General features: G+C 33.5%; 90 protein-coding genes and 1 riboswitch (1 of these 91 running past the window's edge). Of the genes, 38 read left to right on the top strand and 52 right to left on the bottom strand.

Features of this window, described 5'->3' with window-relative positions:
* The 4 genes from OD803_RS08170 to OD803_RS08155 form a co-directional block, all read right to left on the bottom strand.
* Window positions 1-484: the 5' portion of a PepSY domain-containing protein gene (locus OD803_RS08170; RefSeq protein WP_262733066.1), read on the bottom strand. It extends 65 nt beyond the left edge of the window; the window shows 484 of its 549 coding nt (coding positions 1-484); the start codon lies at window positions 482-484; its stop codon lies beyond the left edge, outside the window.
* A gap of 83 nt (window positions 485-567) precedes the next feature.
* Entirely contained in the window at window positions 568-1167 is a 600-nt protein-coding gene (locus OD803_RS08165) for a hypothetical protein (protein WP_262733065.1), read from the bottom strand.
* A gap of 40 nt (window positions 1168-1207) precedes the next feature.
* On the bottom strand, window positions 1208-1783 hold the full coding sequence (locus OD803_RS08160; protein WP_262733122.1) for a YdeI/OmpD-associated family protein: 576 nt from the start codon (window positions 1781-1783) through the stop codon (window positions 1208-1210).
* A 24-nt stretch (window positions 1784-1807) separates the two neighbouring features.
* Entirely contained in the window at window positions 1808-4018 is a 2211-nt protein-coding gene (locus OD803_RS08155) for a bifunctional alpha,alpha-trehalose-phosphate synthase (UDP-forming)/trehalose-phosphatase (protein WP_262733064.1), read from the bottom strand.
* Window positions 4019-4104: 86 nt separating this feature from the next.
* On the opposite strand from OD803_RS08155, the gene OD803_RS08150 reads away from it, so the two are divergent.
* Complete coding sequence (locus OD803_RS08150) at window positions 4105-5907, top strand: glycoside hydrolase family 15 protein (protein ID WP_262733063.1); 1803 nt, start codon at window positions 4105-4107, stop codon at window positions 5905-5907.
* 2 nt (window positions 5908-5909) lie between these two features.
* Here the strand turns inward: OD803_RS08150 and OD803_RS08145 are convergent, their stop codons facing one another.
* The 15 genes from OD803_RS08145 to OD803_RS08075 all read right to left on the bottom strand — a co-directional run bounded on the left by OD803_RS08145 (window position 5910) and on the right by OD803_RS08075 (window position 33224).
* Complete coding sequence (locus OD803_RS08145; RefSeq protein ID WP_262733062.1) at window positions 5910-7208, bottom strand: DUF6265 family protein; 1299 nt, start codon at window positions 7206-7208, stop codon at window positions 5910-5912.
* Window positions 7209-7291: 83 nt separating this feature from the next.
* Window positions 7292-9094, bottom strand: coding sequence for an acyl-CoA dehydrogenase family protein (locus OD803_RS08140; RefSeq protein ID WP_262733061.1), 1803 nt, complete (start codon window positions 9092-9094; stop codon window positions 7292-7294).
* Between the two features lie 93 nt (window positions 9095-9187).
* Complete coding sequence (locus tag OD803_RS08135) at window positions 9188-10378, bottom strand: acetyl-CoA C-acyltransferase (RefSeq protein WP_129761281.1); 1191 nt, start codon at window positions 10376-10378, stop codon at window positions 9188-9190.
* A gap of 6 nt (window positions 10379-10384) precedes the next feature.
* A complete protein-coding gene (locus OD803_RS08130) occupies window positions 10385-12793 on the bottom strand; it encodes a 3-hydroxyacyl-CoA dehydrogenase/enoyl-CoA hydratase family protein (RefSeq protein WP_262733060.1) in 2409 nt (802 codons plus the stop codon).
* A 12-nt stretch (window positions 12794-12805) separates the two neighbouring features.
* Entirely contained in the window at window positions 12806-13249 is a 444-nt protein-coding gene (locus OD803_RS08125; protein WP_262733059.1) for a MarR family winged helix-turn-helix transcriptional regulator, read from the bottom strand.
* A 115-nt stretch (window positions 13250-13364) separates the two neighbouring features.
* Window positions 13365-15134 (bottom strand): AMP-dependent synthetase/ligase, encoded by a 1770-nt coding sequence (locus tag OD803_RS08120; protein WP_262733058.1) that lies wholly within the window; start codon window positions 15132-15134, stop codon window positions 13365-13367.
* Window positions 15135-15417: 283 nt separating this feature from the next.
* On the bottom strand, window positions 15418-16215 hold the full coding sequence (locus OD803_RS08115; RefSeq protein WP_262733057.1) for a helix-turn-helix domain-containing protein: 798 nt from the start codon (window positions 16213-16215) through the stop codon (window positions 15418-15420).
* A 145-nt stretch (window positions 16216-16360) separates the two neighbouring features.
* Window positions 16361-21538, bottom strand: a complete 5178-nt coding sequence (locus OD803_RS08110; RefSeq protein ID WP_262733056.1) for a choice-of-anchor Q domain-containing protein — start codon at window positions 21536-21538, stop codon at window positions 16361-16363.
* A 152-nt stretch (window positions 21539-21690) separates the two neighbouring features.
* Window positions 21691-22572: a hypothetical protein gene (locus tag OD803_RS08105; protein WP_262733055.1), complete on the bottom strand. Its 882-nt coding sequence runs from the start codon at window positions 22570-22572 to the stop codon at window positions 21691-21693.
* A gap of 4 nt (window positions 22573-22576) precedes the next feature.
* Window positions 22577-23047, bottom strand: a complete 471-nt coding sequence (locus OD803_RS08100; RefSeq protein WP_262733054.1) for a T9SS type A sorting domain-containing protein — start codon at window positions 23045-23047, stop codon at window positions 22577-22579.
* 616 nt (window positions 23048-23663) lie between these two features.
* The gene (locus OD803_RS08095; RefSeq protein WP_131508386.1) at window positions 23664-24296 is read right to left on the bottom strand and encodes a response regulator transcription factor; all 633 of its coding nucleotides are present in this window, start codon (window positions 24294-24296) and stop codon (window positions 23664-23666) included.
* Window positions 24297-24299: 3 nt separating this feature from the next.
* Window positions 24300-26324 (bottom strand): sensor histidine kinase, encoded by a 2025-nt coding sequence (locus OD803_RS08090; protein ID WP_262733053.1) that lies wholly within the window; start codon window positions 26322-26324, stop codon window positions 24300-24302.
* Window positions 26325-26363: 39 nt separating this feature from the next.
* Window positions 26364-30026: a phosphoribosylformylglycinamidine synthase gene (purL, locus tag OD803_RS08085; protein ID WP_262733052.1), complete on the bottom strand. Its 3663-nt coding sequence runs from the start codon at window positions 30024-30026 to the stop codon at window positions 26364-26366.
* 144 nt (window positions 30027-30170) lie between these two features.
* On the bottom strand, window positions 30171-32000 hold the full coding sequence (locus OD803_RS08080) for an endonuclease (protein ID WP_262733051.1): 1830 nt from the start codon (window positions 31998-32000) through the stop codon (window positions 30171-30173).
* Between the two features lie 9 nt (window positions 32001-32009).
* Complete coding sequence (locus OD803_RS08075) at window positions 32010-33224, bottom strand: RsmB/NOP family class I SAM-dependent RNA methyltransferase (RefSeq protein WP_129761291.1); 1215 nt, start codon at window positions 33222-33224, stop codon at window positions 32010-32012.
* A 92-nt stretch (window positions 33225-33316) separates the two neighbouring features.
* Here OD803_RS08075 and OD803_RS08070 point away from each other — a divergent pair, with 92 nt between their 5' ends.
* Window positions 33317-34414 (top strand): WD40/YVTN/BNR-like repeat-containing protein, encoded by a 1098-nt coding sequence (locus OD803_RS08070; RefSeq protein ID WP_262733050.1) that lies wholly within the window; start codon window positions 33317-33319, stop codon window positions 34412-34414.
* Between the two features lie 32 nt (window positions 34415-34446).
* Here the strand turns inward: OD803_RS08070 and OD803_RS08065 are convergent, their stop codons facing one another.
* The 7 genes from OD803_RS08065 to OD803_RS08035 all read right to left on the bottom strand — a co-directional run bounded on the left by OD803_RS08065 (window position 34447) and on the right by OD803_RS08035 (window position 41438).
* Window positions 34447-34893, bottom strand: coding sequence for a Spy/CpxP family protein refolding chaperone (locus OD803_RS08065; protein WP_262733049.1), 447 nt, complete (start codon window positions 34891-34893; stop codon window positions 34447-34449).
* 2 nt (window positions 34894-34895) lie between these two features.
* Window positions 34896-35396, bottom strand: coding sequence for a hypothetical protein (locus OD803_RS08060; RefSeq protein ID WP_129761294.1), 501 nt, complete (start codon window positions 35394-35396; stop codon window positions 34896-34898).
* Between the two features lie 32 nt (window positions 35397-35428).
* Window positions 35429-35971, bottom strand: a complete 543-nt coding sequence (locus tag OD803_RS08055; protein WP_262733048.1) for an RNA polymerase sigma factor — start codon at window positions 35969-35971, stop codon at window positions 35429-35431.
* A gap of 306 nt (window positions 35972-36277) precedes the next feature.
* Window positions 36278-38101: an ABC transporter ATP-binding protein gene (locus OD803_RS08050; protein ID WP_129761296.1), complete on the bottom strand. Its 1824-nt coding sequence runs from the start codon at window positions 38099-38101 to the stop codon at window positions 36278-36280.
* Window positions 38101-39831 carry a phospho-sugar mutase gene (locus OD803_RS08045; protein ID WP_262733047.1) on the bottom strand — a complete coding sequence of 577 codons (1731 nt, stop codon included), beginning with the start codon at window positions 39829-39831 and terminating at the stop codon, window positions 38101-38103. Before OD803_RS08045 ends, OD803_RS08050 begins: the two co-directional genes overlap by 1 nt.
* A gap of 84 nt (window positions 39832-39915) precedes the next feature.
* Window positions 39916-40863: a glycosyltransferase family 2 protein gene (locus tag OD803_RS08040; RefSeq protein ID WP_131508424.1), complete on the bottom strand. Its 948-nt coding sequence runs from the start codon at window positions 40861-40863 to the stop codon at window positions 39916-39918.
* A gap of 44 nt (window positions 40864-40907) precedes the next feature.
* On the bottom strand, window positions 40908-41438 hold the full coding sequence (locus OD803_RS08035) for a DUF4199 domain-containing protein (protein WP_262733046.1): 531 nt from the start codon (window positions 41436-41438) through the stop codon (window positions 40908-40910).
* Window positions 41439-41601: 163 nt separating this feature from the next.
* Here OD803_RS08035 and OD803_RS08030 point away from each other — a divergent pair, with 163 nt between their 5' ends.
* The 3 genes from OD803_RS08030 to OD803_RS08020 all read left to right on the top strand — a co-directional run bounded on the left by OD803_RS08030 (window position 41602) and on the right by OD803_RS08020 (window position 43507).
* Window positions 41602-41853, top strand: a complete 252-nt coding sequence (locus tag OD803_RS08030; RefSeq protein WP_129761299.1) for a type B 50S ribosomal protein L31 — start codon at window positions 41602-41604, stop codon at window positions 41851-41853.
* Window positions 41854-41990: 137 nt separating this feature from the next.
* A complete protein-coding gene (locus OD803_RS08025; protein WP_262733045.1) occupies window positions 41991-43166 on the top strand; it encodes a GlmU family protein in 1176 nt (391 codons plus the stop codon).
* Window positions 43167-43177: 11 nt separating this feature from the next.
* Window positions 43178-43507, top strand: coding sequence for a hypothetical protein (locus OD803_RS08020; protein WP_262733044.1), 330 nt, complete (start codon window positions 43178-43180; stop codon window positions 43505-43507).
* Here the strand turns inward: OD803_RS08020 and OD803_RS08015 are convergent.
* Entirely contained in the window at window positions 43494-45128 is a 1635-nt protein-coding gene (locus OD803_RS08015; protein ID WP_262733043.1) for an ABC transporter substrate-binding protein, read from the bottom strand. The two genes, OD803_RS08020 and OD803_RS08015, sit on opposite strands and share 14 nt — an antisense overlap.
* Before the next feature lie 44 nt (window positions 45129-45172).
* On the opposite strand from OD803_RS08015, the gene mtaB reads away from it, so the two are divergent.
* From mtaB to OD803_RS08000, 3 genes are all read left to right on the top strand, one after another.
* Entirely contained in the window at window positions 45173-46504 is a 1332-nt protein-coding gene (mtaB, locus tag OD803_RS08010) for a tRNA (N(6)-L-threonylcarbamoyladenosine(37)-C(2))-methylthiotransferase MtaB (RefSeq protein ID WP_129761303.1), read from the top strand.
* A gap of 93 nt (window positions 46505-46597) precedes the next feature.
* Window positions 46598-47080, top strand: coding sequence for a hypothetical protein (locus OD803_RS08005; RefSeq protein WP_262733042.1), 483 nt, complete (start codon window positions 46598-46600; stop codon window positions 47078-47080).
* A 113-nt stretch (window positions 47081-47193) separates the two neighbouring features.
* Entirely contained in the window at window positions 47194-47622 is a 429-nt protein-coding gene (locus OD803_RS08000) for a hypothetical protein (RefSeq protein ID WP_262733041.1), read from the top strand.
* A gap of 55 nt (window positions 47623-47677) precedes the next feature.
* Here OD803_RS08000 and OD803_RS07995 read toward each other — a convergent pair whose 3' ends face one another.
* Window positions 47678-47974: an N-acetyltransferase gene (locus tag OD803_RS07995; protein ID WP_187347861.1), complete on the bottom strand. Its 297-nt coding sequence runs from the start codon at window positions 47972-47974 to the stop codon at window positions 47678-47680.
* A 161-nt stretch (window positions 47975-48135) separates the two neighbouring features.
* Here OD803_RS07995 and OD803_RS07990 point away from each other — a divergent pair, with 161 nt between their 5' ends.
* From OD803_RS07990 to cls, 3 genes are all read left to right on the top strand, one after another.
* On the top strand, window positions 48136-48798 hold the full coding sequence (locus OD803_RS07990) for an alpha/beta hydrolase (RefSeq protein WP_129761305.1): 663 nt from the start codon (window positions 48136-48138) through the stop codon (window positions 48796-48798).
* Window positions 48799-48929: 131 nt separating this feature from the next.
* On the top strand, window positions 48930-49868 hold the full coding sequence (locus tag OD803_RS07985) for a lytic transglycosylase domain-containing protein (protein ID WP_262733040.1): 939 nt from the start codon (window positions 48930-48932) through the stop codon (window positions 49866-49868).
* Window positions 49868-51322, top strand: coding sequence for a cardiolipin synthase (cls, locus tag OD803_RS07980; protein WP_262733039.1), 1455 nt, complete (start codon window positions 49868-49870; stop codon window positions 51320-51322). The genes OD803_RS07985 and cls overlap by 1 nt, the downstream gene beginning before the upstream one ends.
* 3 nt (window positions 51323-51325) lie before the next feature.
* Here the strand turns inward: cls and OD803_RS07975 are convergent, their stop codons facing one another.
* Window positions 51326-51904 carry a DUF2892 domain-containing protein gene (locus OD803_RS07975; RefSeq protein ID WP_131508440.1) on the bottom strand — a complete coding sequence of 193 codons (579 nt, stop codon included), beginning with the start codon at window positions 51902-51904 and terminating at the stop codon, window positions 51326-51328.
* Window positions 51905-52072: 168 nt separating this feature from the next.
* Here OD803_RS07975 and rpmH point away from each other — a divergent pair, with 168 nt between their 5' ends.
* The 5 genes from rpmH (at window position 52073) to OD803_RS07950 (ending at window position 57501) form a co-directional block, all read left to right on the top strand.
* Entirely contained in the window at window positions 52073-52234 is a 162-nt protein-coding gene (gene rpmH / locus OD803_RS07970) for a 50S ribosomal protein L34 (protein WP_129761309.1), read from the top strand.
* A gap of 100 nt (window positions 52235-52334) precedes the next feature.
* Window positions 52335-55187, top strand: coding sequence for a carbamoyl-phosphate synthase large subunit (gene carB, locus OD803_RS07965; protein ID WP_262733038.1), 2853 nt, complete (start codon window positions 52335-52337; stop codon window positions 55185-55187).
* 77 nt (window positions 55188-55264) lie between these two features.
* Window positions 55265-55786, top strand: a complete 522-nt coding sequence (locus OD803_RS07960) for an ankyrin repeat domain-containing protein (RefSeq protein ID WP_262733037.1) — start codon at window positions 55265-55267, stop codon at window positions 55784-55786.
* Window positions 55787-55793: 7 nt separating this feature from the next.
* Window positions 55794-56591: a T9SS type A sorting domain-containing protein gene (locus tag OD803_RS07955; RefSeq protein WP_134199800.1), complete on the top strand. Its 798-nt coding sequence runs from the start codon at window positions 55794-55796 to the stop codon at window positions 56589-56591.
* A 118-nt stretch (window positions 56592-56709) separates the two neighbouring features.
* On the top strand, window positions 56710-57501 hold the full coding sequence (locus tag OD803_RS07950) for a T9SS type A sorting domain-containing protein (RefSeq protein ID WP_262733036.1): 792 nt from the start codon (window positions 56710-56712) through the stop codon (window positions 57499-57501).
* 5 nt (window positions 57502-57506) lie between these two features.
* On the opposite strand, the gene OD803_RS07945 is transcribed toward OD803_RS07950, so the two are convergent.
* The 5 genes from OD803_RS07945 to OD803_RS07925 all read right to left on the bottom strand — a co-directional run bounded on the left by OD803_RS07945 (window position 57507) and on the right by OD803_RS07925 (window position 62639).
* Window positions 57507-58070, bottom strand: coding sequence for an acyl-CoA thioesterase (locus OD803_RS07945; RefSeq protein WP_370450275.1), 564 nt, complete (start codon window positions 58068-58070; stop codon window positions 57507-57509).
* A complete protein-coding gene (gene rmuC, locus OD803_RS07940) occupies window positions 58057-59448 on the bottom strand; it encodes a DNA recombination protein RmuC (protein WP_262733035.1) in 1392 nt (463 codons plus the stop codon). Before rmuC ends, OD803_RS07945 begins: the two co-directional genes overlap by 14 nt.
* Before the next feature lie 107 nt (window positions 59449-59555).
* Window positions 59556-60350, bottom strand: a complete 795-nt coding sequence (locus OD803_RS07935; protein WP_262733034.1) for an ABC transporter ATP-binding protein — start codon at window positions 60348-60350, stop codon at window positions 59556-59558.
* 111 nt (window positions 60351-60461) lie between these two features.
* Window positions 60462-61490 (bottom strand): FecCD family ABC transporter permease, encoded by a 1029-nt coding sequence (locus OD803_RS07930; protein ID WP_262733033.1) that lies wholly within the window; start codon window positions 61488-61490, stop codon window positions 60462-60464.
* Window positions 61491-62639 (bottom strand): ABC transporter substrate-binding protein, encoded by a 1149-nt coding sequence (locus OD803_RS07925; RefSeq protein WP_262733032.1) that lies wholly within the window; start codon window positions 62637-62639, stop codon window positions 61491-61493.
* 68 nt (window positions 62640-62707) lie between these two features.
* Window positions 62708-62945, top strand: a riboswitch (cobalamin riboswitch).
* Between the two features lie 67 nt (window positions 62946-63012).
* Here OD803_RS07925 and OD803_RS07920 point away from each other — a divergent pair.
* Window positions 63013-64941 carry a TonB-dependent receptor plug domain-containing protein gene (locus OD803_RS07920; protein WP_262733031.1) on the top strand — a complete coding sequence of 643 codons (1929 nt, stop codon included), beginning with the start codon at window positions 63013-63015 and terminating at the stop codon, window positions 64939-64941.
* Between the two features lie 34 nt (window positions 64942-64975).
* Here OD803_RS07920 and OD803_RS07915 read toward each other — a convergent pair whose 3' ends face one another.
* Window positions 64976-66439, bottom strand: coding sequence for a S41 family peptidase (locus OD803_RS07915; protein ID WP_262733030.1), 1464 nt, complete (start codon window positions 66437-66439; stop codon window positions 64976-64978).
* 163 nt (window positions 66440-66602) lie between these two features.
* Between OD803_RS07915 and OD803_RS07910 the strand changes: the two genes are divergently transcribed.
* From OD803_RS07910 to OD803_RS07895, 4 genes are read left to right on the top strand one after another with little or no spacing between them, the layout of a single operon-like run.
* Window positions 66603-67112, top strand: coding sequence for an RNA polymerase sigma factor (locus OD803_RS07910; protein WP_129761321.1), 510 nt, complete (start codon window positions 66603-66605; stop codon window positions 67110-67112).
* Window positions 67099-67587, top strand: a complete 489-nt coding sequence (locus OD803_RS07905) for a hypothetical protein (protein ID WP_129761322.1) — start codon at window positions 67099-67101, stop codon at window positions 67585-67587. The genes OD803_RS07910 and OD803_RS07905 overlap by 14 nt, the downstream gene beginning before the upstream one ends.
* Window positions 67588-67601: 14 nt before the next feature.
* Complete coding sequence (locus OD803_RS07900; RefSeq protein ID WP_129761323.1) at window positions 67602-68168, top strand: DUF4252 domain-containing protein; 567 nt, start codon at window positions 67602-67604, stop codon at window positions 68166-68168.
* A gap of 7 nt (window positions 68169-68175) precedes the next feature.
* Window positions 68176-68727 carry a DUF4252 domain-containing protein gene (locus OD803_RS07895; protein WP_262733029.1) on the top strand — a complete coding sequence of 184 codons (552 nt, stop codon included), beginning with the start codon at window positions 68176-68178 and terminating at the stop codon, window positions 68725-68727.
* 41 nt (window positions 68728-68768) lie between these two features.
* Here OD803_RS07895 and OD803_RS07890 read toward each other — a convergent pair whose 3' ends face one another.
* The 3 genes from OD803_RS07890 to OD803_RS07880 all read right to left on the bottom strand — a co-directional run bounded on the left by OD803_RS07890 (window position 68769) and on the right by OD803_RS07880 (window position 70971).
* Window positions 68769-68957 carry a hypothetical protein gene (locus OD803_RS07890; RefSeq protein ID WP_129761325.1) on the bottom strand — a complete coding sequence of 63 codons (189 nt, stop codon included), beginning with the start codon at window positions 68955-68957 and terminating at the stop codon, window positions 68769-68771.
* Between the two features lie 29 nt (window positions 68958-68986).
* Window positions 68987-70330 (bottom strand): adenylosuccinate lyase, encoded by a 1344-nt coding sequence (gene purB / locus OD803_RS07885; protein ID WP_262733028.1) that lies wholly within the window; start codon window positions 70328-70330, stop codon window positions 68987-68989.
* 77 nt (window positions 70331-70407) lie between these two features.
* Window positions 70408-70971, bottom strand: a complete 564-nt coding sequence (locus OD803_RS07880) for an adenylosuccinate lyase (RefSeq protein ID WP_134199819.1) — start codon at window positions 70969-70971, stop codon at window positions 70408-70410.
* Between the two features lie 37 nt (window positions 70972-71008).
* Here OD803_RS07880 and OD803_RS07875 point away from each other — a divergent pair, with 37 nt between their 5' ends.
* From OD803_RS07875 to OD803_RS07865, 3 genes are all read left to right on the top strand, one after another.
* Entirely contained in the window at window positions 71009-71476 is a 468-nt protein-coding gene (locus OD803_RS07875) for a heme-binding domain-containing protein (RefSeq protein ID WP_134199822.1), read from the top strand.
* Between the two features lie 17 nt (window positions 71477-71493).
* Window positions 71494-72726, top strand: coding sequence for a glycosyltransferase family 4 protein (locus tag OD803_RS07870; RefSeq protein WP_262733027.1), 1233 nt, complete (start codon window positions 71494-71496; stop codon window positions 72724-72726).
* Window positions 72727-72831: 105 nt separating this feature from the next.
* Complete coding sequence (locus tag OD803_RS07865) at window positions 72832-75318, top strand: T9SS type B sorting domain-containing protein (protein WP_262733026.1); 2487 nt, start codon at window positions 72832-72834, stop codon at window positions 75316-75318.
* Here the strand turns inward: OD803_RS07865 and OD803_RS07860 are convergent.
* Entirely contained in the window at window positions 75307-75984 is a 678-nt protein-coding gene (locus OD803_RS07860; protein ID WP_262733025.1) for an SIR2 family NAD-dependent protein deacylase, read from the bottom strand. The two genes, OD803_RS07865 and OD803_RS07860, sit on opposite strands and share 12 nt — an antisense overlap.
* A gap of 37 nt (window positions 75985-76021) precedes the next feature.
* On the opposite strand from OD803_RS07860, the gene OD803_RS07855 reads away from it, so the two are divergent.
* The 3 genes from OD803_RS07855 (at window position 76022) to OD803_RS07845 (ending at window position 77821) form a co-directional block, all read left to right on the top strand.
* The gene (locus OD803_RS07855; protein ID WP_262733024.1) at window positions 76022-76678 is read left to right on the top strand and encodes a TrmH family RNA methyltransferase; all 657 of its coding nucleotides are present in this window, start codon (window positions 76022-76024) and stop codon (window positions 76676-76678) included.
* A 227-nt stretch (window positions 76679-76905) separates the two neighbouring features.
* Window positions 76906-77439 carry an SRPBCC family protein gene (locus tag OD803_RS07850; protein ID WP_262733023.1) on the top strand — a complete coding sequence of 178 codons (534 nt, stop codon included), beginning with the start codon at window positions 76906-76908 and terminating at the stop codon, window positions 77437-77439.
* A 7-nt stretch (window positions 77440-77446) separates the two neighbouring features.
* Window positions 77447-77821 (top strand): VOC family protein, encoded by a 375-nt coding sequence (locus OD803_RS07845; RefSeq protein WP_262733022.1) that lies wholly within the window; start codon window positions 77447-77449, stop codon window positions 77819-77821.
* 8 nt (window positions 77822-77829) lie between these two features.
* On the opposite strand, the gene OD803_RS07840 is transcribed toward OD803_RS07845, so the two are convergent.
* Together OD803_RS07840 and OD803_RS07835 are read right to left on the bottom strand one after the other, a co-directional pair.
* Window positions 77830-78609 carry a carboxypeptidase-like regulatory domain-containing protein gene (locus OD803_RS07840; RefSeq protein ID WP_129761335.1) on the bottom strand — a complete coding sequence of 260 codons (780 nt, stop codon included), beginning with the start codon at window positions 78607-78609 and terminating at the stop codon, window positions 77830-77832.
* 96 nt (window positions 78610-78705) lie between these two features.
* Window positions 78706-80511 (bottom strand): DEAD/DEAH box helicase, encoded by a 1806-nt coding sequence (locus tag OD803_RS07835; RefSeq protein ID WP_262733021.1) that lies wholly within the window; start codon window positions 80509-80511, stop codon window positions 78706-78708.
* A gap of 268 nt (window positions 80512-80779) precedes the next feature.
* Between OD803_RS07835 and OD803_RS07830 the strand changes: the two genes are divergently transcribed.
* A complete protein-coding gene (locus tag OD803_RS07830) occupies window positions 80780-81274 on the top strand; it encodes a hypothetical protein (protein ID WP_262733020.1) in 495 nt (164 codons plus the stop codon).
* Between the two features lie 79 nt (window positions 81275-81353).
* Here OD803_RS07830 and OD803_RS07825 read toward each other — a convergent pair whose 3' ends face one another.
* Complete coding sequence (locus OD803_RS07825) at window positions 81354-81839, bottom strand: hypothetical protein (protein WP_262733019.1); 486 nt, start codon at window positions 81837-81839, stop codon at window positions 81354-81356.
* Between the two features lie 100 nt (window positions 81840-81939).
* Complete coding sequence (locus tag OD803_RS07820; RefSeq protein ID WP_129761338.1) at window positions 81940-82515, bottom strand: non-canonical purine NTP diphosphatase; 576 nt, start codon at window positions 82513-82515, stop codon at window positions 81940-81942.
* Window positions 82516-82646: 131 nt separating this feature from the next.
* On the opposite strand from OD803_RS07820, the gene OD803_RS07815 reads away from it, so the two are divergent.
* Window positions 82647-84710 carry a M3 family metallopeptidase gene (locus OD803_RS07815; protein ID WP_134199833.1) on the top strand — a complete coding sequence of 688 codons (2064 nt, stop codon included), beginning with the start codon at window positions 82647-82649 and terminating at the stop codon, window positions 84708-84710.
* 257 nt (window positions 84711-84967) lie between these two features.
* Here the strand turns inward: OD803_RS07815 and rlmH are convergent, their stop codons facing one another.
* The 3 genes from rlmH to OD803_RS07800 are packed head-to-tail and all read right to left on the bottom strand — an operon-like array spanning window position 84968 to window position 87072.
* Window positions 84968-85441 (bottom strand): 23S rRNA (pseudouridine(1915)-N(3))-methyltransferase RlmH, encoded by a 474-nt coding sequence (gene rlmH / locus OD803_RS07810; RefSeq protein WP_134199836.1) that lies wholly within the window; start codon window positions 85439-85441, stop codon window positions 84968-84970.
* Window positions 85441-86259: a hypothetical protein gene (locus tag OD803_RS07805; RefSeq protein WP_134199838.1), complete on the bottom strand. Its 819-nt coding sequence runs from the start codon at window positions 86257-86259 to the stop codon at window positions 85441-85443. The genes rlmH and OD803_RS07805 overlap by 1 nt, the downstream gene beginning before the upstream one ends.
* Window positions 86260-86274: 15 nt before the next feature.
* Complete coding sequence (locus OD803_RS07800) at window positions 86275-87072, bottom strand: hypothetical protein (protein WP_134199840.1); 798 nt, start codon at window positions 87070-87072, stop codon at window positions 86275-86277.
* A 55-nt stretch (window positions 87073-87127) separates the two neighbouring features.
* On the opposite strand from OD803_RS07800, the gene nadC reads away from it, so the two are divergent.
* From nadC to priA, 4 genes are read left to right on the top strand one after another with little or no spacing between them, the layout of a single operon-like run.
* Window positions 87128-87988, top strand: a complete 861-nt coding sequence (gene nadC / locus OD803_RS07795; protein WP_262733018.1) for a carboxylating nicotinate-nucleotide diphosphorylase — start codon at window positions 87128-87130, stop codon at window positions 87986-87988.
* 59 nt (window positions 87989-88047) lie between these two features.
* Window positions 88048-88827: a hypothetical protein gene (locus OD803_RS07790; protein ID WP_262733017.1), complete on the top strand. Its 780-nt coding sequence runs from the start codon at window positions 88048-88050 to the stop codon at window positions 88825-88827.
* On the top strand, window positions 88824-89777 hold the full coding sequence (locus OD803_RS07785; RefSeq protein ID WP_129761346.1) for a YihY/virulence factor BrkB family protein: 954 nt from the start codon (window positions 88824-88826) through the stop codon (window positions 89775-89777). Before OD803_RS07790 ends, OD803_RS07785 begins: the two co-directional genes overlap by 4 nt.
* A 55-nt stretch (window positions 89778-89832) precedes the next feature.
* Window positions 89833-92286, top strand: a complete 2454-nt coding sequence (priA, locus tag OD803_RS07780; RefSeq protein ID WP_262733016.1) for a replication restart helicase PriA — start codon at window positions 89833-89835, stop codon at window positions 92284-92286.
* Window positions 92287-92289: 3 nt separating this feature from the next.
* Here priA and OD803_RS07775 read toward each other — a convergent pair whose 3' ends face one another.
* A complete protein-coding gene (locus OD803_RS07775) occupies window positions 92290-92985 on the bottom strand; it encodes a LytR/AlgR family response regulator transcription factor (RefSeq protein WP_129761353.1) in 696 nt (231 codons plus the stop codon).
* 199 nt (window positions 92986-93184) lie between these two features.
* Between OD803_RS07775 and rpsF the strand changes: the two genes are divergently transcribed.
* From rpsF to OD803_RS07755, 4 genes are all read left to right on the top strand, one after another.
* On the top strand, window positions 93185-93523 hold the full coding sequence (gene rpsF / locus OD803_RS07770; RefSeq protein WP_129761354.1) for a 30S ribosomal protein S6: 339 nt from the start codon (window positions 93185-93187) through the stop codon (window positions 93521-93523).
* Entirely contained in the window at window positions 93524-93823 is a 300-nt protein-coding gene (gene rpsR / locus OD803_RS07765) for a 30S ribosomal protein S18 (protein WP_187347862.1), read from the top strand.
* 12 nt (window positions 93824-93835) lie between these two features.
* Window positions 93836-94297 carry a 50S ribosomal protein L9 gene (gene rplI, locus OD803_RS07760; RefSeq protein ID WP_129761356.1) on the top strand — a complete coding sequence of 154 codons (462 nt, stop codon included), beginning with the start codon at window positions 93836-93838 and terminating at the stop codon, window positions 94295-94297.
* Window positions 94298-94365: 68 nt separating this feature from the next.
* Window positions 94366-94839: a DUF6495 family protein gene (locus OD803_RS07755; RefSeq protein ID WP_131508509.1), complete on the top strand. Its 474-nt coding sequence runs from the start codon at window positions 94366-94368 to the stop codon at window positions 94837-94839.
* A gap of 63 nt (window positions 94840-94902) precedes the next feature.
* Here OD803_RS07755 and OD803_RS07750 read toward each other — a convergent pair whose 3' ends face one another.
* On the bottom strand, window positions 94903-96144 hold the full coding sequence (locus OD803_RS07750) for an ABC transporter permease (RefSeq protein ID WP_129761358.1): 1242 nt from the start codon (window positions 96142-96144) through the stop codon (window positions 94903-94905).
* Between the two features lie 286 nt (window positions 96145-96430).
* Between OD803_RS07750 and hisS the strand changes: the two genes are divergently transcribed.
* On the top strand, window positions 96431-97801 hold the full coding sequence (gene hisS / locus OD803_RS07745; RefSeq protein ID WP_131508511.1) for a histidine--tRNA ligase: 1371 nt from the start codon (window positions 96431-96433) through the stop codon (window positions 97799-97801).
* A 60-nt stretch (window positions 97802-97861) separates the two neighbouring features.
* On the opposite strand, the gene OD803_RS07740 is transcribed toward hisS, so the two are convergent.
* From OD803_RS07740 to OD803_RS07725, 4 genes are all read right to left on the bottom strand, one after another.
* Window positions 97862-104380: a choice-of-anchor D domain-containing protein gene (locus OD803_RS07740; protein ID WP_262733015.1), complete on the bottom strand. Its 6519-nt coding sequence runs from the start codon at window positions 104378-104380 to the stop codon at window positions 97862-97864.
* Between the two features lie 185 nt (window positions 104381-104565).
* Window positions 104566-107088 carry a M14 family zinc carboxypeptidase gene (locus OD803_RS07735; RefSeq protein ID WP_262733014.1) on the bottom strand — a complete coding sequence of 841 codons (2523 nt, stop codon included), beginning with the start codon at window positions 107086-107088 and terminating at the stop codon, window positions 104566-104568.
* A 128-nt stretch (window positions 107089-107216) separates the two neighbouring features.
* Complete coding sequence (locus OD803_RS07730; RefSeq protein ID WP_262733013.1) at window positions 107217-108035, bottom strand: hypothetical protein; 819 nt, start codon at window positions 108033-108035, stop codon at window positions 107217-107219.
* Between the two features lie 165 nt (window positions 108036-108200).
* On the bottom strand, window positions 108201-115316 hold the full coding sequence (locus tag OD803_RS07725; RefSeq protein ID WP_262733012.1) for an HYR domain-containing protein: 7116 nt from the start codon (window positions 115314-115316) through the stop codon (window positions 108201-108203).
* Window positions 115317-115343 lie beyond the last annotated feature (27 nt).

The following is a 115343-nucleotide window of genomic DNA, read 5'->3' as shown; positions in this document are numbered from 1 at the left end:
ACATCAATCCTAAGGATGTGATAGTTGAATAGAAAAGCTTAAATGGTGTGGATTGATTTTTAAATAGAAAGTCCATTATTGAGCCATCATGAATCATTTCAATAATATCAGCAGTTCTTTGTTTTACTGATAGGACTTCACCTGTGTAACAGTCTATTTGAATTTCGGTAAAGTGGTTTTCAAACCTCACTTTAGCAACACCTTTATTTGGTCTGTAATCAATTCGGTTGATTTCAGGTGAAAGGTTTAAAGATTCTATATGTTTTATAGCATTGTCTCTAATTATATCTAATGATATTAGAGATAATGTGTTTGAGGACGAAGCGTGTGTTTTGGGTTTAAATTGAAATTGTTCTTTCCAAGTTAGAAGTAAGCCTGTAGCTCCTAAAAGAAACATAAAAAACACTAAGGGAATTGCAACATAACGATGAAGTTTTCTGTATGTTCTAGAGGTTTTAGCGAGTTGTTTTCGTTTTTGTTTCAAGCTTAAGATTTACAAAAAAGTTAAGAAACACTAAAAATATATAATATTCCTTAAAAATATCTTAAACTCTTGTTAATGCGAGTTTACTCTTTTAAGATTAAAGTTGGAACACTAGCTTTGTTTTTATCTTCTTCATTATTGTTTATAATCCACTGCGTTCCATAAACATCTTCATAGGTGATTTCATAAGAAATATTTTTCGTTTCTAAAACCTTTAAAAACATTTCAATATTTCTTTTGCCATTAATTTCAATTAAGCTAATATATTCATTTGCTGGTAGTACAAAACCATTCACCAATGCGCTAGTTACTTTTGGTATTGTGTCAATCTCTTTAGAGGAATTGAAGATTTCATTAAATAAATCGTCAGAGTTATTGAATGTTTTAGAGTTGTTTAAAGTTAGTTTTACTTTTTTAATAAAAGCAGGACCAACACCTTTATTACCAAGTATAAGCTGGAAGTGATTATTGTAATTACTCTGCCATTGGTTTAGATATGGTAAGACACTTGCACTTTGCTGTTTTTGAGTAAGTTTATTGTCTTCTCTCGCTAAATAAGATTGATAAATTAATGCAATTAAAGAAATGACACTGATAAAAAGAGCAGAGGTACTCATTACTTTTTCAGTGGTCCAGTTAACTTTCCATTTCCTTTTTTTTGGTTGGGTAGTTTCTTCAGACATGGTTAATTGATAAATAGCTAGAGTTAAAGTTACTAAAATATTACCTACTACTTCTTGATTTTATGTTTTTACTACACAATTCAATAATTTCAGAAATTCGTTTTATTCTTGTAGCTTCTCGTTTAGCTTGATTGAGCCAATATAAATATCCTTTTTTGTATGATGGAGCAAAGTTTTGGTAGTTGGTAAATGCTGTTTTGTTTGCATTGAAAGCAATTTGTAAATCTTCAGGGATAATACCATTTTCAACATCATCGAGTACAGACCAACTTCCGTTTTCTTTTGCTATTTCAATAGTTTTAAGACCTGCATCATGCATTAAATTTTCAGTAATTAGATCAACTATATAACGCTTGTTTAAAGCGCTCCAAACACTTTTTGGGTTACGAGGTGAAAAATATTGTCTGCGTTTTCCGTTACCGAGACTTTTAACTGTAGAATCTATCCAGCCATAACAAAGGGCTACTTTTACAGCTTCTTCCCATCGCATACTTTCATTTTCGTGTTCTACTTTGTAGAAAATAAGATATATACCTTTGGATAGTGAATGGTTTTTATGAAGCCATGTTCTCCATTCTTTGTCGGTTTTGAAATAATGTTCTTCTATTTCTTTAATTGTTTTTAAATTTAAGTGTTGTTATTATTTTGTGAATTTACGCAACAAAGTTCTTACTTCATCAGTATCTTTAACATAATATCTGGCTTTGGTTTTTTTGAAACCTACTTTTACAGTATATGCTGATTCTGGAAGTTCTTCAAACATGTATTCGTCTGTCCAGTCATCACCTATTGAAAATATAAAATCATAAGACTTCTCGTTAAGCAATCTTAGTGCTGCTCTACCTTTGTTAACGTTACTGCTTTTTATTTCAATAACCTTGTTGCCTTTGAGAACTGTTAAGTTATCGTTGGAAATTAAACTGGTTAATACAGTATTTAGTTCTATAGTTCTTATTTGAGCTAATTCAGGATCTGCTTTACGATAATGCCATGCAAGAGAATATTTTTTCTTTTCAATAAATGTACCTGGAGTTCTATCGACAAAAGTTTCTAAAATAGGTTGAATATTTGCCATCCAATCATTCTTTAAATGCTCGAGCGCTTCCCAATTGGTATGTTGTTTTTTTAACCAAACACCATGGTCGGTAATTAACGTATAACTTTTTTTGCTGAACCATTCATTAAATGTATCTTGGTCTCTACCGCTGATAATTACTACATCAGTGTTTTCTTTTTGATCGATGGTATCTAGGAGTTCAAAAAGCTCAGCATCAGGTTTAGCATCTTTTGGGTCGTTTTTAAAACCAGCTAATGTACCATCGTAATCTAAGAGTAGTAGTTTGCTAGAAGCGGAACTGTAATCAGATAACATTTTCTTTTGAAGCGCATCGTCCAGTCGTGTAGAAACCATTACTGTATCCTTGATTTTTGTAGCGTTTAATGATTTCATAAACTCATCTGCCCATTTTTCAACTGTATAACGTTTTAAACGCTTTTGTAGAATTTTCATACGCTTACTTTGTTCTTCAGTAGGCATTTCAATAGCTTGCTTTAAAGTGTCGGCTATTTCTTCAAAATTATTAGGGTTGATAAGTAAAGCCTCATTCATTTCTTTTGAAGCTCCAGCCATTTCACTTAAAATAAGCACACCGTCTTCATTTGTTCTTGTAGCAACATACTCTTTAGCTACTAAATTCATTCCATCTCTTACAGGTGTTATCAATGCAATATCCGAAGAAGTGTAAAGATCTATAAGGTTTTCAAAAGGCATTGAGCGGTAAAAATACCAAATAGGAGTCCAGCTTACTGTGGCAAACTCACCATTAATTCTACCAACAAGTTCATCAGTATCACGTTTAAGTTTTTGGTATTGAGGAACATTGGAACGCGAAGGAACAGCAAGCATAATGAGGCGTACTTTTTCTTTAAATTGAGGGTATTTGTTTAAAAAGTACTCAAAAGCTCTTAGCCTGTTAGGGATGCCTTTGGTGTAATCCAACCTATCAATTGAAAGTACCATTTTAGCATTAGAAGTAGACTGAATGTGGTTGTCTAGTCTTCGTTGTAATTCTGATTTTTCTTTAGGATTTTGATTGGTATGTGATAATGCAGCATCATGAAATTTATTGTAATCAATTCCCATAGGAAACGAATCTACAGTTACAACTCTATCATGATAATTTATTTTGTTGAACTTTACATCTAGCCTTAATATTCGTTTTACCGAACTTAAAAAATGACGTTCATAGTCATACGTGTGGAATCCAAGCAAATCCGCACCTAACATACCTTCAAGCAATTGTTCTCTCCATGGGAAAGTTCTAAAAATTTCATACGATGGGTAAGGTATGTGTAAAAAGAAACCTATAGTCGTATTAGGCTTTTTGTCTTTAATAAGTTTTGGTAATAGTAAAAGTTGATAATCATGCACCCAAACATTGTCACCATCTTCAATATGCTCTAAAACTACGTCAGCAAATTTTTGATTCACCTCTTGGTAAGATTCCCATTGGTCTTTTTCAAATTCGGTGTATTCCATAAAATAATGAAACAAAGGCCAAAGTGTTTTGTTGCTAAACCCAAAATAGAAGTTTTCTACATCTTGTTCGTTTAATGAAACAGCGACGCATTTTTCTTTTTTTACAGCTTCGTCAACCTTTTTTTTAGTGGCGCTATCTATCTCTTCTTCAGTGAGTCCAGACCAACCAACCCAAATTCCGTTACCTTCAGCATGTACCGATTTCATTCCTGTGGCTAATCCGCCAACACTAGGTGTGATTTTTAAAGAATTGTCGTTTTCAAGTTTAATTTGAAGTGGTAATCTATTGGAAACAATGATTGTTTTACTCATAATTATGGTTAAGATAATAGGTTTTAAAGTGTATTTTGTTAATTTAATGAAAAATTAAGTGTTAACCATACCTAAAGCAGTATTTAATGGATAATTTAGATTACGGTATTATTGGAAATTGTAGAAGTGCAGCATTAATTTCAAAAACAGGAGCTATAGAATGGTGTTGTTTGCCAGAGTTTGATTCGTCTTCGGTTTTTGCAAAAATTCTGGATGAAAAAATAGGAGGAAGCTTTGATATTTTAGTAGATGAGAGTTTCTCTGTAACTCAGGATTATATTGAAAACACTACTATTTTAGTTACTAAATTCAGTAACGGAATTGACACTTTTGAGGTGCACGATTTTATGCCTCGATACTACAAGCCTAATGGTGATTACCAATCTCCACCAGAAATTATCAGGTATTTTAAGCATATTTCAGGGAAACCAACATTTAAGGTTAATTACAACCCTAAACTAGAGTATGCTAAAGGAAAGACTGAAATATATGTGAAAGACCATTTTATAGTAAGCCTAACCTATGGTGAAAAGTTTGATACTTTATTTTTATATACCAATTTTGATAAACAAAAAGTTGTTAATGGTAATGAAATTGAATTAACTGCTGATGGATATTTTCTCTTAGGTTATAACGAAAAAGTGTTTGAGACTACTGTGGATAGTATCTTTTTGGAGCACCAACGTACTAAGGTGTATTGGTTAAACTGGATGGATAGAACACCAACCTACAAGCTATACCAAAAACAAATAGCTAGAAGCGCTATGACCTTAAAGTTGCTTACTTATGATAAAACTGGAGCAGTTTTAGCTGCAGCTACAACCTCATTGCCTGAAACTATTGGAGAAGTTAGAAATTGGGATTACCGTTTTTGCTGGATTCGAGATGCATCAATGGTAATTAAAGTGGTTTCAAAATTAGGACATAAAAATATAGCTAAACGCTACTTAAAATTCATAATAGATTTAATACCTGATAAAGATGAAAAACTTCAGATTATGTATGGTATTAATAAAGAGAAAAAACTTACCGAATTTTCATTAGACCATTTAAGCGGTTATAAAAACTCAAGTCCTGTAAGGGTTGGTAATGCAGCTTACAAACAAAAGCAGAATGACATTTATGGTATTTTGATGGATGTAATTCACCAACAGTTTGTAAACTTTTCAATGGATATTGAAAATACCGAAGAGTTGTGGACAATTACTAAAGGTATTGTTTGGGTTGTTAACAAGCACTGGCGAGAAGCTGATAAAGGCATTTGGGAATTTAGAGCAGAAGATAGACATTTCACATTTTCAAAAGTGCTGTGTTGGGTAGCAGTTGATAAAGCAATTAAAGTTGCTGAGTTACTCAACAAGACTAATAAAATTATGAAGTGGAAGCTTATAGAATCTGAAATACGAGAAGATATAATGCAAAACGCATGGAATAACGATGTAAAAGCCTTTACGCAATCTTATGGTTCGTCAGATTTAGACGCATCTGTATTACTAATGGAACCTTATGGATTTATTGATGCTAGAGATCCTAAATATGTAAGTACAGTAAATGCTATTGAAAGAGAGTTGAGTAATGATGGTTTATTGTATCGTTATAAAAACAAAGACGATTTTGGGTTACCATCGTCGTCATTTACAATATGTACGTTTTGGTTTATAAATAGTTTATACAAAATAGGAGAGGTGCAAAAAGCCAAAAAACTATTTGATAAACTATTGTCTTATAGTAATCATCTTGGGTTGTTTAGCGAAGATATAGACTTTAAAACCAAGCGACTTTTAGGTAATTTTCCACAAGCGTATTCGCATTTAGCGTTAATTGAAACAGCAATTAACCTATCTAACATCACAGAGCAGGAACGTGTTATGGATACAATACTTAAATAAAATTACTTTTTATAGTTGAATTTTACGACTTCTATTGAACCATCTTTTTGGTGAATGTCAACATAAACATTCATTTCATTGTCAGAGATGCGTTCAAAGGTCATACCTTCAAAAATCACTTTGTTTGGTGTGATCTCTTTTAAAGGGAAATCTACAGTTTCATCCTTGGTTTCCCAACCTCGTAATTGGCTATCAAAATGTTTAAGCTGAAGGATTAAGCTGTTTTCAACCTCTCTAATAATTTCAATTTCGTAAAACGAAACTTTGTTGTCGTTAATTAATTTAAACGTCGCCATCATTGAGCCACCTGATGGTTTGCTCCAGTTTTCTTCTGTAATTCCACCAAATGCTTCACCTTTCCAATTGCCAGCTATCCAAGCACAATTTTCTAATTTTGGTTCGAGCTTGGTTTCAGTGTTTACAGGAATTTCTGCTTGAGTAGTTTCAGCAGCAATTAATAATTTGGTAGCTTCAGGATTGGTTGTTAATCTTGTAATAGTTGTAATTCCGTAGGAAGATAAATCAGTTACGGTCTTCCAATTGTTGTCTTTGTTTAATGTGAATTTTTGTAAACTACTTCCTTTACCAGAAAGAATAGTTATATGATTAAGCCAACAAATGTCCTCAACACCTTCAATGGTGTTTGCAATGGTTTTTATAGCTCCTGTTTTTGGGTTTAAAGACTTAATTTTCCATTGGGTTTCATCCTCTTTTGAAATAAAGCTTACTAAGTTTGAATTGGGAATTTTATGAAACGAACGACCAACATTTGTTGCGTATTTTTTTGAAATACCTTTATTAACGTCAGTGATATAAAGGTTTAATTCGGTGTCTTCAATAACAGCTGATACAATTGTGTTTTCATCGTACCAAGTGTAGTAAGCAACTACAAGGTCTTTGATTATTTCAGTAGATTCTGAAGTTTTTAAGTTGTACGCATATAAACGCTGTTTACCATCAGGATCTAATCTTACTGCTGAAACTGCATCTTTATTCGGAATTTTTAAAGGTGTGTATTCTCCACCTTCTGTAAAGTTTAACCACGTTTTTGAACCATAGTTTGTATGGTATTTTATAATGTCTGTTTGACCATTTCTGTTTGAAGAAAATAAAATATAGTCTTTGTTCATAAAAGAAGGTTGATTGTCATACCCTTCATTATTAGAAATGTTTTTTCCTGATGTTGCACTAATATTAGAACTTGAAGATTCAATGTTGAATAAAAATATTTCGGTGTCTTGTTGAGAAAAAGCAAAAGCAGATAGCAAAAAAGTAACACTTAATAAGACGATTTTTTTCATGGATTCAGTAATTGATTTTTAAAGGTAATAAAAAAGTCGGCTATAATTAGCCGACTTTTCAACATTTGAACTAGCCTATTGTTTTAAAAACAATATTTATTTTCTGCTTTTACTTTTTCAGCAATTATATTTCTTAGCTCAACTACATTAGGGTAGTTTGCGTATTTTGTAAAACGTTTTAAGCCCATAAGCATTGCTTTTTGCTCGTCACCGTCAGCAAAGGATACAATACCTTCTAAACCATTTTTCTTAACAAGTTCAACAGCATTGAATAGATACAATTTAGCCATTGCTATTTGTTCTTTTTGCTTGTCTTCACCAAAACGTTTAACGTTTTTCTCAGTTCTTAAAATTGTTGACTCTGCCATATATATTTCAATTAAAATATTAGAAGCAGCCATCATTAATTGTTGATGCTTTTCTAAGTCTGGTCCATATTTTTGAACTGCAGCACCAGCAACCATTAAGAATACTTTTTTAAGTTTAGCAATCATTTCTTTTTCTTCTGAAAATAACACAGAATAATCTGGCATATCAAAAGAAGGAATACCCATTAATTCATCTTTTACAGCCATTGCAGGACCTAATAAGTCGACATGACCTTTCATAGCTTTTTTAACTAACATTCCTACTGAAAGCATACGGTTAATTTCGTTTGTACCTTCGTAAATACGAGCAATACGAGCATCTCTCCAAGCAGATTCCATAGGCGTTTCCTCAGAGAATCCCATACCACCAAAAATTTGGATACCTTCATCCGCACAACTTTGTACGTCTTCAGAAACAGCAACTTTTAAGATAGAACACTCAATAGCGTATTCTTCAACACCTTTAAGTTCTGCTTCTTGATGACTATTGCCTTGAGCCATTCTTATAGCTATACGGTCTTCAATATTTTTTGCAGCTCTGTAACACGCAGATTCACCAGCATAGGCATTAGTAGCCATTTCAGCTAATTTAGATTTTATGGCTCCAAATTCAGCAATAGGTGTTTTAAATTGCTTACGTTCAGTTGCATATTGTACACCGCTTGTAGTTATACGTCGTTGTGAATCTAAACAAGCAGCAGCTAATTTAATACGACCTACGTTTAAGGCATTCATAGCAATTTTAAAACCGTTACCACGCTCTGATAACATGTTTTCTACTGGTACTTTTGTGTCGTTAAAAAATACTTGACGTGTAGAACTCGCACGAATACCAAGCTTGTGCTCTTCTTCACCTAAAGTGATACCATTTTCAGGGTTGTTTTCCACAATAAATCCTGTAATGTATTTATCGTCTTCAATACGAGCAAACACAATGAAAAGGTTACAGAATCCAGCATTTGAAATCCACATTTTTTGACCATTGATGATATAATGTTTACCATCATCGGACAATTTAGCGGTAGTTTTACCAGAGTTAGCATCACTTCCGGCACCTGGTTCGGTTAAGCAGTATGCTCCGAACCATTCACCAGAAGCCAACTTTGGCACATATTTTTGTTTTTGTTCTTCAGTTCCATAAAGTGTAATAGGCATGGTTCCAATTCCAGTATGCGCACCAAAAGCAGTACTAAAAGATCCTGTACCACTAGAAATGTAATCGCATACTAGCATAGTAGAAACAAATCCCATTCCCATTCCGCCATATTCTTCAGGAACAGCAACGCTTAAAAATCCCATTTCACCAGCTTTTCTCATACATTCTTCAGTTAAAGCATAGTCTTTTGCTTCAAATCGAGCTTTGTTAGGGATAATTTCTCGGTCGTTAAATTCAATTACCGATTCCTTCATCATTTGTTGTTCTTCTGAAAAATCTTCAGGAGTAAAAATGTCTTCGCAGTTAGTTTCTTTAACTAAGAATTGACCACCTCGTAAAATATCTTTTTCTGTTGCTTCCATTTTTTTAGTATTAAGTATTTTGTATCAAGTATTAAGTGTGAAGAAATTTTGTTGCGTTTTTCTTTGTGCTTAATACTTACATCTTTGTTCTAATTAGTTTAAAAATTCAAAAATTCCGCAAGCACCTTGTCCTGTACCAACACACATTGTTACAGCTCCATATTTACCTGCCATATTGCGTTTACGCATTTCGTCAAACAGTTGAACTGAAAGTTTAGTTCCAGTACAACCTAATGGATGACCAAGAGCAATAGCACCACCATTAACATTAACAAGGTCTGGGTTTAACCCAAGTTCACGAATTACAGCAATAGACTGTGATGCGAAAGCTTCGTTAAGCTCAATAAGTTCTAAATCGTTTTGTTTCAAATTTGCTTGAGCTAATGCCTTTGGAATAGCTTTTACTGGACCAATTCCCATAATACGAGGTTCAACACCAGCAGCAGCATAACTTACTAATCGTGCAATAGGCTTTAAACCTAATTCGTTAACCATGTCTTCGCTCATTACCATTACAAAAGCAGCACCATCACTCATTTGTGATGAATTTCCTGCAGTTACGCTTCCGCCTTGAGCGAAAACAGGACGAAGTTTAGCTAAAGCCTCTAGGTTTGTACCTTTTCTAGGACCTTCGTCTTTATTTACTGTATAAGTTTTTGTAGCCTTTTTACCGTTTTCGTCAATGTATGTTTGCTCTACATTAATAGGAACAATTTGATCTTGAAAACGGTCTTCAGCTTGCGCTTTTAAGGCTTTCATGTGAGAATTGTATGCAAACTCATCTTGATCTTCACGAGAGACTTTAAACTGGTTTGCAACAGCCTCTGCTGTATTTCCCATTCCCCAATAATAATCTTCATGACCCGCTTTTACGGTATCGTAATTTAATTCTGGTTTGAAACCTGTCATAGGTACTGCACTCATACTTTCAGCTCCACCTGCAATAATACAATCGGCCATTCCTGCTTGTATTTTGGCAGTAGCCATACCAATGGTTTCTATTCCTGAAGAACAAAAACGGTTTACAGTAACACCAGGAACATCTACAATATCTAATCCCATTAATGAAATTAAACGTGCCATGTTTAGTCCTTGTGCACCTTCAGGCATAGCGTTACCAACGATAACATCGTCAATACGTTTTGGGTCAAGGTTAGGCAGTTCTTTCATCATGTATTTGATGGTTTCTGCTGCCAGTTCATCGGTTCTTTTAAAGCGGAACAGTCCTTTTGGTGCCTTGCCAACTGCTGTTCTATATGCTTTTACTATATATGCTGTTTTCATGTTTTCTTAGTTTCTTAAAGGTTTCCCTGTTTTTAGCATGTGCTGAATACGCTCAAGTGTTTTACGTTCGGTACAAAGACTTAAAAATGCTTCACGTTCTAGGTCTAATAAATACTGCTCGCTTACAGCTGTAGGTTCACTTAAATCACCACCAGCCATTACGTAAGCCAATTTATTGGCGATTTTTTGGTCGTGTTCACTTATATAGTTACTTGCTTCCATAGAGTCAGTACCTACTAAGAACATACCTAGCGCTTGTTTACCTAACACCTTAACGTCTTTACGTTTTATTGGTTGCGTGTAACCTTGTTCTGCCATTAATTTAGCATAGGCTTTTGCAGTTGCTATTTGTCGATCTTTATTCACTACAACAACATCTTTTCCTTTTTGAAGTATACCTAAATCAAAAGCTTCGTAAGCAGAAGTTGATACTTTTGCCATACCTATGGTTAAGAAATATTCTTGAAGTACGTTAAGTTTTACATCGCCTTTGTGGAATAAATCTGAAGCACGTAAAGCCATTTCTTTAGAACCTCCACCACCAGGAATTACACCTACACCAAACTCTACAAGTCCGATGTAAGTTTCGGCCGCAGCCACAACTTTATCAGCATGAAGCGATAATTCGCAACCACCACCTAGTGTCATACCATGTGGTGCAGCAACTGTTGGAATAGCCGAGTAGCGCATACGCATCATCGTGTCTTGGAAGTATTTGATAGCCATGTTCAATTCGTCATATTCTTGTTCTACAGCCATCATGAAAATCATACCAATATTGGCACCAACCGAGAAATTTGCAGCTTGATTACCAATAACCAAGCCTTGAAAATCTTTTTCAGCTAAATCAACTGCTTTGTTCAATCCTGCAAGTACGTCGCCACCAATGGTGTTCATCTTACTTTGGAATTCACAGTTTAATATACCATCTCCTAAATCTTCAATAACAACACCTGTGTTTTTGAATACTTCTTTGGATTTTCTGATGTTATCTAAAATGATAAATGCATCTTGACCAGGTATTTTGGTTTGTGTTTTTGAAGGAATATCATAGAAATACGAAGCACCATCTTTTACTGTATAGAACGATTTACTACCAGAAGCTAACATGTCGTTTACCCATGAAGCTGGCTCTAAACCTTCAGCTTTCATAATTTCCAAACCTTTTTCTACACCAATAGCATCCCAAATTTGAAATGGACCATGTTCCCAACCAAAACCAGCTTTCATAGCATCATCAATCTTGTAGAGTTCATCGGTAATTTCTGGAATTCTATTAGAAACGTAGGCAAACATAGCAGCGAAATTTTTACGATAAAAATCACCTGCTTTATCTTTTCCGTCAACTAGAATTGGAAAGCGGTCTATAACTTTATCTACTGTTTTGGTAAGTTCTAAAGTGGCAAATTTTGCCGATTTTTTCGATCTGTATTCAAGTGTATCAAGATCTAATGATAAAATTTCGCTTTTGCCATCATCACCTTTTACTTTTTTATAAAATCCTTGACCTGTTTTGCTTCCTAACCATTTGTTTTCCATCATGGTGTTGATGAAATCTGGTAATTTAAACAGTTCATGGGCTTCATCATTAGGACAATTGTCATAAATACCGTTGGCAACATGTACCAAAGTATCTAATCCAACCACATCAACAGTACGGAAAGTAGCCGATTTTGGTCTTCCAATAACAGGACCAGTTAATTTATCAACTTCTTCAATAGTTAAACCCAAATCTTTTACTTGATGGAATAACGATTGTATACCAAAAATACCAATACGGTTTCCAATAAAAGCAGGAGTGTCTTTTGCAACTACAGAAGTTTTACCTAAGTATTGTTCGCCATAACCATTTAAGAAATCAAGAACATCTTGCGATGTTTTTGGTCCTGGAATAATTTCGAATAATTTTAAGTAACGTGCTGGATTAAAAAAGTGCGTTCCGCAGAAATGTGCTTGAAAATCATCGCTTCTGCCTTCACTCATAAACTTAATAGGAATACCAGACGTGTTGGAAGTAATCAAAGTTCCTGGTTTACGGTGTTTGTCAAGCGTTTCAAACACTTTCTTTTTAATATCTAAGCGCTCTACAACCACCTCAATAATCCAATCTACATCAGCAACTTTTGCAATGTCATCTTCTAAATTACCAGTAGTAATTCTGCTTGCAAAATTTTGATGATAAATAGGAGAGGGTTTTGATTTTAAAGCGGTTTGTAACGAGGTGTTAACCAAACGGTTTCTAACCACTTTGTCTTCTAGTGTTAAACCTTTAGCTTTTTCGGTATCGGTAAGTTCTCTAGGAACGATGTCTAACAGTAGTACTTCCACACCAATATTGGCAAAGTGGCAAGCAATACCACTACCCATTATTCCGGATCCGATAACTGCTACTTTATTAATAATTCGTTTACTCATTATTATATATTGTTATTTGTCTTGTTTGTATATTTTTTTGTTTGAAATCATATCGTTAATCAACTCAGCAACTTCATAAAAGTGATTGATTTTTTCTTGTGTGATATTTTCTCTAACAGCTTCGTTGAAGGTTAGTACCTTTTCGCGAGAATAGGCTCTTTTTTCTCTGCCAAACTCTGTGAGGTGAATTAATACACCACGACCATCTTCTGGGTTTGGTTTGCGCTCAATTAAACCACGAGTTTCCATAGTTTTTAATATTCTGGATAATGAAGTAGCTTCCATTCCCATTTTTGGACCTAATGAGGTTGAAGGTGTTCCTTTTTCAGGATCAATACTTAATAAGGTAAAACCTGTAGCCATTGTGCTTTCAAATTTAGAGGCTTCTTCGTTATACATTTTGTTTACTGCTAACCATGTGGTTCGCAATACGTAATCTATGGTCTTATCTTTCATTCAAAAATTTTAAACTTTTCAAATATAATAAAATTTATTATGCATGCATAATAAATAATGATAATTTAACATAAAAAAACACCTTGTATTAAGGTGTTTGTAATTTTAAAGCTTATTAATTGTAGATTTTATCGTAAAGATCCTTATGAATGTTTTTGATGACATCTCGTTTCATTTTCATAGTAGGAGTGAGATGACCACTATCAATTGACCAAATAACTGGTGTTAATTCGAAACGTTTTATTTGTTCCCATTTACCAAAGTGTTTGTTGCAATTGTCAACTTCTTTTTGAATTCTATTTATAACTTCTTCTGAAGCACAAATAGCTTCGGGAGAATTTTCAATGTTTTTCTTTTTACGTTCTATCCATTCAGAAACAAACTCAAAGTTAGGTTGAATAAATGCAGCTGGCATTTTTTCGCCTTCACCTATAACCATTGCTTGTTCAATAAAGCGGGATTGTTTTAAGTACCCTTCTAAAAGTGGTGGAATAATATATTTACCACCTGAGGTTTTAAACATTTCTTTTTTGCGACCAGTAATTTTAAGGAAACCTTCAGGGTCTATTTCACCTTTGTCTCCAGTATGAAAATAGTCGTCAGTCATTACACTAGCTGTTTTTTCTGGATCTTTATAGTAACCCATCATAACGTTGGGTCCTTTTATTAAAACTTCTCCATCATCAGCAATTTTAACTTCAACGTTGTCTATTGGTATACCTACACTACCAACTTTAAACATGTTGTCTGCGTATTTACCAACCGACACAACTGGCGAAGTTTCAGTAAGTCCGTAACCTTCCATGACTTGCATTCCTGCGGCACAAAAAATTCTTGTTAACCTAGGTTGAAGTGGAGCACTACCAGACACCATTGTGCTTAGAGTTCCGCCAAGAGCTTCTTGCCATTTGCTGAAAATTAATTTACGAGCAATACTTAATTTGAATTCATACCAAAAGCCATTTTGTTTATAAGGTTTCCATTGCTCGCCAAGTTCAACAGCCCAATAAAATAGTTTTTGCTTGATACCTGAAAGATCTTCGGCTTTAGCCATAATTTTATCGTATACTTTTTCAAGTAAACGCGGAACAACACTCATAAGGTGTGGTTTTATTTCTTTAGCATTATCACCAATTTTATCTAAACCTTCGGCAAAGTAAATGGAGGTTCCTGCATATTGATAAATGTATATGAGTACGCGCTCAAAAATATGGCAAATAGGTAGGAAACTTAAAATTCTAGTTTCTCCTTTTATGATGGGTAATCTTTTAGAGGAGTCTAATGCATTACTAGTAATATTCCAATGAGACAGCATAACTCCTTTAGGTCTTCCTGTAGTACCAGAGGTGTATATAATAGTTGCTAAGTCTTCAGGTTTTACTGAGTTTTTTCTGGCTTCAACTTCTTCTTGATTACTTGTGTCTTTACCTAGCTCTAATAATTCAGAATAATGCTTACAGCCTTTAATGTGATTAAAAGAATAAACATCTTTTAGCTTAGTATTTCCTATTACTTTATTTACTTTTTCTAGAACTTCTTCGTCTGATACAAAACAATAAATTGATTCGCTATGGTTTAATACATATTCGTAATCTTCGGCAGAAATTGTTGGGTAAATAGGAATATTTTGTGCACCTAATTGTAACACACCAATATCAACTATGTTCCATTCTGTTCTGTTGGTTGAAGATATTACAGCTATTTTATCGTTTTTTTGTATTCCTAATTTTAATAGTGCTCTGCTTAGTGCATTGGCTTTGTCAATATATTCTTGAGTAGATGTTGCAATCCATTCACCATCATATTTTGTCACCAAAGCTTTTTCAAGGCTATTGTTTTCCAATTGATAGTATGGAAAGTCGAAGAGTCTAGTAATTTCTGTCATTGGGTTTCAGTACTATTGAAGACTCGCAAATTATGAAATTACAAATGATTTTCAAATATGTTGTTAAAAAAAAGGGTGTTATTTTAAGATTTTGATGTTTTATAGTCTTATAAATTAAGGATATATTAAGAGTGCTAGTTTAGAAAAAGAAAAAAGGTCAAGTTTAAAAACTTGACCTAATGCATGATTAATAGCTATATTATTCCCTAAATAATTAACTTTAAACTTCAAAATTACTTGTTTAGAGCTAAGGTTTTATGTAAAAAATCGTCAAAATGAAAGTTTAATATCTTATCTTCTTGTAGAGCATGTCCCTGAGTATTGGGTGTTTAGTGCCAAAAAGTTGTTTAGGTGTTTTGCCGCTAAACTGCTTTACATCTCTTGAGAAATGGGAGTAATCATAATATTTAAATTCTTCAATAGCGCTAAGCATATCTATATTATTTGCTTCTAAATGTCTAACAATGTAATTGAACCTAATTAGTCTTAAAAATTTATTGGCAGTCACACCTGTTGCGGTTTTAAAATAACGATTTAACGATGAGTGTGAAATATGAAATTCGTCAATTATATTAGTTACATTAAGCAAACCATTATTGATGAAGATGTAGTCGATAATATCTGAAATTTTACTTTTTTTAATCCACTCAGCATAAAAAGGTTTTAAATGCTTGTCAATTATTAAAATGTAATCGATGTGCGCTGCTGTTTCAATTTCACGATGTAAGTCATCAACTACTTTTTGAGAAACGATATGACTTATTTTAGAAATAGCGCCTTGAATATTTACGTTGGTTTTGGAGATTTGATAAAATCGATCAGTATTCATCCTAATAACAACAAACCAGCTGTTTTTTTTCGCAACAATATTGAAATTAGGCATTATTGAATTTATAAAAACCTTAGGAAGAGTATAGTTTTCTTTTTTGTTGTTAATTGAAATATCACCATAAACCAATACTAAATAACTATAGCCTGTTGAAGTAATAATGGTTTCAAAGTTTTGCTCGTATTCAAGTTTAACCATATTTGAAAACAAAGGATGGTTTTTAATTTCTTTGGATAGAGATAATTTAGGCAAAGTTGATGCAGTTTTTAATGTATGTAATTAATACACTGGTGCTTGATGATATAGTAAATGTATTAAAATTAAAAGATTTAAAAAAGGCCAAAACAATTTATAGTCTTGACCTTTTTTTTAGTTGATTAATAGCATCGTTTAATTTTTACTGCTTAATAATTTTAAAACTTTCAGTTTTATTATTGCTTGCTAGCTTTAGTATATATATTCCTGTTGGTAATGATGTTACATCTATAATTGATGTTTTAACGCTATTTGATTTTAGAACTTCTTGGCCTTGTATATTGTATATACTGTAGTCAAACTGCTGATTCTCTGTTTTTATGTTTAGTATATTACTTACTGGGTTAGGATAGATTTTAAAATCTGTAGTTGAAACATCACTAATAGTTAAAGTCGATTGAAGTTCATAAGCGCCAATATCTATAGTGCCGTCAAATAGTCTTGGATTACCTGCTAAATCTAGATTAATATCTGGTATAGTGGCATTTGTTCCTGCGTTGACTAGAGGAGAAGATGTTGTTAATGCGTAATCACCGTTTAAATTAGGAGCAGTGTTGGCTAGTATAGGATTAACAAATGCTGGATTTGTAGTCATCATCAAGTTTCCAACTCCAGTATTGTTAAAGTCTCCGTTTAATGAGTAACTTATATCGCAGCTTGTACATTGTCCCATATTAGGAAAAGCAAACCCAGCATCATTTCCACTTACTACTGAATTTGTCATAGTAAAGGACTCTCCTATATTTCCACTAGTAGGCACGTAAGCAAATATTCCACCATTGTAATTGTCTGCATAATTTCCTGAAACAGTAATGTTTGTAACAGTAGTAGTTGATGTAAATAAATACATGCCACCACCTTGACTTATTGCTTTGTTACCAGAGAATAGAGCGTTTTCTATGGTTGTGTTTGCATAGCGAGTTTCAATAGCACCACCTGTTGCAGCAGAATTGTTTTGAAACGTTGTGTTAAAAATTACTAATTCACTCATTGTGATATCTGCTAGTACTTCGCCTGATTGAGGTTGTACTCCGTGGAATGCAATAGCTCCTCCAATACTAGCTGTGTTACTAGTGAATTTACAATTAGAAATAATCATGTTTGCTTCAGAAGCATATATAGCACCACCAGATGTTTGTTCAAGACCACCAGTTGTTGGAACATTTCCGTTTTGAAAATGAATGCCCTCTATAATAGTACCTAAACTTTGAATATTGAAGATTCTAGAATTATTATTGCTACTAATTATTGTGTTTTCTATACCGTTTCCAAAGAATGTAAGTGGTTTGTCTATAAATATTTCACCTGAAGTTAAAATAATGCTACTTCCATTAAGTGCTGGATCAAAAGAGATTGTTGTGCCATCGCAAGCATTTTCAATAACATGACGCAAAGACCCTGGACCACTATCTGCAGTAGATGTAACCATAACAGAATTTTCGCAAGCTATGAAAAATTCATAAGCTCCTAAATCTACAGTTGAATTGTATATTCTTGGGTTTCCATCTAAATCTTCAGTTAAGTCTATAAAATTATTGTCGCCAGCATCTATGGCTGGAGAGCTATCGGTTAATTTGTAACCATCAACATATATAGGGTCTGCGTTTTCAATGTTATTTCCACCATCATTTACATTTGGAGGAATGCTACCATTGTTTCCAGAAGTAATATTAAAGAATAAACAATGTGATACAATAGGTGAGTTTGCTCCTCCATTATTTATATTTCCGTTGCTGCCACTGTTATTAGTGAATATACTATTTGTAGCTGTAACGTTACCAGCAAATAAATGAATACCTCCACCGTGAGAGGCAATATTGTTTGATATAGTACAATTTATTGTTACAAGACTTCCACTTTCGGCTGAAATTGCGCCACCACCAGCAGTTGCAATGTTGTCAAAGAACAAGCTATTGGAAATAGTCGTTGTGGTTGAACTGTTACCAAAGTTTATTATAGCACCACCAACACCATTATTAATTCCGTTTCCGTAGGCGGTATTGTTTTTAAAGATGCAGTTGTTTATGTTTATGTTTTCAGCATTTCTAATATAAATACCAGCTCCAGCACGACCAATGGCTACTTGCGAGTTATCAGAATCATCATCGGCATAACCATTTTCAATAATAAACCCATCTAGTGTAACATTGTTTTCGTTTAAGGTTATAATAGTATGTGAATCTCCAGAATTTGACGTGTTGTCATTGTTTAAATCTCCTGAAAGAATAGTTAGATTTTCTGACCAGTTACGTTCACTTGCTGTAGTTTCGGTGCCATTAAAACCTCCAAGAATGGTTATATTATTAGGAATGATAAAACTGTCGGTTTCAAGTAAACCTGGTTTGTATGTGCCAGATGCTACCCATATTTCATTAGCGCATATAGCATTGTTGATAGCATCTTGTAGGCTCGTGAATGCGTTGTTCCAATTGCTTCCATCATTTGCGCCAGTTGCACTAGCATTTACATAAAGAACATTAGGTGAGCCAATACAAGAATCAAACTCATAAGCACCTCTGTCAATATTAGAGCCAATAATACGCTCATTACCATCTAAATCAAATGTTGAATTGTTATGTGTTGAAAGGCCCGAATCTATTGCACTTGAGGTTTCCGAAACTCTAAAGTTTTTATTTAAAGCATCAACAAACAAAGGGTCGTTAGATGAATTTGAGTTGGTATTGTAAATGTTGTTTATAATACAATGGGTTATGTTTGAATTAGGAGCGTAAATTTGAGTGTTAATTTGTGTGTTGTTTGGGTCATTTGCTCTTGTGTTGTCCCAAAGAATTGAATTGTGAATGTTTACAGTTGCTGTAGTTCCGTTCCAAACTCTAATGCCAGCTCCAGCTTCAGAATCGCCATCATTTTCTGTTAATGTGCAGTTAACAATATTATAGGTTGTTACACCATTATCTAATATGCTTATTCCGCCACCTGTTCCTACATTACCATAAAATAAACTATTTGTGATGTTTACAACACCATCTTCATTAGCGTTTTGTCTTGACCAAATAGCACCTCCATTTAGATTTGCTGAGTTGTCATTAAAGATGCAGTTTTCAATATTTACATTTAAAGTGGCTTCACCAGAGAATGTATTTATAGTTATCGCTCCGCCACTACCATTATTGCCACTAGAAGTGCCTGTTGAGATGTTGTCTTTAAATGTGCAGTATTCAAGGTTTATACCTACAGTGCTTCCTGTAACACCATCTAAAAACAATGCTCCAGCCGAGGTTAAAGATTGGTTGTTTTTAAATATACAGTTTTTTACAGTTGGAGTAGAGGTATCACTACCTGATGTGGTTCTGTTTAACCAAGCACCACCTCTTTGGCCATATGTTTCTATTTTTACAGCATTTCCTTTTTCAATGGTAAACCCATCTAATAGCATATTGTTGCCTACGTTTGTTGTTTTAATGATATTATAACTGTTGTCATTAATTTGATTTGGAGCGTTAATGTCTCCACTTAAAACAGTTATATTATTTTCCCAATCTCTTTGATTAGAGTTGGTTTCAGTACCGCTAAAGCCGCCAAGTATTATTATGTCTTCAGGAAGATGAAATGATTCATCGCGATTACCTGCTATTTGGTTGTTACCATCATCTGGATAGTAGGTTCCTTGAGCTACCCAAACTTCTTGTAATGTAATTCCACAACTTGAATTGTACATATCCAAAGCGTTTTGTAATGACGAAAATGCATAAGCCCAAGAGCTGCCATCTTGATAAGTACTTGTATTGTTTGCGTTGACATATATTACATTATTGTTGAATGTTGGACATTCAGACGAGCCATTTTCATATGGTCCTAAATCTATGTTACTACCATTTAATCTTAAATTATTGTCTAAATCCCTTAAACTGTTATTGTAAGAGTTATTTCCTGCTCCAATTGCGGGAGATGTATTTTGTAATCTGTAATCTTGATTAGGAGCATCCTCAAAAAGCGGATTAGAATCTAAAATATTTGTTCCGTTACTATAACCACCTTGTATAATATTTGTGTCTGCAATACCATTAAAGCTTTGAATATTGGTTGTGTTATTCCAGATAATAGAATTGTATAAAGTATTTCCATTGGTAGCATTTAAGCGTAAGGCAGTGCTATTGTTTGAAAATGAAGAATTGGAAATATTAATTATTCCATTTCCATTACTTAAAGCAATAGAAGCATTGTCGTTAAAAAGAGTGTTTGTTATTGTTAGTGTTTTATTATCGTTTAAATTTATAATATAAGGTATGCTATTGTTAGAGAATTGACACTTGTCAATAAGGATGTTACCATATGGATTAATTACAGAACCTAAACTGTGTACAGATGAATTACCAGAAAAAGTACTTTTTGATATTGTTGCGTCTGTACCATTGAAATAAATAGCAGAACCACTTATACCATTATTTGCTGTATGTGAATTGTTAGTAAAAGAGCAATTTTCTATAACAGGTGGTAAACTACTACTTCCACTAGTATAAATAGCTCCACCACCTGAACCTGAGGAGTTGCCATCAAAAATTGAATTTTTAATAACTGTGCCTTCCGTTGTCCCCATATAAAAAGCGCCACCTCTACTTGCTGTATTTGATGAAAACGTACAATTATCAATAATAGGACCTCCATAGTCCCAGTTTAAGGTGTTGTTATAAATTGCACCACCTTCGTTTGCCATGTTTGTTTCAAAAGTACAGTCTCTTATTATTAAGCTTCCTGGTTCAATTTCTACAATATATATAGCGCCACCTTTAGCGTTGTAGGAAGTAGTATTTATTGCTTTATTGTTTATGAACTTGCAATTTGAAATAACGGTAGCGTTTGCTCCTCGTGCAAACATGCCTCCGCCCTCATTACTTCCATAGCCACCTGAATTATCTGCATTGCTATTTATAATTGTAAAACCGTCTATAACATTGTAGTCGCCAGATGTTCTAAAAATGGTATAGACAAAGTTTTGGTCATTATTGTTTTGTTGTATATCACCATTTAGAATTGTTGGGTAGAGTTCTGGGTTTCTAGAGTTATTACTTGCGTTATAACCACCTAAAAGAGTAATGTAGTTTTTGTTCAACAAAAAATAACTAGAACGATCGTTGTCGGTTTGGGTAGCTCCTAAATCTGGATAATAATTTCCTTGAGCAACATGTATTTCATCATAACTACTGGCTGCATTTAAAGCGTCTGTTAAGTGTTGATATGCATTTGCCCAAGATGTGCCATCGTTGTTTCCACCAGAAACATTAACATTAACATAAATAGTGTTTTGAGCTATAGGTGTTAATGAAAATAGTAGAAATAGTAATTGTAGTAGTTTTTTCATAACTATATAGGTTGTTGATTCGATATGCTAAATTATATTAGTGTAGAACTCTATTCAATACGTAGGTCTACGTAGTGTAATTAGAATTAAAAAAGAAAGAGGCCAAACGTTTTTAAATTTTGACCTCTCAAAGGATTGATTAATAGCTTAGTTTAATTTTGTTCTGCAGGCTTATAAGTACCACAAAGGCAAGGGTAGTTTAGCCCATTTATAACTTCTTGTTCTACATTAAAGAATCGAGGTATTGTTAAACCTCCACCGTTTCCTATACTTGTGTAGTTAAAAGTAATGGTACCTCTAACTCCTCTAGATTCATCTGCAGCGTTTTCTGAAAAGTTTTGTGAATTATTAAAACCAGAATCATTAAAAGAATCTCCTTTAGTAACAGAAGAGGTGATAACCCAAAAAGGAACGTTGTCATAATTTGAATTAGATGAATAATTACCAATAACAATAGCTTGTGTTATTTGTTCGGCAGTAAATGCTCTTGCATATGGTTCTTCAGGATAGCTATCCTTACACATTTCATTTGCTGCTTGCCAACCAGTTTTACCATTGTAACTAAACTTTCCATCATCAGATGGGTAGCTTCTACCTAAAATATAAGGTTCCATTAGGACAGGATTGGTTACTGTAGATGCTGTCTTAGCATGTAGCGCATATGGTACACTTAATAACTGACTTGTAACAATAATAGTATAGTTTGTGCCTCCATCGGGATCTGTTTCGGTTTTAATAAAATAGGTATCAGATGACCAATCAATAGTACTTAAGTCTCCAGATATTACTGATCCACTACCTATTTCTATGCTTATCAATCCGTTTTGGTTTGTTACTGGTGCATGTGTTTCTGTATAAACCGCTGTACCTGTAGAGCTTCCTTGCAAAATGCTTATTTGCGTACCAACGCTAGCATTGCTAACAAGTTCGTTAGATGCATTTCTTATAACTGCTTGATAGCTCATTTTTTCAGGACTTTGAGCATATGACAAAAAATAGCAAAACACACATGCGATAAGGTATAGTTTTCTCATAATATTAGTTTTTAATGATTTTGAATGTTTTTATAAGATTAGATTGATGATATATGTTTAAAAAGTAGGTGGCCGAAGGTTTCTGCTTCATATTAATAATTGTGCTATTAGAGACTATTTTCTCTATGCTAATTGTTTCACCTATGAGGTTGATAAGTCTATAAGATAAATCAGGATTGTCGTTTTCTAACTTAAGTTGTAATGTATTGGTTGTAGGATTTGGAAAAGCAACTATTTTTAATGATATAGCACTTTCTTGTGTTCCTAATGTTTCTGAAATTGAATACGATTGTTGTACACCTTGCTCAATACTTCCGCTTGAAGACGTGCTACTGGTGTAGGCAATCTGTCCTATAGTATAACTTACGCTACCTTGAGAGCTATTTGCTGTGTTGCCACTGCTTACTGTAGCAGTCTGTGCAACTATTTTTGTATTAAAAAGCAAGACTATAACTATTAAAATAAGTTTTTTCATAACTATATAGGTTATTGATTCTATATGCTAAATTATACTAGTGTAGAGCTCTATTCAATACGTAGGTCTACGTAGTGTAATTAGGATATTTTGATACTGAATAAAAGAAAGTCCAACGCTACGTTTAAACAGGTTTTCAATGTTTTTGGTATCGCATTGATAGCGTTTAGAAAGTTGTTTTAGTGATGTGTTTTCGTTTAAAAAGTGTAGGTGAAAAATAATACTATCTAATATTGAAGGTGTAAGATCTTTAAGTTTAGATGTATTTAGTTGTGCTAAAAATTCATCAGAATTGGTAGCCTCTATAGTTATATTATTCTGAGTAAGATGATCTACATATGTTGGTCTGCATTTAACTACAAATTGAGAATGTTTTAATTGTAAAGGGGTTGCAAGTGGCTTGTGATAGGTTGTGTTGTTTTCTTCAGAATATAAAATGTAACTATATCCATCGGGTTGTAATAGATGATAGTCTTTATTGCTTATGCTTACATAAAAGATATCTACAACCCAATAATTAATAGGTAAATGGTATTTGTGCTTAGTGATAATAGGATGTTACAATTTTATAAGTTTCAAAATTATAACATGTTGTTTGGTAGTAAAATACGTAGGCTTACGTATTAAAAAGGTCTGGGTTTTGTTTTAACCAGACAAAAAGTGCATTTTGGTTGGTGGTATCTATCTCTAGCTTTTTTATAATGTTACTTCGGTGTTTTTCAACAGTACGTTTAGAGATAAATAGCTCTTCGGCAATCTGTGTGCTGTTGAGGTTTTTTTCTAAGTATTTTAATATTTTTAATTCGGTAGCAGTTAAAGTTTCAATGGATGTATTAGTGCTGCTATCAAAATGAACTGTGCTTTTTAGCTTCTTTCCTATGTAAGTGTTGTTATTGTTAATACTATCTAAGCATAGCTCTAACTCTTCTAAAGCACTGTCTTTTGTAATGTATCCATGTATAGTTTTTCCCACTTCGTTTAGTAACGATTCTTGCTTATGAAGTGTTAAAATAATAACTTTAGTATTTATCTGATTGCGTTGTATTTCTTGTGCGACTTCGAGCCCATTTAGTTTAGGCATGTCAAAATCCAGTATAGCAATATCAGGAACTTGTTTTGAAATTTTGTTGTACGCAGTATTTCCGTCGGTTGCAGTATCAATAACTTTAAACCACTTTTTTTCTAAAAATTCTTTTGTTCCATTAAGTAGTAATGGGTGGTCATCTGCAAGAATGATAGTTGTTGGCATTGTTTAACGTTTAGGAACTTTTATTTGTATCGTTGTGCCTTTTCCTTTAACAGAATCAATACTCAACTGAGCACCGATTATTTGGGCACGCTCTTTTAGAGTTTTTAATCCAAGGCTATCTATAATTTGACTGTTTTCAGACACATCAAACCCAATACCATTATCTTTTATTTGAAATAATACAGAATCGTTTAGGTTTTCAACCATGATGTTACAAGCTTTTGCTTTAGAGTGTTTTTCAACATTGTTTAAGCATTCTTGTAGCATTCTAAAAACAAAAATTTCTTTGTCTTTAGAAATTTCTAACTTTTCGATTTCAATAACTTCTGAATAGAAGATGTCAGAGTTTTTCTGAAAATTCTCAACCGTATTTTTAATTGAAGCTAATAAACCCAATTTTTCAAACTGAAAAGGATGAAGACTTTGAGATATATGTCTCACTTCATCAATAGTGTCGTCTATAATTTTGGTGTCTTGGTTTTGTGTATCGTTGAGCAAAACTTTATTTTTTATAAGTAACAGACTTTGGCCCACACTATCGTGAAGTTCGCTAGAAATGCGTTTGCGTTCAGTTTCTACATTTCTAATTAAATCTTGTGCAAAGGTTTTTTGTAGTTGTGCTTTTTTTTGTGAAAATCTTCGAGAACGCCATAAAACGATAATACTAAACAGTGCTATTAATGCTAAAATGCTAAACCATAAGGTTTGTTTTTTGCGTTTGTTTTGTTCATCTAGAAGTGCAATTTCACTATTTTGTTCTTCTATCTTTTTGTCTCGTTTTGCAGTTTCATAAAGCGTTTGGTAATAGGCTAGTGCTTTGGCTTTTTGTACCGACTGTATCGAGTCTTCAATTTTTTTTGAAGCTTTATAAAACGAAAGTGCTTCATTAGGTTTATTTAATTTTTCGTAGACTTCAGATAAGAATTTCTGAGCCTTTCTTTTTCCTTTAATGTCATTACTTGTAGATACAATGTTTAAGTGCTCTATACCAAGTGTCTCTGCCTTTTCGTAGTCTTTTTCAGCAAAAGCTAGTTTTTTTATGGCTTTATAATATCTAGCTTTATGGATGCCTTGTGTGTTTTGTTGGTCTTTTTCAACTTCTTTTAAATAGAATTTCGCCTTTTCTAAACTATCATTTTCGGCATAAGCAATAGTGAGCGCATTCAATAAAATAGGGTTGAAGTAATTGAAATGATTCGATTTTTTACAAACCACCATAGCTTTGTGAAGATTCTCAATACGTTGGGTTTCTAAACCTAGCTTTTTTAAATCGTTTGCTTCGTTAACATACAGTGAGATAAGCTGTCCGTAACTTTTAGTTTCGGTGGCTAATTTTATAGTTTCTTTGCGTTCTTTTTGAGCTTCTTCTATAAAACCATTAGCACTATACAATATGGCTAAGGAGTTTTTAGCAGCTATAATATTGAAAGTGTCTTTTTCTGTGGTGAAAATTTCTGAAGCTTGTTTTAGAGTTTGCGAAGCCAGCGCAAATTTTCCTTCATCAGAATAGGCGTAACCTTTATACAGAATCGCAAATCCTTTAACCCGATTATCATTAGCTTTTTCGGCATAAGTAATGGCTTTGTCGTAGTGAGACATTGCAGAGTCTACTTGCTTGGTAAAGTAATAACTATCGCCAGAGTCTATATATAAACCTGCTAAATTTCTAGCACTAATATTATTTTTTAAGGCTTTAAAATAAGTATTGAAAATAGCAATACCTGTTTTAGGTTTTCCTAAAAAATTATTGTGATAATTAATAAGGTTTGTAGTGTTGTAAGCCGCAATATTAAAAGAGTCTAGCTTTATAGCGAGATCTATAGTAGTACGTGCAATAGAGTCGTATGGAAAACTAGATTTATCTCTAACAACCGATGTTAGGCTATCTAAAAGAAATAACTTTTTGGCATCGTCCTTTTCAGATTGTATTTCAGTTTTTAGTTGATTTACGAGTGGTTTTAAATCTGAATCTTGAGCATTTACAGATAAAAAAAATAGTAGAGAAAATACGAGTGAAAGTTGTTTCATTTGGGGTAATTTCTCTACTAAATTAATTAAAAAAAATGATTACTTGTTTTCAATCCATTTTCTAGCATTTACAAAGGCTTCTAACCAAGGCGACACTTCATCTTGTCGTCCATCAGGATAATTTGCCCAGTTCCATTGAAATGTAGAACGCTCAATATGTGGCATAGTCACCAAATGTCTTCCAGTTTTATCAGTCATCATAGCTGTATTAAAATCTGAACCATTTGGGTTATGAGGATATTCAGCATAACCATATTTTGCAACAATATTGTATTGATCTTCAGCATAAGGAAGGTTGAATTTTCCTTCACCATGAGAAATCCAAACACCTAGTGTGCTACCTGCTAACGTTGAAAGCATAATAGAGTTATTCTCTTGAATTTTTACAGACGTAAATGAGCTCTCGTGTTTATGAGAATCATTATGCACCATTTTACCATGCTGCTCATGCTCTGGATTAATAAGATCTAGTTCCATCATTAACTGGCAACCGTTACAAATACCAACAGAAAGCGTGTCTTCTCTTTCAAAGAAATTTTTAATGACTTCGTTGGCTTTGTCATTGTATTTAATAGCACCAGCCCAACCTTTAGCAGAGCCTAAAACATCAGAGTTTGAGAAACCACCAACAGCACCAAGGAACTGAATGTCTTCTAAAGTTTCACGACCAGAAATTAAATCGGTCATGTGTACATCTTTAACATCAAAACCTGCTAAGTACATGGCATTTGCCATTTCACGTTCAGAGTTACTTCCTTTTTCACGCAGAATTGCAGCTTTAGGTCTTGGTTTGCTACCGTCAATACTAGGCAATTTACCTGTAAAATGACTTGGGAATGTATATTGAAGTGGTTGTTGTTTGTAGTTGTTGTAACGTGCTTCAGCCAAACCATTAGCAGTTTGTTTCTGGTCGAGTAGGAAAGAGGTTTTGTACCACATATCTCGTAATCTCGAAACCGTCATGGTAAATACTTCGCTTGCGTTGATGATGCTTAATACATCAGCATCAGTTACTTTTCCAATGTTATGGAAGGTAATTCCAGCATCAGACAATGTGTTTTCTATGCTATTATCTGTAGATTGAATAACTATACCTGCGTTTTCAGCAAATAAAACTTTGAATGAATCTTTTTCAGCCAATTCAGTAATATCTAATTCTGCACCAAGATTGTTATCTGCAAAACACAATTCAAGTAAAGTTGTAATCAATCCACCAGAAGCCACATCATGACCAGCAACAATTTTATTATCTTTTATTAATTGCTGAATCGTGTTAAACACAGTTTTAGTATAAGCTGCACTTTTTACATTTGGTGTGCTGTTTCCTACTTTATTATTGATTTGTGCAAACGAGCTACCACCAAGTTTAAAGTCGTCTTGAGATATATTGATATAATAAATATCGCCTTTATCCTTCTTGAAAACAGGTTCTACAACCTTAGAAATATCGTTACAATTTGCTGCAGCAGAAATGATAACTGTACCAGGAGAAATAACGTCACCATCAGGATATTTTTGTTTCATAGAAAGCGAATCCTTTCCTGTTGGTACATTGATGCCTAAATCTATTGCAAATTCAGAAACAGCTTTAACTGCTTCATATAATCGAGCATCTTCGCCTTCGTTTTTACAAGGCCACATCCAGTTGGCTGAAAGCGAAACACTTTGCAAACCATCTTTTAATGGTGCCCAAATAATATTTGTTAAGGCTTCTGTAATAGAATTACGACTACCAGCAACAGGATTTATTAATCCTGAGATAGGTGAGTGGCCAATACTTGTGGCAATACCTTCTTTTCCTTTATAATCTAAAGCCATTACACCTACATTATTTAATGGAAGTTGTAATGGACCAGCACACTGCTGTTTGGCTACTTTACCACCAACACAACGGTCTACTTTGTTAGTTAACCAATCTTTACAAGCTACAGCTTCGAGTTGTAATAGTTGGTCTAAGTAATCGTAAAAGTTATCTGAATTATAGGATAGATCACTGTAGTTTTTGTCAACCGTATGATCTGTCATTATAGTTTTTGGAGAGCTACCAAACATGTCTTCTAAAGCCAAATCCATTGGTTTGTCACCATTGGTTTTAGACTCAAAAGTAAAACGATGCTTGCCAGTAACCTCACCAACATCGTAGATTGGTGAACGTTCTCTGTCTGCAATTTTATGTAATGTGTCTAAGTGTTTTTCTGAAATGACTAATCCCATACGCTCTTGAGACTCGTTACCAATAATTTCTTTGGCAGAAAGTGTAGGATCACCCACTGGTAATTTATCTAAATCAATGTGTCCACCTGTGTCTTCAACCAATTCTGATAAACAGTTAAGATGTCCACCAGCACCATGATCGTGAATAGAAACAATTGAATTTTCATCACTCTCTACCATACCACGAACCGCATTGGCAGCACGTTTTTGCATTTCTGGGTTAGAACGCTGTACGGCATTTAACTCAATACCACTGTCAAATTCGCCAGTATCAGCAGACGATACAGCAGCACCTCCCATACCAATTCGGTAATTATCACCACCTAAAATTACGATTTTATCACCTTCTTTTGGTGTGTCTTTTATGGCTTGATCTGCTTTTCCGTAACCAATACCACCAGCTTGCATAATCACTTTGTCATAACCGATTTTATCGCTGCCTTCTTGGTGCTCAAAAGTTAAAACAGAACCACAAATAAGAGGTTGCCCAAATTTATTTCCAAAATCAGACGCTCCATTAGATGCTTTAATTAGAATATCCATTGGAGTTTGGTACAACCATTTGCGCTCAGGAAACGCCTTTTCCCAAGGACGCTCTTCTTCTAAACGCGAATACGATGTCATATAAACTGCTGTTCCGGCTAAAGGAATAGAACCTTTACCACCAGCAAGTCTATCTCTAATCTCTCCTCCAGAACCTGTTGCAGCACCATTAAAAGGCTCTACAGTTGTTGGGAAATTGTGTGTTTCTGCTTTTAATGAAATTACAGATTCAAAATCTTTAGTTTGGTAATATTCAGGAACATCAGCACGTTTTGGAGCAAATTGTTCTACAACAGGTCCTTTTATAAACGCTACGTTATCTTTGTATGCAGAAACAATATCGTTTGGATTTTGTTTTGATGTTTCTTTAATCAATTTGAATAAAGAAGTTGGTTTTTCTTCACCATCAATAACAAAAGTTCCGTTGAAAATTTTATGACGACAGTGCTCTGAGTTCACTTGTGAGAACCCGAATACTTCAGAGTCTGTTAATGGACGACCAATCTTTTTTGAAACACCTTCAAGATATTCAATTTCTTCGTCGCTAAGCGCTAGACCTTCTTGTTGGTTATAAGCTGAAATATTTTCAATATTTTGAATCGCTTCAGGTTGAATATTTATGGTAAAGATGTCTTGATTTAAGCTTGAAAACTTTTCAGAAATCATTGGGTCGTACCCTTTAAAATCTTCAGATGTAGAAATGAATTCTTCAATTCTAATGATGCCAGAAATTCCCATGTTTTGAGTAATTTCTACAGCATTTGTACTCCAAGGCGTTATCATGGCAGCTCTTGGGCCAACAAAAAAAGCATCGAGAGATGCTTGTTCTATTTTTGGCTGGTCGCCAAATAACCATACTAATTTAGAAATGGTTTCTGTTGATAATTCTTTTGTGGCTTGAACAGCAAATACTTTGCTGTTTTGGTTTCCGAAGAAATGAATCATTATGCGTATGTTATAGTTGTGTTTTGAAAGTGCAAAAATACACTTTTTTTCGTGTAATGATGATTATTTCAATTATTGATTGTAGGATTTATTCACGAGGTTTTGAACAAAAAAAAGCGACTTGTAAGAGTCGCTTTTTTAAGTTTAGTTTTTTATGAGCTTTTTGCTTAAGGTAGAATTACCTTGTTTAATTCTTAAAATATAAACTCCTGTTGAAAGTTGTTCTGTATTTATTGTACTAGAATTGTTAATTACTTTTGATAAAACATGCTTACCTAAAACATTAAATATGTCGATTTGAGTTTCGATTTGACTGTTAAGTTTAATGTTTAAACTATTTTTTACTGGATTTGGATAAATTGAAATAGCTTCTATACTATTTTCAGGTAAACTTAAACTTGAATAACATGTCCAAGATAAATTATCCATTCCTACTCTGGCATCACCAGAGTTATTATCCTCAATAACCACAGTTACATTTCCATCAACATTAATATCAGTAATAGTTGTAGTTTGTACAGTGTCGCTATAAGGGATTGTGCCTACAAGATTTCCATTTACCATTACATTTAAGGTTCCATCTGAACCAGAAAAGATACGTTGAGTAGTAATCGTAAAACTTCCAATACCACCACTAAGAGTAGGTGAGGTTAAAGATGCGCCATCAGTAGTGCCTCTATAATCGATTAATATAGCTCTACTGCCTTCTATGGTTTGGTCTGTTCTAGCTTCGGTAGCGTTCCAAGTACCACTATCTCCTGTCCAGGTTCTATCAGTATATTGCGAACTGTTTGCTGGTATGTCTTCAAAATCTTCTGAGGCACACTCATCACCATTAGCTCCAGCTTCAGTTGTGGTGCCATTTACTGAATTACTTTGAGAAGATTCGTTTCCTGCATCATCTTTTGCAATTACATAAAACGAATATGTAGTTTCTGGAGTTAAGTTAACTACAGTTGCTGAATTTGTGGTAACCGTCATATTATATACACCATCTACATAAACATCATAAGCAGTAACACCTATATTGTCAGTTGATGCAGTCCAATCTAAAGAAATTGTAGTTGAACCTTCGTTAGTAACCATAAGATTGGTTGGAGTAGAAGGAGCTTCGGTGTCAGGAGTTATGTTCCAAATCATTTCAACGTACTCAGGATGGTCAACAAAAGGGTTTCTGTTACTCTGATGGTTGTAATAGATATTGTTATTTCTATCTATTTCTTTTTGAGAAACAGGGTCCATTTGGTGCCATGTTAGAAGTATGTTTAAAAAAGGATCGTCTAATACTTTGTCTGAACTTCCGTCAAACATAGCATAGCTTCCCCAACTACTAATTTGATCTTCGTATCGCGTTACAAAATAGAAGTAGATACGAGCAATGTCTCCTTTAAATTCATCAATAGGTTCAAAAACTGTATTGGTATAACCAGCAGAGTAACCACTATTGAGGTTGCCTCCAAGTTTAGAGCCATTTTGCGTTGGATTAGAAATATTACTTTGACTAACTAATTGACTGTTATCAACAACTCCGAAAGGGTAACTACTTCTAAAACCATTAACACGACCATCAGTAGGTAAGAGGTGATGAGCGTCACTTCTCATTGGAGTATTTTGGCTGAAAACAGATTGTGGAATGACATGCTCTTTGTTATAGCAATCGCCTTCTACACTGTAATTTCCGCATTCGTCACTAACCGGAGAGAATGTGTAAGGGTCTGATCCTGATGGATTTTCTGAATAAGGGTCTAAAATCGTATTACTTCCTGTTTCATAGTAGTTGTCTAAATCATAAGAAGCAATAAAACCATCCATAGCATCATAACCTTGATCGTTATGGTTGTCTATAATGTTGTGTAGTTGCGTTTTTAAAGTGTAGCCAGTTCCTGTGGCACTATCGTAATAGCCTGCTGGAATTTGTGCAAAAGCTACAGTTGAAAAAATTAAAGTAGCTATTAAAGTGTAGAATTGTTTCATCTATTTAGTTTATTTTTTCTTTTCAAGTAATGCCATGTAAAACCCATCAAAACCTGATTTATGGGCTAAAATCTTTTTGTCTTTTACAAAGGTAAAGTCTTTTCCAGATTCCGATGTTAAAAATTTGTCAACTTGTTTTTGGTTTTCAGAAGGTAAAACCGAACATGTAGCATACACTAGTTTGCCACCAGGTTTTACCATTTTAGAGTATTGTTGTAATACCTCTTGTTGTGTTACTCTTATGCTGTCTAGAAATTCAGGTTCTAATTTCCATTTTGCATCAGGATTTCTACGTAAAACACCTAATCCAGAACAAGGAGCGTCAATTAAAACTCTATCGGCTTTGTCATAAAGTTTTTTGATAGGTTTTGTAGAGTCAATAACACGCATGTCAAAATTATGAACACCATTACGCTTGGCTCTGGTTTTCAGCTTTTTTAACTTACTTTCATAAATATCCATTGCAATCACCTGACCTTTGTTTTGCATCAAAGCAGCGATGTGTAATGTTTTACCACCAGCTCCAGCACAAGTGTCTACAACTTTCATTCCTGGTTGCACATCTAAAAAGTCGGCTACTAATTGAGACGATGCATCTTGTACTTCGAACCAACCATCTTTAAAAGCTTCGGTTTTAAATACATTAGCGCGTTCTTTTAATTTTAGAGCGTAAGGATAGTTGTTTAAAAACTCGGTTTCAATATCTTCAGACTGAAGTTTTAACTGTAAGTCTTTTTTGTTGGTTTTTAAAGTGTTTACACGTAAGATAACTTCGGCTTGCTCATTTTGCATAGCAATTTCCTTAGTCCATGTATCTTCACCTAATTCTGCAATTCCAACTTCATCAATCCAATCAGGAATGGACTCGCGGAATTTTCTAATTTTTGATAATTCATCAAAACGACCTTTAATTTTACGTGTTGGCGTATTTACAAAATACTTCCAATCAGGTAGACGAATACCTTTTAAGGTTGCCCAAACAGCAAACATTCGCCAAAGGTTGTCTCTGTCGTAAGGTGCTTTAACTTCAGCTATTTCAGCATATAAACGTTTCCAACGTACAATGTCGTAAGTGGTTTCGGCAACAAACGATCTGTCTCTGCTTCCCCAACGTTTATCACGCTTTAAAAGTGATTGAATTACCTTGTCGGCATATTCACCTTCGTTAAATATCTTGTGTAAGCCGTCAATAACGGCAAAACATAAATTTCTATGTAATCGCATTGTAAAAAGTTCAGCATGCAAAGATACGGTTAATATGTTGATTTATTTTAAAGTTGTGTTATATTTCTGTTTTTAAGAAAAATATATTTGAAATGAGAATATTAGTTGTTGCTGTATTGCTAGTTATGTTAAGTTCATGTAATGGTAAGGAAGCTAAAAGAGTTAATAGTTTTACAAGTGTTGAAATTGAAACTATTATTACAGAAGATTCATTATTAGATGTTAGAGCAATTAAAATTGCGAATGGCAAAGTTTGGTTTGCTGGTTCTAATGGTAATTTTGGTTTTGAATCAATTGATGAAATGAATAAAGAGAATTCAAATGTATTTGGTTCTTCAGATTTTGGTGAAAGATTGTCCTATTGGTCAAGACTTTTTAAATCAGATACTTCAGCGCTAGCCATTAGATCAATAGATAAGATTGAAGATGCATTATTTGTGTTATCAATAGCTTCACCAGCCATGTTATATAAATTTGAAGACAATGAAATTAAACTTGTTTACCAAGAAATCCATCCAAAAGCATTTTACGATTCTATGGATTTTTGGAACAACCAAGAAGGTATTGCTATTGGTGATCCAACTGATGATTGTATGAGTGTAATAATTACCAGAGATAGTGGAGAAACATGGACTAAATTGCCTTGTGAAGATTTACCGAAAACTATAAATGGCGAAGCAGCTTTTGCAGCAAGCGATACTAATATCGCTATAGTTGACAACCATACTTGGGTTGCTACAGGAGGAAAAGCGAGCAGAATTTTATATTCACCAGATAAAGGGGCAACTTGGGAAGTTTATGATACTCCAATTATTCAAGGAAAAGAAACTACAGGAATGTACTCTTTGGATTTTTATGATGCACAACATGGTTTTGCAATAGGAGGAGATTATACCCAACCTAATGATACTATAGACAATAAAATACGAACAGAAGATGGAGGAAAAACATGGAGTGTGGTTGCTAACGGAAAAGGACCAGGTTATAGAAGTTGTGTGCAATATGTACCAAATAGTAATGCCAAAGAATTAGTTGCTGTAGGTTTTAATGGAATTGACTACACTAATAATGCAGGAGATTCATGGAAACATCTTAGTGATGAAGGGTTTTATACCATAAGGTTTTTAAACGATTCAGTAGCTTATGCAGCAGGAAAAGGACGAATTTCTAAACTTACTTTTAAGAACTAAAAAAAAAGAGCCTGAAAAGGCTCTTTAATTATTTAGGGTTTGTTTTTTCGTTCTTGTCTACGTTTTTTAAACTCTTCAAACATTTTTCGTTTAAAGTTTTCTTCAGCAGTTTTAAGTTGCAGGATTTTTTTTGAACTAATCACTTTTCTTAAACTGTCAAAAAAGTCAGTTCTTAAATTGTGTTTTTCGTTTTCTAGTTTTATAAGATCATCTAAAATAGCTTTAGCTTCAGCTTCAGAAATGTCATTATTTATTTTTCGCTTCTTTTCTCTAGATAGTTCACGTAGCATGTCTTCTTCTAGCTCATAAGCATTATATATAGGCCAAAACTTTTGTGCTTCACTTTCGGTAAGGTTTAAGTGTTCTGTTATAAATGCTATTTTTAGTGCGTTAATGCGTTCTTTTTTTTCTTCATGAGATTGAGAAAAAGCAGTAGCAAAAAGGCAAATAAAACAAAGGGATACTATTAATTTTTTCATTATTAATCAGTAATTAAATCTTCAACAGTTGTATTTTCAATAATATAATTTTCAAGGGTGTTTTCGGTTATTGATAGTTCCGAAAAGTCGTAAATGCTAATATCATCATTGGTAACTAAAGAAGCAAAGTCCTCATTGGTAAAATCTTCTTCACTAATGTAGCTTTCAATAGATGTTAGCTCAAGGTCATCAAAACTTATTTGGTCTTCAGAACCAAAAAACAAATTAAAAGCTAAAACCATACATGCTGCTATTGCTGCAACTGATGCTGCTTTTTTCCAATTAAACAACTTTATAACTTTGGTTTCTGGTTGCGTTTTCACAGCATCTAACACCTTTACATCTAAATTTTCAAAATAAGACTCAGGCACTTTAAATCCATTAGTATCTATTTTTGAAGATAGCTTAGCTTGATTTAGTATAGAATCGTCTAAACCTTCAAAATAGTTTTTTGGAGTTTTAAAGCCAGTTGTTTTAATATGTTCTAATTTTTTGTTTTTCATTTGTTTATTTGACTAAAATATACTCAAAAGGTTTAATTTGAGGTTAGGTAGCCTTCTATTTTTTTTACTGCAATATGGTAGGATGCTTTTAATGCTCCTTCGCTTGTATCTAGTATTTCAGCCATGTCTTTGTATTTTATATCATCAAAATATTTCATATTGAATACAAGTTGTTGTTTTTGAGGCAACGTTGCAATGGCTTGCTGTAATTTTAATTGTATATCGTCTCCTTCAAAGTATACATCAGCTTTTAAATTGGAAATTGAGTGTTGCTGAAACTCTTCATTACTAATTTGAAGGTGTTTCGCATTTTTGTTTAAATGAGTTATAGATTCGTTGGTAGCGATACGATACATCCATGAAAACAATTTACTATCTCCTTTAAAATTATGAATGTTCTTATACACTTTTATAAATGTATTTTGAAGTACATCATCAGCATCATCGTGTGAAATCACAATTTTTCGAATATGCCAATATAAGCGTTCCTTGTAAAGCGATAGTAATTCTTTAAAGGCTTGTTCTTTGGTGTTTTCGGTTCTTAATCTAAGTAATAGCTCTTTTTCGTCAGTCACTTATAAGTTTATTATTTAGACTTTTGAAAATATGAAAAGTTTAATTAAAAAAAGTGGTTTTTTATTTTAAAATTTAAAATACTGATTTGCAATATGTTAATATAATTTTTATCGATTAAGTGTAACTTTATTACGATGAAATGCATTTTTTTCTTGCTTTGTAAGAATTTTTGTTTTATGTTTACATCACCTAACCTACTAGCTTATTGCCAGTGTCCCCAAATCTGGTAATATAAAGAAAGGGATACATCCTAAATAGATGTATCCCTTTTATATTTACTTATTTATTTTAAGTGAAATAGTAGCTTATTCAAAACTTTGCATGTCTACAAGTTTTTTGTAAACACCATTTAAAGCAATAAGTTCGTTGTGTTTGCCTTGTTCGGCAATTTCACCTTTTTGCATAACTATAATTTCATCGGCATTTTGAATGGTAGACAGCCTATGCGCTATAACAATTGACGTTCTGTTTTTCATCATGTTTTCTAATGCAACTTGTACTAAGCGTTCACTTTCTGTATCAAGGGCAGAAGTTGCTTCGTCTAAAATCATGATAGGAGGATTTTTTAGGACTGCTCTGGCAATGCTTAAACGTTGTTTTTGACCACCAGATAATTTTCCTCCAGAGTCGCCAATGTTGGTGTCTATTCCGTTAGGTAAATCTTTAACAAACTCCCAAGCATTAGCTACCTTTAAGGCTTCAATAATTTCTTCATCAGTGGCATCTTTTTTACCAAGAAGAATATTATTTTTTACAGACTCGTTGAATAATATTGAATCTTGAGTAACCAATCCCATAAGGTTCCTCAACGATTTTTTAGTAAGGTCTTTAATGTTATCACCATCAATTTCAATACTACCTTTAGTAACATCATAAAAACGAGTTACAAGATTTGCAATTGTAGATTTTCCGCTACCTGATTGCCCAACTAAAGCAATGGTTTTACCTTTAGGTACTTTAATGGAAAAGTTTTTAAGCACTAGATCGTCTTCATATTTAAAAGACACATCGTTTATCGCTATTTCAGAATTAAAATCTGATTTGTTTTTGGCGTTAGGTTTATCTTCAAGTGGAGAAGGTGTGTTTAGAATTTCCAGTACTCGTTCGGCAGCCGCATTTCCTTTTTTCACACTATAGCTTGCTTTGCTTATAGCTTTTGCAGGTGTTAAAATATTGTATGCTAATCCCATATAAACAATAAATAAACCTGCCTCTAAGCTGCCATCAATTAAAACCATTTGACCTCCATACCATAGTAGAATGGAAATAACCAAAATACCTAAAAACTCACTAGTTGGCGATGCTAAATTTTGACGGTTAAGTAGGTTGTTTGAAAACTTGTTGAATCGTGTTGTAGATTCTTTAAACTTTTCGCCAAATATTTTTTGAGAGTTAAAACCTTTAATCACTTTAAGTCCACCAAGAGTTTCTTCAATGATAGATAGTAATTGACCTTGTTCACTTTGAACTCTGTCAGAACGTTTTTTTAAGCTTTTTCCAATTCTGGAAATAATAAAACCAGAAACAGGAATAAAAATAAAAACAAACAACGTGAGTTTAGCACTAATGAGAAACATGGTAATGATTGTAAATAGTATCATTAACGGTTCTCTAACAATAAGCTCTAGTATCGACAAGAATGAAGTTTGTATTTCTTGAACATCGGTTGTTATTCTAGCAATAGTATCTCCTTTTCGTTTTTCAGAAAAGTAAGCGATAGGTAAATCTACCACTTTGTCATACAATTCATTTCTTATGTCTTTTAAAACACCGTTTCTTAAAAAGGTGATAAAGTACATTGCTAAATAGCTAAATAGGTTTTTTAGTAAAAACATACTTACTACCAAAACTACCATAAAAATAAGGACATCGTCATGTCCTTCATTAGCTTTTTGAGTAACAAAGTAATTTAAATAGCTTTCTAAATAATCTTTAATTTTAGAAATGCCTTCCCAAGTTGGCTTAGTGTTTATTTGTTTGGTTTTATCAAATAACACATTAAGCATTGGAAATAGAGAAACCATAGCTAAAGTACCAAACAATGCATAAAAAACATTGCTTATAATATTGAGTACAGCATAACTTTTATAAGGTTTCGCAAAGCGAAGTATTTGCTTAAAGTAATTCATTAATTTATTTTCATGTCGTCAACAATGGCGTCAATTTTCGATTCCAATTTTTGTTCCACTGTTTTAAAGTCTGACACATTGTCTAATGTAGTGTTTACGCTGATGTAAAACTTAATTTTTGGTTCGGTACCACTTGGTCTAAGTGCTATTTTACTACCATCTTCGGTATAGTAAATCAATACGTTAGATTTTGGAATATCAATGGCTTCTTCAGTATTGTTTTTTACATCTTTTGCAATAGATAATTGGTAGTCTTCAATTCTAACTACTTTTGAGCCATTAACTTCTTTTAACGGATTTTCTCTAGCATCAATCATCATTTGCTTAATTTCTTGAGCGCCTTCAATTCCTTTTTTGGTTAATGATATTAAACGCTCTTTATACAATCCGTGTTCAGCGTATAAATCAATTAATGCTTCATATAGTGTTTTACCTTCAGCTTTAGCCTGAGCAGCAATTTCACAAGCTAAAAGGGTAGAGGTTACAGCATCTTTGTCTCTTACGAAATCACCAACCATGAATCCAAAACTTTCTTCACCACCACCAATAAAATCCATATTAGGGAAGTCTTTAATCATTTTAGCAATCCATTTAAAACCAGTTAAACCAATTTTGCATTCTACATCATAAGCATTTGCTAAAACCGACATCATAGGTGTAGATACAATTGTAGAGCCTACAAATTGATTACCATTGATTTTACCAGAGTTTTTCCATTGTTTTAATAAGAAATCAGTCATTAAAATCATGGTTTGATTACCATTTAAAATCACCAATTCATTATCTAGGTTTCTTACAGCAACACCCAAGCGGTCACAATCAGGATCAGTGCCAATTACAATATCTCCATTTACTTTTTCAGCAAGTTCCATAGCCATTTTTAAAGCTTCGGGTTCTTCAGGATTTGGTGATGCCACAGTAGGGAAATCGCCATTAGGTTGACGCTGTTCTTCTACTATGTTTACATTGGTATAACCAGCTCTTTTTAGAGTTTCAGGAACAGCAGTAATTGAGGTTCCGTGTAAAGAGGTAAATACAATATTTAAGTTTTCTTTGGCTTCTGTGGAGGTGTTAAAACTTCCGTTTTTTACTGAGTTATCAATAAACACATTATCAATAGCTTCACCTATGTATTCGATTAAATCTGTATTTGCTTCAAATTTAATTTCAGAATAATCCAACTTGTTTATTTCAGCAATAATTTCGGCATCTTGTGGTGGTACTAATTGTCCGCCATCTTGCCAATATACTTTGTATCCATTGTATTCAGGAGGATTGTGCGAAGCAGTAAGTACAATTCCGCAGTGACAACCTAAATGTTTTAGCGTAAATGATAGTTCAGGAGTAGCTCTTAAATCTTCAAATAAATACACTTGAATTCCGTTTGCCGAAAATACATCTGCTACAACTTTGCCGAAAGTATTACTGTTGTGTCTACAATCATAAGCAATGGCAACTTTTATAGTTTCTCCAGAAAATACTTGTTTTAAGTAATTGCTTAGTCCTTGTGTGTTTTTTCCTAACGTGTATTTGTTAATTCGGTTAGTGCCAAGTCCCATAATACCTCTCATTCCTCCAGTACCAAACTCAAGGTCTTTGTAAAAGCATTCTTTAAGCTCTTTTGGGTTGGTTGCAATTAAATGTTTTATCTGTTCTTGAGTGTTATCGTCAAAAGTTGGTGTTAACCAAGTGTTCACTCTCTCTAATAATTCTGGTTCAATATAAATCATAAGTTATCTGAAATTGTATATAACAAAAATAAACAATTAGGTAAATGTTAAAGTTTAATTAGGCGTTAATTTATAAGAAAAGGATTATAAATTTAGTTCATCCTTAACCAAATAGCGTTTTTTGTCTTGCTTACTTCTTAAAATAATCTCACCTAAAAACCCAGCAACAAAAAACTGTGTTCCAATAATCATTGTGGCTAGTGAGATGTAAAATTGTGGTCGTTGGGTTATGAGTCGACCTGTTGGGTTTAAAAAGAGTTTATCTATTCCTAAGTATAACGCAAACCCAAAACCAATGGCAAACATAATCACTCCAAGAGCGCCAAAAAGATGCATAGGACGTTTACCAAAACGCGATAAAAACCAAATGGTGATAAGGTCTAGAAAACCATTAATAAAACGTTCCATTCCAAATTTGGTTTCGCCATATTTTCTGGCTTGATGTTGCACCACTTTTTCACCTATTTTAGTAAAACCAGCATTTTTGGCAAGCACAGGAATGTATCTGTGCATTTCGCCATTAACATCAATATTTTTTACAACTTTATTATTGTATGATTTTAAACCGCAATTAAAATCGTGCAGTTTTACGCCTGATGTTTTTCGTGCAGCCCAATTAAAAAGTTTGGAAGGTAGATTTTTAGAAATTACTGAGTCGAAACGTTTCTTTTTCCAGCCAGAAACCAAATCGTAACCCTCTTTAACAATCATATTGTAAAGCTCAGGGATTTCGTCAGGATTGTCTTGTAAATCGGCATCCATAGTAATTACTACGTCACCTTTTGCTTTTTCAAAACCAGCGTGTAGTGCTTGCGATTTCCCAAAGTTTTTAAGAAATCTAATGCCTTTTACGTTTGGATTTTTATTAGATAACGATGTAATGGTCTCCCAAGAGCCATCAGTACTACCATCGTCAATAAATAGAATTTCATAAGAAAAATGATTGGATTGCATAACATTTGCAATCCAATCATGTAATTCTGTTAAAGAGTCGCTCTCGTTAAGTAGTGGTATGACTACTGATATGTTCATGTAAATGATTTCTATATTCTATCGTTCAAAAATAAAGAAATTATTTAAGCTACGTTAGGATCTTTCTTTTTCATTGACAATGCAACAATTAATCCAATTACTGCGTAGAAAATTAATTGAAAAGCAACCGATTTTAGCTGATTTCCTATAGCAAATTGATTTTGGTCAGCCATTTCTGCAATAGCTTTGTCAATCTCAGATTGAGGAGCTCCAAAATTTTCCATCATTTGTCGAGAAGCTTCAATGACATTTTCTTTTAAAATTTCAGCAGCTTCAGGATCAATAACATTAAATAATAAAACACTCACTGCTGTACTTAAAATAAAGCCTATTGCTATTGTAATGAAATACGAGGAAAATGCTTGTTTAAAAGAAATAAATCCTCCTAAAAGGCTTTTAGATTTTGCTGTAGATACAATTCCAAAAATTAAGATGACCAAGAATAATATGATACCTAACCACCATTTAGTCAACATTTCTAGGTTAACAGCATAAAATAAAACTGTTATTGTAGAAAGAAATAAACCAAGGTATAAGCCATAGTTTATTGATGAAGATTTAATCGATTTTTCCATAAGTTTTAGTTGATTTATTAGTTTATATATCTAATATGTATTCAAAGATAACAAAACGTTACATGAATTTTAAGAAATAAAAAACAATAAAAAGATTGTACAATAATAAAATTTGCTTAAATTTGCACCTCGAAAAAAACGAAACGATAATAAAGCATTAGAGATGAAAAAAGGTATACATCCAGAAAATTATAGACTTGTAGCATTCAAAGATATGTCTAATGATGATGTATTTTTAACGAAGTCAACTGCAGATACTACAGAAACTTTAGAAGTAGATGGTGTAGAGTATCCGTTAGTAAAATTAGAGATTTCTAGAACATCTCACCCATACTACACTGGTAAATCTAAATTAGTTGATACAGCAGGACGTATTGACAAGTTTAAAAACAAATACGCGAAATTCAAGAAATAAATTTCTCGAAAATATATTTATAAAAGCCTTTCAACTACTGAAAGGCTTTTTTATTTTAGGTAATTAAGTTACTTTTGGATAAATGAAAGTTTAGGTTTTAAAAGACAACTCTAAACTTTAAACTTTAAACTTTTATTATGAATTATATTCTTTTTGATGGTCCTTGTCGTAACAGTTTGTTGCCATTTACATATACAAGACCAGTTGCCGATATACGTGTAGGAATTTTAACCATTAGAGAAAAATGGGAAATGTACCTTGGTTATACTACCACAACTTTAACCGAAGATTACTTATCCAATAAATACCCAATGGTTGAAATGGATGAGAATGTAATGATTAATGCATCGTATGTGCCAAACTTTGAGCTTGCAGAAATGGTGAAAAGCCTTGAGGAAAATCAGGCGATTTTTAAGGATGAAGATGTTATTGCATTTTTTACTAAAGACACGCAAGATGATGTGGATTTTGAAAGCTATGAAGCGATTGAGTTTAATGCCGAAGTTATAAAGGTTGAACACACTTGGGATATTTTCTCTAAAAACGGTAATGCTATAGCTGAAGATTTTGAGCTTTTAACAAAAGGTCGAAAATCGCAACCAATACCTGCAAGTAACAATACCATTGAAGCAAGCAACATTTTTATAGAAGAAGGTGCAAAACTAGAGTTTGTAACTTTAAATGCTACCAATGGTCCAATTTACATAGGTAAAGATGCCGAAATAATGGAAGGTAGTATTATAAGAGGCCCTTTTGCGTTATGTGATTATGCTACTGTAAAATTAGGAGCCAAAATTTATGGTCCTACAACGGTTGGTCCACATAGTAAGGTTGGAGGAGAGGTAAATAACTCGGTGATTTTTGGATATTCAAACAAAGGACACGATGGGTTTTTAGGGAATTCAGTTTTAGGAGAATGGTGTAATCTTGGTGCAGACACCAATAATTCCAACCTTAAAAATAATTATGCTGAAGTAAGACTGTGGAGTTATGAAACCGAAGGTTTTGCAAGAACAGGCTTGCAGTTTTGTGGCTTAATGATGGGAGATCATAGCAAATGTGGTATTAACACTATGTTTAATACAGGAACAGTAGTTGGTGTGAGTTCAAATATTTTTGGTAGTGGATTTCCAAGAAATTTTGTGCCAAGTTTTAGCTGGGGAGGAAATAGCGGATTTACAACATATCTAACTAAAAAAGCATTTGAGGTTGCAAAGGTAGTTATGCAACGTAGGTCAATTGAATTTACTCAACAAGATGCTGATATTTTAGAGCATGTGTTTGAAATCACCCAAAAATATAGAACTAAATAAATTAAATATATATGTTAGGAATAGTACTCATCTACTTTATAGGTCGTTACTTTTATAGGTTAGCAGAAGAATACAATAAAAACAAATGGTTGTTTGCCATTATTGGTGTGTTAAGTTATTATGTTGGAACCTTTGTTGGTGGAATAATTTTAGGTGTTTTAGATGGGATTTTCAACATTGGAATGGATTGGGACAATAGCTTAATGCTTGGTCTTTTGGCGTTACCATTTGGAGTGGCAATGGTGTATTTGTTTCACTTTTTGTTAAAACGACACTGGGAAAAAACAACTATCAAACCAGTTGATGAGATTGAAACTATAGGGAAATCTATTGAAGAGTAGTTTTTCTCACCTTTTTTAATTCCAATAAATTAATAGGGTTAATCCCTAGTCCGTTTACATTTTTTCTTGTAAAACGAACGACTTCATCGTAAAACATAACCACAACAGGAGCGTCTTGCATGATTAAACTATCCATTTTGGTGTAAAGTGCTTCACGTGTTTTAGTATTGGTTTCAGTAAAAGCTTGTTCGTACCAAGTGTCAAATAATTCATTTTTAAAATGTGTGTAGTTTGGACCATTAGGAGCAAAATTTTTGCTGTAGTAAAGAGATAGGTAGTTTTCAGCATCAGGATAATCGGCAACCCAACTTGCACGAAACATATCTAATTTACCATTTGCCTTAGCGTCTTTTAAAGTAGCAGCAGGAATAACATCTACATTTACTTGTAGGCCAACTTTTTGAAGTTCACGTTGTATATATTCGCAAAAACTCAAATAATTACTAGTAGTTGTAATGGTAATGCTTGGTTGGGTAATTCCTGTTTCAGCTTTAAAATCATCAATAAGTTGTTTGGCTTTTTCAGGTTGATAACTGTAACCTGTCTGTTCGTTGTAACCAGGTAATCCCTTTGGGATAAATCCACCATTGGCAGGAATACCAATACCATTTCGCAAGTAAGTCATCATTTTATGTCTGTCGAACCCATAATTTACTGCTTGTCGTAATAGTTTGGATTGAATTTCGCTAACTTCAGAATCTAAATAAAACGCTAAATATTCAGTATTAAGATAAGGACCTCTAATGATGTCAACGTCTGTTTTGTATTGATTTCTAAGTTCTCCTTTTGAGGTTAAAATTTCATCTTTATAAGAAGCATCTAAACCAGAGACGTAATCAATATTTCCTTGAGCAAATTGTAAAAATTCACTTTGTTTGTCTGGTAAAAATGTAATAGCAACTGCTTCTAAATACGGAAGTTGGTTTCCGTTTGTATCCTTTTCAAAATACAAATTGTTTTTCCTAAATACGAGTTTAATATTCTCTTCCCAACGTTTAAATTTAAAAGGACCTGTTCCAATAGGATTACTTCTAAAATCAGAACCGTAATGCGCTACAATTTCTTTAGGAACAACCGAACAATATTTCATAGTAAGCAATCCTAAAAAAGCAGGAAAAGGTTGTTTTAGCTGTATTTGAAAAACAGTATCGTTAACCGCTTTAAAATTAGCAACTTTGTTTAATACCCAACTTCCTGGAGAGGCAACTTGTTTGTCTTGTAATCGGTTTAAGCTGTATTCAAAATCTTGAGCAGTAACAGTTCTTGTAGAGTCTTTTCCAAACAACTCGTGCTTGTGAAAATAAACGTCATTTCGTAAGTTAAACGTGTAAGTTGTTGCGCTATCTGTAACAGTCCAGTTTTTAGCAATACAAGGTTTTACGTTAAGGCTGTCATCCATTTGTACCAAACCGTTAAACAATTGGTTGGTTGCCCAAATATCGGCATTGTCTTTTGAAAACGCAGGATCTAAAGAACCAATGTTTTTATGTTCATTGTATCTAAAAACTGAATTTGAATCACTTTGATTGTTGCTTTCACATGAGATTAGAATAAAAATTGCACAACATATTGATATGTAATGTGGTAGTTTTGAGCTACTAAGAAAAAAGCGTTTTACCATTTTATTTATTAGTTGTAAATTTGCAACTTGGTAAAAGTACAAGAATGAACGGAAGAAAAAAAGTAGCATTTTACACTTTGGGTTGTAAGCTTAATTTTTCTGAAACTTCTACTATAGCAAGAGGTTTTAAGGATGAAGGCTTTGATCGTGTTGATTTTTCTGAAACAGCAGATATTTATGTTATCAATACATGTTCTGTAACCGAAAATGCTGACAAACGATTTAAAACTATAGTTAAACAAGCTCAAAAATCTAATCCAGAAGCTTTTGTTGCAGCGGTAGGTTGCTATGCGCAATTAAAACCTCAGGAATTGGCAGATGTAGATGGTGTTGATCTTGTGCTTGGTGCTACCGAAAAATTCAAAATTACCGACTACATTAACGACCTGAGCAAAAATGACTTTGGAGAAGTACATTCTTGCGATATTGACGATGCCGATTTTTATGTTGGTTCCTATTCTATAGGTGATAGAACAAGAGCATTTTTAAAAGTACAAGATGGTTGCGATTATAAATGTACTTACTGTACAATACCATTAGCTAGAGGTATTTCGCGGAGCGATACCATGGATAATGTTATTAAAAATGCTAAAGAAATCTCTGAAAAAGACATTAAAGAAATTGTACTTACTGGTGTTAACATTGGCGATTATGGTAAGGGCGAATTTGGTAACAAGCGTCATGAACATACGTTTTTAGATTTAGTAACCGAACTTGATAAGGTAGAAGGTATTGAGCGTTTACGTATTTCTTCAATAGAACCTAACCTTTTAAAGAATGAAACTATTGAGTTGGTTTCGCAGTCTAGAGCCTTCGTACCTCATTTTCATATTCCATTACAAAGTGGAAGTAACGATATTCTAAAAAAAATGAAGCGTCGTTATATGCGAGAACTTTATGTGGATAGAGTTGCCAAAATACGAGAAATAATGCCTAATGCTTGTATAGGTGTTGATGTTATTGTTGGTTTTCCTGGTGAAACTGATGAGCGTTTTTTAGAAACGTATAATTTTCTGTCCGATTTAGATATCTCGTATCTTCATGTGTTTACATATTCTGAAAGAGATAATACCGAAGCTTCAAAAATGGATGGCGTTGTTCCTAAAAATGTAAGGTCAAAACGTAGTAAAATGTTACGAGGTTTATCGGTAAAAAAACGTAGAGCATTTTATGAAAGCCAAATTGGAACACAACGACAAGTGTTATTTGAAAGCGAAAATAAAGAAGGTTACATTCATGGGTTTACCGAAAACTACGTAAAAGTAAAATCGCCTTGGAATCCACATTTGGTAAATACGATTCACGATGTGGAGCTTACCAAAATTGATGACGATGGTATTGTACGTTTTGATTTGATAAATCAGGAAGCGGTTTAAATACTGTTAATCTTATATTTTTAGCGTTTCATCTAAATTATAACAGCTAACTTGTTAGAGGTTATATATTTACTGCAAATTAATTGGTCCCATATGAAAAGCCTACTCTCACTTGCAGTACTTTGCATTTCGTTTACTACACTATTTTCTTGTTCTAAAGACAGCAATAACGATTCAAACCTTGTTGGTATATGGAAATTAACTAACTATGATATTGGTGTTTCTACTGATGTGGATAAAGATGGAGTAGAGCACAAAAATATTTTAAATGAAATAGTTTGTAGCGTCAATGAAACATTAGAGTTTGAAACTAATAAATCTATGACTTCTAGCGATTCTTTTCATCACGAAGTAAAAGTATCTAAGGTTGATGATTCCTATTTAGTAAATGTTGAATGTAGAGATGGTTATATAAGTTCTATTAATGTGCTTACTGAAGAAGAGTTTACCGAGTACGAATCGTATATTGAAGGTAACCAGCTAACCTTAGTTTATGCAAATGCAGTTAAAGTTTATAACGAAGACTTCACAGAAGTGATTGAAACCAAAGATTTAATAAAAGTTTACACTAAGTAACAACTTGAGAAATATAAAAAGTGTGTTAATCAAATTGTTTTGCTGATTTTCGTGTTCTATATTTCAAGTGAAATTAAAAACTATAGATTATGAAAAAAATTATTTTAAGTATTTTGACTTTAGGAGTACTGACCTTAACATCATGCTCAAGTGATGATGATGGAAGTATTAACATTGAAAATGCTAGTATATCAATTGATAATACCTTAATGGATTTTGATGTTGCAGTACAAAACATACAATCTTTTCGTGTAATGTCATTTTCAAATTCATCTGATGATTCTAAATATTTTATTATAACATTAGAGAGAGATGAAGTAGGAAATGAAGCTGTTGCAAGTGTTAGCTATCTTACTGTTGATGGTACTTATCGTTATGATAAATATACAGTCGATAATCCTGCGACAATTTCAAGTGATATTGAAATTAATACTTCAAATACATTCAAAGGAACATTATCTGGTGTTTTGTCAAAGTATATAGAAGGAGTCGGTTACGAAACGATTACTGTAGAGAGTGGTAATTTTGATGTGACTTTTTAGATGCTTAAAATCGTATAATAAAAAAACCGAAGTAAAGCTTCGGTTTTTTTGTGAGTCATATTCTAATGCCAACTGGTAGCATTTTTTTGTAGCGTCTATTTCTTCTGATAAATTTTGCAATTTCAGGACTTGTAGGAACTACGCTTATATTTCTTTCTTGTATGTTTTCAAAAACAAGTTTTAAAAAATCCTCTTCAAACCCTTCAGAGTTAATACATTCTGGAATTATTAGTTTTGTTAAAAAAATCTTTCGATCTTGGAGTGAATATTCAATTTTTGCTAATTGGTCATCAATTTTTAGCTCAAATTGACGTAAAAAGTCATTGTCTATTAGTTCAGCTGCATCAATCATAATAAATTAATTTTAATCTAAGGTCGGTAAGGATAAAAACTACAATTTGTATAGTTTTGCAATGCAAATTTATAAAAAATATCGCACATATTAAAGTATAGTGATGGTTAAATGCTTATGGAATAATCTATTAAGATTTTTAAAACTACAATAGCTCTAAAATGAAACAAGATATCATACATGTTTACTTTATGCCTGGTATGGCAGCTAACCCATCAATTTTTGAGTATATTAAGCTCCCTGAAGACCAATTTGAAATGCACTGGTTAGAGTGGGTGTTACCTTTAGATAATGAAACTTTGGAAGGCTATGCGAAACGTATGGTAAAAAAGATTGAGCATAAAAATATTGTGCTTCTTGGAGTGTCTTTTGGAGGTATTTTGGTTCAAGAAATGAGCAAATTTATAGACTGTAAAAAAGTAATAGTAGTTTCAAGTGTAAAGTCAAAACACGAGTTACCTAAGCGAATGAAAGTAGCAAAGTTTACTAAGGCTTATAAACTGTTGCCTACACAACTAATGAGTAATGTAGAGCTGTTAGCAAAATACGCTCTTGGTAATACAGTAAAGAAAAGAGTGGAACTGTATAAAAAATACCTTTCAGTAAATGATAAAAAGTACTTGGATTGGGCAATTGAGCAAGTGATTACCTGGAAACAAGAAAAACCACATCCAAACGCTATTTATATTCATGGAAATAAAGACATGGTTTTTAACCATTCGTGCTCTGGAGACTGTATAGTTATTGAAGGAGGAACGCATATCATGATTATAAATAAGTATAAATGGTTTAACGAAAATTTACCAAATCTTATATTAAACTAATTTTGAAAGCATTGTAGATTTCTCTACATTTATAAAAACAAATTTGTGAAATATTCATTGTGTCGAAGCGTTGTAAATGCTGAAAAAATGAACACTTCACCATAAAAACGTCAAACAAATAAGTGTTACTTATGAAAACTTTAAAAAATATATTAGCTGCTGTAGGTTTAATAGCGTTGTCTGGGCTTTTTATTTTTGCAGCCCAAAAATCACCTTCTGATGATACAATACAAGAAGAACAATCAAAATTAATCAACGATTATAATGTGTATGCTTTAGCAGTTCCAGATCATCTGGAGTTTGCAGGTGAAGCTGTTCCATTAGAAGATCCAGATGTTTTAGAGCGTATGGATAGAGAGCTTTTAGTAAATACGTATTGGCAATCTAACGGATTGTTAATGTTTAAGAGAGCTGAAAAATACTTTCCTGTAATTGAGCCTATTTTGGAAAAACATGGTGTTCCTGACGATTTTAAGTATTTAGCAGTTATTGAAAGCGGATTAACAAACGCTGTATCTCCTGCTGGAGCAAGAGGTGTATGGCAAATTATGAAAGCAACAGGAAGAGAGAATGGACTTGAGGTAAATGATAATGTTGATGAACGTTACAATTTAGAAAAAGCTACTGAAGTGGCTTGTAAATACCTTTTAGACTCTAAAGAACGATTAGGGTCTTGGACATTGGCTGCTGCTGCTTACAATGCAGGAAACGCTGGTGTTTCTAGAAGATTAAAAGAACAAGATGTAACGGATTACTACGATTTACTTTTAGGTGAAGAAACAGGGCGTTACCTGTTTAGAATTGTAGCGCTTAAAGAAATTTTAAGCAATCCTAAAAAATACGGATTCAATTTTAAAGAAAACGATTTGTATAAAAATATACCAACCTATAAAGTGTCAGTAGATACTGTGGTGACTGATTTTTCAAGATTTGCAAAACAGTTTGGTATCAATTACAAAATATTGAAAATCCATAATCCTTGGTTGCGCGAAGATCATCTTAACAACGCTTCTAGAAAGCAGTATTTTATTGAAATACCTAAAGAAGGATATTATCCTACAACGCCTTAATGATTGATTTTGTTAAGCACAATTTTTGGAACATTTTAATTGTTCTTAATTATGTTGTGGCAATTTCTGCTGCAATAACTATTCTTCTAAAAAATATTAACCCAACCAAAACCATTTCTTATATAATGGTTTTGGTTTTTTTTCCTTTTTTAGGGTTGTTAGTTTACTATTTCTTTGGGCAAGAATATCGAAAGAACAAAATATTCAACCGCAAACATATTCTAAATAAAAGAGTTGTAAAAAACATTAATAAAGAGTTACAACTTAATAACAAAGAAAAGAGAGAAATTAAGCAAACTCTTGACGAAAAAGTAAAACTTGTAAAGCTGCTTTACAATAGCGAACAGTCGCCTTTAACGCTCAACAACAAAGTTAAACTGATTAAAAACGGAGAAGAAAAATTTAAACTATTACTTAAAGACTTAGAGCAAGCCCAATCTCACATCCACATGGAATACTATATCCTAAAGGATGATAAAATAGGAACACAAGTTTTAGATATATTGTGTGAGAAAGCTATAGAAGGAGTGAATGTAAGATTAACTTTTGACGATGTTGGAAGCAAGCTTTCAAAAGCAATAAAAAAGAAACTTAAAGAAAGTGGAGTAGAGTTTGCGCCTTTTATGCCTGTGTTGTTTCCAAAATTCACAGGAAAGATGAACTACAGAAACCATAGAAAAATTGTGGTTATTGATGGACGTATTGGTTATTTAGGAGGTATAAACATTTCTGATACTTATGTAAACTATGAAACTGATAACTCATATTGGAGAGATACACACCTGAGAATAGAAGGTGAAGCAGTAAAACCGTTGCAGATAAACTTTTTAACCACTTGGAATTTTGTATCTAATATTGATTTGTCAATTTCTAAAACCTTTTTTCCTGAAATAGAAGTTACTGAAGAAGTGCCAGTACAGATTGCAGCTAGTGGTCCAGATACTGATTGGGCAAATATTATGGAGACTATTTTTACAGCTATAGTTACTGCGCAAAAATATGTGTACATAACCACGCCTTATTTTATTCCTAATGATGAAGTTATTACTGCAATGCAAGTAGCTGCAAAAAGCGGTGTAGAGGTGAAATTATTAATTCCAAAACATTCTGACTCTTGGACTGCAGAACACGCTACAAACTCTTATTTGGAGTCGTTATTAGAAGCAGGAGTGGAAATTTATCGATACAAAAAAGGATTTGTTCATGCTAAAACATTAGTTGTTGATGACATTTTTTGTACTGTAGGAACTTCTAATATGGATTATAGAAGCTTTAATATCAATTTTGAAATAAATGCTTTAATCTATGATGAAACACAAAGTAAGGCGCTTAAAAAGTTTTTTAATGATGATATTAAAGATAGCGAACAATTAACTTTACAAAGCTGGCAAAAAAGACCTAGGTTAAGTAGGCTTAAAGAATCTTTTTGTAGGCTTTGGGCTCCTTTATTGTAAAAATTATCTTCTGCTACGTCTGTTTTGTCTAGCCGAAGTAGGTTGACCATACTGCTGTTTAGGAATAGCAGTTTTTTTCATTTGCTGCTTAAACATTTTAATTTGGTCGGTCAACATTCCTCTTTTATCAAGAGTTTCAGCCTCTTTTAATAACATTTGAGCCTCTTGTTTTCTGCGTTTAGAAAAAGCAATTCCTGCTAAGTTTAATTTAGCCATTGCCAAATCATGATCCATAGATAAACCTAGGCTAACCGCCTTTTTAAAGTATTTTTCAGCTTCATTCATATTAGTTTGAGAAACCATAATACCATGTAAATAGTTGTAGTAGCCTTCTTGTTTTTTCACTAAAGCAGCTGAAGGGTTTTTAATTTTATTAAGCCATTTTTTTGCACCATCAAAATCTTGCTTACGAAGTTTTAAAAAGGCTAGAAGAATAAATTCGTTTTTAAAATAAAGGAATACAAAAATAAGTGAAAGTAAAATCAACATAATACCATTACCAATGTAGCCTTCGGTAAATTGATAAACGGCATAACCAATAATTAAAACAGCAATTACTAACTTTATATTTTTATTGTACATATTTTCTATTAAATTTTTGAGTGAGCAAAGTTAGTAAAAACAATTGGAAATATTTTTAACTTTTGATTTGTCAAAGTAAAAAGTCTTTGTATATTTGCAGCCAATTTTGAAACAAACTTCAAAAGTAATTAACGGAAACTAAGATTATTTTTTTAAAGATATAAGACAATGAGTAAAAGAACGTTTCAACCGTCAAAAAGAAAGAGAAGAAACAAACACGGTTTTAGAGAAAGAATGGCTACTGCTAACGGTAGAAAAGTACTTGCTCGTAGAAGAGCTAAGGGAAGAAAGAAATTGTCTGTGTCTTCAGAATCAAGACATAAGAAATAATGATTAACAATTGTTAATATTTTGAGGTGTTACTTAGGTGTAGCACCTTTTTTTGTACCCAATAGATACCTATTTTTGTAAACCAAAAAAACACAACACAATGCCAAAGAATAAAAACATAAGCTCTGTATTAATTATTGGATCAGGACCTATCATTATTGGTCAAGCATGCGAGTTTGACTACTCAGGATCTCAAGCACTACGATCGTTAAGAGAAGAAGGAATCGAAACCATTTTAATTAATTCTAATCCTGCAACAATCATGACTGATCCAAAAATGGCAGATCATGTGTATTTGTTGCCGCTTACTACAAAATCTATTGTTAAAATATTAAAAGAGCATCCGCAAATTGATGCTGTTTTACCAACAATGGGAGGACAAACTGCTTTAAACCTTTGTATTGAAGCAGATGAAAAAGGGATTTGGGAAGACTTTGGTGTAAAAATTATTGGTGTAAATATTGATGCAATTAACATTACCGAAGACAGAGAGAAGTTTAGAGAGTTAATGTTAAAAATTGGAGTTGGAATGGCACCACAAGCTACAGCAACTTCGTTTTTAAAAGGTAAAGAAATAGCTCAAGAGTTTGGTTTTCCATTATGTATTAGAGCATCGTTTACCTTAGGTGGAGCAGGAGCTTCAATTGTTTACAATGAAGAAGAGTTTGATGAAGCCTTGACTAGAGGTTTAGAAATCTCACCAATTCATGAGGTGATGATTGATAAAGCGATGATGGGTTGGAAAGAGTATGAGTTGGAGTTATTACGCGATAAGAATGATAACGTAGTTATTATTTGTACTATTGAAAATATGGATCCAATGGGAATTCATACAGGAGACTCTATTACTGTGGCGCCTGCAATGACACTTTCAGATAGTACATTCCAGAAAATGCGTGATATGGCTATACTTATGATGCGTAGTATAGGTGATTTTGCAGGAGGATGTAACGTACAGTTTGCGGTAAGTCCAGATGAAGAAGAAGAAATTATCGCTATTGAAATTAACCCTCGTGTATCGCGTTCTTCAGCATTAGCGAGTAAAGCAACAGGTTATCCTATTGCAAAAATTGCTGCTAAGTTGGCTATTGGGTATCATTTAGATGAATTAGAAAATCAAATTACCAAGTCTACTTCGGCATTGTTTGAGCCAACTTTAGACTACGTAATCGTAAAAATACCTCGTTGGAACTTTGATAAGTTTGAAGGGTCTGATAGAACATTAGGACTTCAAATGAAAGCTGTTGGAGAAGTGATGGCAATTGGTCGTTCATTCCAAGAAGCACTTCATAAAGCAACACAATCATTAGAAATAAAACGAAATGGTCTTGGTGCAGATGGTAAAGGGTATAAAGATTATGACCAAATAATCGAGAAACTTACTTATGCAAGTTGGGATCGTGTATTTGTGATTTATGATGCTATTCAAATGGGAATTCCATTAAGCAGAATTCATGAAATCACAAAAATTGATATGTGGTTCTTAAAGCAATACGAAGAATTGTATATGTTGGAAAAAGAAATTTCAACATTCACTATAGATACTATAGACAGAGACTTGTTGCTAGAAGCTAAACAAAAAGGGTATGGAGATCGTCAAATTGCGCACATGCTAAACTGTTTAGAAAGTGAAGTCTATAACAAGCGTGATGAGTTAAAAATTAATCGTGTTTATAAACTTGTAGATACATGTGCTGCTGAGTTTAAAGCACAAACACCATATTACTATTCTACATTTGAAAACGAATTAGAAACAGCTGATGGCAAACTATATTCAGCTAATGAAAGTGTAGTTTCAGATAAGAAAAAAATAATTGTTTTAGGTTCTGGACCAAACAGAATTGGGCAAGGAATTGAATTTGATTATTGCTGTGTGCATGGAGTATTGGCGAGTGCTGAATGTGGTTACGAAACAATTATGATTAATTGTAATCCTGAAACCGTTTCAACCGATTTTGACATCGCTGATAAACTGTACTTTGAACCAGTATTCTGGGAACATATTTACGACATCATTCGTCATGAAAAACCAGAAGGTGTTATCGTTCAACTTGGCGGTCAAACAGCACTTAAACTTGCTGAAAAATTAGACCGTTACGGAATAAAAATTATCGGAACTACATACCAATCTTTAGATTTAGCTGAAGATAGAGGAAGCTTCTCTACCTTACTTAAAGAGAATAACATTCCTTATCCAGAGTTTGATACTGCCGAAACTGCTGATGAAGCCTTAGCTGTAGCTGATAAGTTAGATTTCCCAATCTTGGTAAGACCATCTTATGTATTAGGAGGTCAAGGCATGAAAATTGTAATTAACAAGAAGGAACTAGAAGAGCATGTCGTTGACTTACTTCGTAAAATACCAAATAACAAACTCTTATTAGACCATTATTTAGATGGTGCTATTGAAGCAGAAGCTGATGCTATTTGCGATGGTGAAAACGTTTACATTATTGGTATAATGGAGCATATTGAACCTTGCGGAATTCACTCAGGTGATAGTAATGCAACATTACCTCCTTTTAACCTTGGAGATTTAGTATTAGAACAAATAAAAGATCACACCAAAAAGATTGCATTAGCTTTAAATACTGTTGGGTTAATCAATATCCAGTTTGCTATTAAAGATGATAAAGTTTACATAATAGAAGCTAATCCTAGAGCGTCTCGTACTGTGCCTTTCATAGCAAAAGCGTATGGCGAACCTTATGTAAACTATGCTACTAAAATCATGTTAGGCGATAAAAAAGTAACCGATTTTGACTTTAATCCTAAGCTTGAAGGTTATGCAATAAAGCAACCAGTATTCTCATTTAATAAGTTTCCAAACGTAAATAAAAAGTTAGGACCAGAAATGAAGAGTACAGGAGAAAGTATCTTGTTTATTGATAGCCTAAAAGACGATGAATTTTACAACTTGTACTCAAGACGTAAAATGTATTTGAGCAAATAGCAGTAAAAATCGATAAACGGTTAATACAATCTCCTAAAAATTACTACTTTAGCCTTGTGTAACTCAAGTAGTATAGAATGAAGCTAAAAGGCTTTTTGTTAATAGTGAGTGTATTAGTATCAGGTTTTGCTTTTTCTCAGCAAGATATTTTTGATGCAGCTCGTTTTGGTACAATTGATGATGTAAAAGAATTAATTGCTAAAAACCCAGACACTATTAATGTGGTTGATGCTTCAGGATATTCTCCATTAACATTGGCATGCTACAGAGGAAATGATAAGGTCGCTATATTTTTAGCATCAAAAGTTGAGGATATTGATGGCGAAAGTAAATACGGAACACCATTAATGGCTGCAGTTTATAAAAACAGGGAAGCAGTTGTTAAAGTACTTTTAGAGCATGGTGCAGACCCAAATTTAGCAGATGCTAATGGAACCTCTCCTTTACATTATGCTATTATTATGAGAAACAAAACCATAATTAAACAATTGGTTGAGGCGAATGCTGACACGAGTACTAAAGACAATAGAGGAAATACAGCAATAGATTACGCGAATATGACTCAAGATGAGGAAATTATTAATCTTATTGTAAAATAATATAAATATGAAAAAAACTACTTTGGCTTTAATAGCTTTTTTAAGTTTAACAACATACACTTTTAGTCAAACCTATTCCACTGGTATGATAGAATTATCTACAACACCAGGATTAGAATACTCAGCGCAGATTGATGTTACAACAGATGAAGTAACATTAACGCTAATTGGACCAAGTGATAGATGGTTAGGTTTAGGCTTTGATGCAGTAAGTATGACTTCTGGTAGAGATGTTGTTATTTTTGATGGTACAGACCTTACTGACAGGCATTTTGGGTATCCTGGTCAGCCTAATGATGAACCTGCAATAGGTTTTACGCCAACTTTAGATGAAAGACAAGATTGGACTATTATGTCTAATAATGTTACTTCAGGAGTAAGAACATTAGTTGCAACAAGAGATAGAGATACCGGAAATGTTAATGATTATGTGTTTACAACATCTGCGTCATCTATAAATTTGGTTTGGGCAAGAGGGTTTGAATCAAGTTTTGTTTTAGACTATCATGGATTTTCTAATAGAGGAATCACAATGCAATCTTTTACTTTAAGTAATGAAGAGGTTGTTGCAACAGAGTTTTCAATAGCTCCAAATCCAGCTAAATCAAGATTTAATATATCTGTGCCTAGAATGGATGGTGTTGTAAAAATGGAAGTGTTTGATGTATTAGGTAAAAAAATATACACTAAAGAGCTTAATCAATTATCGACTACTATTGATATTTCAAAATGGAATAGTGGTGTGTATTTAGTGAGGTTAGCTACAAAAAATAATATCTCTACTAAGCGCTTTGTGAAGCAGTAGGTTGATAGTCAGTTAAATAAATTTAAGCCATTGATTTTAGTCAATGGCTTTTTTGATTAAATAAAAACTTATCTATCAATCACATAATTTATTATATTAGCTGTAAATAAACCTATTTATGAAAAAAATTACGCTTTTTTTAGTTGCATTTTTAATGACATCATTCGCTTTCTGTCAAACTTATTCTACAGGAGAGATTGTATTATTAGATGATGGAGAGTTGTATTACTCTGCGCAAATTGATGTCACTTCAACCTTAGTAACTTTAACATTAGATGGTCCAGATAATCGGTTTTTAGGTTTAGGATTTGGAACATCAAGTATGATTGCAGGTGATGATGTTATTATATATGACGGAACCTCTATTTCTGATAGATATTTTGGTTTTCCAGGGCAACCAGATGGTTCTGATGCTATTGGAATTGAACCTTCTGTTGATGCCAATCAAAATTGGACAATAACATCCAACACATTAGATGGAGAGCAAAGAACAATAGTAGCTACTAGAGCTTTAGATACAGGAGAAACAAATGATTATGTGTTTTCTACATCTGATACTTCAATTGAATTAGTTTGGTCTTTTGGGTTTAGTTATACTATAGGCTATCATGGAGAAAATAAAGGTGTTACTATGCAATCGTTCACATTAGGGGATGAAGAGGTTTCTCAAGCAAATCAAGAATTCACAATCTCACCTAATCCTGCTACGACTAGGTTAAATATTCGTTTACCACAAGGACAACAAAATGCTGTTGTAAATGTGTATGATGTGCTAGGAAAAAGGGTGTATTCTAAGGAACTTAACTCACTAACAGCTTCAATTGATGTTTCTAAATGGAATACAGGTGTTTATTTAGTAAAAGTATCTGCTAATAACTTTACACAAACCAGACGATTTGTAAAGCAGTAATACTATTAGCTTTCAGGTAATTCTATCTTAATCTTGTAGCCTTTTAAGTCTTCAATATAATTGTCAAGTGCAAAGGAATCACTACTAAACTCTTGTTGACGATGTATTTTAGTGTCTTTACGTTTTATGGCTTTTAAAAACCGTTTTACTTCGGTTTTATCGTTTAAAATTAAACCAGGAACATCAACAGTTTTTCCATTATCATCTTTAGCAACCATAGTAAAGTAAGATGAATTACAATGCTTTACAGTTCCGGTTTGAATGTTTTCAGATTCCACACGAATACCAACAACCATGGATGTACGACCAACATAATTTACAGAGGCTTTCATGGTAACCAACTCACCAATTTCAATAGGGTTTAAAAAATCAACCGTATCAACCGATGCTGTTACACAATAGGCTTCAGAATGCTTTGAGGCACAAGCAAAAGCAATTTGATCCATTAAACTTAAAATATAACCACCATGAATTTTTCCACCAAAATTAGAGTGCGAAGGTTGCATGAGTTGTGAGATAGAAACTCTAGAAGAATCAACGGGTTTAAAATTGTGTTTACTCATCGTCATCGTTTATAGCGCGTTTTAAAATTGGTTCTGGTAGTGATTTTTTGGCTTTGGCACCCATTTTTTTAAGTTTTTCTACACGACCAATAATGTTTCCTTTGCCTTCTACTAGTTTATTCATCGCTGCTGAATAGTCACTTTTTGCTGCATCTATTTTTTTGCCAACACCTGTTAAATCAGAAACTAAACCTTCAAATTTATCATAAAGTGCACCTGCTTGTTTTGCGATTTCCAAGGCATTACGTTGTTGCTTTTCGTTGCTCCACATCGTGTCAACAGTTCGCAATGTTGCTAAAAGGGTAGAAGGTGTAACGATTACAATATTCTTCTCAAAGGCTTTGTTGTAAAGTGTATTGTCTTCGTTTATAGCAATGGCAAAAGCAGGTTCAATAGGAATAAACATCAATACAAAATCTGGAGATTCCATATCGTATAAATCCTCGTATTTCTTTTCTGAAAGCTGATTAACGTGTTTGTTTATGGAGTTAACGTGCGCTTTTAAATGCATTGCTTTTTCGTCATCTTCAGCATTTGCAAAACGTTCGTAATCGGTAAGTGATACTTTACTATCTATAATCATGCGTTTGCCATCTGGTAAATGTAGGACAACATCAGGCATAACACGCGAACCATCTTCACGATTAAAGTTTTGTTGAACAAAATATTCGCGGTCTTTTTCCAGTCCAGATTTTTCTAAAACACGCTCTAAAACCAATTCGCCCCAATTACCTTGCATTTTGCTGTCGCCTTTTAAAGCTTTGGTTAGGTTATTGGCTTCTATGGTCATTTTTTGATTAAGATCTTTAAGTCCTAAAAGTTGTTCTTTTAAAGCCGAATGCATGCTGATGCTTTCCTTTTGAGAATCTTCAACTTTCTTTTCAAACGTTTGGATTTTTTCTTGAAGCGGATTCAGAATTTGTTTAATGTTTTCTTTATTCTGAATGGTAAATTTTTCACTTTTTTCATCAAGAATTTTACTCGCCATTAATTCAAAATCTTTACGTAGTTGCTCTTGTTGTTTAGCAAGCTCTTCGTCGCGTTTAAGGTTTTGTTCTTGAAGGTTTTCAAGCTCTGTATTTCTTCTAGAAAGTTCGGTGTTTAAAAGGTCTTTTTCTTTTCTAATGGTTTCGCGTTCTGTTTCAATTTTAGAAATAGTGTCTTTTAAATCTTGTAATTGCTGATTAAAAAGTGCGTTTTGTTTTTGGTTTTCAGATTCGGTATTTAATTTTATGTCTTCAAGCTGTTTGCTTAAGTTGGTATTGCGTTCTTCAAGCGTGCTAGTATTTCCTTTGCTTTTTAATTGAGCAAATTTTAAGCCCAAAAAAGCACCTATTCCAGCAGAAAAAATAATAGCGATAAATAAAATGAGTGTTTCAGTCATACAGTGAAAAGAATTTTATCAAAGATAAATGATTTAGTCTGAAATTGAAATCGAATTTGAAACAGAAACCTAAATTACGGTTTTAAATTTGTTTCATTTTCAAAGCATTACTTTTTCACTCTAAAACTTCCAGTTTTCTCATCAAAAGCGATCATATCTTCAGGAAATAATTCATTAAAAACACCTTTTGAAATTAAGTTACAAGGTGTATCAGAAATTACTTGTGAATGTGTCATCACTATCATTTTATCACACAGTTGAATGGCTAAATCAATTTCGTGAGAAGAAAACAAAATGGTTTTGTTGGTGTCTTTTGCCAAGGTTTTTAAAAGCTTTAAAATATAGGCTTTGTGATACATGTCTAGATGGGTTGTGGGTTCATCTAGAATAATTAAATGTGTGTCTTGAGCCAATGCTCTCGCAATCATAACTTTTTGAAGTTGACCATCGCTTAATTCAAAGCATTTTTTGTCTTTCAACTGCTGAATGTTGGTTTGTAATAAAGCCTTTTCTATAATGGAAATATCATTTTCAGAGAGATTGCCAACCCAGTTCGTGTAAGGTTGTCTGCCTAAAGCAACCAATTCAAAAACGGTTAAATTTTTTGATGCAGGTTGTTCGGTAAGTACTACGCTCAAGCTCTTGGAAAGCTCTAAATGCGAGGCGTTGTCAAGTAATTTATCATTAATAAAAACAGAGCCATTTAATGGTGATTGTACTTTAGTAAGTGTTCGTAATAAAGTAGATTTTCCAATACCATTGGCACCAACCAAACCTACCAATTCACCTTGTTGTAGCGCAATGTTTACATCATCAGCAACAACGGTTTGATGTTTTTTTTGTGCGTAACCGATGGTTAGACTTTCAGTTTTTAGAATAGTATGTGGTTGCGTTTTTGTCACAAATATTTTGTTTTGTCATTCTGCGCTACGACGCAGAATCTATTTTTTTTGGATTCCGCATCAAGTGTGTAATGACAGTCTTGGTTCTTTTGTCTTGATTCTTGTATCTCATTAAAACAACATTTTACGTTTACGTACCAATAACCAAATCACAACTGGCGCACCGATTAATGAGGTTATGGCGTTAATAGGTAAAGTGTAATCGCTTGTAGGCAATTGCGCAATACTATCACAAATAAGCATGACTATGGCACCAAACAAAAACACAGCAGGTAATAACACTTTGTGGTTGGCTGTTGTAAAAACTTGACGAACCATATGCGGAATGGCTAATCCTATAAAAGCAATTGGTCCAGCAAAAGCCGTAATAGTTCCTGCTAATAAACTTGTTGCAATTATAATGATAAACCGACTTTGATTAATGTTCAACCCAAGACTTTTAGCGTAATTTTCACCCAATAAAAGTGTATTTAAGGCTTTGATTGAGATGATACTCATAAATAATCCTAGGAGATAAATGCAGAAGAAAATAAACAACTCGTTCCAAGATAGGTTTCCTAAACTACCAAATCCCCAAAAAATGTATTGCTGTAGTTGTTCGGCAGAACTAAAGTAGGAGAGTACACTGACAACCGCAGAGGTAATGCTACCAAACATTAACCCAATGATTAAAATAGCCATGGTATCTCTTACTTTTAAAGACACAGCTAAAACAGATAGTAACACTAAAAAACTACCTAAACTAGCCGCAATAACCACGCTCCATTTTGAAAGTAAAAGTGTAGCAAGACTGCCACCAAAAATTCCTGCACCAAGAATTATAATAGCGACTCCTAAGCTAGCTCCAGAGCTAATACCTAACACAAACGGACCAGCCAATGGGTTTCTAAACAAGGTTTGCATCAATAATCCGGAAATGCCTAAGCCAGAACCTACTAAAACCGCTGTAAATGCTTTCGGTAATCTGTAGTTGTGAATAATGTAATGCCAAGAATCGTTGTCAATGGTGGTAAATAAACTTTTAAATACGGATGTTACAGGAATAGATACCGAACCTAGGCTGATATTACCTAAAAAGCATACCAATAACGTTACAATTAGAATTGTAAACGGCACTTTGTATGTAGTTTGATTAGTCAACTATTCTAACGGTTTAAAAAAATGAGTTTCGTATTCTGGTAATAATTCAGGGTGACACACTTTTATAATGTCTTTTAAAACCAAATCAGGTCTTGCAGTACCTTCTTCATAGTAGGTAACACCACCAGTTGCTCCTGTAACATTTACAAATGAATATATTGTTTTGTTTTTAAAGGCGTCAAATTCGGTGTAGTGTTCGTTAGCGTTTTTTAAAGCTTCTAATGAATTATAATACGACGGACTTAACCAAATATCTGCCGATTTTCCTTTTGTAAAAACAGCTTCAAAACTTAATGCTAAACTGCCTTCACCAGCAACGTCTTGCCAAAGGTAATTTACGTTGGCGTCTTTTAAAAGTTGTGCTTCAGGGCTTGTGCCACTAGGTAAATACCAAACATCTTTATGAAGCGCACCACTTAAAACAGTTGGTGTGTTTTTAACCTTTGAAGCCAATGTTTTTGCATCGTTATACGCTTTTTCAATACTGTTGAAAATAGAATCGGCTTCAACAGTTTTGTTGTAAAGTGCACCAAAAAATTTAATCCATTCGGCTTTTGCAAGTGGTGATTTTTCAACCCAATCGCCATTGTACATGACTGGAATACCAGATTTTTTAATGGTTTCAAAGGTTTTATTATTGCCATCAATACCAAAACCTACAACAACTTCAGGTTGTAACTCTAGCAAAACTTCGGTGTTGATACCTTCATTCTTTCCTAATTCTCTAATGCTTTCAGCATTTATTAAAGCTCTGGTTTTTTCAGATGAAATATAATCGGTTCCAGGAAAACCAACCAAGGTTTCTTCTACACCCAACAATTCTAAAGCAGGAATATGTGTTGTAGATGTCACGACTATTTTTTCAACAGGTGTTGCAATAATGCCATCGTACTCATCACTATTTAAGGTAATTGTAGCAAGATTTTCTCTTGGGATTAAAGCATATTTAAACGATTTTTCAGCTTTAGGCCATGGACTTTTTATAGTTAAAACTTTGTAGTGGCCATGATTTATAATACTAAAGCCTTCAGCATGCAAACGTATAATTTCTGAATAGTCTTTTGCAGGTAATCGGTCTGTGATACTGTTTTTATTGTCTTTACATGCAAAACAGATAATTAAAAGTAGAATTGGAAATAGTTTTCTCACTGTGTATTTATTTTCATTCAAAAGTAATATTATTTAACCTTATAGGTAAAACATTAAACAAAATGTTTAATTTTGCGGCGAATTTTGGTTCGAGATTGTTGTTTTAATCTCGATTAAAAGGGAATCTGGTGAGAGTATTATTTTCAAGTCCAGAACTGTTCCCGCAACTGTAAGCATATTGCTCAATTTAATTGGGCATCTCTTTAGCGAAGAGTTGTTGTGCACTTCAATAAACCACTGGTGAAAACTGGGAAGGTAACACAACAAAATGTAAGTCAGGAGACCTGCCAATTTCAAAAAAATAATAAGTCGAACTTTCGGGATAAAGGTTTGAGTATGCATTACCATACTTTCTCGAACAATTAATTTTAAAATGAACAAAAAAACATTGTTTTTTGGTGTGTTTTGTGCTACTTCAATTTTTGGATTTGCACAACAACAAACTGATTCTACGCAAGTAGAACAACTAGATGAGGTCGTGATTACCGACTCAAAATTCAACTTAAAACGTGAAAATTCAGGTAAAGTAATTACCAAAATCACCCAAGAAGAACTTCAGCATTTACAAGGAAAAACCATAGCTGAAATTATCAATGCTACAGCAGGAATTGAAATTAACGGAACAAAAAGTAATGCTGGACAAAATTTAGCATATTACGTTAGAGGTGGTAGAAACCGTCAGGTTTTGGTGTTGATAGATGGTATTGCATTAACCGATCCTTCGCAAATAGCTAACGATTACGATTTACGTTTGTTAAATCCAGATCAAGTAGAGAGTATTGAGATTTTAAAAGGGGCTTCTAGTACATTATATGGTACTGGAGCTGCAACAGCAGTCATCAATATTAAATTGAAAAAAGCTTCAAAAGATACTGTTTCAGCAAACTTTAGCAGTGTTTTTGGAACTAACCAATCACATGATGATAGTAATTATGCTATCGAAGATTTTAGAAATAGTGTGTCAGTAAATGGAACCATTGGTGAGTTTAATTACTTAGCTAGTTTTGGTAATCAGTTTACTGATGGTTTATCTGCAATGGAGGCTGGAACCGAATCTGATGCTTACAATGCTATAAATGGTAATTTGAAATTAGGATACACATTTTCCAAGCAATTTAAACTGAATGCTTATGGAAGTTTTGATAAGTTTAAAGCCGATTTTGATGACGCTTCAACGTTTTCAGATGCAAACAATCATTCTACAAGTAAGCAGTATCGTATTGGGATTGCGCCAGAGTTTAGCTATAACAAAGGAAGCATTACTTTAAACGCTGCATATAATGATGTTGAACGTATTGTAGAGTCGAGTTATCCTGCTGAATACTATGCTACAAGTTTGGTGGCAGATCTTTTTAACAGATATAATTTTAATGACAAGTTCTATACTATTTTAGGTGTGAATTTTCAGGAGAACGATATGGAAAGCTATGTGATTCCTTTTGGATCAACCAATTTAGAACAAAGCATTGATCCAGAAGCTGCAACTTTCAACATTGTTGATCCTTATGCTAATGTGGTGTATGTTTCTGATTTTGGTTTGAATGTCAATGCTGGAGCACGTTTAAACAATCATAGTGAATATGGAAGTCATTTGGTTTACAGTTTAAATCCATCCTATAGAAAAAGTTTCAATTTTGGATATTTAAAAGGAATGGCTAGTTACAGTACAGCATATATTACACCTTCATTGTATCAATTATTTGAACCTGCTTACGGAAATGCCGATTTAAAACCTGAAGAAAATGAAACTATAGAAGTTGGTGTTGAAGCAGGAATTAAAGACAAAGCTACGTTCAGTTTAGTGTATTTTACTAGAAACGAAATTAATTTTATCGATTTTGTGGACATGGGTAATTTTGTGTACCAATACGATAATGTAGATAAGGATTTTACAGCAAGCGGTTTAGAATTTACAGCTAATTATAGTATTACAAACGCGCTAAAATTAAACGCTAATGTTACCTATACAAAGGTAGAAGATGATTTGAATTTAAGAATTCCTGAATTGAAAGGAAATGCACGATTGGATTATAAACTATCTGATGCTACATTTTTAAGTTTAGCGTACCAATATAATGATGATAGAAATGATGCCTATTTTAACAATACTACTTTTGCAACAGAAGACGTTACTTTAAAAAGTTATAGCTTATTAGATTTTTACGTAAGCCATACTATTTTGGAGAGCAAGCTGAAGTTGTTTGCTAACGTAAACAATATCTTTAATGAAGATTACCAAGAATTATTTGGGTATTCAACACGAGGAAGAAATGTTAATATAGGTTTTAACCTAAGTCTATAAAACAAAAAAATCCGCTCATTTCGAGCGGATTTTTTTATTGATTAAATTCTTTTTTAATGATGGATATAAACTCATTATCTATATACATTTCATCTTCAAAAGGTTTTAGATTTATATCTTTTTTTACAGGAGTTAATTGAGGTGTATTTCTTATACTTTGGTCAATGCTATATCTTCCTAAGCTACTTTCAATATCAGCTAAAGCAGCAGCAAGTAAAGGCTCGTTTTCATCACCTAAAATTCCGAAATTTAATACGCTTTCGTTGATTTCAAAACCAACATCAGGAACTAAACCACTAGAAGGGACCACACCATCATTAGCATTTACTGAAATAGCTACCAAAGGTTGCATAGCATAAGTGTGGTTTGGGTTAACATCATTAGGTCCTAGGTCAGGAGAATCGTAAATAGTTACCGAAGCTTGTGATTTTCCTGTTGTGTTGTCTCCAATATGAACAACATCAATATACTCGCCTAAACTGTTTATAATCATTTCGCTGGCAGAAGCAGATCTATTGGTAGTAAGAACATAAACTTTATCAAGATTTAAACTATTAATGGAATTGCCATTAAAGCTATTAGTAAAATTAAAAGTTGAATTTAGTTCTTGTAAATCATCGTTATAATTCAATTTTGAAAACACAGAACCGTTAAATTGACCAGTGATCATACTTCCTAATAACCTTGCAGTGTCTACAGATCCTCCTCCATTATATCTTAAGTCTAAAACTAAATGTTGTACGTTGTTAGCTTGAAAATCTGCAAAGGCATTATTTAATTGGTTATTAAAATCGGCAGTAAAACCATTGTATAATAAATACCCAACATTTTCACCTCCAACATTAATAATTTCAGTAGTATGAACAGGGTTTTCGGTATATTCAACTTTAGTTAAACTACTTGTAGAACCATTGGAAACAATGGAGTCGTCATCAGTCTCAGTAGTTCCATTGTCATTATAATCAGCAAAATGAAGTGTGTAAGTGTCTTGACCAAAAAGTGAGCTTAAATTACTTTCAGTAAGTTCAACACCATCAACGGCATGTATAATTTGTCCACGTTGTAACCCAAGATTCGAAGCTTCACTATTGTTAAGTACTAACCTTATAATTCCAAATACATCAGTAGTACTTCCTGGTTCATAATAAAAATTGAACTCAAGTCCGTTGCTTTTACTCACACCACTTAGCGCTTGTTGTAAAGCAATATAATCATCAACTATAATACTAAACCTGTCAACTGTTTGTCTTTGATAAATTAAACTTTCAAAGAGTTCTTCGGGTGAAGAAAAGCTATTTAGGTAATTGCCATATTCTTCATTACTTGTAAATCTGTCATTCGCCAAATCGGGTATTTCAGCTTTGTATAAATACACAGCATTCATACCTTTCCATACAAAATCATGTATACTGCTTGATAAAATAACATTGTCATCTCTATCTTCAAAGCAACTTGTGGTTAGACTACCAAAGATGATGGCAATTAGTAGGGTTCTCATAATTTTCATAATAATTCTTTTTTCAAAACATACATACTATATATGTCTATTAAACTCTAAATTTACTTACAATATTGTAAATTAAAAATTAATTGTAACAAAATTGAAAGTGTATCGTCGTAATGATAGAACGGGATAAAAACCGTCTAACTAACCAAACAAAATGACACAAACTGATTTTATAAAATTAGTAATGCCTTTTAAGGATAAGGTTTACAGGCTAGCAAAACGCTTGTTGGTATCTAGTGAGGAAGCCGAAGATGCTACTCAAGAGATCTTACTGAAGTTATGGAAAAACAAAGTAAAAATTTCTGAGTATAAAAATGTAGAAGCTTTTTCCATGACCATGACAAAGAATTTTTGCCTTGACCGATTAAAATCCAAACAGGCACAAAATTTAAAGATAGTACACAGTAACTATCAAGATAATAATGTGTCGTTGCAAAAACAGGTAGAGCTTAATGATAGTGTAGACTGGGTGTCTAAAATAATGGAAGAGCTACCAGAACAGCAAAAAATAATTTTGCAACTGAGAGATATAGAAGAGTATGAGTTTGAAGAAATAGCAAAAGTGTTGGACATGAATGAAACAGCCATACGAGTAGCACTCTCAAGAGCAAGAAAAACAATAAGAGAAAAATTAACTAATACACATAGTTATGGTATTAAATAACATAGAAAAATTACTTGAAAAGTACGAAAACGGAGAAACTACTTTAAAAGAAGAGCAACACTTAAAACACTATTTTGCACAAGAGGAAGTCGCTCCACATTTAGAGTCTTACAAAGCCATGTTTAACTACTTTCAGGTAACAAAACAAGAGCAGTTTACCAAAGACGTTCCATTAAAATCTAGAAACAAAAATTTGTATAAATGGATTTCTGTCGCAGCAGTAGCAGTTCTTATGGTGTCGGTTTTTACCTTCACCAATAAAGAGGAAGGATTGGGAAGCCTTAATGAAGAACAATTGTTGGCCTACAATCAAACCAAAGAAGCGCTAAGTCTTTTATCATCTAAGTTTAATGATGGAGCAAGTAGCTTAAATGCTTTAACACTTGCGTCTCAAAATTTAGAAAAAGGCGTAGACCACATGAGCTTAATTAATGAGTTCAACACATCGACAAACAAAATTTTTAAAACAAACTAGAAAAACAGAAAAAAATGAAAAAATTAGTTGTAATTGCAGTTTTGGCTTTGATGCCAATAGTATCTTTCGGACAAAGCATTTTTGATAAATACGAAGATCAAGAAGGAGTCACTTCGGTTATAGTAAACCAAAAAATGTTTAGCATGCTTGCTGGTATTAACATAGATTTAGATGACCCAGAAGCACAACAATTTTTAGAAATGGCTAAAAAGATAACAGGATTAAAAGTATTTACTACAGGAGATGAAGCCGTTTCAAAAGATATGAATGCAACAGTAACATCTTACCTAAAAGGTTCTAGCTTACAAGAATTAATGAGAATAAAAGATGGAGACCAAACAGTAAAATTCTACGTAAAAGAAGGTAAAGATGAAAACCATGTTAAGGAGCTATTAATGTTCATTAATGGGTTAAAAGAAGTAACTAAAGGTGCTGACATTGAAATAAACGGAAAGAAAAGAGAAATTGAAACCGTTTTATTATCATTAACAGGAGATATAGATTTACGTCAAATATCTAAGTTAACAAGCAATATGAATGTACCTGGTGGAGAGCACTTAAAGAAAGCTAACAAAAACTAATCAACCAATGATAACATCAATCAAAAAATCAATTATGCTGATGGCTTTGGTTACAACTTTAGTAAGTTGTAACCAAGGTCCAACATTACAAACCTATTTTGTAGACAATGAGTTAAGTCCAGGATTTATCTCTGGAGATGTGCCTGCAAGTATTATTAATATTGAAGAAATTGAGAATCTTACTGACGATCAAAAAGAAGCTTACGAGTCTATTGATAAGCTTAATATTTTAGCATACCAAATTAATGAGACTAATAAAGAAGGTTATGAGGTGGAGCTTAAAAAAGTAAAAGAGATTCTTAAAAATGATAAGTATGAAGAATTGATGAGAGGTGGAAATACTTCAGACGGAAAGTTTGTAATAAAATTTATTGGTGAATCTGAAACAAGTATTGATGAGCTTATTTTATTTGGTGATGCTAAAGATAAAGGATTTGTTGTTGCCAGAGTTTTAGGTGATGATATGAATGCAGGAAAACTAATGAAACTATCTGGTGTTTTGGAACAAGCAGATTTAGACAATGACCAATTAGAAAGTTTTAAAAACTTTTTTAAATAAACTGATAGTTATTTAAAATGTTAATAGAAAATCACCTTGTATTATTCAGGGTGATTTTTGTTTTCTATATCTTTTAAAAAGTGAATCACCAAATACACTGCAAAAAGTGCAAACCCTACAAATAATAAGGTTTTAATCATAAAATTATCTAGTACATTAAAAATGCCTGCCACAAAAAAACATAAAGTTAATACTGAGGCATATATTAAAGCTAGTGTATCTTTACTCATAAGATAAGTTCAGTAACTTACTTGCTAAATTAAATTCCGGTATAGTTACTTGGTGTAATTTGTTTTAGTTCTTCTTTTATAGAATTAGGAACATCTAAGGTATCAATAAAATTTGAAATAGAGTCTTGGGTTATTTTTTCGTTGGTTCTTGTCAATCCTTTTAATGCTTCATAAGGATTAGGATAAGCTTCTCTTCTTAAAATAGTTTGAATTGCCTCAGCTACAACAGCCCAATTGTTTTCTAGGTCTTCAGCAAATTTGGCTTCATTCAATAACAATTTGTTTAACCCTTTCAACGTGCTTTTAAGACCAATTATTGTATGCGAAAAAGGAACACCAACATTGCGTAAAACAGTACTATCAGTTAAATCTCTTTGTAGCCTAGATAAAGGCAGTTTTGCAGCTAAGTGCTCAAAAACTGCATTAGCAATACCAAGGTTACCTTCACTGTTTTCAAAATCTATTGGGTTCACCTTATGAGGCATTGCACTACTTCCAACTTCACCCTTTTTGATTTTTTGTTTAAAATAGTCCATCGAAACGTAGGTCCAAATATCTCTGTCTAAATCAATGATAATCGTGTTTATACGCTTTAAACAATCAAACAAAGCAGCCATGTGGTCATAATGTTCAATTTGAGTAGTAGGGAAAGAGTGTTGTAACCCTAACTTTTCTTGCACAAACTTACTTCCAAAAGCTTTCCAGTCAATAGTAGGATAAGCTACTTTATGAGCGTTGAAATTTCCTGTTGCTCCACCAAATTTTGCAGCACTTGGTATATCGTTCAATAAATTAAATTGCTCTTCTAATCTTACAACAAACACTTCAATTTCTTTACCTAAACGTGTAGGCGAAGCAGGTTGACCATGAGTTCTTGCTAGCATTGATACCGCTTTCCACTCATTAGAAAGTGATTTTAATTCATTAAGTACTTTAAAGTATTCAGGCACATAAACATCATTCATCGCTTCTTTAATACTCAACGGAATTGCAGTGTTGTTTATGTCTTGAGAGGTTAATCCAAAGTGGATAAACTCTTTGTATTCCGAAATATTTAAAGCATCAAATTGTTCCTTAATGAAATATTCAACCGCTTTTACATCATGGTTTGTAACACTTTCAATAGTTTTTATTTTAAGTGCATCATCAGCAGTAAAGTTTTTGTAAATAGCTCTTAAATCATCAAATAAATTAGCGTCAAAACGTTCTAATTGTGGTAAAGGAATTTCGCATAAAGCGATAAAATATTCAATCTCAACTAGTACGCGATACTTTATTAGAGCTTCTTCTGAAAAATAGTTTGATAAGGCTTCAACTTTACTTCTGTAACGACCATCAATTGGAGAGATGGCATTTAATGATGATAACTGCATGAGTGTGTTGTTTTTTGAAGTTGCAAAGATACTTTTTTTCGTTGGAAGACCGAAGCCTGAAGCTTTAGTTTTTCTACCTAGTTTTTTATCTTTTTTAAAATATGTCTAGCTCTTGCTTTAAAACCAGAACTCTGCATTTGAAAATCACGTTCTAAAATAAGCGCCAACTCAGGATGTATCCAATCATAATCAGTTCCTAATAAAAATAAGGTATTCATAGCATAGGCTTTTGGTGCAATTTTTTCGTCATTTATCATATAATCAAAGCACACTTCAATAATTCGTTCTTTATATTCAGGAGTTAAGGCAGTTTTAATTTTAGTTTCATGCTTAGAATAGTAAGCTTTAGTTAAGTATTCGCAAATTTTAGCTACAGGTCTTACTGCTGGGTCAAGATGTACTTTGTGCATATTTTTGGTAAACGCATCAAGATGAGGTATTATGGCTTCTAGTTGCTCGCCACACATAAATTCTAAAACCCAAGCTGCACGACAGGAAACTTTATCGTCTACCATAAATAAAATATCCAATAACTTAGGAATCAAATCAGGGTTGTCAATCACCAAATTAGCATACTTCAAACGCTTTTCGCGAGAGTGATTAACATAATTTAACTCGTTGTATAGGTGTTCTGTAGTCAAGTTTTTGTTATTTTTAAGTTTCTAAATTAAACTAAAAATGAAAATACTTAAAAAACTTCTGTTAGTTTTATTGCTGATTTTTGTTGTAGCACAATTTTTTGGTCCAGAAAAAAATGAAGGCGATTTAGTATCCTTAAATGCTTTTTATGAAGAAACTAATCCTTCTGATAATGTGAAGTTGATATTAAAAGAAGCGTGTTTGGATTGCCACAGTAATGTAACTCGTTATCCTTGGTATAGTAAAATTACACCTGTTAATTATTGGATGGCAGAGCATGTTAACAATGGTAAAAGACACTTTAATGTTTCAAATTGGGATACCCTTTCCGTTAAACGAAAAGACCATAAATTTGAAGAGCTTATTGAAATGGTTGAGGACAAAGAAATGCCTTTAGAATCTTATACTTGGGGACATCCCGAAGCTAAATTAACCGACACGCAAATTAAAGACTTAATAGATTGGGCTAAACAAGTAAGACAAAGTTATGCCGTTGAATCTCATTAAAAATGATTTGAGATAGTATGAAAGTATTAATAATTGGGTTTGTATGGCCTGAACCCAAAAGTTCTGCAGCTGGAAGCAGAATGATGCAACTTATTCAAATTTTTTTAGCTGAAAATTATACAGTCACTTTTGCGACATCAACATCAAAAACTGAAAACGCATTTAATTTAAAAAGCTTAGGAATAGACGAGCACACTATTGAATTGAATAGCTCAACGTTTGATGATTTTATTTCTCAGTTACAGCCTGATATAGTGTTGTTTGATAGGTTTTTAACCGAAGAGCAGTTTGGTTGGCGAGTCGCACAGCAATGTCCAAAAGCAATACGAATTTTAGATACCGAAGATGTACACGGTTTGCGTAAAGGACGTGAATTAGCTTTAAAAGACAATACACCATTTAATGTCGAATATTTACATAACGATACCTCAAAACGTGAAATAGCTAGTATTTATCGTTGTGATGTAAGTTTGATAATTTCTGAAGCTGAAATGGAACTCTTAACCCAAGAGTTTGGTGTTCCTATTGAGTTGTTACATTACATGCCCTTTTTGATAGAACCTATTGCTGAGGAAAGCAAAAGGAAATTACCAGCGTTTGAAGACCGAAATCACTTTATAACCATTGGTAATTTTTTACATCCACCAAATTTAGATTCGGTAAAGTTTTTATACCAATCTATTTGGTCGAAAATTAGAACTAAACTTCCAAAAGCTGAAATGCACATTTATGGAGCCTATCAAAATAACAAAGCGCAACAGTTTAAAGCCAATGATAACGGATTTATAATTAAAGGCTTTGCTGAAGATGTAGATATTGTTATGCAACACGCAAAAGTGTGTTTGTCACCTTTACGGTTTGGAGCAGGATTGAAAGGTAAGTTTTTTGATGCCATGCGTAACGGAACACCTTTTGTAACCACATCAATAGGAGCTGAAGGTATTTTAGAATCTAGTTATATGAATACCCTTAATTCAGAAGATGTAGATGCTATAGTAGAGTATGCAATTAGGGTGTATAGTGATAAAGCACTTTGGAAAGAGCAGCAAAATTTAGGTTTTAACGTACTCAAAAAGCGGTTTGATAAGCAATATCATGTTGAAAGATTTAAGCAAAAGCTTCAGTATGTAGTTGAACACTTAAAAGAGTGTCGTCAAAATAATTTCACTGGTCAAATGCTCATGCACCATACTTTACAAAGTACAAAATATATGAGTAAATGGATTGAAGAAAAGAACAAAAAAGACTAAAACTAATTGAATTTAGAGGAGTTTTTCAGATTATTATACTAAAATATTACTAAAAGAGATATGTTTTCCTACATTTACAAATCACAAAATTTCCATTGCTAACTAATGTCTAAAAAAATTTCAGTTCTAATCATTTTTTGTGTTCAAGCTATTTTAACATATGGTCAAGCCAACGTTCCACCAACAATTGTAGCTGATGGCAACCAAATGTATTGTCCGTTGAGCCAAATAAATGTGGTTACAAATTTTGATATTATCGATCCTGATGATACAGAAATTGAAGCTGTTTACATACAAATATCTACAGGTTATGATGTAGGTAATGACCTATTATCTTTAACAGGAACACATCCAAACATTGTAACCAATTGGGATGCTAATCAAGGTAAATTGACATTAAGTGGAGTAGGAGGAGTAAATGTAAGTTATACTGATCTTATTGCGGCTGTATTAGATGTGGTTTATGAAAGTGTATCTGATACTGTGTCAGGTGAAAAGTACTTTTCGTTCACCATTGGTGATGCCAATTATTTACCCTCTACAGGTCACTATTATCAATATGTAGCCGATTTAGGAATTACCTGGACTGATGCAAAACAAGCTGCTGAAAATAGCACCTATTTTGGTTTGCAAGGGTATTTGGCTACAATCACATCTACAGAAGAAGCTCAATTAACTGGTGAACAGGCTGCTGGAGCAGGATGGATAGGAGGAACAGATTTTGAAACCGAAGGTGTTTGGAAATGGGCAACAGGACCAGAAGAAGGAACCGTATTTTGGAATGGAGGGATAAATGGTTCAACACCAAATTTTGCTTTTTGGAATACGAACGAACCAAATAATCAAGGAAATGAAGATTATGCGCATGTAACAGCACCTAATGTGGGTATTGCAGGTTCGTGGAATGATTTACCAAATGGAGGTAGTGATGGTGATTATGAGCCCAAAGGTTATATCGTAGAATATGGCGGAATGCCTGGAGATCCAATACTTGATATTTCAGCAAGTACAATGATTACTATTCCTGAAATTGTAAGCACTACTGATAATTCTAATTGTGGTTCAGGAACAGTTACGTTAGAAGCCACAGCATCATCAGGGACAGTAATTTGGTTTGATGCTGATACAGGAGTTCAGCTATCAGTTGGAGATACCTTTGAGACTCCAGTTTTAAATGAAACAACAACTTATTTAGCAATGGCTTCTGTAGATGGATGTTTAGAAGGGAATAAAGTACCTGTTGTAGCAACTATTTATAGTTTGCCTACTGTACAAAGTCCAGTAACATTAAAAAATTGTGATGAAGATGGTGTTGCTGATGGGTTTACAGATTTTAACTTAAACGAACTTGATGACTTAGTGACCAACAATAATAGTTCAGGATTTAATATTACGTATCACTTGTCGCAAAACGATGCTGAGTTTAACATCAATCAACAAGCTGCTTTTCCGTTTAATAATGCACAATCTGCAACAGTCTACGTTCGTATTGAAGGAGGTAATGGTTGTTATGAAGTTGCAATTGCCAATTTAGAAGTGTCTACAACGTCTTTTCAAGATGGGTTTTTGCATACAATAGAGCAATGTGATGATGATGTGGCTGATGGGTTTATTTCATTTAATTTATCTGAAGCGTCTCAAGTTTTTCTTGATCAATTTCCTTCAGGACAAAATTTAAGTGTGCATTACTATAGTAGTTTAAACGATGCTCAACTAGAGCAAAACGAAATTCTCCCACAAACTAATTATACAAATCAAACAGCATTTTCAGAAACCATATATGTAAGAGTTGAAAGTGATGATAATGGAGATTGTTTTGGTATTGGACCACATTTAAGATTGATTGTACATCCTATTCCTGAGTTTGAAATTGAAGGAGAAACAGTGTATTGTTCTAATGGAGATCCAGTAGTATTAGAAATTGTGAATCCAAATGGGAATTATCAATATGAATGGACTGACCAAAGCGGAACAGTAATAAGCAACTTAACTTCAGTTGAGGTGACTTCAGGAGGAGTGTATTCAGCAACAGCTAGTTCAGGATTTAACTGTAGCTCATCTCCTGTTACATTTTCGGTTTTAGAATCTTCAGTGGCTGATTTAGATATAGATGATATTACAATTACTGATTTTACAAGTAACAATACAATTACTATCGATCCTTCAGGATTAGGTGTTGGAGATTATGAATATGGGTTAAACACTAGTGTATATTATCAAGATGAACCTTATTTCGATCAAGTTGCTCCAGGAGAGCATATTTTATTTGTTAGAGATAAAAATGGCTGTGGAGTAGCTGCTTTAGAAATTTATGTTTTAGGGTTTCCTAAGTTTTTTAGTCCTAACGACGATTTATATAACCAAACCTGGAATATAAAAGGGTTTAGTGAAAGTTACAGCTCACGTTCTTTAGTACATATTTTTGACCGTTACGGAAAGCATATTACAAGCATAAAACCTAGTGGAATAGGTTGGGACGGAACTTTTAAAGGCAAACAATTACCAAAAACCGATTATTGGTTTATCGCAGAAATGATAAAACTTAATGGTGAGGTTAGAACCTTGAAGGGACATTTTAGCTTACTTCGATAATAATTCAATCCATTTTTTAATACCTGTTGTAGCTGGTTCTGCAATGACAGTAACGTGTTTTGATGAATCTAAATTTGGTTTTGGATCAATATAGTATGTAGGTGTATTAGGTGTTACGTAATGCATTAAGCTTGCAGCAGGATATACTTGCATTGAAGTGCCAATAATTAATAAAATATCAGCAGTTTCACAAATAGCAATTGCTTTTTCAATCATAGGAACAACTTCACCAAACCACACAATGTGAGGTCGCATTTGGTGTCCTTTGTTGCACAAATCTCCAAGAACAAGGTCTGTTTTCCACTCAACAACATCATTTTCATCAAAAGTACTACGCGCTTTTAATAATTCACCATGTAGATGAACTACAGTTGAACTGCCTGCACGTTCATGTAAATCGTCTACATTTTGTGTTATAATAGTCACTTTGTATTCAGATTCTAAATCTGCCAAAACTTTATGAGCAGCATTGGGTTTTACTTCAAACAGTTGTCTGCGTCTTTGGTTGTAGAACTCTAAAACCAGTTCCGGATTTGCCTTAAAGCCTTGTGGTGACGCAACTTCCATTACATCGTGTCCTTCCCATAAACCGTCGGCATCTCTAAAAGTTTTAATACCACTTTCGGCACTCATGCCTGCTCCTGTAAGTACAACTATATGCTTCATAGCTGCAAATTACTATTTTAAAATTATATTTGAACTTATGATTGATATTAAACTTTTAGACTATTTAGAGTCCTACTTAACCGAAAACAGAAGAACGCGTTTTAATAAAGTACTGTCCCAACGAACAAAACATTTTACGGTTGCAACTGAAGATGTGTATCAACTTCACAACACAAGTGCAGTAATACGAAGTTGCGATGTGTTTGGGATACAAGAAGTAAACATTGTTGAGGAAATTAACTCTAAACGAATAGATAGAGAAATTGCTATGGGAGCCCAAAAATGGGTAGATTTAAACCGATTCCATACAGTGAAAGATTGTATTAAAGATTTGAAATCCAAAGGCTATCAAATTGTGGCGACGACACCACATACTAACGATTGCCTACTGCATGAGTTTGATGTTACTAAAAAATCATGCTTTTTCTTCGGAAGGGAAACAGAAGGATTATCGCAAGAAGTTCTAGACAATGCAGACTGCTACTTAAAAATTCCAATGAGTGGTTTTACTGAAAGTTTAAACATTTCAGTGTCAGCAGCAATTATCCTTCAACATGTTACTACAAAGTTAAAACAGTCAGAAATTAATTGGCAATTAACAGAAACTGAAAGGCTCGAAAAACGCATGGATTGGATTAAGAAAACTATAAAAAGCTACGATAAGATTGTGGAAAGGTATTACTCAAAGCAATAATTTTTGTAACTTTAAAAGAACTAACTAAAATCTGTTGTGCATTTTGATGAAATTCTGTCAATTCGAGTAAATTTTACGATTGAAATAAGTAAAATTTGTATCGAGAATAGGAATTTTAGACATTGAAAATAGTTCTCGATACAATTTTTTTTCAAAAAATCACTCGAACTGACATTTTTGGAATTAATTAAAACCAAAATGTACAAAGGGTTAACTAAACTAAAAAGATGATAATAGCACTTTACGTTATTCTAGGTATAATCGCCTTGATAATTATTTTAGCATTAATTGCACCAAAAGCTTATGATGTTAACCGAAGCATTCTTATAAATGCGCCAAAAGACGAAGTTTTTAAGTATTTGACCTTTATAAAAAACCAAAACGATTGGTCGCCTTGGAAAAAGAAGGATCCAAACATGAAACAAGAATTTATAGGGACTGATGGTGAGGTTGGTTTTATTTCTAAATGGGAAGGTAATAAAGATGTTGGAACAGGTGAGCAGGAGCTTATCAGTATTCAAAAGGAAAATGACAAAATAGAAGTTCAGTTGCGTTTTTTTAAACCATGGAAATCACAATCGATAGGCTATTACACAGTTGAAGAACTTAATCCTAATGAAACTAAAGTAGTTTGGGGATTTCAAGGGAAAAACCCAATTCCGTTTAATGTGTTTATGCTGTTTTTCAATTTTGAAAAGGCAGTAGGAAAGGATTTTGATGAAGGCTTAACAAGTCTAAAACACAAATTAGAAGGTAAATAATTTTGGTATGAAACATAATATGGTAGGTTGGTTCGAAATTCCAGTAAATGATATGGATAGAGCCAAAGCGTTTTATGAAGCTGTTTTCAAAATTGATATTCAAATTGTTGATTTTGGAGGCATGTTGATGGGTTGGTTTCCTTATGAAGAAGGAAAAGAAGGAGCAGCAGGTACTTTAATAAAACAAGATACATACATTCCTAGTCAAGAGGGAACCTTGGTTTATTTTATTTGTGAGGATGTACAAAACGAACTTGACAGAATTGAAGCTGCTGGTGGAAAACTATATCAACCAAAAACCCAAATTTCTCCTGAACATGGTTTTATGGCAGCGTTTATAGATACTGAAGGCAACAGAGTTGCGCTACATTCAAGAAGATAAAAGTGGAATTAAAACCTGCTAGGTCTGTTTCTATTTAAGACCTTGTATTCTTCATAGCATTCGCTAATAGCATCTAAGATTTGAAGGTCGTTTGCAGTTTCAATAAAATCTTTTGAATAATTACAATGACTAACAATTTCGTCAAGGTCGTGTTTGTCAACCTGTAGCAATACGGTTAGCATTTCTCTATCAAAACGACTTGCTAAGTTATTTCTAATTTCGTCATCTTCTTTCATTTGCCTTAACTTTCTAAGTTCTTTAGGCTTTTTTCCGAAGATATTATATAAGAAATCAGCAGGATTAAAAATAGCACCTAACACCTTGTTTACAGCGTTAGGTGAATTATTTCCTGCTTCATAACCTTTATTTGGTAAACCTGAAATGCTATATCTATAATTGGTTTTTATAGGCATTTGTTTAATGTCAACTTCTAGATATCCAGTAAGTTGTAATTGATTAACTACAACCTCTTCAAGCGCTAATGCCAATTCGGTTAACTCAATTTGAGTGTCTCCAAATTTTATCCAGTCGTTAGTAACACGTACTTTAATAGACTTGTAACCTAAGTATGACAAGTGTAGTGTGTCATTGGCTTCGGCTTTAATTTCAAAACGACCTTTGTCATCGGTTGAGGTACCAACAACTTGGTTGAGGTTAACAATATTTACACTTTCTAAAATACCACCAGTACTAGAACTTACAACAGTTCCTTTAACTGTAGTAGGGTCTTGCGAAAATCCTAGAGTTGTAAATAAAAAGAGTAAAATAGTGATATAATAATACCTCATAGCAATCATTTATGATATAAAAGTACTAAACAAAAAACATTTATAAGATTATACTTAAAAATTTTGACTAAAAATTAACAAGAAGGTTTAAAACCATTAACGTCTTGATCGTCTTGGACGTGATGACATTTTGCCGCTTCCTGAACTCTCTGAACGTCTCGATTTCCCTTCAGATTTTCTTCTGCTGCTTCTGTTTCCAGAATCGTTATTAAAACCTGAGCGTCTTTCTGATCTTGGTTTGTCGCTACGTCTGTTTTTTCCACCACCATCACGACGTCTTTTGCGTCTGCTAGTGCCTCGTCCTTTGTCTTCAGATACTTCAACATTTACAAAACGTCCGTTGTATTTAAAGTCGGTAAAAAACGATAATACTTTCTCTTGTAATGTTTTTTCAGTATTAAAAAATGAAAAACTGTCTTTTACATCTACTTTAAAAACATCGTCTCTACCAAGTTCTAAAACTTCTTTTAAGAAATCTTTTAAACTCATCCAGTCATAGCCATCTTTTTTACCTACGTTTATAAAGTAACGTGTGGAGTTACCATCGTTACTGCTATCGCGTTCGCTACTATGTTGTGCAGAAACATTAAGGTCGCTGGCTTTTTGATAGTAATTAAAGAAACGTGTAAACTCTACTGAAAAGAATTTTTTAATCAGTTCGTCTTTGGTAGTATCTTCAAACAATTGATTGATGTTTTCAAGATATTCATCAATTTCATGGTTGATTTCAGTATTGTGAACTTTATTGGCTAGCGACATTAATTGTACTTCGCAAATTTCCATTCCGCTAGGAATTTCTTTTTGCTCAAAGTTCTTTTTAATGATGCGTTCAATACTTTTTATTTTTCTTAATTCACTCTTAGAAACAATTACCATTGATACTCCAGTTTTTCCTGCACGACCTGTACGACCACTTCTGTGCGTGTAGGTTTCAATTTCGTCAGGTAACTGGTAGTTGATAACGTGTGTAATGTCGTCAACGTCAATACCACGAGCAGCTACATCAGTAGCAACAAGCATTTGTATTTGGTTGTTTCTAAACGATTTCATAACCAAGTCACGTTGGTTTTGGCTTAAATCACCATGAAGTGCTCCAGCATTGTAACCATCTTCAATAAGTTTTTCAGCAACTTTTTGAGTGTCGCGCTTTGTTCTACAAAATACTACCGAGAAAATGTCAGGATTAGCATCAGCTAGTCTTTTTAAGGCAGCGTATCTATCTCTTGAATTCACTAAATAGTATTCGTGAGATACTTGGTCACTACCAACGTTTTTGCTTCCTACGGTAATTTCTATAGGACTATGCATAAACTTTTTAGCAATAGTGGCTACTTCTTTTGGCATTGTAGCCGAAAACAACCAAGTGCTTTTATCTTTTGGTGTGTGCGATAAAATGTCAGTGATATCTTCATAGAATCCCATATTTAACATCTCATCAGCTTCATCTAAAACTGAATATTCAATTTTAGAAATATCAACCATATTTCGGCTAATCATGTCTTTCATACGACCAGGAGTTGCTACAATAATTTGTGCTCCTTTTTTTACCGATTTAGCTTGGTCAGTAATGCTTGCTCCTCCATAAATGGCAACAACATTTAACCCTTTACAGTATTTACCATATAGGTTTAATTCGTTTGCAATTTGTAAACAAAGTTCGCGAGTAGGAGAAAGTATTAACCCTTGAGTGGTTCTGCTTTCAATATCAATTTTTTGTAACATAGGAAAACCAAATGCTGCGGTTTTACCAGTTCCTGTTTGTGCTAGTGCTACTAAATCACGTTCTTCTTGTAATAAAATAGGGATTGCTTGTTCTTGTACATCACTAGGGGTTTTAAAACCCATATCAGTAATAGCTTGTAATAGGTCGTCATTAAGACCTAAATCTTGGAATGTGCTCATTCGTCTTTTGTAAGTATTCGATTATGTTATGTAGTGTTACAACAGAAGCGAATCGACATACTTAACCTGAAACTTCTTGGTAACACATCCTCACCTTGAGGAATTTACAACGCATCTTTTTGCGTTTCAAGCGGCAAAGATACACTAATATTCCAATAAACAATATAACCTAAGTTAATGTGTTGTTGAACATTAAGTTTAAAAAATAAATCATTAACGTCTTTTATGACTATTGGTTTTGTTATATTCGGTTCTTTAAACTATAACTATGAAGAAATTATGTATTGTATTTGCCATGTTATTTATGGCATTTAATGTTCAAGCTCAAGAAACAACGATGTCTGATGCAGACCAAGAGAAGATGACTCGAATGATGGAGTTAATGAGCCAAACTATTGAAATGGATGTGAATACCGAATTATTTAGTAAGGTAAGCACAAACGCCTATGTCTCTGAAGACCCAAAAGCTGTTATCATGGCTATGCTAACACCTGAAGATTATGAGACTTCAAAAGAAAAAATGAAAAATGATGTAGGTGACAAAATGGATATTAAAGATAAAGGTGAAACTGAAATTAATGGTGTAAAGGTTTTATACATGAAAGGAACTACTGAAGCAGAAGGATCTGATCTTAATGTTGAAATGTACTGCATGGGAATTGATGATGAAACCTCTTTAATGTTTATTGGAATGGTTGATAAAACTGCAGATGCAAAATATGCTGAAGCTATAGAGAAAGCAAAAAACTCAGTAATTAAATAATCAAACCGAAATTATAAGTATAAAAAAATCCAGCCAGCGCTGGATTTTTTAGTATATAGACGTTTAAAACGGTTGTGTTTTATTGGTGATAAGCAGTATTGTGAGCTAAAGCATTACCACAGTTGCTACAGCTTCCGGCAGCACCAGCACCTCCAGCACAACCATTATTGCAAGTGTAATGCCATACACCATTTGCATTTTGGCTTGGTTCGGTTTTTTGTGTTGTTGTAGGTGTGGTTATAGGTAAAGTTGTAGTAGGAGTATTGGTGTTAGGAGTGTTATGTGTTGTTGAATTATTCGTGTTATTGTGATAAGCTTGATTATGCTCTAACACGCTTCCGCAGTTACTACAATTTCCAGCAACAGCAGCTCCATTAATACAACCACTACTACAGATGTAGTGGAAAAAATTAGCAGCAGTAATTTTCTTTTTTTCAGGTGCTTCAGATGTTTTTGTGGTTGCTTCAGTGTCTTGAGAAGTGGTAGGTTTAGCTTTGTCTTTACAAGAACTCAAAGTAATCATTGAGATACATAATATTGAAGCGATAATTTTAAAATAGTTCATAATCTTATTTTTTGGCTTGGACTAGTATACGCATTTTTTCTATTCTTTTCTAAAGAAGTATAAATTTTATGATTTTTTAAAACTAGTACTGGAGAGCGTTTTAGTGTTTGTTTAAAAAAGAAATCAATTGGGAAACAGCTTTACCTCTATGTCCAATACTGTTTTTTTCTTCCAGAGTTATTTCAGCAAAAGTTTTGTCATAACCACTAGCTTTAAAAATTGGGTCGTAGCCAAAACCAGAATCGCCATATTTAGTTTCGGTAATGCAACCTTCACAAATACCAGTAAAGGTGTTTAGAGTCCCATTCAATACTAATGCAATAACGGTTTTAAAATGAGCGTTTCTGTTAGGCTTGTCTTTTAAGTTTAGTAGTAACTTATCCATGTTGTCGTTTGCATCACGTTGTGGTCCTGCATAACGAGCCGAAAATACTCCAGGAGCACCTTGTAGAGCTTCAACTTCTAAACCAGTATCGTCAGCAAAACAATCGTAGCCATAATGTTGCTTAACGTATTCGGCTTTTTGTATCGCATTGCCTTCAATGGTATCTTGAGTTTCAGGAATGTCTTCAAAACAACCTATATCTTTTAAACTTAATAATTGTATGGTGTCAGGAATAAGCTTTTGTACTTCGTTGAGTTTATTAAGGTTGTTGGTGGCAAATACAAGTTGCATTTCTTAGTGTTTAATTTCAACCAAAAGTACAATTATATACGTTGAAACAAAAACAGAATACCTGTATGAATTTTTAACAGTAAATAATAGTTTTTGAATGTTATCTTTGTTGAAACAATAACACATTTTTTATGAAAAAACTAGTTTACTCATTTTCACTAATATTACTTATGAGTTGTTCCGATAAAGAAGAAAAACCACAAAAAGAACTTTCAGCCGATAATCCATTTAATGTAGAATTAAATCAACCGTTTGATTTTGCAAATGTAACAGGAGCTGCTATTGAAGAGTATGTAGATGTTACTATTGACAACTCTGTACAAGTTATTGAAGAGATTAAAAAAGGAAGCACTCCTACATTAGCTAATACATTTGAAGCTTATGATGGTGTTAGTAATGAATTGTCCAAAGCGTATAGTAATGCGTTTTTGATGTACTGGACTTCAACCGATTCAATAACAAGAGCAAAAGGTTTAGCATCTTCACAAAAGATAGACTCATTAATGACTGTGTTAGGAGCAGATAAAGCGTTATTTGCACAGTTCAAAAAGTTTAAGGATTCTGATGCTTACACTCAATTAGAAAATCGTAAAAAGCGATTTGTTGATGGTGTGATTGAAAATTTTGAGCAATCTGGTGTTAATCTTGACGAAGCAAAACTTGAAAGATATAAAGCTTTACGATCTGAAATTACTGATTTGACATCTCAGTATTCTACAAACATGAATACTGCAGATTTGGTATTAAAGCTAGATGAAAAAGGAGCTAAAGGTTTACCTGAAAGTTTTAAAGCAACTTATAAAACCGAAGCAGGTTACGAAATTCCAGTAATGTCTTCAACTAGAGGTCCTGTTATGGATAATGCAGTTGAAGAATCTATTAGAAAAGAGTTTGATAAACTTTATGCAAATAGAGGAGCAGATAAAAACCTTGATGTGTTAGAGCAGTTGGTTAAAAAGCGTTATGAATTAGGACAGCTTATGGGTTATAACTCATTTGCCGAATATAACTTAGTAAATAAAATGGCTAAAAACCCTGAAACTGTTTGGGAATTTGTAAACGGTTTAGTAGCAGAATCTAAAGAGAAAGCAATTAACGATATAGAGGTTTTAAAAGCACAACGAGCTAAAGCTTTTGGAATTGATGAGAGCTTGCCTATTAATTCTTGGGATTTAAGTTTTTATAAAAACGAAATATTAAAAAACAACTATAAAGTAGACAACGAAAAAATACGCGAATATTTACCAATGGATGCGTGTTTAGGTGGATTGTTTGATATTTATCAAGAGCTATTAGGTCTTGAGTTTAAAAAAGATGAAACTGCTACAGTATGGCATGAAGACGTTGAAGCTTATGAAGTGTATGAAGGCGATAAATTGAAAGGACGCTTTTATTTAGATTTATATCCAAGACCAAATAAAGAGTCCTGGTTTTACTGTGTACCTCTTTCATCAGGAAAACAAACAGCTGAAGGTTATGAAGTTCCTGTAGCGATGTTATTAGGAAACTTTACAAAACCAACCGAAACAATGCCTTCATTGTTAAGTCATAATGAATTAAATACTTTGTTTCACGAGTTTGGACATATAATGGATTCTATGTCTTACGAAGGTGAGTATAGCTTACAAGAAGGTACAAAATCTGATTTTGTTGAAGCTATGTCTCAAATTTTTGAAAACTGGACTTGGGATTACGACATCTTAAGTTCGTTTGCAAAACATTATAAAACTGGAGAGGTTTTTCCTAAAGAGTTGTTTGATAATATGGTAAACGCAAAAAATGTATCTTCAGGTCTTTCAGCACAAGGATCATTAAGACGTTGTATTTATGATATGAATTTATACGATAAATATGATCCAAATCAACCATTAGATACAGACCAGTTATGGAAAGATATTGATGCTGAAATGAATGTAATGGATTGGTATGTTGAAGGAACACACCCTCAAGCAAGCTGGATTCATATTAATACACACCCAACTTACTATTATGGTTACTTGTGGTCTGAAGTGTATGCACAAGATATGTTTACAGTTTTTGAGGAAAACGGATTGAGAGATCAAGAAACAGGAGTTAAATACAGAAAATTAATACTTAGCAACGGAAGTCAAAGACCTGTTAATGAGGTTGTAGAAGAGTTTTTAGGTAGACCATCAAACAATAAAGCATACATTAAAAGCTTGGGCTTAGAGTAGTCTTTGTAACATTTTGTTGTTTTTGACGTCCTATAAGTATGAGAAAAATAATACTTATAAACGCAATTGTTTGGGCAGCTTTAATACTTGTTAATTCATTTTTGTTTAAAGATCATGATAATTGGAAATATATGTTTTTGTTCCTTATATCAGGTTTTACAATAGTAAACTCTCTATTATTAACTAAGCATAAAAGAAAAACAACTTGTAAATAAAGCAAGAACAGATAAAAAAAAGATGCCATTTGGCATCTTTTTTTATCTATGATGGTAAGGTTCGTTTCTTAAAATAGTAAAGCCTCTGTAGAGTTGTTCAACCATAAATAATCGCACCATTTGATGCGAAAAAGTCATTTTAGATAAAGACAGTTTGCCTGCTGCTTTGCTGTAAACTTCTTCTGAAAACCCATAAGGTCCACCAATTACAAATACAAGCTGCTTAATGCCTGAGTTCATGTGTTTTTGTAAGTAATTGGCAAAAGCAACAGAATTTAGTTGTTTTCCTTTTTCGTCAAGTAAAATTAATACATCTGTTGGGTTAAGTTTGTTTAAAATAAGTTCGCCTTCTTTTTGCTTTTGCTGTGTTTCGCTTAGGTTTTTTGAGTTTTTGATATCTGGTATAATTTCAAGCTCAAACTTAATATAGAACCCAAGACGCTTTGTGTACTCGTCAATTAATGATTGAAGCGCTTTGCTATCTGTTTTGCCTATGGCTAAGAGTTTTATGGTCATTAGAAACAGTGGTCTTTGTGGTAATAAACGTTATGTTTTTCAAATATTCCAAACCCATTAATAATATACTTATCTATGGTTGTTTGCAAATCGTTTTTGTAAATACTCCAATCATCATTAGTAATTAACTCCTTTATACTTTTATCACTAAGATGACCACCACTTAAAAGATATTCTCCATTTGGTTTTAATATTAGTAAGTTAAACTGTGAGACGTTAGTGAAGAATTTAAGTTTTAAGATGCCTTTGTTTTGTATTAAATCTATATCCTTATACTTTTCAGCAAGATTTTGGTCAAGATTATACATGTAATTGATGCTTACTGGGTGTTTCTTTTCAAATTTCTTTTTACATTTTTTAGACTTTTTTATTCTTTTTTTTATAGTCTTATTATGAGATGTTTCAGTTAGCTTGAATTGGCTTGTTCGATAACGATTTTTCAATAAATCTTGCACAGAGTCGGGCAGTCTTACGTGACTGTCATACAATTTTTTTTGGGCTTCATAACTATAAAGATTGTCAATGTATTTTACAATGATAATTTGGTTACTTTTTGTAGTGCCTTTTGTTAATAGTTTATAAACTTGTTCATACTCTTCAGGTTCTATTTTACCAAAGTCATATTTAAGAGTAACTTTATATATATCTAGAGTATCTGTTGATTGTCTTAGACATTTATAGGCTAGTCTATTGCATTTTTTGTAAAACTCTAAGGATTCAATTTCTTTAGAATTTTCATCATAGAATTTACTCTCTTGCGAGAAACATAAGCTAATGTTAAGTGTAAAGAATAGACAAATAAATAAATTGAACTTCATTTTGAGATTTATTGATTAAATATTACCATAAAAATAGCATTTATATTTGTTGTTTTTTTTAGAACTGTTCAATGAGTTTATTCTTAAATTTTTTAAAAACCCTTTAGGTGTTTTGGTGTTTTTAGTTTTAGCATTTTCAAGTGCTTCAATATAGGGAGTCCAATCATTAGTGTCAAGAAGTTCTAAAATAAATTTCTGATTGATTTCAGTAAAATAAAAATAATGACCATTTGGTTTTAATATAAGCATACTGTCTTGATTGTTGTAGAAGAAAAGCTTGTTAAGTAGCTGAGATATTTGCTTCCAATTAAAAGTTTCAGTGTCGTAAAAATAACCAGCAAAGCTTCTGTAAAAATAGAGTCGAACTCTGTTGTTTGACGTAGCTTTTTCTATACATTTTTTTTGATCAGAAATATATTCTTTTGCCTTTATGTGATAATTGTCTTTTGTAATTTGATGGTTTGGGTGCATTTGTCTATAGTGTAAATGATTCAGAAGGTTATCTCTGTAAGTGATAATTAGTGTTTTGTCATCTAATTCTAAAATTTCAGAATCACGTTTTAATACTCCTAAAACTTGTTGGTAATCTTTGGTATTAAGTTTTCCAAATTTATAATTTTCAAAAACTAAATATCCTGTCATGGAATCATTCTTAATGGTTTGGCAATTAAATAAGAATGAATCGCATTTTTTGTTGTAGGTTGCTTTATCAATTAACCCTAAATTTTCATCTAAATAAATATTGGTTTGAGAAAATGAAGAAGGCAGACTAAAAAACGCGACAAAAATTATAACTATTTTTTTTAAAGACATTCGAATATTTCTGTTAAAAATACTATATTTTCGTATAGTCCAAAATAACAAAAAAATGATAAGCGAAGCTCAATTCCATAAAGAAATAGAAATAATTATTACCAATGCCATAAGAGAAGATGTTGGTGATGGTGACCATAGCTCACTAGCATGTATTCCACTTACAGCTAAAGGAAAAGCTAAACTATTGGTTAAAGATAATGGGATAATAGCTGGTGTAGAGTTTGCGAAACTTATATTTAAGCATGTAGATAAAAACTTAAAAGTGCAAACATTTATCAACGATGGACGTAATGTAAAAAAGGGAGACATTGTGTTTTATGTTGAAGGGTCTTCGCAATCTATTTTAAAGGCTGAGCGACTTGTGCTTAATTCTATGCAACGTATGAGTGCTATTGCAACCAAAACAAAACAGTTTGTAGACTTACTTGAAGGTACAGGAACCAAAATTTTAGATACTCGAAAAACTACACCAGGAATTAGAGCTCTTGAAAAATGGGCTGTAAAAATTGGTGGAGGCGAAAACCATAGGTTTGCTCTTTATGACATGATTATGCTTAAGGATAACCATATTGATTTTGCAGGAGGAATTACTAAAGCTATAGAAAAAACCAAGCAATATTTACAAGACACAGGAAGAGATTTAAAAATAATTGTTGAAGCTAGAAATCTTGATGAAATTAAAGAAATCTTGCAAAGTGATGGTGTTTACCGAATTTTGATTGATAACTTTAATTTTGAAGACACTAAAAAAGCTGTAAAGCTAATAGGAGATAAATGTTTAACAGAGTCTTCTGGTGGTATCAACGAAAAAACTGTTAGGCAATATGCACTTTGTGGTGTTAATTATATTTCATCAGGTGCATTGACGCACTCAGTTTATAACATGGATTTAAGTTTAAAGGCTGTAGACTAATGAGGAATTTTTTTTCTGTTGTTTTTTTGAGCATTCTGTTTTTAGGTTGTAAATCTGCAATGAGCGTTAAGGAAAACAATTTGTATGTAACTACAACTGCATTAAAGTCTAACGCAAGTGTTGTGGTTTTTAAAGAAGGAGTGAATATTCCTGATAGTATTAAGCGAGTAAAAATTGGAGACTTTAAGATAAGAGATGGAGGCATGTCAGTAGACTGTGGCTATGAAACTGTTATTAATATAGCAAAAGATAAGTCTAGGTCAGTTGGAGGAAATGTGGTTAAAATTACTAACCATAAGCTTCCAGGTTTTAGCACGTGTCATCAAATAGATTTTGAAGTTTATAAGATTGATGATGTTACTCCGTTTGAAAAAGAAATATTATGGAGTGATAACCGTACTTTAAATTGGGATGATTTTAAAGATGCTCCAAAGCTTAGTTATCCGTTTTATACGTGTTTGTATATTGATGCTTACTTTGATTTTACTAAGTTTTTATCCAATAAAGGGAGGTTTGTAGTTGAAACTGAATTTAATACTGAGTGTTCTTGGGTACAACCAGATTATAGAACCAACAAAGGATTAGATTTGGTTAATATTCATTTTGACTTAACAGAAATTTATTCAATTAAACTAAGAGAGTCGTTTAAAGAAAAACAAGTTGATGACTATAATAATTGGGTTAAGTATGCTAGCGATGCGTACAAGGAAATAAATAAAGCTTATGAAACAGAAGTGTATAATCTTTACACCCAAACTGCTTTTGGAAATAATGAGGCTGAGTTAATAGCTTGGAAATTTAAAATTAATGAAGAATTAAAAAAAGCTTCTAATCAATGACCAAACCCATTGAAGATAAACTTGAAAAGTTGCCAGTAATCAACCTACTTGTTAGGTTTTTAAAACAGATAAAATTGCCAGGTCTTGAAGGCTTATCTGTTTATGATTTAATGGAGCTTTACTTTATGGGAATTGTTAAAGGTGCTCTAACAACAAGAGCAAGTGCAATTGCTTTTAGTTTTTTTACCGCTATTTTCCCGTTTTTGCTGTTTGTCATTATTGTAATTCCATACATTCCTATTGACGATTTTCAAATTAAGTTTGAGCAGTTTCTAAATTCGTTTTTACCTCCTCAAACATCAGATTTTTTCTTCTCAAATATTTTTGAAAACATTAGCGGAAGTGGAGGAGCAGGTTTATTATCATCGGTTTTTTTACTGTCTATGTTACTAATGGCAAATGGCGTAAATGCTGTATTTTCTGGTTTTGAAAATTCTTATCATGAACAACTCACAAGAAATGTGTTTCAGCAATACCTCTACGCACTAGGGATTGCTTTAATCTTAGCATTTTTAGTATTGCTAACCGTTGCAGTGTTTGGATACTTTCAAATTTATGTGATACAGCCCATATACCAAGGCATTACAGGAAAAGATGTCTTAGAGAGTGACTCTGGTTTGGGATGGATTGTATTTGCAAAATACATGTTTTTTGTTTTAATGGTGTATTTAGCAACAGCTACTTTGTACTATTTTGGAACTAAAGAAGGTAGAAAATCTCGTTTCTTCTCGATAGGCGCATTATTAACCACTTTATTAATAATATCAACGTCGTACCTTTTTGGTATTTACATAAATAACTTTTCGCAATACAATGAACTCTATGGTTCTATTGGAGCTTTGTTAATACTGTTATTGTACTTATGGTTAAACTCCAATATTTTATTATTAGGTTATGAACTTAATGCTTCTCTACATGTATTGAGAAAGTACAACATTAAAAATGATTAACTAAAGTGTTTTAAAAATAAGTGTTTATTTTCAGTAAACAGTTTACCTTTGGCTTATGCCAAATTTTATAGACGTCATACTTCCAATTCCTTTAGAAAAACTATTTACGTATAGTATTACTGAAGCCGAAGCCAATTTTTTAAAATCTGGTATGCGTGTGTCTGTGCCTTTTGGTAAATCTAAAATTTACACAGCTATAGTGCATAGTATTCACAATACTGCTCCAGTGGTTTATGAGGCTAAGGACATTCATCAAATACTCGATGAAACACCTGTAGTTACGCAAACTCAATTACAACATTGGCATTGGATTTCTAGATATTATATGTGTTCGGTAGGTGAAGTTATGCGTGCAGCATTACCAAGTGCATTTTTGTTGGAAAGTGAAACTATAATCACAAAAAATAAAGATAGGATTGTTAATGACGAAGATTTAAAAGACGATGAGTTTTTGGTTTATGAGGCGTTACACCATCAGTCATCATTAAAGATTCAGGATTTGATGTCTATTTTAGATAAAAAAAATGTACTTCCTGTTATTAAGCGTTTACTCGAAAAAAATGCAATTACTGTTGAAGAAGAAATTTATGAAAAGTACAAGCCTAAACTAGTTCGTTATGTAAAATTACATTCTAGTTTTTCTTCAGAGAAAGCACTTCAAAATTTGTTAGAAGATTTAGGAAGAGCGCACAAACAAAAAGAAGTTGTGTTAGCCTTGTTTTCCATTTCTGCACAAACCAAAAAGCCAGTTAAAGTTTCAGATTTAACCAATCAAAGTGGCGCGTCTTCAACTATTGTAAAAGCTTTAATAGATAAAGGTATTCTCGAAGAGTATTTTATTCAAACCGATAGAGTGCAATATGAAGGTGAAGAAAATGAAAGTTCAAAACAATTAAACGAACATCAGGAAAAAGCGTTAGAGCAAATAGAACAGTCTTTTCAAAGCCAAAATATAACACTGTTGCATGGTGTGACATCTTCAGGTAAAACTGAAGTTTATGTCAAGCTCATTGAAGAGGTTTTAAAACAAAACAAACAAGTATTGTATTTGTTGCCTGAAATTGCTTTAACAACCCAACTGGTAAATAGGCTGCAAAACTATTTTGGCGAACAAGTATCGGTATTTCACTCCAAGTATTCGGTTAACGAGCGTGTTGAGGTTTGGAATAATATGTTAGACAATTCACCAAAAGCACAAGTGATTTTAGGAGCTCGGTCTTCGGTATTGCTACCGTTTCATAACCTAGGATTAATTATCGTAGATGAAGAGCACGAGCAATCCTATAAACAATTTGATCCTGCGCCAAGGTATCATGCACGAGATGCAGCTATTGTTTTAGCAAACATGTTTAAAGCAAAAACACTTCTAGGTTCAGCAACACCAAGTCTGGAGAGCTATTACAATGCAATGCAAAATAAGTATGGTTTTGTAGAGTTGAATCAGCGTTACAATAATGTGATGATGCCAGATGTTGAGCTAGTCGATATTAAAGATAAGCACAAAAGAAAGCGTATGAATGGTCATTTTAGTGATAGAATGATTGAAGAAATGACCGAAACGCTTGAAGAAGGTCATCAAATTATATTGTTTCAAAACCGAAGAGGGTTTTCTCCAATTGTTGAGTGTAATACCTGTGGGCATTCACCACAATGTCCAAATTGTGACGTGAGTTTAACCTTTCACCAATATAAAAATGAATTACGTTGTCATTACTGTGGCTATCACATGGCAATGCAACAGCAATGTCAAGCTTGTGGAAGTGTAGAAATTGATAGTAAAGGATTTGGTACTGAGCAAGTAGAGGAGGAGGTGAAAGCGTTGTTTCCTAACCATAAAGTAGCTCGTATGGATTTAGATACAACCAGAGGAAAATATGGTTATGAAAAAATCATTACCGCTTTAGAGCAACAGGAAATAGATATTTTGGTAGGAACACAAATGCTTACCAAAGGATTGGATTTTAGAAATGTAAAGCTTGTAGGAATCATGAATGCTGATAATATGCTTAATTTTCCTGATTTTAGAGCACATGAACGCAGTTTTCAATTAATGTTACAAGTTGCAGGTAGAGCAGGAAGAACCGATAAGCGAGGAAAAGTACTCATTCAAACTTATAATCCTTATCATCGTATTTTACAGCAAGTCTCAACTAACAATTACGTGGAGATGTTTAATGAGCAAATGAATGATAGGCATAATTATAAATATCCACCATTGTATAGGCTTATTAAAATTACACTGAAGCATAGAGATTTTAATAAAGTCAATTTTGCAGCAGATTGGTATACAAAATCATTACGACAAGTTTTTAGAGATAATGTGTTAGGGCCTGAGTTTCCTCCTGTGTCTAGGATTAGAAATTTATATCATAAAAACATTTTAGTGAAAATACCACCAAAACAGTCACTATCAAAAACTAAAGAAGCTATTATTAAAATTAATAATAGCTTCCAAAGTGTTAAAGATTTTAGACCTGTAAGAGTAGTTTTAAATGTCGATAATTATTAAAGTTTAAATGTTGTTTAACGCATCAACAAGTTGTGTCTTTTTATTTCTACTTAAAGGAATTTCATAAGCTCCAACTTCAACATTCTTACTGTTAAATCGGTCTACTTTGTCAAGATTTACGATATACGATTTATGAATTCTTAAAAACTTACCTTCAGGTAGTTCTTTTTCAAAAGCTTTCATTGTAGATAATACTACTAAGCTATTTTCTTCGGTTACTAATTTTACATAGTCACCAAGAGCTTCAATCCATTTTATATCTTTAATGTATACCTTACGTTTTTTAAGGTTACTTTTAACAAAGATGTGCTCGCCATCAGTTTCATTAAAATCTAGCTTTAATTTATGCTGTTCTAATGCTTTTTCAACAGAAGTGTTAAAACGTTCTCTAGTGATTGGTTTTTGCAGATAATCGGTAGCATCATAATTGAAAGCCTTAAATGCGTATTCTGTTTTTCCTGTAACGAAAATAATTTGGGGTTTGTTGTTAAGTACGTCTAAAAGTTCAAAACCATTTAAAACAGGCATTTCAATATCTAAAAAGATAAGGTCTACCTTATGAGTATTTAATCCGTTTTTTGTTTCTAAAGCACTACTATATTCTGCAATAAGGTTAAGTGAGGAGTGGTTCTCAATTAACTTTACAATAGATAATCGTTGGATTGCAGAATCATCAACTACTACACAATTTAAAGTCATAACATTATTATATTTTAGGTTAAGATATCGACAATAGTACGAAAAATTCGGATAAAAACCAAAAAACATCGGTAAAGTGTTTCTTTTAACAAAATTTTAACACTATTGCGATAACTGCATTTTTCCTTTCAAAAATGTTGCCAGAATTAGAAATAATAGTTATTTTTGCACCCATTTTTAATTATAAAATTATATTTATATGAACCATTATGAAACTGTTTTCATCTTAAATCCCGTTTTATCTGAGACTCAGATAAAGGAAACAGTACAGAAATACGAAGATTTTCTTGTTTCTAAAGGAGCGAAGATGATAGCCAAAGAAGATTGGGGCTTAAAAAAATTAGCTTACCCAATTCAAAACAAAAAAAGTGGATTTTACCACTTATTTGAGTATACTGTAGATGGCGAAGTAATTTCTCCGTTAGAATTAGAATTTAGACGTGATGAGCGTTTTATGCGTTATTTAACAGTGAAATTAGACAAGCATGCTATTGCTTGGGCTGAAAAGAGAAGAACTAGAAACAAACAAAAAGCGTAAATTATGTCTTCAATTGAACAACAAGCAAAAGGAAAAAAAGATGGAGAAATTAGATATTTAACTCCATTAAATATAGATACCTCTAAAACGAAAAAATATTGTCGTTTTAAAAAGTCTGGAATTAAATACATCGATTATAAAGACCCAGATTTCTTATTAAGTTTTGTAAACGAGCAAGGTAAATTATTACCAAGACGTTTAACAGGAACTTCTTTAAAATACCAAAGAAAAGTATCTGTAGCAGTAAAAAGAGCGCGTCACCTTGCATTGATGCCTTATGTAGCAGATTTATTAAAATAAAATAACATAACTATGGAACTTATATTAAAACAAGACGTTGAAAATTTAGGATTTAAAGACGATATTGTAACAGTTAAGAACGGTTATGGTAGAAACTTTTTGATTCCTCAAGGACATGCTGTTATGGCAACAGCTTCAGCTAAAAAAGTATTAGCTGAAACTTTAAAGCAAAGAGCTTTCAAAGAAAAGTCAATTATTGAAGAAGCTAACAAAACTGCAGAGTTACTTAAAGGATTAGAAATTAAAATCGCTGCTAAAGCTGGTGCTGGTGCAACTGCTGGTGATAAATTATTTGGTTCTATTACTAATATAGACCTTGCTAATGCTTTAAATAACCAAGGACATGCTATTGAAAAGAAATACATTTCTATCAATGGTGGTAACATCAAGCGTTTAGGTCAATACGAAGCTGTAATCAGACTTCACAGAGACGTAACTGTAGATTTACCGTTTGAAGTTGTAGCAGAAGCTTAATATTCAAAAATAATATCTTTAAAAGCCTCAACTATGTTGGGGCTTTTTAATTACAAAAAACATTAGCAATGAAATACGCTAGACTTACTAAAGAACAATTTGAAGAACTCCATAAAGAGTTTATAAACTTTTTAGCAACCCAATCTATCACTGCAGATGAATGGGCAGACATAAAGGTTAATAAACCTGAAGTTGCCGAACAAGAGTTAGATGTGTTTAGTGATTTGGTTTGGGAAGGTGTGTTGACTAAAGTTAATTACCTAGAACATATATCGCCTCAGCAAATGCATTTGTTTCATCTTAAAGAGAACGAAATGGAACTAATTGCTATTAAAATTAAAAATGAGACTACTGACTTAACAACAAGCGAAGGTTTTGACTGGTTTAGAAACAACCTCTTGTCTGATGATGTTGAGTTACTCACTGCAAAAAAGACTTATACTGAAGACAAAGCCTTAGATAAATTTAAATTAATACAACAAGGAGGCGTAATTACTAAAGGTGATTTATATAGGTATTTCGAAAACCTAATAAAGAAGTAAATAGATTTCTTTATTTTTCAGCTAACAGCTAACAGCTAACAGCTAACAGCTAACAGCTAAAAATTATTCATATCTCAACGACTCTACAGGATCTAGTTTTGCTGCTTTAACAGCTGGTAGTAATCCTGAAACTATAGCTACAACAAATGCAATAGTGAATGCACTAAACATCGCTAACCAAGGTATAGCAAATTGAAATTTAGCTACTGTTGCTACTATCAACCCAATACACGTACCTAGAATAATACCTAAAATACCTCCTAGCTGTCCAATGATAATAGCTTCCATAAAAAATTGAAACGCTATTGTTTTTCGTTTAGCACCTAAAGCTTTTCTAACTCCAATTTCACGAGTACGCTCAGAAACCGAAACAAATAAAATATTCATTAGTGCTATTGATGACCCAAAAATGGTAACAATACTTATTATCCAAGCAGCCAAGTAAAGGTATTTGGTCATTTCACCAATACGATTAATAAGGTCATCGCTACGCTCTATTCCAAAGTTATTCTCTTCAATAGGATTAAGACCTCTAATGTTTCTAAACAATAAGATGGCTTCGTCTTGTGCACCTTGTAAGAAATCTTTTTTGTCAACTTTAACGCTTAAACCGTAATTAATATTAGGGCTAGTAAATATACTTCTTGCTTTTTGTAACGGAATGAGCATTCGTAAGTCTTGGTTGTTTCCAAATGTAGACCCTTTAGATTTTAGTACACCTATCACCTTAAATTTTGCACCTCTAACACTTATGGTTTTATTAATAGGGTTAACATCGCTTAATAGGGCTTTTTCTAAATCGCTACCAATAACACATACGTTGTTATTGTTGTGCACATCAAAGTAATTTAAAGCTCTTCCTTTTTCTATTTCAAGACCCGAATTTTGGATGTAATGCTCATTAACACCTAAAACCGCTACTTCAGGATCTGTTTTTAAGTTTTCGTGTTTTGCTTCTGCAGTTGAAGTGCCAAAAAATGAAATAGACGTTCTAGTGTAAGGGAAATCATAAGCGTCTTCAAACGCTTTTACATCTCTATAACTAATAATAGGGTTTATTTTTTGACGTTCGCCACCACTTTGTCGTTGTGCGTTAAACTCGTAACGCTGCAAGTTAAATGTGTTGGCTCCCATTGAAGAAAAATCACTAGAAATAGTATTCTCTAAAGCCGATACACTGCTTAATATACCTACCAAAGCCATAATACCAATACCAATAATAAGTATAGTTAAAATAGTACGTAGTAACTGGGTTCTTATAGAGTCAAAAGCAATTTTTATATTCTCTTTAGCGAGTGAAAACATAAATTAAGATATCATGTAAAGGGTTATGTTATAGTATAAGACTACAAAAGCACAATAAAGTTACTATAAATTTGAAATAACTTGGCATTGCCTATAAAAATATAATATTTTTGTGCTGAATGAAATGAATTTACATGGATTTCATCTGTCATACTGAGCCTGTCGAAGAGTTTGTTTACGCAAGCAGACACTAAATTATAAGGTAGAATTAGATGATTGTGCTCTAAATGACAATAATAATTATAAAGTTTCACTAAAAGAGATTCCCACTTTCGTAGGACATATTATGGCACAAAAACCTAGTATACCAAAAGGCACAAGAGATTTTAACCCAATAGAGGTAGCAAAACGCAATTATATTTTTGACACTATAAAAGCACAGTTTCAGCACTTCGGGTTTCAACCTATTGAAACACCAAGTTTTGAAAACTCTGACACCTTAATGGGTAAATATGGTGATGAAGGCGACCGATTGATTTTTAAGATTTTGAATTCTGGGGATTATTTGTCAAAGGTTGATAATAAATATTATTTAGATAAAGATTCTAATAAACTTACACCTTATATCTCCGAAAAAGCCCTTCGTTATGACCTTACAGTGCCATTTGCTCGTTATGTAGTGCAGCACCAAAACGAAATTGACTTTCCGTTTAAGCGCTACCAAATGCAACCAGTTTGGAGAGCAGATAGACCACAAAAAGGACGTTTTAGAGAGTTTTACCAATGCGATGCTGATGTTGTTGGATCGCAATCTCTTTGGCAAGAAGTGGAGTTTGTACAATTATATGATGCAGTATTTTCGGCTTTAAAGCTAGAAGGAGTGACTATAAAAATCAATAACCGTAAAATACTTTCAGGTATTGCAGAGGTTATTGGTGCGCAAGATAAACTCATTGATTTTACGGTAGCTCTAGATAAACTCGATAAAATAGGAGAGGAGAAAGTAAAAGAAGAAATGCTTAGTAAAGGTATTTCTAAAGAAGGTATTGAAAAACTACAACCGCTTTTTGAATTGCAAGGTGATTTCTCAGAACAAATTGTAGCACTAAAAGCTATTCTTTCGGTTTCTGAAGAAGGTAAAAGAGGTATTGAAGAACTGGAGTTTATCAATACAGCAATTTCAGAATTAAAATTACAAACTGCCAACTTGCAATTAGACGTTACTTTAGCAAGAGGACTTAACTATTACACAGGAGCTATTTTTGAAGTGTCAGCTCCAGAAGGTGTAAAGATGGGTTCTATTGGTGGAGGAGGAAGATACGACGACCTTACCGGAATATTTGGACTTAAAGATGTGAGTGGAGTAGGGATTAGTTTTGGTTTAGATAGAATTTATCTGGTACTTGAAGAACTTAATTTATTTCCTGAAACTATATCAGAAAGTATAAAAGTGCTTTGTATTAATTTTGGCGAAGCTGAAGCGTTAACCTGTTTAAAAGCAATAAAAGCATTAAGAGCTCATGGTATTAATGCAGAGTTGTATCCTGATGCTGCTAAAATGAAAAAGCAAATGAATTATGCCAACAAACGAGCAGTACCTTACGTTGTGCTTGTTGGTGAGTCTGAAATGAGTAGCAATACTTTTACGCTTAAAAATATGGCTAATGGCGAACAGCAGCAGCTATCGCTTGAAGATTTAATTACTACTTTACAATAAAAAAAGCCCTGATTTCTCAGGGCTTTTTATTTAGTTAAGATTTTAAAGATTTGGGAGAAATTATTTAACTAAAACTTTCTTTGATACTGAACCGCTCACAGTATGAATTTTAATAATATAAGTTCCTGTACTTAAGTTCTTAACTTCATACTCAGAATTGTTGCTCTGAGATATATTGTCAATTGTTGTAATAGATTGCCCTAAAATGTTTAGCATTTCCATATGTTTAACTTCTAGTAATCCAGGGTTTAGTAAAACAATGGTTTTGGAAGTGTTATCATAATAAACATCTACTAGATTCAATTCATTGTCTTCAACACCCAATGCAGAGTCTTCTGCGCTAAAGGTTATTTCATAAGTGTCTAGATGTTCTCCAGCATCCAAATAAAAATTAAAATCGCCTTCGCTTAAGTTATGATAAGCGTCTGTTATCTTGTTGTGAATGTAAACTGTTAAGTCTTCTGGAGCGTTTTGTAACGCATCAATAGTAATGGTGTTCATACCATCAGTTTCAACCTTTATACCTAATGGATATACTGTATCTTCGTTAGCTTCATTACTACCTTGTATAAGATATTTTTCGCCTTCAATCATCCAGAACATATCATCAATTTGGTTTTCATTTATCTTTCCATCGTAACCCCAATCAATATCTAAAGTTGCGTTTTCATCAATTGTAAGTAACAGCTGTCTTCTAATGGTATTAACAGAGTTAAGCCCAAGTCTTAGTTTTAATCTGTCGTCAGAGCTGTCAACAGAATTGGTTGTTGTATCATAGTCGCTATCAGATGGACTTGATTGTCTCACAAATACTGATTGTGACCCACTTTCTCCATCGTAAGTTCCGTCTTCAATTCGGTAAATACGTTGACCGTTATTGAAATTGATTTTTCCACCAGCATCAGCTGATACGAAGAATCCTTGACTTACAGGAATATATCGTCCTGGACGTTTTACAGGAGTACCACCAGTACCAACATCAGGATCGTTTGTTCCGTAAGAAGAAGCTGGTAAGCCACCTGAAAGGTTTAAAGTAGCATAACCACCTTGGTATTCAGATAACACGTGAGAGCCTCCTCCCCAATGTTCCCAGAAGTATAATGTTCCTGTAATTGTTGAGCCATTATCGTTAATAAACTGTACTGCATCAATGGCAGAAGGGTATGGGTTACCAACTAAGTAGTCGTTGTTAACCGCTAGGTCTAGGTCGTTTGTGCCACTAAACCCAATATCTCCATTGTTAGGTTTTCCTAAGAACGTATAGTTTTGGTCTGTTAATATTGAACCAGAACCAGGTCCTTTCATAGTAAATCCTTCGCCAGCTAATAAGTTACCAGATTGACGTACATGCTGCCACGATGAATAATCTCCTGAAGCTTGACTAGCAAATTTCCAAATCCAATAATCAGCAATTGTTACTGCAGGTGAGGTGTTTGATCCATCATATCCTGAAGAAGTAAAGACTATTGGGTTTGCGCCATTATCGTTGTACATAACATCTGATACAGTATAGCTATTGTTGTTTGTAACTGAGCTTCCATTTCCAACAGGAGATGACCAGTAGTTGTATGTAAAGGTATCTGCTGTTCCCTGTTGGTCGCGTTCTAAAGTACCTTCACTTTGTACATCAAGGTCACTATCTATAGTTTGTATTAATTGCGACTCACCTTCAAGGTCAATTTTGGCATTTGGTTGACCATTTCCTATAGATAAATAATGCGTTACAGTTACACCATTTCCTGTATGTGTTGCGTTGTTTCCTGTTACAGTCAGTTCATTGTTATCAACAAAAAGACCTAATAATAATCTGTTGTTGCTTTTTCCTGAAGGAAGAGAGCTGTTATCCATAGTTATATTGTGAGAAGTTTCTACAATATTCCAATCGATAGTTTGGGTATTATCCATTGCTGAAACTGAACCAGGAGCATATTGTAATGATCCATTTAACCATGTGTTATTAGTGTCCCAGCTTCCATTGTTGTTAGATATATAAGGAAGTGGAGCTGTTTGTCTATCTACAGTTCTTAGATGTCTTAATGCACCTTGATTACCATTACCAGATTCATCCTTAGTATTTGTGTACGTATATCTAGTCATTGGGTAGTAGGCAGCTAAGCTAGACCATGGCACTGTACCAATGTCGTTTTTGGTAGGAGTAATTCCTCTGCTAATAAAGTAAGACCCTCCAACAAAACTAGAGTTGTTTTCTATTTCTTGATTCATTACAAATCGTAACTGGTCTTCTGTAAGTGCTACATCCCATATTCTAACTTCATCAATATTACCTCTAAAGAAAGCTGTAGGAGTATTTTTGTTTGCAGCTCCAATATAGAATGATTGTGTTGTAGGTATTGGAGCAGTTCTACTAAAGGAAGAATCCCTTACTCCATCAATATATAGTGTTGCAGTACCAGATCCATAAATAATGGCAACATGATGCCATTCATCTTCTGGAATTGGTTGGGTGGATGAAAGTTGCTGTGTTGATCCTCCATTTTCCCATATAACATTTAACCTTCCTGAACTTGATATTTTAAAATCATAACCTTCGGTAAATGGTTCATTTCTTTTAGAAAGAATTGATGTGTTGTTTGATCCAGATTCTCTGTTTATCCATGCAGATATTGTAAATTCAGAAGAATTAAGGTCTACAGCGTCTTCCATGTCTATGTAGTCTGTACTTCCGTTAAAGTAAACTGATCTGGTGTAAACTCTTTCAGGAGCCCAACCAAAAGTAATGTATTTAGTGCCATCAAAATCATAATTAGCTTTTACAATTGGCTCACCAATTTCGTTAACGTCTTCAGTCATTACTCTATAATCTGCTGTTGGGTCAAAATTAGGTGTGTCAGAAATAAACATTAAATAACGACCATCTGGAGGAGTAGCTGTTCTAACAGCACTTCTTAGTATTGCGACTTCAACAGAAGGAATGTCTCCACCTCTTTCTACAACTTTCCAAGTTCTTGCTATTCCGTTAAATTGTACCCAAGTTGATAAACCTGGAGTTATGCTAGAGCTCATGTTAACATCAACAATTACAGCTGGATCATCTAAATCAACACCATCATTTCCCCAAATCAAAAATTGTTTGTCTTGTAATTGAGTGTCAGGGTTTAAGTTATTTGTGTCATATATGCTAGATATACCCATTGTAACAACACCTTGACCTCTGGTTCCTCCATCTAAATCATTGTTAACACTTCTAGATTGTTTTTGTAATAAATCTGAAGCATCGTCACGCCCAATTCCTGCTATGTCATAATTAAACACGTCTTCACTAGGTGTTCCTGTATTGACATCCCAAATTACAGTTCCGTCACTGTCTACGTAATCATGAGATGTACCATTAACTCCTAAAGTAATTCCATACTTAATCGCTAAATAAGATTGAATACGGTTACGTTCTTGTGTTAGGTTTGCATCGTCTTTTCTAGATGAGAAAGTGATGATTTCGCAAACTCTTGCATTCAATGTGGCTTCCCAACCTTCACTACGCCCAATCCAATATTTTGAGTCGCTTACATTTAAAAATTCAACAACATCATTTTGTGCATATTCTATGTTGTTGGCATTGTAATAAAGCTCTTGTTGTGTTACAGCTGTATTGTTTCTTGCATTAATAATTCCTACATTATCATAAGATGTGTTTTGATCATATACTGCATATCCATCTCTGTTAGGGCAACTTCCACCTGTGCTATACGTTCCAATAGCAAAAGCAATACTTTCATTACAAACACGACCAGTATAATCACCCATACCTATACCAGTTGCATCAGTTTCATTTGAGCTAGTATCAGCATCTCCACAAAAAGTATCCATAAACCCAAATGAATCATTTATAGCAGTATCATCAGGTATTAATACCACAAACATATCTTGGGTGTATAGACCACCATCACCTTCTAAAAATTGAGTGTTGGTATTGTCGTATGAAAAGTCAGAATCTAAATTAAAAGATGAAAATGTATTGTCAAACTCTACTACTGGGTTGAAATTTACATTTCTGTAAGGATTGTCATAATATGTTGGTTCTTGACCTAGCGTGTTTACTGTAGCGTCGTTATCTTTACTTTGGTCAATCCACAAACTAACGCTTTGTCCATCTGTATAGCCTAATCCGTCATTTCCTTTCAGCCATAACTCTAAATCGCTAGTAACACCTCCTGGAGCTGTAGAACCAGATCCTTCAATGTTGAAGGTGTAAGGATTTTCGTCACTATCATTGTTAGCTATGGTAACTGTAGCTGTACGTGTACCTACTGCACTTGGGTCAAAAGTAATATCAAAAGTGGTACTGCTACTAGAACCTATTGTATTAGAAGGTATAGAGGTTACTGTAAAATCACTAGCATTGGTACCTCCAATTAATACGTAAGGAGAACTGCCTGTAAGGTTTAAGTCTAGTAAATTTCCATTGTTTTGTATAGTAAATGTTTTTATAATAGTTCCTCCTGTAACATTAGTATTACCAAAATTAGTATTATCAGAAGGAGATGGAGTAGTGTCTCCACTCACTATTGTTGTTCCGTTTCCTTGTATGTTTATTTCTGGAGCAGTAGTGTACCCATTACCTTGAATATTAAAAGTATATGGGTTTTCGTCGCTATCGTTATTTGCTATAGATACTATTGCTGTTCTTAAGCCTGCAGCACTAGGAGAAAATGTGATTGTAAATGTTGTGTTACCTCCTGCAGAAATTGAACCTGAAGGATTTGCAGTGAGCGCAAAGTCTCCAGGGTGTAATCCGGAAATTGAAATATAAGGAGAAGGGTCTGTTAAATTTAAAGTTGCTGATCCTGTGTTTTGAATGGTAAATGTATTTGCATTAGATCCCACAGATACAAATTCAGAACCAAAATCAGTGTCATCAGTAGCCGATGGTGTTGTGTCATTGTTGTTTATGGTGTTACCATTTCCAACTAAGTTAATTTCAGGTTGTGGTGTACCTGAATTGATATTTATAGTATAGTCTTCTACTTCACCATAACTGAAAGACTCACATGGATCAGGAATACTATTCCACTTTAAGCTTACACGCATACGTGTGTTTCCGGTAGTTGCTGTTACAGGTACGGTAAAAGAGCCTGAAACAGGAGATGCCATTGTCGGTGTTTGCGTCCATACCTGCTCTCCACTATCGTTAAAATCACCATCTTGATTGTAGTCAATCCACACGGAGTAGCCTTCGTCATATGCTGTACCTCCCCAAGTAGGTGTAATTGTTATTGTATATGAGTTTCCTTGGTCTAGTGTAGTTGATTGAGAAGTAAAATCTGAATACCCACCAGCACCAGCTCCAGAGCTATTGTCTATAGTATTTAATTGTACACGGCTAATATATTCATCATTTGTATTATTTCCATTAGAGGCACAATACGTAATTGAAGGGCTGAAATTCACTACCTGAATCTCATGAGCCATAGTATTACCACTTCTATGAGCCCAATGTGCTGCTTGCGTGGTTGAGTTAAAGTAATAATTACGCCAGCCTCTACCATAGGCTGTACCACCGCCACTAGAGGTAGAGGTGCCAATGATTAATGCTTCATTAGTACTGCCTAAACCAGCAGATGAAATATTAATGCTTGTTTCTCCAGAAGAATTACTCGTGTCAGTATATCTTGTAACTTGAATATTTGGGTTGTTTACTACGTGAACAAATTGGCGATTGCCATTGGTTTGAGCATCATGATCACCATGAAAAGCCCAAGAAACAGTTTGGTTATTTCCTCCAGGACTCATAACTGGCCAGTTGTCTGCGATAGCATTGTCAGTACCATTATCACTCATATTTCCTCTATGGTGCGTAAAAATCATAGCTTCGCTCCAATCAGAAACACTAGCAGTTCCTCCAGAACTTCCATTAGCATTAGTTCGTAAAGTGATATTACCAGTATCTGTATTTACACTTCCAGAATCACCATGAAGTATAGTCCAATTGCTACCAGTAAATTCTACCAAAGTGATATAAACAGTAACATTATCAGCATTTGAACCTTTTTGTACACGCATTGTAGATGCGTTTTCAAGATACGCAATTGCTGAACCAGAATCTGAACCAGCCGATGATGCGCTGTTTACAATACCAGTAATAAAAGGAATACAGTCGTTAGCGTTACTAATACCAGTTAAAGATTGAGTAACATTGTTAGTGCCTCCATTTAGTGTAATTGTATATCGACCTCTAACTATAAATTCATTAGCACCTCCTGGAGACCCTGTGTACTCCCAAACAGATGCGTTAAATTTAGTGTTATTGTTAGTTGAATTACCTTCTCTGTAATAAGTGACTGTATTGGTTGCTGTTAATCTAATAGCTCCAGATACATCTCTTCCAGGAGCAGTTGACGAATTTTCGTCAGATCTGCCAGCTTGAGCTAATCTGTTGTTGTTATTTAATACAAAGGCATTATTTAGAGAAGAAACAGCTGTTATTGATGATGTAGCTCCTGTTCTTGGCACGTTTCTATCAAGATGTTGCACATTGAAATCTTGAGAAAAAGTAATAGTCGAAACTAAAAGTACACATAATATTATAAGGTACTTACATACTGTGAAAGTATAATTTTTCATAAGCGGTTAAATTTTAGTTTGGGACTAACTAATTAATTAAAAGCGATACAAATATATAAAAACACTCCATGAAATGCAAAAAAAACCGATAAAGTGTATTTGTTATTTGTAATTTATTGATATATAGTTTTTTAAAAAGACTGCAAGCATAATTGTTTGCAGTCTTTCTTTGAGGGCTTAATATATTATTGCTTTACCAATCGCTTAACAAACGACGTATTTGTTTCACTGTCAGTTATTTTTAAAAAGTACGTTCCGCTAGATAATGAATTTAAATTGGTTAAATTTATTTCATTATTTGTAGGGGTTAAGTCTCTTAAATCTAATACTGAGCGTCCGCTAACATCATAAACATTAAGGTTTATATTTGTGTTTATGTTATTCAATTTTATTGAAATATTGCTGTTGAATGGGTTTGGGTAAATCAACACATTGTTTTCATTAAATGTATCTGTGTTTAAAGTTGAATCTATAATATCAATAGTATAATCCTCAACTTCTCCGTAGCTAAATGTTTCACATGGGTCGTCAGCTGTATTTCCTGCACTATTATAATACTTCATTATAACACGCATTCTTGTTGTACCTAATTTGGCATCAGGTGCATTAGGTACTGAAAAGGTTGTGCTTACTGGTGTCGTAGTGGAAGATGCACTTTCCATTATTTTTTCAGACGATTCAAAGGTGCCATTATGGTTAAAGTCAATCCATACTGATACGGCTTCTCTGTATTGAGTACCTGTCCAATATTTGGTAACACTAATATTGTTTCCAGAAGAATTTAAATCTAATGTAAAAACTGTGCTTGTTAAATCTGAATACCCTGAAGATGTAGTTGATTGAGTGTTATTACTGCTACTATTTAGGGTGACATTACTAATGTATTCATCTCCAATATCTCCACCTTCTGCATTACAATAGTTAACACCTGTTGTAGAGAATTGTTGAGAAGTAGAATAACTTGTATTATTAGATCCACAATAAGAGCGAACTTGAAACTCATAAGTTGTTTCAGGGTCTAAACCACTTATTTGATATGGGTTTGTAACACTTGTAACTTCAATCCATGAAGAGGCACCAACTACTCTATATCTAATGTCAAAATCATCAGCAGTTGAAGCTGTCCAAGATGCATTAGTTGAGCTTGAGTCTGTTCCTGTAGTTGTTAAACCAGTAGGAGCTGATGCTGTTAACGGAGTTAAAAGAATATCAGACAGTACTAAAGTTTGATAATCAGAAATTGTTTGATTTGTTAGTGTAAAAGATTGGTAACATGGAGCTTCAAACAAGATGTCGTAAGTTCCAGATTTAACAGGTCTATAATAATCTCCAAAAGGAGCGCTACTTACTGTGTGCGAGCCTACAGCATCGTGACCAACTAGTGTAACTGTTGCTTCTACTGGATTATTAGACACAGCGTCTTTTACAAATCCTTGAAAACCGTAAGTTCCTTGTATTAAATATTCAATTAAAGCTTCACGGTTATAATCCCAGTGATCATCTAATTGTGATGCAGGTATCACTTTAGTATTTGAAAGCTCAATAGTTACTTCTTTACACTGTTTGTAAAAGTTCATGTAATCTTGACGACCACCATATACTTGATACCAATCAGCACCTTCTGTAACTCCTGGCCATTGATAGTTGCTATATGTAGCGTCCATATATCCAGAAGGACTATTGTTTTGACAGTTTACAGCGTACTCTTTACTTACTAAGAAAAACCAATCGCTATCAGCATGATCTGTATGCGTATTGTCAAAAGGATAGTTAACAACTTCGGTTCCACCATGAAAATTAGCTGAAAGCACAAAATGATTATCTTCTGCTAAAGCTAAGAAATGTTGGGTTTCAATTTGATATTCTTCTCCATCAGGATGAGCTCCTGCAACATTATCTGGATAGTTTCTATTTAAGTCTACATTATTAGCGTTTGCTCGACGTGAATTTACAACTGATGTGTTAGAAGCACTATTGTAATAAGTTCCATCTGGATTTGCCATTGGATTTATCCATATTTCAGAGTTATTGATAAGACTTGTAATTCTAGCATTATCTGGGTGTGATGGTGTTTTATAAGCAGTTATAAAATAATCAATTAAATCTAACATTAAAGGATAACCAGTAATCTCATCACCATGCATTGAGGAGGTGTACATTAATTTTGGCTCAGCTTCTTCAGTAGCGATGTTGTCAGATAGTTTAATAAATAGTAAGCGCTTGTCTCCACCACCTACACCTTCAGTGGTTCCTCCAATATCAACTAATTCACAAATATCAGGATGCATTGTAGCAAACGCATACATTTGAGCTTCATAGTCTGCGTAAGTTGGGTAATAAGTTAAAGGAAAAGTTAATGGGTATGAACCTTCAGTCGAGTTTACAGTATTTACCTGATTACTCATAACTATACCATAGGCTTCATTGTCTACTGCGTTTACATTGAAACTAAGGTTTCTTTCTAAAAATAAGTTGAATTGTTGTGTATTAGCCCAAGCATAAACTGTTTTAGTAGAAGGGTCATAATTAAGTATAGATAATTTATCTGTGAACTCTTGAAGTTCAGAAACATCTTCTATTTTAAAATCAAAATAAACTTCTTTTTTCGAATCTAAATATTGTTCGGCTTTTTCTAAGCTAGTTTGCGCTTTGGCATTTATGCCTGCTAAACAAAGTAGCGTTACAAGTAGAAGGGTAGTTTTTTTCATCAGTTTTAAGTGTTTAATGAATTATTATGGCGCTAATATATAATTAATTTTTAAAAAACATCCATAAAATGCAAAAAAATCCGATAAAGTGTAATTTTTTAATTAATTCGTAGTATTTCGATTACGTTTTAATGCACCAATAATAGTTTACTAAGTGATGCTTTATTGTTGTTTTCAATCTGTACAATTACTGTACTAGATTGTATATTGTTAATTGTGGTTTTAAAGCTAGAAGCGAAAATGTTTTGCTTTTCAAAAAGTAGTTGACCATTAATACTATAAACTTTTAATGAGTTAATTGTGGTTGAGTTTTGTGTATCAACATTAATTTGAGAAGTGTTTTTTATGTATCTAATACTAGCAGATTCTAATCCAAACTCATCAATAGATAATTGCGCTGAGCTATTGGCAAAGTTTATTAAAGAAAGGTCGTTGGTAAAAGTTATATGATACCTGTTTAAGTATTCTCCACTGTAAAGTGAGTTTATATAGTTGCTATCATTAATCGAGGTAAAGGTATTTAAATAGGAATCATATACATACACGTCTATTTCGGTTTCAAAATTTTCTAGAGAATTCAATGCAATTTGAATTTCGCCTGAGTTGCTCAAAAACATTCCTAAAGGATATTGTTTTGAAATATCAAACTCGCCTACACCTTGAATGATATAGTTTTGATCGTTAATTCTCCAACTTAAATCATCGGGAAGGTTTTCAATGTTTAAGGCATCATAACCGTAATCAACATCATCAGTAGCTGAATTATCAGAAGTAAAACCTAATAAAAGGTGTCTGGTATAACCTAATGGAGTGACAAAGTCTACTCTAACACGTTGTATAGTGCTAGATTGAGTTTCTTGGTTGCTAGTGTTTTGGCTATTGGTATTAGCAAATACAGCAATGCTTAGTAATAACACAAGCAGTGTTAAGTAGGTAGTTTTATTCATTTGATTTGGGGTTAAATGAACATAATATGTTTAGTTGCAGGCTAATATATAAGAAATAATCAGTTTTATCTATTAAACGCACAAAAAATCGACGAAATACATAAAAATAAAAAAAGAGCAAGATATCTTGCTCTTTTTGAATAACTTAAAAATTTGGTGCTTTAACTAGTACTTAACAATAACTTTTTTACTGTATGAACTAGTATTTGTTTCAATTTTTACTACATAGTTTCCTTCAGAGATGTTCTTTACAGGAATTCTTAGTTCATCAGAAAGAGGAAGGTTGGTCATGTTCCATGATTTTACAACCTGTCCAGCAATATTTATCATATAAATTTGCTTAGCATTGATTGATGAAGGTGTTTTAATGTATAACTCATTAGAGTTATGTAAATATTTTACAGTAATATCTTTAAGTTGAGTATCAATTACTGATAGTGAATTGTCTTCGACAAATACAATATTAAACCTACCATTATAATCACCTGCTTCAAGGTTAATGTTAAAGTTACTGTAGTTGATTTGAGTATAACTATCTTCAGAACTGTCATATACAAAAACATCAATGTCTTCATCAAAATTTTCTAAATCAGTTAATGAGATGCTTACATTTCCTTGATCGCTTAGATGAATATTAAGAGGATATGTGTTTAGTTCATCAAACTCGCCAACACCTTGAATAATATAATTGTTATCTTCTATACTCCAAGAAGCATCATTGGTTAGTTGATCTCTATTTTGCGCATCATATCCATAGTCAACACCATCAGTAGCTTCATTATTAGGAGTAAAACCTAACAATAAATGTCTACCAGCATTTTCAGAGGTTGTTACTTTTAATCTTAAGCGTTTAATACCATCATTGTATGCTTCACTTTCACTGTTTTCAGAGTTTAAATTAAGTCCGTTTGACCTCATAAATACAGAAGCTCCACTTGTTTCTTTAACAAAAGTACGCTGAGAGTTATTAAAAGTAATAGTACCACCATCAGCATCAGCTAGTACAAAGAAACCTTGACCAACTGGTACATATCTTTGTGGTATTTTTCCTGTATTACCTGAGCCATTAATTTCAGGAGGTGTTACAGATGGTACACCACCTAATTTAGTGTAGTATGCGTAAACTCCTTCATATTCAGATAAGTAATGCGAGTTGTTAGATGGAGCTTGCTCCCAAAATATAAGTGCGCCATCTAATAATGTACTGCTTCCAAGAGGTCCATTATCATCAATAAAAGTATTTGCATCTATTGCTGAAGGATAAGGGTTACCAACTAAAGCAAGATTTAATCCACTTATTGAGTGAGTAATAGTACCATTGTTTGGTTGTCCTCTAAAGGTGTAAGTTTGATTTGGTGTTGCAGCTCCACTACCTTTTAAGGTAAATCCAAGTCCTACATTTACATTTGATGTAGGGTTAATAGATATCCAAGAGCTGTAATCATTGATAGCACCATTTAGGAAATTATATAACCAATTGCTACTTAATGTAACAGGGTTAGTTGCTCCATTAGCATCATAGCCTGTAGTCCAACTCACAGGATTGTTGCCATCGTAAAGAATACTTCCAATAGCATACGTTCTAGAGTTACTAGAGCCTAATGTACTTACAGGGCTTCCCCAATAATTATAATTGTATAGGTTACTTGTTCCTTCTTGATCACGTTCTAATCGTCCAATGCCTGTATAGTCAACAATACTATTATTCGGTTGTAATAACTGAGACTCACCAACTAAATCCAGTACACCATCAATTTTTAAATATTTGCTAACGTTTAGCTGTTGGTCATTGGTAATGCTATATCTGTTAGCGTCAACAAGTAAACCTAAAACAGTAGTTGCTCTATTTCCTGACGTTACATCATGCTGAGTTCTTACAATATTCCAGTTAACCGAAGTTCCATTAATACCATTGGTGTTAGGAACTTGTTGTACAGTACCATTTAACCATGTGTTTTGATTATTCCAAGTCCCGTTTTGATTACTTACATAAGGTAGAGGAGAAGTCTCTTGCTGCGTTGAGTTTATGTTTAATAGATTACCATTAATTCCGCCAAGGTTTGCATTTAATAGTCCTCCAGTAACATCAAAAGCTTGATTCATTTGATAATAAGCATCAAGATTTGCCCAAGTTAATCCAGCAATATCTAAACCTAAAACAGAACCTCTAACATTTGCACCATTTTGCTCAATTTCTTGATTCATCATTTCACGAATTTGGGTAGCTGTAAGTGCTGTATTCCAAATACGTAATTCATCTAACCAACCGTTAAAATGGTTAGTTGGCATGTTAGTGTTTCTGTCCATTGCGCCTAATAAAAATCTTCTGTTGTTTGCATTAGGAGCACCACCTGTGTTACTGTTTATTTCAACACCATCAACATAAAGTCTATATGTTGAACCATCAAATGTAACTGCAGTGTGGTACCATCTGTTAGTGGTTAATCCAGTTGCAGAAACTTGTCCGCCACCATTCCATCTAAACGATAGTGTATTATTTACTAATCTTAAATCAAAACCAGTACTTAAGTTAAGCGCATTCCTTTTAGAATAAATAGTCTTGATGGTTCCAAGTGCATTTGGTTTTACCCAAATTTCTATACTGAAAGGACCGTTAAGATCAAAATTATCATTGAATGAAACTGTATCATCAATACCATCAAAATCAATATTATTACCACAGTTAGGGAAACTAATATTAGCCATAGTGGCTTGTGAATTACCACAAGGAGAAGGATTTGTAATAGTCCATATAATACTGTAAGTGCCACCACTTTCACCTATAAATGTAGCATTAGGGTCATTTACGTTAGAAAAACTAAAACTATGTCCAGTACTTGAAGTTGCTGACCATTGACCAGAACCGTTTCCTGATAAAGTAATTTGAGCAGTACATCCAGTAGCAGGAACAGCAATAGATGCTGATGCTGTTGTAAATGGAACTATAGTATAGGTAACAGAATCAGATGTGTTACTACAAGGAGCTATGGCTGAATTTGTTGTATAAGTCAATGTTACACTGCCATTAGTAATATCATTAGCTCCTAACGTATAAATAGCATTAGGATTGTTGTTATTGAAAGTACCATCACCTGATGAAGACCAAGTAGCAGTTGTGCTTCCTCCTAAGGTTGCGTTAAGGTTAATGCTACCACTTGTTTCACAAATGGCTTGGTTAGTACCTGCATCAACTACAGGTAATGGGTTGATAGTAACAACTTTTGAATCTACTGCTACACCACATGGTCCTGCAGGATTGTTTGTCGTATAAGTTAAAGTAACTGAACCATTGGCTATATCAGCTGCACTTGGAGTATAGATACTACCAGAGAAGTTACCAGTTCCTGATGTGCTCCAAGTAGCTGAAGTAGCACTTCCACTATAGTTAGCAGAAGATAAGTTCACAACATCTCCTTCACAAATGGTTACATCGTTTCCTGCATCAACAGTAGCCGCTTGATTAATCGTTATAGTTACAGTGTCGCTTGCTGAACCACAAGGTCCACTAGGATTATTTGTGGTATAGGTAAGCACTACACTTCCGTTTGTTATGTCAGAAGCTCCAGGAGTATATATGTTGCCAACAAAGCCACCATCACCTGCTGTACTCCAAGAAGCAGAAGTAGCACTTCCTCCATAAGAAGCTGAAGATAGCGTTACAGAATCTCCTTCACATATCGTTTGATCAACACCAGCATACACTGTAGCTATAGGATTTATTGTAACTACCATAGTATCGCTATCGCTAGGACATATTCCATCACTAGGTGTGTTTGTTGCTGTAAGTGTTACCAAACCATTAAAGATATCACCAGCACTTGGTGTATATGTGTTACCAGAAAAGTTACCTGATCCAGAAGTCGTCCACGTTACTACAGGGTTTGTCCCTGAATAAGTAGTTGAAGAAAGGTTAACGGTTTCTCCTTCACAAATTGTAATATCGTTAGGAGCAGTCACTGAAATAGGTTCGTTTACTGTAATGGTTACAGATTCATTAAGAGCAGTTGGGCAATTATTACTTCCAGGATAGGTGCTTGGGTGGTAACGGCCTCTATTTAAAGTGTATATGGTAGTTGTATTTGGAGAAACAGTTAATGAAAAAGTACCGTCTGATGCAACATTGTACCATCCATTATTGACCGATGGATCATTATTTGAATCAATTCTAATTTGACTATTAGGAGCACCTTCAAAGGTTATAGTTGTGCTATCTCCTTGACAAATGGTTGCGTCTGTTGAGGTGATTTCCGCATCTGTTGCTTCTAAAATATGAATTTCGAGGTTGTCAACAGCTAAAGAACATAATGTACCTCCATCACCAATGAGGGATATTGTTATAATGTCTCCTCCTTGAGCATTAGTAGGCAGAGTATATTCACTGTCTACAGTTTCAGTTGTAATTGTAGTAGTAATTGTATCATACTCTCTACAACCACCTCCAAGCCACCAAGGCCAATAGCTTACGCAAACTGTTTCTGTATTTGTAATTGTTGTAGTTGAAAAACTACCAGAAGTTCCATTTATCCCTCCGTTATCATCCCACTCCCAATCATCATAATCTAGACCTCCAACATATCCATCCATTGTTACACTTGTTGTTCCTTCACATACATAAATAATATCTGTGTCACCAGAAGCATCATCAGGGGTGTAAACTTCAATGTTTGCTGTTCCTAAATTTAGTATTTCAATATAGCCAGTTAAAGAGGTTGAAGTTCCACATGCATTAGTAGCTGTTATTTCAACAGTATAAGGAACAGGAATAAAGCCCAAAAACCATTGTTGTGGCGCTGTAACGATAACATCAATACTGTTGGAAGTTGGGTCAGAAATAATTTCAAATCCATCATTATTTCTTATGTCTCCATCTATATCATAAAAAGTCCAAGTATATGACTCTGCATTAGGATCTAATGGCACGCTAAGATTAATAGTTTGAGGAGTGTCACAAACATTTGCGATGTTGAGAGTATTATTCATATAATCTGGCTCAGCTGGAGGTCCGTTAAATATTTTAATAACTCCATCAATAGTTGTATCTGGTCCACAGCCTTCAGCAGTTATAACAAACTCATAAGTTCCATCTTGGTTAGAAGAACCACTTATTTGATAGGTTGTTGGGCTTGTTTGCGATAATGTAATGCCTGCAGGTAGAGCAGGTGTACTCGATAAAGTTACATTAGTTACACCTAAACCTATTTCAAACTCAATTGGAGTCATTACAGTATTGTCATTACAAATGCTTTCATATGTGTCTGCTGATAACAATGTAATTGAAGTATTAGGGTTTACGATAATTGACCCTGAAGCTGTAGCTGTACCGCAGCCAGTTGTTGTAATATTATAATTAAAAGTTCCTGTTTGGGTAGTAGAACCACTTATAGTTAAAATACTTCCTACATAAGAACTTGTTATGCCAGTTGGTAAACCTGTTACGGTTATAGAAGGAGCATCAGTGATATTATATGTAATATTAACTAAACTATCTCCATTACAAATTGTTTGATTGTTATTAGCTGAAGTTAATGAAATTGTAGCATCAGGTGTTACAGTCATTGTTAAACTTTCAGTAGCAGGTATAGGAGTAGCGCAAGTAGCGTTTGATGTCACAGAAACTGAGATGATATCTCCATTATTAATGGCTGAGGAACTGTAAGAGTTGGTATTTGTTCCAACAGGGTTACTATTAACATACCATTGATAAGAAGGGTTAGAGCCTCCATTTGTTAAACCTGTAACAAAAAAGGTTAAATTATCTCCATTACAAGCAGGATTAGCTGATGCGTTTAAGTTGAAGGTTACAGGTAAAAGTGGGTTAACAGTCATAGTAATTGTATTACTGCTCACTGCTGTAGCACATACCGAAACACTTGAAGTCATTTCAACTGATACTTGATCATTGTTGGTAAGTGTACTTGTAGTAAAAGTATTACTATTGTTCCCAACGGAACCACCATTAACAAACCATTCATACGATGGAGTTGCTCCACCATTAACAGGTGTAGCAGTAAAAGTCACTGCTTCACCAGCACAAACAGGGTTGTTGTTTGCACTTATAGAAACTGAAGCGCCTTGAGCAGCATCAGTTATGGTTACCATTGCAGTACAAGAATCAGAGTTTCCTGAACCATCAGTTACTGTTAATGTTACTGTGTTTGTTCCAATGTCATTACAATCAAAAGTAGTTTGCGACAATGTCATATTTGCAATTGAGCAATTGTCTGTTGAACCGTTGTCTATATCATTAGCAGTAATTGTTGCTAAACCTGTTGTTGGGTTTAACTGTAAACTTAAACTTTGACATATTACATTTGGTGCTTCATTGTCAACTACAGTTACAATTTGAGTACATGTTGTTGAATTGCTGTATCCGTCAGTAGCTGTCCAAGTTACTATCGTTTGACCTAGAGGGAAAATAGCAGGCGCATCATTGCTGTAACCAACACCACAGTTATCATCTACTGTTGGAGTGCCTAAGTTTACACCGCTAGCAGTACAAAGTCCAGTGTCAGCATTTACAGTAATATCTCCAGGACAAGTAATCGTAGGAGGTGTTACATCATTTACAGTTACAATTTGAGTGCATTGACTACTATTTCCTGCTAAATCAGTTACAGTCCAAGTAACTGTTGTATTTCCTAGAGGGAAAGTAGCTGGTGCATTATTTGTTATGGTGTCAATGCTACAGTTATCATTAACGGTTGGGCTGATTAATGTTACGCTAGTTGCTTCACAATTACCATCTGCATTTACTGTGATATCAGAAGGACAGGCTATTGTTGGGTTTTCATTATCATTAACTGTTACTGTAAACGAACAAGACGTTGTATTACCAGCTGTATCTTCAATTTCAAATGTGTTTGTAGTAGTTCCTACAGGAAATGCACTTCCTGAAGGTAAACCTGCAGTTTGAGTAATAGTAACTGAACCACAATTATCAGAACCAGTAGGAGCTGCATAGGTTACGATAGCTGAACATAGTCCAGCATCATTAGTAGTTGTAATGTTGCTAGGGCAATTTATCGTTGGGTTAGTAACATCATCAATAACCACGTTTTGAGTTTGGGTTGATGTATTTCCGTTACCATCATCATAAGTCCAAGCCACTACAGTTGTACCTTGAATAGTAATCGGTAAAGTCGCATTATGTGTTACCGTTACAGTACCACCACAGTTATCAGTAGCTGAAGGAGGTGTTAAAGCAGTCACTTCACATTCAGCAGTTACATCAGCAAGTGTCGCCACATCAGGAACAGGAGCAGTAACATCATCAATAATCACGTTTTGAGTTTGAGTAGATGTATTTCC

Origin of the sequence: Gaetbulibacter sp. NE, from assembly GCF_025548475.1 — a bacterium.
GTDB lineage: Bacteria > Bacteroidota > Bacteroidia > Flavobacteriales > Flavobacteriaceae > Gaetbulibacter_B > Gaetbulibacter_B jejuensis.
The sequence above is the reverse complement of the archived record's forward strand: the minus strand, read 5'-3'. Positions and strand labels throughout refer to the sequence as shown.

Excerpts from the sequence above, each read along its gene's own strand:
- OD803_RS08165 (WP_262733065.1), bottom strand. The coding sequence starts at position 1,167 with ATGTCTGAAGAAACTACCCAACCAAAAAAAAGGAAATGGAAAGTTAAC.
- OD803_RS08155 (WP_262733064.1), bottom strand. The coding sequence starts at position 4,018 with ATGAGTAAAACAATCATTGTTTCCAATAGATTACCACTTCAAATTAAA.
- OD803_RS08150 (WP_262733063.1), top strand. The coding sequence starts at position 4,105 with ATGGATAATTTAGATTACGGTATTATTGGAAATTGTAGAAGTGCAGCA.
- OD803_RS08145 (WP_262733062.1), bottom strand. The coding sequence starts at position 7,208 with ATGAAAAAAATCGTCTTATTAAGTGTTACTTTTTTGCTATCTGCTTTT.
- OD803_RS08140 (WP_262733061.1), bottom strand. The coding sequence starts at position 9,094 with ATGGAAGCAACAGAAAAAGATATTTTACGAGGTGGTCAATTCTTAGTT.
- OD803_RS08135 (WP_129761281.1), bottom strand. The coding sequence starts at position 10,378 with ATGAAAACAGCATATATAGTAAAAGCATATAGAACAGCAGTTGGCAAG.
- OD803_RS08130 (WP_262733060.1), bottom strand. The coding sequence starts at position 12,793 with ATGAGTAAACGAATTATTAATAAAGTAGCAGTTATCGGATCCGGAATA.
- OD803_RS08125 (WP_262733059.1), bottom strand. The coding sequence starts at position 13,249 with ATGAAAGATAAGACCATAGATTACGTATTGCGAACCACATGGTTAGCA.
- OD803_RS08120 (WP_262733058.1), bottom strand. The coding sequence starts at position 15,134 with ATGACAGAAATTACTAGACTCTTCGACTTTCCATACTATCAATTGGAA.
- OD803_RS08110 (WP_262733056.1), bottom strand. The coding sequence starts at position 21,538 with ATGAAAAAACTACTACAATTACTATTTCTACTATTTTCATTAACACCT.
- OD803_RS08105 (WP_262733055.1), bottom strand. The coding sequence starts at position 22,572 with ATGAGAAAACTATACCTTATCGCATGTGTGTTTTGCTATTTTTTGTCA.
- OD803_RS08100 (WP_262733054.1), bottom strand. The coding sequence starts at position 23,047 with ATGAAAAAACTTATTTTAATAGTTATAGTCTTGCTTTTTAATACAAAA.
- OD803_RS08095 (WP_131508386.1), bottom strand. The coding sequence starts at position 24,296 with ATGCCAACAACTATCATTCTTGCAGATGACCACCCATTACTACTTAAT.
- OD803_RS08090 (WP_262733053.1), bottom strand. The coding sequence starts at position 26,324 with ATGAAACAACTTTCACTCGTATTTTCTCTACTATTTTTTTTATCTGTA.
- purL (WP_262733052.1), bottom strand. The coding sequence starts at position 30,026 with ATGATTCATTTCTTCGGAAACCAAAACAGCAAAGTATTTGCTGTTCAA.
- OD803_RS08080 (WP_262733051.1), bottom strand. The coding sequence starts at position 32,000 with ATGAAACAATTCTACACTTTAATAGCTACTTTAATTTTTTCAACTGTA.
- OD803_RS08075 (WP_129761291.1), bottom strand. The coding sequence starts at position 33,224 with ATGCGATTACATAGAAATTTATGTTTTGCCGTTATTGACGGCTTACAC.
- OD803_RS08070 (WP_262733050.1), top strand. The coding sequence starts at position 33,317 with ATGAGAATATTAGTTGTTGCTGTATTGCTAGTTATGTTAAGTTCATGT.
- OD803_RS08065 (WP_262733049.1), bottom strand. The coding sequence starts at position 34,893 with ATGAAAAAATTAATAGTATCCCTTTGTTTTATTTGCCTTTTTGCTACT.
- OD803_RS08060 (WP_129761294.1), bottom strand. The coding sequence starts at position 35,396 with ATGAAAAACAAAAAATTAGAACATATTAAAACAACTGGCTTTAAAACT.
- OD803_RS08050 (WP_129761296.1), bottom strand. The coding sequence starts at position 38,101 with ATGAATTACTTTAAGCAAATACTTCGCTTTGCGAAACCTTATAAAAGT.
- OD803_RS08045 (WP_262733047.1), bottom strand. The coding sequence starts at position 39,831 with ATGATTTATATTGAACCAGAATTATTAGAGAGAGTGAACACTTGGTTA.
- OD803_RS08040 (WP_131508424.1), bottom strand. The coding sequence starts at position 40,863 with ATGAACATATCAGTAGTCATACCACTACTTAACGAGAGCGACTCTTTA.
- OD803_RS08035 (WP_262733046.1), bottom strand. The coding sequence starts at position 41,438 with ATGGAAAAATCGATTAAATCTTCATCAATAAACTATGGCTTATACCTT.
- OD803_RS08030 (WP_129761299.1), top strand. The coding sequence starts at position 41,602 with ATGAAAAAAGGTATACATCCAGAAAATTATAGACTTGTAGCATTCAAA.
- OD803_RS08025 (WP_262733045.1), top strand. The coding sequence starts at position 41,991 with ATGAATTATATTCTTTTTGATGGTCCTTGTCGTAACAGTTTGTTGCCA.
- OD803_RS08020 (WP_262733044.1), top strand. The coding sequence starts at position 43,178 with ATGTTAGGAATAGTACTCATCTACTTTATAGGTCGTTACTTTTATAGG.
- OD803_RS08015 (WP_262733043.1), bottom strand. The coding sequence starts at position 45,128 with ATGGTAAAACGCTTTTTTCTTAGTAGCTCAAAACTACCACATTACATA.
- mtaB (WP_129761303.1), top strand. The coding sequence starts at position 45,173 with ATGAACGGAAGAAAAAAAGTAGCATTTTACACTTTGGGTTGTAAGCTT.
- OD803_RS08005 (WP_262733042.1), top strand. The coding sequence starts at position 46,598 with ATGAAAAGCCTACTCTCACTTGCAGTACTTTGCATTTCGTTTACTACA.
- OD803_RS07995 (WP_187347861.1), bottom strand. The coding sequence starts at position 47,974 with ATGATTGATGCAGCTGAACTAATAGACAATGACTTTTTACGTCAATTT.
- OD803_RS07990 (WP_129761305.1), top strand. The coding sequence starts at position 48,136 with ATGAAACAAGATATCATACATGTTTACTTTATGCCTGGTATGGCAGCT.
- OD803_RS07985 (WP_262733040.1), top strand. The coding sequence starts at position 48,930 with ATGAAAACTTTAAAAAATATATTAGCTGCTGTAGGTTTAATAGCGTTG.
- cls (WP_262733039.1), top strand. The coding sequence starts at position 49,868 with ATGATTGATTTTGTTAAGCACAATTTTTGGAACATTTTAATTGTTCTT.
- OD803_RS07975 (WP_131508440.1), bottom strand. The coding sequence starts at position 51,904 with ATGTACAATAAAAATATAAAGTTAGTAATTGCTGTTTTAATTATTGGT.
- rpmH (WP_129761309.1), top strand. The coding sequence starts at position 52,073 with ATGAGTAAAAGAACGTTTCAACCGTCAAAAAGAAAGAGAAGAAACAAA.
- carB (WP_262733038.1), top strand. The coding sequence starts at position 52,335 with ATGCCAAAGAATAAAAACATAAGCTCTGTATTAATTATTGGATCAGGA.
- OD803_RS07960 (WP_262733037.1), top strand. The coding sequence starts at position 55,265 with ATGAAGCTAAAAGGCTTTTTGTTAATAGTGAGTGTATTAGTATCAGGT.
- OD803_RS07955 (WP_134199800.1), top strand. The coding sequence starts at position 55,794 with ATGAAAAAAACTACTTTGGCTTTAATAGCTTTTTTAAGTTTAACAACA.
- OD803_RS07950 (WP_262733036.1), top strand. The coding sequence starts at position 56,710 with ATGAAAAAAATTACGCTTTTTTTAGTTGCATTTTTAATGACATCATTC.
- OD803_RS07945 (WP_370450275.1), bottom strand. The coding sequence starts at position 58,070 with ATGACGATGAGTAAACACAATTTTAAACCCGTTGATTCTTCTAGAGTT.
- rmuC (WP_262733035.1), bottom strand. The coding sequence starts at position 59,448 with ATGACTGAAACACTCATTTTATTTATCGCTATTATTTTTTCTGCTGGA.
- OD803_RS07920 (WP_262733031.1), top strand. The coding sequence starts at position 63,013 with ATGAACAAAAAAACATTGTTTTTTGGTGTGTTTTGTGCTACTTCAATT.
- OD803_RS07915 (WP_262733030.1), bottom strand. The coding sequence starts at position 66,439 with ATGAGAACCCTACTAATTGCCATCATCTTTGGTAGTCTAACCACAAGT.
- OD803_RS07910 (WP_129761321.1), top strand. The coding sequence starts at position 66,603 with ATGACACAAACTGATTTTATAAAATTAGTAATGCCTTTTAAGGATAAG.
- OD803_RS07905 (WP_129761322.1), top strand. The coding sequence starts at position 67,099 with ATGGTATTAAATAACATAGAAAAATTACTTGAAAAGTACGAAAACGGA.
- OD803_RS07900 (WP_129761323.1), top strand. The coding sequence starts at position 67,602 with ATGAAAAAATTAGTTGTAATTGCAGTTTTGGCTTTGATGCCAATAGTA.
- OD803_RS07895 (WP_262733029.1), top strand. The coding sequence starts at position 68,176 with ATGATAACATCAATCAAAAAATCAATTATGCTGATGGCTTTGGTTACA.
- OD803_RS07890 (WP_129761325.1), bottom strand. The coding sequence starts at position 68,957 with ATGAGTAAAGATACACTAGCTTTAATATATGCCTCAGTATTAACTTTA.
- purB (WP_262733028.1), bottom strand. The coding sequence starts at position 70,330 with ATGCAGTTATCATCATTAAATGCCATCTCTCCAATTGATGGTCGTTAC.
- OD803_RS07875 (WP_134199822.1), top strand. The coding sequence starts at position 71,009 with ATGAAAATACTTAAAAAACTTCTGTTAGTTTTATTGCTGATTTTTGTT.
- OD803_RS07870 (WP_262733027.1), top strand. The coding sequence starts at position 71,494 with ATGAAAGTATTAATAATTGGGTTTGTATGGCCTGAACCCAAAAGTTCT.
- OD803_RS07865 (WP_262733026.1), top strand. The coding sequence starts at position 72,832 with ATGTCTAAAAAAATTTCAGTTCTAATCATTTTTTGTGTTCAAGCTATT.
- OD803_RS07860 (WP_262733025.1), bottom strand. The coding sequence starts at position 75,984 with ATGAAGCATATAGTTGTACTTACAGGAGCAGGCATGAGTGCCGAAAGT.
- OD803_RS07855 (WP_262733024.1), top strand. The coding sequence starts at position 76,022 with ATGATTGATATTAAACTTTTAGACTATTTAGAGTCCTACTTAACCGAA.
- OD803_RS07850 (WP_262733023.1), top strand. The coding sequence starts at position 76,906 with ATGATAATAGCACTTTACGTTATTCTAGGTATAATCGCCTTGATAATT.
- OD803_RS07845 (WP_262733022.1), top strand. The coding sequence starts at position 77,447 with ATGAAACATAATATGGTAGGTTGGTTCGAAATTCCAGTAAATGATATG.
- OD803_RS07840 (WP_129761335.1), bottom strand. The coding sequence starts at position 78,609 with ATGAGGTATTATTATATCACTATTTTACTCTTTTTATTTACAACTCTA.
- OD803_RS07835 (WP_262733021.1), bottom strand. The coding sequence starts at position 80,511 with ATGAGCACATTCCAAGATTTAGGTCTTAATGACGACCTATTACAAGCT.
- OD803_RS07830 (WP_262733020.1), top strand. The coding sequence starts at position 80,780 with ATGAAGAAATTATGTATTGTATTTGCCATGTTATTTATGGCATTTAAT.
- OD803_RS07825 (WP_262733019.1), bottom strand. The coding sequence starts at position 81,839 with ATGAACTATTTTAAAATTATCGCTTCAATATTATGTATCTCAATGATT.
- OD803_RS07820 (WP_129761338.1), bottom strand. The coding sequence starts at position 82,515 with ATGCAACTTGTATTTGCCACCAACAACCTTAATAAACTCAACGAAGTA.
- OD803_RS07815 (WP_134199833.1), top strand. The coding sequence starts at position 82,647 with ATGAAAAAACTAGTTTACTCATTTTCACTAATATTACTTATGAGTTGT.
- rlmH (WP_134199836.1), bottom strand. The coding sequence starts at position 85,441 with ATGACCATAAAACTCTTAGCCATAGGCAAAACAGATAGCAAAGCGCTT.
- OD803_RS07805 (WP_134199838.1), bottom strand. The coding sequence starts at position 86,259 with ATGAAGTTCAATTTATTTATTTGTCTATTCTTTACACTTAACATTAGC.
- OD803_RS07800 (WP_134199840.1), bottom strand. The coding sequence starts at position 87,072 with ATGTCTTTAAAAAAAATAGTTATAATTTTTGTCGCGTTTTTTAGTCTG.
- nadC (WP_262733018.1), top strand. The coding sequence starts at position 87,128 with ATGATAAGCGAAGCTCAATTCCATAAAGAAATAGAAATAATTATTACC.
- OD803_RS07790 (WP_262733017.1), top strand. The coding sequence starts at position 88,048 with ATGAGCGTTAAGGAAAACAATTTGTATGTAACTACAACTGCATTAAAG.
- OD803_RS07785 (WP_129761346.1), top strand. The coding sequence starts at position 88,824 with ATGACCAAACCCATTGAAGATAAACTTGAAAAGTTGCCAGTAATCAAC.
- priA (WP_262733016.1), top strand. The coding sequence starts at position 89,833 with ATGCCAAATTTTATAGACGTCATACTTCCAATTCCTTTAGAAAAACTA.
- OD803_RS07775 (WP_129761353.1), bottom strand. The coding sequence starts at position 92,985 with ATGACTTTAAATTGTGTAGTAGTTGATGATTCTGCAATCCAACGATTA.
- rpsF (WP_129761354.1), top strand. The coding sequence starts at position 93,185 with ATGAACCATTATGAAACTGTTTTCATCTTAAATCCCGTTTTATCTGAG.
- rplI (WP_129761356.1), top strand. The coding sequence starts at position 93,836 with ATGGAACTTATATTAAAACAAGACGTTGAAAATTTAGGATTTAAAGAC.
- OD803_RS07755 (WP_131508509.1), top strand. The coding sequence starts at position 94,366 with ATGAAATACGCTAGACTTACTAAAGAACAATTTGAAGAACTCCATAAA.
- OD803_RS07750 (WP_129761358.1), bottom strand. The coding sequence starts at position 96,144 with ATGTTTTCACTCGCTAAAGAGAATATAAAAATTGCTTTTGACTCTATA.
- hisS (WP_131508511.1), top strand. The coding sequence starts at position 96,431 with ATGGCACAAAAACCTAGTATACCAAAAGGCACAAGAGATTTTAACCCA.
- OD803_RS07740 (WP_262733015.1), bottom strand. The coding sequence starts at position 104,380 with ATGAAAAATTATACTTTCACAGTATGTAAGTACCTTATAATATTATGT.
- OD803_RS07735 (WP_262733014.1), bottom strand. The coding sequence starts at position 107,088 with ATGAAAAAAACTACCCTTCTACTTGTAACGCTACTTTGTTTAGCAGGC.
- OD803_RS07730 (WP_262733013.1), bottom strand. The coding sequence starts at position 108,035 with ATGAATAAAACTACCTACTTAACACTGCTTGTGTTATTACTAAGCATT.